Genomic DNA, 112,953 nt, shown 5'->3' on the forward strand with positions numbered 1-112,953 from the left:
AAAAACCGGCATGGAAGTCCATGCAATCGTAGACCAATCGTGCAGGTGCCACAAAACTGGCCAAACCAAACCAGTAGGGATGCTGAACCACATGGACAGCACGTCGAATGGCACATTGCTGCCAGAGGGCGCGCTGACCTTCGCGTAGACGCTGCAAAGTATCCGCATCGGGCGCTCCTGCATACACGCTGTGGGGGCCTGGCAGATTGAAAAACACCTGATAAAGCGGCAAATTGTCGTGCAACTGCTCGATCTGGAATCCGGCCTCTTGTGAGTCAATGAAATTGACACTCACATAGAAAACTCGGTGCCCCTCCTGGGCAATGGATTGAGCCAACTGTTGCGGCCGCTGATGACGGAAATGCCAATCGATGACCCCAAAAAAAACGTAGTCCCGCTTACCAGCACTGGCAGGCTGGTGCCAACGTTCAGCATGCACCGTCAAGGTGTCAAGACTGGATTCTTGGGTGCTCGAGACCTGCGGAATTGACAGAACATCGAGTCCCCTGCCCGCTCCCGGTCCTTTGAGAAGTCGCAACACCTGTTTTTTATGCTGCCCCAGGCGATAGCGCATTCCCGGCGACAAAGGCAACCAATAGTAAATACGCTTGATCAAAGAGTGCAGCATGAAATGACGCGCTTGGGGATTGGCCTGGCCACCCAATTATTTGTGCGTTGAAATTTGAACAATTAGCCTTGAATTGTAATGGGAGACCCGGAGCGAGGAATCTCAATATGAATACAAAAACACTCCATCAATAAGCCCCTTGGCGAACCAGTACGACACGACAGGTTTTAGCCAAAATGACGAGGTCATACCAAATCGACCAGTTTTTCACGTACCACGTATCAAGGTACACGCGCTTGTCGTAGTCGATATCGCTGCGGCCACTGACCTGCCACAAGCCCGTCATTCCAGGTCGGACCATGAGGTAGTACCCCGCGTCATGACCGTAACGCTTGAGCTCGGTTCGAACAATGGGGCGCGGCCCCACCAGACTCATTTCTCCTCGGATCACATTGATCAGTTGAGGCAATTCATCAAGACTGCTGCGCCGCAAAAAATGGCCAATCGCACTGACGCGAGGGTCATTTTTGAGTTTGCGCTCACTTTTCCATTGGGCACTGAGTTCGGGATGCGCCTGCAGCAGCCGTTCTAGTTGTTGCTCAGCATCCACCACCATGGATCGGAACTTGTAGCAATTGAAGATGCGCCCATTTTTACCAACACGCGGATGTGCAAAAAGTGCTGCGCCACCATCCTTGCGGATCAGGAAAGCAACGGCAAGCATGATGGGGCTCAACAAAACGAGCAACGCAATGGCGGCCAACGTATCAAAAATGCGTTTGGTCAAACGCGCAGGCCAGCGCCGCAGGTTGTTGCGCATGCGCAGCAAAGCCACTTCGTGCGAAAAAAAGTGCGACATGTCGGTTCCATGCAAAGGCACACCACGCATGGCTGGAATGACACTGATGTCTGTAGCACCCCATTGCGCCAGAGAACGCAACCAGTACTCTCGCAAATCGGATTGCGCGTGCTCCAACGCAATCACCCATTGAATACCGGGCTGGGCCGCCACTTGCTCCATCTGAATGCGTGGGTACCGCGGGACGGTGTCAATGGCGGGCTCGGTTTCACAACCTCCGGCATCAACAAAACCGAACACTTTCAAACCCAGCTCAGGCTGGCTGTGCAATGCCAATGCCGCATCGGAGGCATTAGTGCCAACGCCAACGATGATGGTGGGACGCACCCACAGACCAAGCTGCTTGAGAACCATGCGGGTGACACCGCGCATCAGTACGATCATGACCAGAGCGACCGACCATGAAATGACCCACCATAAACGGGAGGCTTCCCAGCGCGTCATCGCGATCAATGACAAGTCAATCAAGGCCAGACTGCCCATCAGTTTGAGAAAGTCGCCCAATTCATCCCAAAACGGCCGCCGGTCACTGTAATGCTGGTAGCTCATGAGAAGGAGCATCAAACCCAACAGGGCGATGCCCCCCCAAGCCGCAAAACGTTCGCTGTTTTGCCCCTGAAGCCAGCTTTGCAAAACTGCCCCATGGACGAGCAAGGTGAGCCAGGTCGCCAGTGCAAACGCCAATGCAAACGCCAACGCGTCTCCCAGCAGCAGCGCCAGCTTGGACAGGCGCACCTGTGTCAAGGTCAAAGGCGAGACCTGAAGGGGCTGCAGGCACTCAAGGAGGCGCTCGGGTGCGTTCAAGCCCAGTACCCCTTGTGCATGGACAGCCCGCTGCACAGGCGCTGCGGCAGAGACGCGTGACGCCGCCCCAGGCGGTAGCCCAGCGCCTTGAGCAAGGTGCGGCACGCAGCCTCAGGCAACCGCCAGGGTGCATGCCTCAAGAGATAAGCCATTTCTGAGCGCAAGAATCGGAGTCCTTCGCGGCCCGCGCCGCCAAAGTCCTGCGTGAGCCAGTGGTGCTGCGCATGAAAAACGCCCGTGTCGAAGTAGCGCCTGAATTCAGCCAGCAGTGAGTAGTTATGGGAATGATAAACCGTGGCCTTTGCCTGGTAAGCAATGGCGTGCCCCGCCTTGAGCAAGCGGGCGGCCAGGTGCATGTCTTCACCCAGGATCACATGGGTCGGGAACCCGCCCACTTCACGCAAAGCGCTGACCCGGTAGGCGGCAAACGAGTTGGACAAAAAGCAGGTTTTGATGCCAAAGGCAGGCACATCGTCCCAACAGCGGGTATGGCTGACAGCGGGGTAATTGAAGCGCCGGGCATGCACGGCCACGGGTGTGGCGTTGATGTGCGGCAGTTGGCGGCCGTAGGCGGCGGCCACCGCAGGATCGTCCAGCGCCGCCACCAGTCGCTGCAGGGCCGACGAATCAGCCAGCACCGCGTCTTGGGTGAGGAAGACCACCACGTCGGCGTCGGCCGCGAATTGCCCAATGGCCCGCTGGCGGGTGGTGCCGTGGTTGAAGTCGGCGCGCGCAATGCGGTGCACGGTGAGGCCCGCCGCTTCGGCGGCCTCGGCGGTGCCATCGGTGGAGGCGGAGTCGATCACCACACAGCGCATTGGCCACAGCGTTTGCGTCTGCAGAGCTTGCAAGAAGGTGGCAAAGCCAGGGCCTGCATTGCAAGTGGGCACCAACACCACCACCTGCCCCGCGGATGCCGAGGGCCATGGGGTCGCTGTGGTGGTGAACTGGTTCTGCAATCGGGGCCCCGCTTAGGAAGGATGGGTGGTATTTTGCCTGCAGAGGCTGCCCAATGGCTGTAAATCAGCGTTTTTTGAGGATATATAACGATTGCAGTCGAATCCGGGCTGGCGCGTGCAAGGGGCTGTTTATGATCGGACGATCTTCACTTTGACACGCGGGAACGCCCTATGACCACCAAGACCCCGCTGAATTGGGAAGAACACGGCAAACAACGCACTGCCGTTTGGCGCGCCGAGGGCACGCCCCCCCGCCGTGTGGTGCTGGCCGATGACACGTTGGCGGCCGATGCGGCCTACCGGCTGGCCTGCGAAGGCACCGCCCTTCTGTGGCGCGGTGACTTCCAGAATGCACGGCAACTGCTGCAGGCCCTGATGCGGCGCCTGGACAAGCCGGCCAAGCGCAAGACCCGCGGCAAAAACCAACCCGCGCCCGAAGTCGCGCCCGCCACCGCGTTCCATGCCCACCGCCAAGCGCAGGCACAACGCGCCCGGGTACTGAACATGCTGCTGATCGAGATGCAGGACGACTACAGCATCGGCCTGCGCCGTGCGCCCGATGTGAAGCAGGCCTGCAACGAGGCCTGGGGCAAGAGCGATGGCCGAGCGGGCGTGGTGCCTCTGCGCAGCCTGCAAGGCCTGATTGGTGCCCACGAGTGGCGCAAGAACGGCGTGGAAGTGGCCGCACTGGGCACGGAACACAACCGCATCCACCCGCATTACGGGGTGTTTTCTCCGGTGCGGGGCGAGTATGTAGACCTGGTGGCGCAAACGCCGCTGCCGCAGGCCTTGCAGACCACGCCGCTGGCCTTTGACATCGGCGTGGGCACAGGCGTGCTGTCGGCCGTGCTGGCGCGGCGCGGCGTGGTGCAAGTGGTGGCCACCGATGTGTCGGACCGCGCCCTGTCGTGTGCCAAAGACAACCTCCAACGGCTGGCGCTGACCAGTCAGGTCGAACTGCTCAAGACCGAGGCGTTTCCGCCCGGGCAAGCGGCCCTGGTGGTGTGCAACCCGCCTTGGCTGCCCGCGCGCCCCACCTCGGTGCTGGAGCAGGCGGTCTATGACGAAGGCAGTCAGATGCTCAAGGGCTTTCTGGCGGGCCTGGCCAGCCACCTCTGCCCCGGTGGCGAGGGTTGGCTGATCCTGTCAGACCTGGCCGAACACCTGGGCCTGCGCACACGGGACGAACTGCTGGGCTGGATCGAGGCCGCTGGACTGAAGGTGCTGGGGCGCGTGGACACCCTGCCCCGCCACGCCAAGGCCCATGACGCCAGCGACACATTGCACGCAGCGCGGTCAGCCGAAGTCACATCGCTCTGGCGACTGAGCATCAACGCATAAATCGCCGCCACCACGGCTTGGCACGCGCAACGATGAAACGGAAATCACTGCTCAAAAGCCCCTGAGCCATGAGGTTGCGCTCCTTGGCGACGGCTCGCTCCAGCACATCGTTGTGAACAGGATCCATCGCGTCAAAGCGATTGACGCGATGCCCGTATAGCAACAGGTTGAGCAATGCCCCCCCCAGCGCACGATCTTCAAGGACATCAAAATACTTGTAGATCATGGCTTGAAGTTCGTTAGAACGCGCAGCTTCCGAGGGATCCATCAACACCATATCCTCGACTCGAGGACGCGTGATCAGCGGTGTCAATGTCCCGTCGGCCTCCCGTTGCAAAGCAGGTGGCACATGCTCACGCCAAAATTCGTTGCAAGCCTGCAATTGAAGATCGGTCCACTGAAAACGGGAAGGCCCAAAAAAGTCAATCGTCACCAAGAGCCCACCAGGCTTCAGGGATCGAACCATGCCGTCAAACGCACCCTCCAAGTTCTGAATATGGTGAAGTGCGGCCTTGGCGAAAATCACATCAAACAAACATTTACCAAACTCGCCCTGGTTGACGTCTTTTTCCAGAAAATCAAGCCTCATCGCGTTTTGCGCGCTCATCCTTGCTCGACCTTGGGCGATACGTTCGGGAGACAACTCGAGACCCGTGATTTGAAAGAAAACGCCCCGCTCAAGCAATTGCTGCTCAAAAGCACCATCGCCACAACAAAGACTCAATGCATGGCCTGTTGCACATGACGGGTAGTTTTTTTGCAGAAAGGTAAAAAAATTCTCAGACTCTCCACCCAGCGCATGACGCATAACCGCTCGAAAAACGGTTGGATGATCCCCCCAGTCGGTGTAGACATTCTGGTTCGCTGGTTGACTGCGCTGCCAATCATCCCAATGGATGCGAGCTCTTTCCAGCGCATCACTGTCATGGCCAGGTTGCTTCATTACTCCCCCCTCAAACCCGCGCCAATACAGGCGCCAAGGCCACGCCGGTGTGGGTGCCCAAGCGCACCACATCTTCGGGGGCAGCGGCGGCCACGATGCGGCCACCGGCGTTGCCGCCATCCGGCCCCAGGTCGATGATCCAGTCGGCTTCGGCGATCACATCGAGGTCGTGTTCAATGACCACCACGCTGTGCCCGGCACCCACCAGGCGGTGCAGCACGCGGATCAGTTTGTCCACATCGGCCATGTGCAGGCCCACCGTGGGTTCGTCGAGCACGTACAGGGTGTGTGGCGCTTTCTGACCACGGCGGCCCACTTCGTCGCGCACTTTGGTCAGTTCGGTCACGAGCTTGATGCGCTGGGCCTCACCACCGCTGAGCGTGGGTGAAGGTTGGCCCAGCGTGAGGTAGCCCAGGCCCACGTCCTTGAGCAGCTGCAGCGGGTGTGCGATGCTGGGCATGCTGGCGAAAAATTCCACCGCCTCGTCCACCTCCATCTGCAGCACGTCGCCAATGCTCTTACCGCGCCAGCTCACGGCCAGCGTTTCAGGGTTGAAGCGGGCACCGTGGCAGGTTTCGCAAGGGACTTTCACATCAGGCAAAAAACTCATCTCGATGGTGCGCATACCCTGGCCTTCGCAGCTGGGGCAGCGGCCTTCACCGGTGTTGAAGCTGAAGCGCCCTGCGGCGTAGCCACGCGCTTTGGCTTCCAGGGTTTCTGCAAACAGTTTGCGAATGGTGTCCCAAAAACCGATGTAGGTGGCTGGACACGAACGTGGGGTTTTGCCGATGGGGGTCTGATCGACTTCAAGCACGCGGTCGATGGTTTCAAAGCCTTGCACGTCGGCGCAGCCCGTCAAAGGCACACGCTGGCCTTTGTCCTGCGCGGTGCGCCCGGCCAGCGTGCTGCGCTGCTGCACCAGCGCCTGCACATTGGTCAGCAGCACATCGCGGGCCAGTGTGGACTTGCCCGAACCGCTGACGCCGGTGATGGCGACCAGGCGTTTGAGGGGCACTTGCACACTGACGTTCTGCAGGTTGTGCAAGCGGGCACCGCTGAGGGTGAGCCACTGCATGGGGGCGTCGGCGGCATCAGGGCCAGACGAACAATTGGGATCTGACCCCAATTGTTCGAGCACGTTTCGACGGGCTTGCAGCGGGTGTTTCATCGCGTGCAGGAGGTAGCGTCCTGTTTGTGAGTCTTCGGCTTTTGAAATGTCTGCGGCGGTGCCTTCGGCCACCAGACGGCCTCCGCGTTTACCGGCGCTGGGACCGATGTCGATGATGTGGTCGGCGCGGCGGATGGTGTCTTCGTCGTGCTCCACCACCACCAGGGTGTTGCCCTTGTCGCCCAGCTTGTGCAAGGCGTTGAGCAGGATCTGGTTGTCGCGCGCGTGCAAGCCGATGGTAGGCTCATCGAGCACGTAGCACACGCCCTGCAGATTGCTGCCCAGCTGCGCGGCCAGGCGGATGCGCTGCGCCTCGCCGCCCGAGAGCGTGGGCGCACCCCGGTCGAGCGTGAGGTAGCCCAGGCCCACTTCTTCGAGGAACTCCAGACGGCTTTTGATCTCGGGGATCAGATCACGCGCAATGTCGGCTTCGCGGCCTTGCAGTTGCAGGGTTTCAACCCAACGGCGCACGTCACTGACCGAAAGGCTGGCGATGTCGGTGATGCGCCAGGCCTGACCGCACGCGCCATGCAGCTGCACGGCGCGTGCGGTGGCGTTCAGGCGCGTGCCTTCGCAGGTCGGGCAGACGGCATCCACCAGGTCTTCGATTTCTGGCTCGGCAAAGGTCTGCTCTCGGCCTTTGTCCTTGTCGTCCCGCACCGAGTCGTCAAAGACTTTACGCTGCTCCTTGCTCAACTTGGTGCCGGTGCCCACACAGTCGGGGCACCAGCCATGCTTGCTGTTGTACGAGAACAAGCGCGGGTCCAGCTCGGCATACGAGGTGGCGCAGGCCGGGCAGGCGCGCAACGTAGAGAACACGCGGTGCTGACCGATGCGGGCGGTGGACTCGCCAGCGGCCATGGCCTCTTTCAGGCCATCGAGGTCGCTGAGCACATGCATCACGCCTTTGCCGTGTTCGAGGGCGGTGCTCAGCGCTTTGCGCAGCGCGGTCTCTTGCGAGGGCCGCACATCGAGGCTGGCCACGGGCAACTCGATGTTGTGTTCCTTGAAGCGGTCGATGCGCGGAAAGCCTGTGGTGGGCAAGAATTCACCATCGACGCGCAGGTGGGTGTAGCCGCGTGGGCGCGCCCAGTCGGCCAGCTCGGTGTAAACGCCCTTGCGGTTGACCACCAGCGGCGCCAGCAGGCCGATGTGCTGACCCTTGAACTGGGTCATGAGTTGTGCGGCGATGCTGTCGGGCGTTTGCGGTTGCACGGGCGTGTTGTCGTGCACGCAGTGCTGGATGCCGAGCTTGACGTACAAGAGGCGCAGGAAGTGCCAGACCTCGGTGGTGGTGCCGACGGTGGACTTGCGGCCACCGCGCGACAAGCGCTGCTCGATCGCCACGGTGGGCGGGATGCCATACACCGCATCGACCTCGGGGCGGCCTGCGGGCTGCACGATGGAGCGGGCGTAGGCGTTGAGGCTTTCGAGGTAGCGGCGCTGGCCTTCGTTGAAGAGGATGTCAAACGCGAGTGTGGACTTGCCCGAGCCGCTGACGCCGGTGATGACGTTGAACTTACCGCGTGGAATGTCCACGCTCAGGTTCTTGAGATTGTGCTCTTTGGCGTTGACGATTTGAATGCTGTTCGAGCTCCGCGATTCCGGGGTCGCACCGGGCTGATCAGAAGTCGCTGCGCGCCACACATCGTCGCCCGATGCGCCCCCGGACTCGCTCGTGAGGTAGCTCACACTTTTCTCAGCAACGGCCACCACACCGTCCATCGCCTCGGCGTAGTCACGCAGCGCCGCACCCGTGTGCGATGTGGGATGCAGACGCACGTCTTCGGGTGTGCCTTCGGCCACCACCAGGCCACCGCCCTCCCCACCTTCGGGGCCGAGGTCGATCAACCAGTCGCTAGCGCGGATGACGTCGAGGTTGTGTTCGATGACGATGAGCGAATGCCCCGCTTCGAGCAGCTTGCGCAGGGCGCGCATGAGTTTGGCGATGTCGTCAAAGTGCAAGCCGGTGGTCGGCTCGTCAAACAGGAACAGCGTGCCTTTGCGCGCCAGGGCCTGGCGGCTCTTGGCTGCGCTCTTGGCGGCTTCGGCCAGGAAGCCCGCGAGCTTGAGGCGCTGCGCTTCACCGCCCGAGAGCGTGGGCACGGGCTGACCCAGGCGCACGTATTCGAGGCCCACATCGACGATGGGCTGCAGGGCACGGATGACTTCGCGGTCTTGTGCGAACAGTGCCGCCGCTTCGCTGACGGTGAGGTCCAGGATGTCGGCCACATTCAACAAGCGCGGTTCACCGCCGATGGCCTGGCGCTCGATTTGGATGTCGAGGATTTCAGGGCGGTAGCGCTTGCCATCGCAATCGGGGCAGCGCAGGTACACATCACTCAGAAACTGCATCTCGACGTGCTCGAAGCCCGAGCCGCCGCAGGTGGGGCAGCGGCCGTCGCCACTGTTGAAGCTGAACTTGCTGGCGGTGTAGCCGCGCTGGCGCGACTCGGGTGCGGTGGCAAAGATCTCGCGGATCGCGTCCCACGCACCGACATAACTGACGGGGTTGGAGCGAGCCGTCTTGCCGATGGGCGACTGGTCCACAAACACCACATCGCTCAGGTGGTCGGCACCCAGCAGGCGGTCGTGTGCGCCTGGGGTTTCGGTGGCTTTGCCAAAGTGGCGCATCAGCGCCGGGGCCAGCACGTCCTGGATCAAACTCGACTTGCCCGATCCGCTGACACCGGTCACGGTGACGAGGCGCTGCAGTGGGAAGTCGACCGAAACGTTTTGCAGGTTGTGCTCGCGAGCGCCTTCGAGGATCAAACGCGGCGTGCTGTCGGTGACCATGCGCTTGAAGCCCAGGCCCACTTGTTTGCGACTGCCCAGGTACGCACCGGTCAAGGTATCGGCGCGGCGCAGTTCTTCGGTCGTGCCGTCAAAGACGATCTGCCCACCGCGTTCGCCCGGGCCAGGGCCCATGTCGATCATGCGGTCGGCCGCAAACATCACGGCCGGGTCGTGCTCGACCACGACCAGCGTGTTGCCCGCATCGCGCAGGCGGTGCATGGCCTGGGTGATGCGGTTCATGTCGCGCGGGTGCAGACCAATGCTGGGCTCGTCCAGCACAAACAGGGTGTTGACCAGGCTCGTGCCCAGCGCGGTGGTGAGGTTGATACGCTGGACTTCACCGCCGCTCAGGGTGCGGCTTTGGCGGTCAAGGGTGAGGTAGCCTATGCCGACATCGCACAGGTATTTGAGGCGGGTGGTGATTTCTTCGAGCAGCAGCTTGAGGGCCTGGGCTTCGGCGTCCTGCGAGGCATCGACCACCGCACTGGCGGTCATGCGGTCAAAAAAGCGGCGCAGCCGCTCGATCGACATGATCATCATGTCGTGCAGGCTCAGGCCCGGCAGGGCTTCGAGCTGGGCGCGGGTCCATTGGACCCCCGCAGGCAAAAAGCGCTTGTCGCTGGGCAGCACGGCATCGGCATCGTCTTTGGAGCCAATGCGCCAGAGCAGGCTTTCGGTCTTCAGGCGTGCGCCGCTGCAGGTCGGGCATTCGGTGTAGCTGCGGTACTTGGACAAAAGCACACGGATGTGCATCTTGTAGGCCTTGCTCTCGAGGTACTCAAAGAAGCGCTTGATGCCGTACCACTGCTGGTTCCATTTGCCCTTCCACTCGGGCGAGCCGTTGATGACCCAATCCTTTTGGCCCTGGGTGAGTTTGTCCCAGGGCGTGTCGCGCGGGATGCCTGCGGTCTCGGCATGGCGCATCAGGTCGTCCTGGCACTCTTTCCAGGCAGGGGTCTGGATGGTCTTGATGGCCCCAGCACGCAAGGTGAGTTTCTCGTTGGGGATCACCAGACCGTAGTCCACCCCGATGACACGACCAAAGCCACGGCAAGCCTCGCAGGCCCCCACGGCCGAGTTGAACGAGAACATCGACGGGATCGGGTCGGTGTAGCGCAGATCGCTGTCAGGGCAGTGCAGTCCGGTCGAGAAGCGCCAGAGGTCAGCGCCTGCATCGCCCTCCACATACACGTTCAGCCGCCCGCTGCCGCGCTTGAGCGCCACCTCGATGGCTTCGACCACGCGGGCCTTTTCGGCATTGGACAGGCGAAAGCGGTCGGCCACCACATCCAGAACCTTGCGCGGGCCGGTGGGCGTGGCCACTTCGCGCTCGGCCTGCACCTTGGTAAAGCCGCTGGCCGAGAGCCATTGCTCGACCTGCTCGGCGCTGGTGTTGGCAGGCAATTCAACAGGGAAGGTGAGGTACAGGCGCGGGTCTTGTGCTTGCGCGGCCCGTACGGCCAACTCGGCGTAAATCGTCTCGGGCGTGTCGTGGCGCACGGGCTGCGCTGTGTTTTTGTCGAACAGTTGGCCCAGGCGGGCAAAGAGGAGCTTCAGGTGGTCGTTCAGCTCGGTCATGGTGCCCACGGTGGAGCGCGAGCTGCGCACCGGGTTGGTCTGGTCAATCGCAATGGCCGGGGGCACGCCTTCGACCTTGTCCACGGCCGGTTTGTCCATGCGGTCCAGGAACTGGCGGGCGTAGGCGCTGAAGGTCTCCACATAGCGGCGCTGGCCTTCGGCGTACAGGGTATCGAACACCAAGCTTGATTTGCCCGAGCCGCTCGGGCCCGTCACCACCGTCAACTCGCCCGTGCGGATGTCGAGGTCGATGTTCTTGAGGTTGTGCTGGCGGGCGCCACGGATGCGGATGAGACCTTGGGACATGGTTGGCTTTTTCAGGTGAAGGCCAAACATTCTAGGGCGGTCGGAAAACCCTTGTTCCCACCAGTGAGGTACTCAGCGCTTTGTAGGAGCCGCGCCCTCGCGGCGAATGTTCAGGGTCAGCGGATGCCTGATCGCGGCGAGGGCGCCGCTCCCACACAAAAAGAGCATCCCCACAAAGAAAAAAGCCACGCAATTGCGTGGCTTGGGCCAGTCAGCGACAGGGCTTACTTGGCAGCGCTGGCGTCTGATGCGGCAGGTGCAGCCGCAGAGGCGTCGGCCTTGGCGGGCTCGGAATGCACGGCATCGGCGCCATGCTTTTCGCCGGTCATGTCGAGGCTGTCACCGCCCTTGTTGATCACATACAAAGCCAGGGCAGCAAAAATCACAAAGCCAACGGCAATCTTCCACATGTCGGTATCTCCTGAGAAATGAAAAAGGCCCTCCACAGAGGGAAGGCCTTGAATTTAGCACCCGAGTCACCCCGGGTTGCTTACAACACTCAGTCGTCGGCGTAGATGTCGACGTCTTTGGTTTCCTTGATGAACAGGCCACCGATCACGACGGTTGCACCGGCGATGATGATCGGGTACCACAGGCCGTTGTACATGTCACCGGTCTGGGCCACGATGGCGAAGGCGGTGGTGGGCAGCAGGCCGCCGAACCAGCCGTTACCGATGTGGTAAGGCAAGGACATGGAGGTGTAACGGATGCGTGTGGGGAACATTTCCACCAGCATGGCCGCGATAGGACCGTACACCATGGTCACCAGGATCACCAGGTAGGTGAGGATGATGATGACGGTGACTTTGTCGAACTTGGCCATGTCGGCCTTGGCGGGGTAGCCCGCAGCCTTGAGGGCAGCGCCCAGGTTGGCACCCAACAGGGTAGCGCCAGCGGTCTTCTCGTTGCCCAGGTCCTTGACGGACTTGGTGGCAGCTTCGATGGCCTTGGCATCCTTGGGTTCAGCCGCGTTCAGGGCTGCCAGTTTTTCCTCGGCCTTGGCCTTGGCTGCAGCGATGTCTTCAGCAGAGTACTTGACGTTCACCACGGTGTCGCCCACCTTGATGATGGCAGGCGTGCCAGCGGCGGCCACTTCGTTGGTGTAGCTCACCGAAGCGCCAGCCAGGCGTTGCTTGGCGATGTCGCAAGACGATGTGAACTTCTTGGTGCCTGTGGGGTTGAACTGGAACGAGCACTCGGCAGGATCGGCCACCACCACCACTTTGGATGCCGCTTGCGCAGCAGCCAGGTCAGGGTTGGCGGCTTTGGTCAGTGCCTTGAACACGGGGAAGTAGGTCACCACAGCCAACAAGCAGCCTGCCAGGATGATCGGCTTGCGGCCAATCTTGTCAGACAGCGAGCCGAACAGGATGAAGAACGGTGTGCCGATGATCAGGGAGATGGCCACCATGATGTTGGCGGTTGCACCGTCCACCTTCAGGGCTTGCGTCAGGAAGAACAGGGCGTAGAACTGACCCGAGTACCAGACCACGGCTTGACCGGCAGTCAGACCGATCAGGGCCAGGATCACGATCTTCAGGTTTTTCCACTGGCCGAAAGCTTCGGTCAGCGGGGCCTTGGAGGTCTTGCCTTCGGCTTTCATTTTCACGAAAGCAGGCGACTCATTCATGCTCAAACGGATGTAGACGGACACGCCCAACAGCAGAATGGACACGATGAATGGCACGCGCCAGCCCCAGTCGGCAAAGGCATCTTCGCCGATGGCCACACGGGTGCCCAGAATCACCATCAGCGACAGGAACAGGCCCAGCGTGGCGGTGGTCTGGATCCAGGCGGTGTAGGCGCCGCGCTTGCCTTGAGGGGCGTGCTCGGCAACGTAAGTGGCCGCGCCACCGTACTCACCACCCAGCGCCAAGCCTTGCAGCAAGCGCAAACCGATCAGGATGACCGGGGCGGCCACGCCGATGCTGGCGTAGTTGGGCAAGATGCCCACGATGAAGGTCGACAGACCCATGATCAGAATGGTCACCAAGAAGGTGTACTTGCGACCGATCATGTCGCCCAGACGGCCGAACACCAACGCGCCGAATGGACGCACGATGAAACCGGCAGCGAAAGCCAGCAGCGCGAAGATGAAGGCCGAGCCTTCGTCCAGGCCGCTGAAGAATTGTTTGGCGATGATCGCGGCAAGCGATCCGTACAGGTAGAAGTCGTACCACTCAAAAACGGTGCCCAGAGAAGAGGCGAAAATCACCTTCTTCTCTTCCGCCGACATCGGGCGGGGTGCGGTTGTAGCCATGTGCTGTCTCCAAAAAAGAGTCTCCGACAGGGAAACTTGCCGCGATTCTTGAGGCGGCCTCTGACCTTCTTCTGACAGGCAACCAACAATGCCTTACAAAACAAGTACTAACCCTTTGTTTTCATATCGCATCATGAGAATGAAGCCGATTTCGCGGGTAATCCCTAGGCATTCATCTGTCCCGTTCGTCCTGCAGTGCGGCGCTATCCTCTGCACATGAAGCACAGCGTTCTCTCCCGCACACAGTTCGACCGCAAAGTGCGCCAACTCACTTGGGGCTGCATGACCATCTGGGCGGCGGTGACACTGGTGCCCATCTATGGCGCACGGCGCCTGAACTTGGAGATCTGGGGCTGGCCCTTCAACTTCTGGATGGCAGCCCAAGGCTGTGTGCTGGTTTATCTGGCACTGGTGGTGTTTTTTGCGTGGCAAGTCAACCGCTGGGAAGCGGCACTGGCCGACGAAGACAGCCCAACCGCCGGCTGAGCACTCAGGTGTTGCGGCGCACGCCCACTGTGGTGTGGTTCACCGCATCCCAGTCGGGGCCGTCGAACCAGGGATCGCCCAGCAGGTAAGCCCGCAGCATGGGCAAGGCGTCCTGACCCCAGAAGACCTTGTCGTCCACCACGAAGCTGGGCACGCCAAACAAGCCCAGTGCAATGGCCTGCTCGGTATTGGCCTGCAGGGCCTGCTTCACTTCGGGGCTGGCCATGTCGCGTGTGGGCTGCAGCTCGGCAGTCAAGACGGCCAGGCGTTCAGTGTCGGCCGCGTCCTGCCCGGAGCACCAGACATGGCGAAACACCTGCTCGCACACATAGCGGTTGGGCGTGCCTTGCGCGTCGCACGCCACCGCCAGGCGCAAGAGGCCCAAGGGATTGAATGGGTGGGCGGCAGGCAACTTCAGTTCTAGACCTTGCTGGTGCGCCAGCCACAGCACCTGGCGGTAGGTCCAGTCACGCTTGCTGGCGATCTCGGCCGGGCCGAGCTGGCCGTGGTGCTTGAGCATGGCGCCGAACAGCACCGGGCGGTGCTCCACCCGGTGGCTGATGCCTTGCAGCGCCTGCGGCAAGGCGTTGAAGGCCAGCCAGGCGTAGGGCGAGATGAAGTCGAGGTAGAAGGTGATGGTTTTCATGGGGCGTCCTCCAGCGCAATGCGTTGCGCCAGCCGCTCGGGCAATTGCGCCCAAACCGCGAGTTTGCCGGGCTTGTCCATGCGGCTCCAGTCGGCGATTTCAGCGAGGGTGCGCAGGCAGCCTTCGCACCAGCCGGTGGTGGGGTGCATGATGCACACCGACTGGCAAGGCGAGGGCAGATGCGGGCCGGGCTCGGCAGGCACTTGCTGCGCCAACTCGGCCACACGGCGCCAGCGCCGGTTCTGGATGGTTTGCGGATCGAGCCTCATGGTGTCTGCGCCACATCGGCCACGGGCGCGCCGGTCAAACGTTTCAGATCATCGGGCTGCAAGCGGAACACACCGTGCGGGTGCCCGGCAGCGGCCCAGATCTCGGCGAAACGCCACAGATCCTGATCGAGCAGGGTCACGGGCGCGTTCAAGTGCGCCACGGGCGAGACGCCTCCGATGGTGAAGCCGGTCTGGGCTTTGACGAAGTCGGCATCGGCGCGGCCGATCTTGCCGACCAGGGCCGAGACTTTCTTCTCGTCCACGCGGCGGTCGCCCGAGGCCACCACCAGCACAGCCACACCGTCTTCCTTGCGTTTGAAGATCACGCTCTTGGCGATCTGGCCCAGCTGCACACCCAGGCCATCGGCGGCCTCCTGCGCGGTGCGGGCCGCGCCATCGAGCATGACCGGGGCGTGGGGATGTGCTGCGTCCTGCAGGGCACGTGCCACACGCTGGACGCCCTCGGGCAGGGCATGGAGTTCAGATCCGCACATGGTTCAGCCCGCCCGCTTGTTGAGGATGGCCTTGGCCACATTGGAGTTGGGCTTGCGACCCAGGAAGTCGCTGATGAACGCACCCGCATCGACCAGTTTGTCCAGGTCGATGCCGGTGGCGATGCCCATGCCGTGCAGCATGTAGACCACGTCTTCGGTGGACACATTGCCGGTGGCGCCTTTGGCGTAAGGGCAACCGCCCAGGCCCGCCACGGAAGACTGGAAGTTCCGCACCCCCATCTGCAACGCGGCCAGCGTGTTGGAGAGGGCCTGACCGTAGGTGTCGTGGAAGTGACCACAGACATGGTCCACGTCGAAATGCTGCAGCGTGGCCTCGATGGCCTTTTGCACCCTGAGCGGCGTGCCCACACCGATGGTGTCGGCCACATCCACGCGCTGCACGCCGATCTGCTTCATCAAGCCGGCCAGATAGGCCACGCGTTCGGGGGCGACGTCGCCCTCGTAAGGGCAGCCCACGGTGCAGCTCATCGCGCCGCGCACCGCGATGCCTGCGGCCAGCGCGGCCTGCACCACGGGGGCAAAGCGCTCGATGCTCTCGGCGATCGAGCAGTTGATGTTTTTGTGGCTGAAGGCTTCGCTGGCCGCACCAAACACCACGATCTCGTCAGGACGGGTTTTCAGGGCCGCTTCAAAGCCCTGCAGGTTGGGCGTGAGCACCGAGTAGCGCACACCAGCTTGACGTTGAATGCCGCCCATGACTTCGGCGTTGTCGGCCATTTGCGGCACCCACTTGGGGCTGACGAAGCTGGTGACCTCAATCTCAGTCAGGCCTGCGGCCTGCAGGCGGTGCACCAGCTCGATCTTGACGGCGGCGGGCACGGGCTGTTTTTCGTTTTGCAGACCGTCGCGGGGACCGACGTCGATGAGCTGAACACGGGAAGGCAGTGACATGGAAGAACTTTCAATAACCGCGCTGGGGATCGACCACACCGTTGATCGCCTCTCCGCGCTGCAAGGCTTGGATTTTGCCCACGATCTGCGCAATGCTTTCTTCGCGCAGGGTGCGGGCCGAGGTGTGTGGCGTGACCGTGATCTTCGGGTGTTTCCAGAACACATGGTCCGCAGGCAGGGGTTCAGTGCGAAACACATCCAACGTGGCCCCGGCCATGTGACCGTTGTCGACCAGGGCGATCAGGTCTTCTTCGACCAGATGCTTGCCGCGTGCCACATTGATGAGGTAGCCGCCTGGCTGCAGCTGCGAGAGCGTATCTTTGTTCAGGATGTTCTCGGTCTCGGGCGTGAGCGGCATCAGGTTGACCAGCACACGGGTGGCCGCCAAAAATTCGGGCAGGCCTTGCGCCCCGCTGAAGCAGCGGATGCCTGGCAGATCTTTGGCGCTGCGGCTGTAACCGTTCACGGGAAACTCGAACACCTGCAGCGCTTTGGCCACGCGCTCGCCCAACACGCCCAAGCCCATGACGCCCACCGCAAAGTCGGCACGGCTGCGCGGCTTGCGGTAAGACCATTTGCCCGCGCCGGTGTCAGCGTCGTAGCCATCGAACTCGCGAAAGTGTCGGATCACCGCGTGGCACACGTATTCGGCCATCTGCACCGACATGCCCGCATCGTCCAGACGCACCACCTTCAGTGAGGGCGGCAACTGGAGCTGGAGCAAGGCATCCACGCCCGCGCCGATGTTGAACAGGGTTTGCAGGGCAGACTGCTCGTCGATGAACTGCTGGGGCGGCGCCCAGACGATGGCGTGGTCGGCGGGCGGCGCGCCAGGTGTCCAAGCGAACACGGAAGCCTCAGGGAAGGCTTGTTGCAGGCCCTGCACCCAGGGCGCTGGGTCGAGCCTTTCAAAACAGATGGTGATGTTCATGGGCAGATTTTGTCAGCAAGGGGGAGGCCCTTCTGTCGCCTGGGTTAGAACGCTTTGCACGAGCCATGAGGACCCTCTGTGGGAGCCCCGCGCTCGGGGCGAAGGGTTGTGGTCTGGCGCCCCATCGCGGCGGGGGCGCCGCTCCCACAGGGGACAGCACCCACAAATCAAACCGCCAGCTTGAGCAGCTCCGCCCCCTCGGTCACCTGATCGCCAGGTGCGTACAGCAACTCGGCCACAGTGCCATCTTGGGGTGCGCTGATGGTGTGCTCCATCTTCATGGCCTCCATCACCGCCAGGGCTTGCCCGGCTTTGACCTTGTCGCCCGCCTTGACGGCGAACGACACCACCTTGCCCGGCATGGGGGCCGTCAGGCGGCCACCTTCTTGCGCGGCTTCGCCAGCATGGGCCAGCGGGTCGAGCAGACTGATGCGGGTGGCCCCTTGGGGCGTGAACACATGGCGCAGCTCACCCTGCACATGCACTGTGCTGTGGATGCGCTGGCCTTCGAACTGCACCCAGAGGCCATCGCCTTGCGCCGTGAACTGCAGCGCCGATTCAGTGCCCTCACCCACCTGCAAGCGCAGTGGCGAACCGTACGTCAGCACCGCACGCACAGGCTGACCGTCGTACTCCAGCTCAAAGCGACGGCGCGTGGTGCCGTGCGACTGCCAGCCATCGCGGCGGCTGAACGGGTCAGTGCCTTGGGCTGCGGCTTCGGCCTGCAAGGCATCGGCGATCACCGCCGCCGCGGCGGCCTGCGGACCCACCGGGTCCTGCTTGAACAGCACCGCGCTTTCGCGTTGGATGAGTGCCGTATCGAGTTGGGCAGTGGCGAACGCCTGGCTGCGCACCACATGGCGCAAAAACTGCACATTGGTGTTCAAGCCCACGATCTGGGTCTGCGCCAATGCGGTGTCCAGCCGGGCCAGCGCCTGCTCACGCGTGTCGCCATGCACAATGAGCTTGGCCACCATCGAGTCGTAAAACGGGCTGATGGTGTCGCCTTCGCGCACACCGTCGTCCACACGCACCGTGCTGCGTTCAAAGCTGCTGGCTTGCGGCTTGCGATACACCTGCAGCGTGCCGGTGGCGGGCAAAAAGTTGTTGTCGGGGTTCTCGGCGCAGATGCGTGCCTCGATGGCATGACCCGTCATGCGGATCTCGTTTTGTTGCAGGGGCAGCGGCTCGCCACTGGCCACGCGCAGTTGCCACTCGACCAGATCAAGGCCGGTGATGGCTTCGGTCACCGGGTGCTCCACCTGCAGGCGGGTGTTCATCTCCATGAAATAGAACTTCATCGACTCGGGCTGGTCGTACGCGGTTTGCTCCACGATGAATTCCACCGTGCCCGCGCCCACGTAGTTCACCGCCTTGGCGGCGGCCACAGCGGCTGCGCCCATTTGCGCGCGCAGGGTTTCGGTCATGCCGGGGGCCGGGGCTTCTTCGAGCACCTTCTGGTGGCGGCGCTGCACAGAGCAATCGCGCTCGAACAGGTACACACAGTTACCCTGCGTGTCGCCAAACACCTGGATCTCGATGTGGCGTGGCCGCTGCACGTATTTTTCGATCAGCACCGCATCGCTGCCAAAGCTGTTGATGGCCTCGCGTTGGCAGCTCGCGAGCGCTGCCGCAAAGTCTTCGGACTTTTCGACCACACGCATGCCCTTGCCACCACCACCGGCGCTGGCCTTGATGAGGGCGGGGTAACCAATGCGGTCGGCCTCGCGCTGCAACAGCACCGGATCCTGGTCGGCCCCGTGGTAGCCAGGCACCAGCGGCACTCCGGCGGATTCCATCAATCGCTTGGACTCGGCCTTGAGGCCCATCGCCAATATGGCCGACGCAGGCGGGCCGATGAACACCAGACCCGCAGCAGCGCAGGCCTTGGCGAAGTCTTCGTTTTCGCTCAAGAAACCATACCCGGGGTGCACGGCCTCTGCGCCCGTGGCTTTGGCCGCTTCGAGGATGCGTTCCCAACGCAGGTAGCTGTCCTTGGGGGCGGAGCCGCCCACATGCACCGCTTCGTCACAGGCTTGCACATGCTTGGCACCGGCGTCGGCGTCTGAATAAACAGCCACGGTTTGGATGCCCATGCGGCGGGCGGTGGCTGCCACTCGGCAAGCGATTTCGCCACGGTTGGCGATCAAGATTTTTTTGAACATGTCAGGTCTCCTTCAGGCCATCCAGCCCGGCTGGCGTTTGTCGAGGAAGGCCGAGAGGCCGTCTTGCGCTTCGGGGGTGGCGCGCAGTTGCGCGATCCGCTGTGCGGTGTCTTCCACCACGGCGTCGTTGATCGGTTTGTTGTCCACTGCGCGGATCAGGTCCTTGGCCGCAGCTTGCGAGAGCGGCCCGCCCTGAACGAGCGCATCGACGATCTCCTGCACCTTGGTGTCCAGCTGCTCGGGGTCCACCGCTTCGTGCACCAGACCCAGCTCACGGGCACGCAACGCGTCAATGCGCTCGGCCGACTGGAAGTAACGGTAGCCCTGTCGCGCGCCGATGGCCCGCACCACATAGGGGCTGATGGCCGCCGGGATGATGCCGAACTTGACCTCGGAGGTGGCGAACACCGCCCTGGTGGACGCCACCGCGATGTCGCACGCGGCCGTGAGGCCCGTCCCGCCGCCCAGGGCGGCACCCTGCACGCGGGCAATGGTGGGTTTTTTCATCTCGGACAGCACACGCAGCATGCGTGCCAGAGCCCGCGCATCACGCAGGTTCTCTTCGATGCCGTTTTGTGCGGCGCGTTTCATCCAGTTGAGATCGGCCCCGGCCGAGAAACTTTTGCCGCGTCCGGCCAGTACGACCACACGCACACTGGCGTCCGCGTCGAGCGCTTCGCAGGCGGCGGTGAGTTCGGCGATCAGGGTTTCGTCAAAGGCGTTGTGCACATCCGGGCGGTTCATCCACACGGTGGCAACGCGCTTGTTTTTTTCGATTTCGAGGGTCTGGTACATCGCAACTCCTTACATGCGGAACAGGCCGAACTTGGTCTCGGGGATCGGGGCGTTGAGCGAAGCACTCAAACCCAGCGCCAGCACGCGGCGGGTGTCGGCGGGGTCAATCACGCCATCGTCCCAGAGGCGGGCCGTGGCGTAATACGGGTGGCCCTGCTCTTCATACTGCTGCTTGATCGGGGCTTTGAAGGCTTCTTCTTCCTCCAGGCTCCACTGGCCGCCCTTGGCCTCGATGCCGTCACGCTTGACGGTGGCCAGCACACTCGCCGCCTGCTCGCCACCCATGACGGAGATGCGGGCGTTGGGCCACATCCACAAGAAGCGCGGCGAGTAAGCGCGGCCACACATGCCGTAGTTGCCCGCACCAAAACTGCCGCCGATGATGATGGTGAATTTGGGCACGGCCGCAGTGGCCACAGCCGTGACCATCTTGGCGCCGTTGCGGGCGATGCCTTCGTTTTCGTACTTGCGGCCGACCATGAAGCCGGTGATGTTCTGCAGGAACACGAGCGGCGTCTTGCGTTGGCAGCACAGCTCGATGAAGTGCGCGCCCTTGAGGGCCGACTCGCTGAACAAAATGCCGTTGTTGGCGATGATGCCCACCGGCATGCCTTCGATGCGGGCAAAGCCGCAGACCAAGGTGGTGCCAAAACGCGATTTGAACTCGTCGAATTCGGAGCCGTCGACGATGCGGGCGATGATCTCGCGCACATCAAAAGGTTTGCGGGTGTCGGTCGGTATCACGCCGTACAGCTCTTTGGCCTCGTACTTGGGCGGCACGGGGGTGTGCGTGGCGATGTTGGGGGCCTTTTGGGCGTTGAGGTTTTTGACCGCCTGACGCGCCAAAGACAAGGCGTGCAGGTCGTTTTGCGCCAGGTGGTCGGCCACACCCGACAGGCGCGTGTGCACATCGCCACCGCCCAGGTCTTCGGCGCTCACCACCTCGCCGGTGGCGGCTTTCACCAAAGGCGGGCCGCCCAGAAAGATCGTGCCCTGGTTCTTGACGATGATGGTCTCGTCGCTCATGGCGGGCACATACGCGCCGCCCGCTGTGCACGAGCCCATGACCACGGCGATCTGCGCAATGCCCTGCGCGCTCATGTTGGCCTGGTTGAAGAAGATGCGGCCAAAGTGGTCGCGGTCAGGGAAGACCTCGTCCTGATTCGGCAGGTTGGCGCCGCCCGAATCCACCAGGTAGATGCAGGGCAGGCGGTTTTGCTGCGCGATCTCTTGTGCCCGCAGGTGCTTCTTGACGGTCATCGGGTAGTAGGTGCCGCCTTTTACCGTCGCGTCGTTGCAGACGATCATGCAGTCCACACCGTTCACACGGCCAATGCCGACGATCACGCCCGAGCTGGGCGCGTCGTTGTTGTACATGTTGAGCGCCGCCAGCGGCGCGACTTCGAGGAAAGGGGTGCCGGGGTCCAGCAGCATCTGCACGCGCTCACGCGGCAGCAATTTGCCACGCGCGGTGTGTTTGGCGCGGGCGACTTCGCCGCCGCCTTGGGCCACGCGCTCCAGGTGCGCGCGCAGGTCGTCGACCACGGCCTGCATGGCGGCGGCGTTGGCCACAAATTCGCCCGAGCGGGGGTTGAGTTGGGTTTGCAAAACAGTCATGGCATCTTCCTGGGCAATCGCTTGTAGCCGCCAGCATAAGGCGCAGCACCCCTGTGCAGCAAGCCACAGGGGTTGCAAATCCTGCCAAAATAAGACTTGATATGACAACAACGCCCGCAGCTTCTCGCGCCGAAACGCCCATCGCCTTCATTGCGGCAATGGTTCAAGCCTATGCGCAGCGCGGCATGGACCCGAAAGCGGCGCTTCAAAAGGCACAAATCGCGCCAAACTTACTGGACCAATCCGATGCCCGCGTGACGGCGCTGCAGATGGAGTGGATGAGTGAGGCCGCCATGCGTGAGCTGGACGACGAGGCGCTGGGCTGGTTTCGCCGCCGCCTGCCCTGGGGGAGCTACGGCATGCTGGTACGCGCATCGCTGACCGCCCCCACCCTGGGCGTGGCGCTGGCCCGCTGGTGTCGCCACCACAACCTGTTGACGGACGACATTCGGCTCCACTTGAGCACATCCGATGGCTTGGCCCACATCGAGCTGCACGAAGTGCACGACCTGAAAGGCCTGCGGGAGTTTTGCTCCGTCTCGGTGCTGCGCAACGCGCTGGGCGTGGCTTGCTGGCTGACGGATTCGCGCATCCCGCTGGCGGGCACCGACCTGCACTTTGCGCCGCCCCCACACGCCGACAGCTACCGCGTGCTGTTTGATGGCCCCTGCCAGTTCAACGCGCCGCACAGCCGCCTGGGCTTTGATGCGGGCTACCTGCAGCTGCCCCTGCGCCGCGACGAAGCCGCCCTGCAGCGCATGCTGCAACGCGCCCTGCTGCTGACGGTGCGCCCCTACCGGCGCGACCGCTTGCTGGTCGAAAAAGTGCGCCAAACCCTGGCCGAACACCCCGAGCACAGCCGCAATGCCGAGGATCTGGCCGCCTGGCTCAACCTGTCTACCCGCACACTGCACCGGCAACTCAAAGAAGAAGGCGCCAGCCTGCAACAGCTCAAGGACAGCGTGCGCCAGCAACGTGCTCGCGCCTTGCTCCTGCGCACCTCCAAACCCCTGAAACAGATCGCTGCAGAGGTGGGGTTCCACAACGAAAAGAGCTTCATCCGGGCATTCAAAGGGTGGACAGGGCAGGCACCGGAGGCGTTCCGTCAAAACGACTGACAGGAATCCAGAGCACAAGCCCTTGGAGTAAGCCTAAGGTCAGTCCTTTTTGAGACATTCGGTATCAGGCAGACAAACAACTCATTCAGATCAAAAGATCGGGTGAATTGGGGGTCTGCCTTTTTTGTTTTTCAAGCAGGACATGACAATGATTGACCCCGTGATCGCCAAGATCCAAAGTCACCCAAAGTACGCACAGCTGCGCAAGCAGCGCAATGCCTTTGGCTGGCTCCTGACCGTGTTGACCCTGGTCGTTTACTACGGCTTCATCGCACTGATCGCCTTCAACAAGCCTTTTCTCGCACAGCCCCTGGGCGCTGGCGTGACCACGGTGGGCATTCCGCTCGGCATGGGCGTGATTGTTTTCACCATCGTGATCACCGGCATCTATGTGCGCCGCGCCAACCAGCGCTACGACGCGCTGACACAAGACATCTTGAAGGACGCGACAAAATGAACAAGGCGATGCAACTCATCTGGGGCGCGTTGGCCCTGATCGCGGGCACCAGTGCCCTGGCTGCAGGCGCAGACATTGGCGATGCCGCCAAACAGTCCACCAACTGGACCGCCATTTTGATGTTCGGCACCTTCGTGGTCGGCACACTGTGGATCACCAAATGGGCCGCTGCCAAGACCAAATCGGCCGCTGACTTTTACACCGCCGGTGGTGGCATCACCGGTTTCCAAAACGGTCTGGCGATTGCGGGCGACTACATGTCGGCCGCATCCTTCCTGGGCATCTCGGCCGCAGTCATGGCTTCGGGCTATGACGGCCTGATCTACTCCATCGGCTTTTTGGTCGGCTGGCCCGTGATCACCTTCTTGCTGGCCGAGCGCCTGCGCAACCTGGGCAAATTCACCTTTGCCGACGTGGCCGGTTACCGCTTCAAGCAAGCGCCCATCCGTGCCTTTGCCGCTTCGGGCACGCTGGTGGTGGTGGCGTTCTACCTGATCGCCCAAATGGTGGGTGCAGGCCAACTCATCAAGCTGCTGTTTGGTCTGGAGTACTGGATGGCCGTGGTCATCGTGGGTGCGCTGATGATGGTGTACGTGTTGTTTGGTGGCATGACCGCCACCACCTGGGTGCAGATCATCAAGGCCTGTCTGCTGCTGTGCGGCGGCACCTTCATGGCCATCATGGTGTTGGCACAGTTCGGCTTCAGCCCTGAAGCGCTGTTTGCCAAAGGCGTGGCCGTCAAAACCGCCATCGCAGAAGCGGGTGGCAAAACGCCCGAAGAAGCGGCCAAAGCCGGTCTGTCCATCATGGGGCCAGGCGGCTTCATCAAGGACCCGATCTCGGCCATTTCTTTTGGCATGGCGCTGATGTTTGGCACCGCGGGGCTCCCCCATGTGTTGATGCGCTTTTTCACGGTGCCTGATGCCAAGGAAGCACGCAAATCGGTGTTCTGGGCGACCACCTGGGTGGGCTACTTCTTCATCCTGATCTTCATCATCGGCTTTGGCGCGATCACCCTGGTGCTCACAAACCCCGAGTTGGCCGACACGACCAAGGGCGTGATCAAAGGCGGCGCGGGCACGGCCAACATGGCGGCGGTGCTGGTGGCCAAAACCGTGGGTGGCGATGTGTTTTACGGCTTCATCTCGGCCGTGGCGTTTGCCACCATCTTGGCGGTGGTCGCGGGCCTGACCTTGTCGGGGGCCTCGGCCGTGTCACACGACCTGTACTCGACCGTGTTCAAAAAGGGCCAAGCCGACAGCGCCTCTGAGCTGCGTGTCTCGCGCATCACCACCCTGGCTTTGGGTGTGATTGCGGTGGGCCTGGGCATCGCGTTTGAAAAGCAGAACATCGCCTTCATGGTGTCACTGGCTTTTGCGATTGCGGCATCGGCCAACTTCCCGGTGTTGTTCCTGTCGGTGCTGTGGAAAGACTGCACCACACGCGGCGCGGTCATTGGTGGTTTTCTGGGTCTGATTTCTTCCGTGGCGCTCACCGTGGTGTCGCCTGCCGTGTGGGAAGTCACCTTGGGCAATCCCAAGGGCTCGGCCTGGTTCCAGTACAGCTCGCCGGCCTTGTTCTCAATGACCATCGGCTTTGTGGGCATCTGGCTGTTCTCGGTCCTCGACAAGAGCGAGCAAGCGAAAAAAGAGCGTGCGGCCTTCCCGGCCCAACAAGTGCGCTCCGAAACCGGCTACGGCGCTGCCGCAGCGTCGGACCACTGAGCTCCTGCCCCCTGGCAACAAGCCGGTCAGCTTTCGGGCTGATCGGCTTTTTTCATGGCACGGCATGATTCAAGCGCGTCGTCGCGCGACGCTCTTGCGGCTTTTCTCGAAAAAGTCCATCGGCTTGCGACGGACCCAAGCCACAAATTTCTGCATCTCAGGCTCCGCCAGCAGCGCCTCGGCCGTGTGCAGGCGGCGGGCCAACTCGGTCTCGCCATACAGGGCATGGATCTGGCGGTGGCAGATGCGGTGCAGCAGCCGGGTTTCGCGCCCGCCTTTGGATTTGGGGACGAAATGGTGTGCGTCCCGCTCAGACGGCGGGATCTCGCGCCCGCACACTGGGCACACCGGCAAAACCTCTGGCACGGGCACCTGGACACTGGCCAGTCTTTGTTGTCGCTTGATTCTGCCGACCATGGCTTGGATCAGGATGGCGCGCCCGGCCCACGGGATCTGCCATCGCGACAGGCCTGCGAGCAGTATTTGATGGTCTCCCAGTTCTTGGCCCAGGCCTTGCGCCAGGTCATGGGACGCTGGCACTGGACGCACAGCTTGCTGGGCAAGGCCGACTTGTTGCCTTTGAACGGTTTTTTCATCCCATCACCCCAGAACCCTGAACCTGCCATGCTTGGTTCGCAAACGGACGGTGTGCACGCAGGACAGGCAGCACCCTGGCCGCATCCGATGCCTGCTGCATGGCGTCTGAACGGACGACCAGGCCATAACCCACGCGTTTGACGCAATCCACGTGCAAGCCATGGGGCCCGATTTTGCGGTTGACGCGGTGCACATACAAATGCACAGCACCAGGCCGCAACGCAGCTGCGCCACCTTGAGCCATGTGCATCCGGATTTCCTGGTTGGTCACCCATTTGCCAACCCGTCTGATCAGCAAGGACATGAGCTCGGCCTCCCGTTGCGTCAACGCAATGCGCTGCTCGCCGTCATGCAAAGTCATGGCCTCGTGGTCAAAACGCAGCCCGGCAAAATGGCTGACGGGTTGCCCCCCTGGCAGGACGGACCTGTGCACAGCGCGGAGCATGGCTGCCAATACCTGTGGTGGACATGGTCGTGGCAAGCAACGGTCAGCGCCGGCATCCAGCCACGCGGCGATCTCTGGGTGACCCAAAGGGGCATGTGGCAAAGCCAGCACACGCAAATTCCGTTTCACCCCCGTCAGGGCTTGACGCAAATCATCCGGCCCGGGCCCGTGGGCATCAGACTGCAGCAGCCAGGTGGTGTCGGTTGCAGTCACCGGCACACGCAGACGCGCAAGGGCTTGCGACCAATCGACATGTTCCATCTGGTCAAAGCGAGGCCAGCCGTTTGCACCGAGCGGAATGGCATCGGTCAAAGATGCGGTCACCCACAAGGCTTGCATGTTCACCGCTTGCCCCCCGGGATAAAGCAGCACAAACCTTGCCTGCACCGACCGCCTGTCATGCCGTTGCCTGCGTGCCCATGAATTGAGACAGCTGGAAAACCGAGTTGGGTGCTTCAGGCATCCAGCGCGGCAGCAAAGGCTTGAAACCCCAGCCACCTTGGGCGGGCTCGCGGCGGGGCCGCAAGGCACGTGACTCATCCACATGGTCCGCAATGACCATCGAAGAAAGGACGTTTTGGAAATGCGCGTCAACGCGATTCAGCAGCAACGCATCCAGATCGATCTGCTCGGGCTTTGCTGCAGGACGCGGCGGCGCGGGCTGGTCAAAAGCCTGAACGACAGACCACAAGCTCAGCTGCGTCGCCTGAACGGCCAGTTTGTACCCTCCACCCGGGCCACGCACAGAGGACACCAGCGCATGCTCGCGCAGCACTTTCAACAAACTCTCCAGATAGGACACCGACAAGCGCATCTGGCCTGCCAGCTCTGCGGCCGTGGTGATGCCCCCCGGCGACAGGGTGGCCATGGTCACCAGGACATGGATGGCGTGAGAAGCTTTTTTTCCGAGCATGGGGTTCTTACCGTTGATGCATGGAAATCTACCATTCATTTCACATTAATCTACTCAAAATTCAATTTATTCCTATAATTCAATTCAATATCTACTCAAACAGTGCGAAATCCATGACTTCCAGCATCTCCAACCACCGCATCGGTGCGGTTTCGGCGCTCAGCGGGGTGCCCGTCTCCACCTTGCGGGTCTGGGAGACCCGACATGCGGCCTTTGCGCCAGCCAAATCCGAAGGCCGACACCGGCTGTATTCCGACGAAGACGTGCTGCGTGCCTCGCTCATCAAACAGCTGACCGAGGCCGGTCACAGCATCAGCACGGTGGCCGCGCTGCCCGCAGCGCAACTGAATGCCTTGCTGCAGCAACAAAGATCGGCCAACCGGCTGCACCGCCCTGCACCGACAAGCACCGCCCCTGTGACGCTGGCCGTGGTCGGCGTGGACATGGCCGCGCGCCTGGAATCGAGCCCACTGTCGAATGAATCGGGGGACAGGCCCATCCAAATCACCGAGATTCTTGAAGACCTGGCGACAGCACTCACGGCCAGCATGGCTTCACAGCCCCAAGCCTTGATGGTGCGGGTCAATTCGCTGAACGTGATCGTGGGCACCGACATCCAACGCCTGGTCCAAATGCATCGGTTTCAGCAAGTGATCGTGCTCTACAACTTTGGCCAGGAACCGGTGGTGGCCGCATTGAAGCTGTCAGGCATCAAGGTTCGCAGGGAACCCCTCTCAAACGCCGAACTGGGGGAGTTGATCAACTCGGTTTTGTGGATGGACCACACGCGGGAAGTGCACGACGTTCAGCGTACCGGCCTCGTGCCACCGCGCAAATACAGTGACGAAACCTTGCGCAGTGTGGCCAACACGCCCAGCCGGGTGCTGTGTGAATGTCCCAGACATGTGGCCGAGCTGATCACACAGTTGGCCAGCTTCGAGCAATACAGCCAGGATTGCCTCAATAAAAGCGCCGAAGACGCCCACCTGCACGCTTACCTCAGCTCGGTATCAGGGTCGGCACGCGCCCTGTTCGAAAAAGCCCTCGAAATGGTGGCCCAGCACGAGAACATTCCATTGCCCCTCACCGCGCCCATGTCTGGCACGCCTGCATGAAGCCCTCCGTTGCTCGCACTGCACTGGCTGCGACCCTGGTGGCTGTGGCACTCAGCCATGTGGAATGGTCAAGGGCCGACAACGGCCATTTGCTGCTTGTGGATGGTCGACCAGTGGATGTGCAAGGCTGGCTTGCCAATCAGCTCAACCGGGTTCGCAGGGACTGCAAGAGCGTGCAAGCCATGCGGGGCGAGGACGCCACATTGCAGGCGGCGCTGCAGACACTGAAAGCGTACAGCCCTCCGGCTTCGCATTCGGCCCGCGTGGCAGGGGCATTGACCAGCGAGGGCTGGATGCTGCTCGAAGTCGAATTTGACACACTGCTGCCTGCGGTGGTCCTCATGCAACAAACCGGCACGGAATGGGTGCTTGCACCCCGAGGGGTGTGGAGCGGTCAGACACACCCTTGGCTGGCAGCGCCGCTGATTCGCGCATACCTGTCAGGTCAGGTCGCAACCGCACCACCCCAGTTGCTCGCCTGCTTTGACCCGCAAAGCAGCGCCCTGAACCCACAGCAGGGTGGGGTTCACTGAGATGGGCACGCAACTGTTCTGGTTCAAACGCGATTTGCGGGTGCATGACAACGAGGCATTGAGCAGCGCTGCCGCCATGGGGGCCGTGCTGTGCGTGTACATCGTGGAGCCTTCCTACTGGCGCTGCGCCGACGCCTCTCAAAGGCAATTTGATTTTTTACGGGAGTGCCTGCGCGATCTTTATCGCCAGCTGCAGGCTCTGGGCGTGCGCTTGCATTTGCTCACCGGCGAAGTGCCCGAGGTGCTGGAGCGGCTGCACCAGCAGCTGGCCTTCAGCCACCTGCACTCACACCAGGAAACCGGCAACGGCATGACATACAAGCGCGACCAGGCGGTGGCGCGCTGGTGTGCAGCGCGAGGCGTACATTGGCAGGAGCATGTGCAAAACGGCGTGGTACGGCGCCTACCCAGCCGGGATCACTGGAGCGAACTCTGGTCGCAGCGCATGCAGGCTCCTCAGAAGCCCGTCCCCGCCATGACCACCGCACCCTGGCCCTGGGATGAAGAAGGCTGGCCCGACTGGCAAGCCTGGGGGCTGCCCGCCGACACAGCAGCGCAAAGACAGCGGGGTGGCAGGACAGAAGCTTGCCGGACTTTGCACAGTTTTCTGAACGAACGCAGCGCTCAGTACCGGGGGGGCATCTCATCGCCCTTGAGTGCCGCCAACGCCTGCTCACGGCTGTCGCCTTACTTGAGTTGGGGGTGCCTGAGCCTGCGCGAAGTGGTGCAGGCCACCGAACAAGCCCTGAGCGAGCCGCGACTGGACGCCTGGACACGCAAGGGCTTGAGCGCCTTCATCAGCCGCCTGCATTGGCACTGCCATTTCATGCAAAAACTCGAGAGCGAGCCGGCCATCGAAACACGGAACATGCATCGCGGCTACGACGGATTGCGCGAGGATGACTTCAATGCGCTGCACTTTGAACGCCTGTGTCTCGGACAGACTGGCTGGCCCTTGGTCGACGCCTGTGTGGCCATGCTGCAGCAAACCGGGTGGCTGAACTTCCGGATGCGGGCCATGCTGGTGTCGGTTGCGGCCTACCCACTGTGGCTGCACTGGCAACAGGTCGGCCATTGGCTGGCACGGCAGTTGATCGACTACGAACCCGGCATCCACTGGAGCCAGATGCAGATGCAATCAGGCACCACCGGCATCAATACCACGCGGGTGTACAACCCGATCAAACAGGCACAGGACCAGGATCCCAAGGGCATTTTTGTGCGGCGCTGGCTGCCGGTCTTGCGCCGGGTGCCAGACACCTGGCTTCTGGAGCCCTGGAAAATGCCCGCATCCGTGCAAGCGCAATGCGGTGTTCAGGTGGGACGTGATTGGCCTGTCCCCGTGGTGGATTTGCAGGAAGCCACACGCGCAGCCAAGGCACGCCTGCATGCGCGGCGCAACACGCACGAAGTCAGGCAAGCGAAGCAGCCCATCATTGACAAACACGCCTCACGTCTGCGCCGCGACCGGACCGGTCAAGCCAGCGCCCCTGCAGCACAAGCGCAACTGGACCTATGACATGACCAACACCCATCGCGCCCTCCGTCATCTGGTCATTGTGCTGGGCGATCAACTCGATCTGACGGCGAGCGCTCTGACCGATTTTGATCCTGCCCAGGACGCCGTCTGGATGGCAGAGGTGATGCAGGAGGCCACCCATGTGCCGTCTTCCAAACAGCGCATCGCCTTGTTTTTGAGTGCCATGCGTCACTTCGCACAGACCTTGCTTGAAAAGGACTGGCCACTGCATTACAGCCATTTGGAGGATGGGCAGAACTCGGGCACCCTGCAAGGTGAGCTCAAGCGTGCCATCGAGCGTCTGCGCCCACAGGCCCTGGTGATGACCGCTCCGGGCGATTGGCGCGTGTTGCAAGACATCCAAAGCGTTGCACAAACGCAGCAGTTGCCTCTGGTGCTGCGCGATGACACCCACTTTTTCACCACGGTGCGGGATTTCGCCGCACACGCCAAGGGACGCAAGCAGTTGCGCATGGAGTATTGGTACCGGGCGCTGCGCCAGCGCTTTGGTGTTTTGATGGACGGCGACCAACCCTCAGGTGGTCAGTGGAATTTCGATGCCGACAACCGGGCATCGTTTGGCGTGAAAGGCCCGCAAAACCTGCCCAATCCATCACACTTTGCGCCCGACAAGACCACGCAGTCGGTGCTCGATTTGGTTCAGCGGGTGTTTGCCCAGCACCCCGGATCGCTGGACGACTTCGCCTGGCCTGTCACGCGGGCGCAAGCGTTGCAGGCGCTGGACGACTTCATCACACACCGCTTGCCGCTCTTTGGTCGGTACGAAGATGCCATGTGGGCAGGCCAGCCCTGGCTTTACCACTCGCAGCTGTCGGCATGTCTGAACCTCAAGCTGCTGAGCGCGCAGGAAGTGGTGCAGGCCGCTCAAAGCGCTTGGCAGCAAGGCCGCGCCCCATTGCCTGCGGTGGAAGGGTTTGTGAGGCAAATTCTGGGCTGGCGCGAATACGTGCGTGGCATGTACTGGACGCAGATGCCCCGCTACATCGAGCGCAATGCGCTGAACGCGCAGGAAGACTTGCCTGGCTTTTTCTGGACAGGCGACACCGACATGGCGTGCCTGCGCGACGCCCTGAAGCAAACATTGCGCTACGGCTATGCCCACCACATCCAGCGGCTGATGGTGCTGGGCCTGTATGGCTTGCTGCGCGGGGTGCATCCACGTCAAATGCACGAGTGGTTTTTGAGTGTGTACGTGGATGCAGTCGAGTGGGTGGAGCTGCCCAACACACTGGGCATGTCGCAGTTTGGCGATGGCGGCCTGATGGCCAGCAAGCCTTACGTGGCCAGTGGCAAATACATCCAGCGCATGAGCAACCACTGCCAGGGCTGCCGCTTCGATCCGGCGCAGTCGGTGGGGCCGCAGGCCTGCCCCTACACCACGATGTACTGGGACTTCCTGCACCGTCACCAGGAGAGCTTGTCCAGCAACCCGCGCATGGCCATGCAGCTCAAGAACCTGAGCCGCATGTCTTCCGAGACGATCGGACAGATTCAGCAGCAGGCGCGCGCGCACCGCTCGAGCGAATGATGACGTAGCTCAGGCCCACACACGTGATGCCACGTGGGCATAGAGCGGAATGCCCAGCAGGATGTTGAACGGGAACGTGAGCCCCAGGGACAAGCCCACATACAAGGAGGGGTTGGCCTCGGGCAAGGCATAGCGCAAGACCGCAGGCACGGCGATGTAGGACGCGCTGGCGGCGAGCACCATCAGCAAGACCGCATCGGCCTGGGGCACGGCCAGCAACCAGCACAAACCCAGCGCGATGCCGGCATGCGCCAGTGGGGACAGCAGACCATAGGCCAGCAACCAGGCCGACTGGCCGCGCAAGCCCGGCAGGTTGCGTGCGGCCATGAGCCCCATGTCCAACAGGAAGAAAGCCAGCATGCCCTTGAACAAATCGCCGGAGAAGGGTTGCATGGCCTGGCGACCCTGCTCACCACTGAGCATGCCGATCAGCATCGCCCCCAGCAAGAGCAGCTGCGCCCCGTCGGTGAAGGACTCGTGCAAGACCTTGCCCATCGAGAGACGCTGTTCCGTGGGGGCCTGTGGTGAGCCGCTGAGGCCACGCAACCGATTGGCCATCAACACAGCAAAGATGATGGCTGGCGACTCCATCAGGGCCATGGCTGCCGCCATGTGGCCACCGTAGGCCAGCCCGTGGGTCTCCAGGTGGTTCATGGCGGTGATGAAGGTGACGGCGCTGACCGAACCATAGGTGGCCGCCAGCGCTGCGGCATCAAAGCCTCCCAGAACATGGCGCAGACACTGGTAACTCAACCACGGCACGAACAGGGCCAAGAACACGGCCAGTGACAAACTCACCGCCACTTGCGGCGTCAGCCCGGATTGCGCCAAAGCAAAGCCGCCTTTGAGGCCCAAGGCCATCAGCAGGTACAGCGAGAGAAAGCGTGAAATCGCGGGAGGGATCTCCAGGTTCGACTTCACCAGTCCGGCAAAGACGCCGAACACAAAAAACAAAATGGCGGGGTCCACCAAGGCATGCATCTGCAACTCCAGTTCATTCACTGGGCGCGATTGTGACGACGAATACACATCAAGTAAAATCGATTTTTAAATACATTGACATCGAATTAAATCTATGAATATCACCTTTCGCCAGCTTCGCCTGTTTCTGGCCACGGCGGAAACGGGCAGCGTGAGCGCCGCTGCACGGGCCATGCATGTGACGCAGCCCACCGCGTCGATGCAGCTGCGGGAGATCACGGAATCGGTGGGCATGCCGCTGTACGACATCATTGGCCGCCAGCTGCACCTGAGCGATGCCGGTCAGCGGCTGGCCCAGACCGCGCGCAGCATCGTGGGGGAATGGGAGGCTTTCGAGCAATCCATCCACGCCATGCACGGTCTGACCCAGGGCAAGCTTCGGGTGGCAGTGGTGAGCACGGCCAAATACTTTGTGCCCCGCCTTCTGGGCAGTTTCTGCGAGCAACACCCGAACATTGACATCTCGCTGGAAGTGCTCAACCGCGATGGCGTGATACAGCGCTTGCGCGACAACCGTGACGACCTGTATGTGATGACCACACCGCCTGCTGACATGGTGCTCGAAGACCAGGTGTTCCTGAGCAACCCCTTGGTGCTCATTGCCCCGCGCAACTACGCCCTGTCCACACGCAAGCGCCTGTCACTGGACGCGCTGAAAAACGAACGGTTTCTCTTGCGCGAAAAAGGTTCGGGCACACGGCTGGCGACCGATCGGTTTTTTGAAGCACAAAACTTTGAACTGTCCTCTCGTCTGGAACTGGGCAGCAACGAAGCCATCAAGGAAGCCGTGGCTGGACACCTGGGCGTAGCGGTCATCTCAAGGCACGCGCTCAAGGACAGCGAGCTGGATCACGAGCTGTGCATCTTGCCCGTGAATGGCACGCCGATCCCGTCCCAATGGCATCTGGTCTACCCCAAGGCGAAACAGATTTCCCCCATCGCCGCCGTGTTCCAGGCCCATCTGGTGCAGCAAGCCAGGCTGTGGGTCAAGGACTGAAGGCCCACCCCACCTCCAGCCATCAGCCCAGCCGCAAGGCCTGCATGTCGGTGAACACCCGTGCAGCCCCGGCCTGCAGCAGCGGCGCGTGCGCTGCAGGTGGTGCGGCATAGGCCCACACCGTAGCACCTGCGGCCACACCCGCCGTGATGCCCACCGTGGTGTCTTCGACCACCAGGCAACGCGCGGGGTCCACCTGTAAGTGTGCGGCCGCAGCCAGGTACACATCGGGGTGCGGCTTGCTGCGCGGCATCTCGTGGCCGCTGAAAATGCGGCCTTCAAAAAAGCGGTGCAGCCCCACCTGTTTGAGCATCATCTCGACCTTGAAGCGGTCCGCCCCCGATGCCACCGCGATGCGCCCTAGGCAGTGGTCATGCAGGTGCGCCACGGCCTCGTGCACGCCTTCAATGGCCGTGATGCTTTCTTGCAGGCGCACATTGCGGCGCTCGAAAAACTGCGCCAGCCATTCATCGGTCAGCGGCTGTCCGGTGTGGGCCTCGATGGTGTCGCGTTGGCTTTTGACCGTGTGGCCCACAAAACGCTGCATGCACTCGGCCAGCGTCATGCGCCAGCCCTGCTCCTCAAACATGTCGCGCAGGACGCCGCAGGTGATGGCTTCGCTGTCGACGAGCACGCCGTCGCAGTCGAACAAGATGGCTTCAAATGTCATGCCGCGATGATACGGGGCGCAGCGCTGCAGGCTCAGAGCACGTCGCCGTCCACATAAAACCAGCGGCCGCCTTCACGCACAAAGCGGCTGCGTTCGTGCTGACGCACCGCCTTGCCGTCTACCCGAAAGCGGGCCACAAACTCGACTTCGGCTGTGTCCTCACCCGTGGTGCGGTGCTGCTTGATCTCCAGCCCCAGCCACTTGGCCCCCGCTTCCAGCGTCAACTCGGCGGGCCGTTGGCTGCTGTGCCAGGTGGTCAGCAAATACGGCACATCGCCCAGCACAAAGGCGCTGTAGCGCGAGCGCATCAGGCTTTGGGCATCGGGCGCGGCTTGGCCTGCGTGGTAAGGGCCGCAGCACGTGTCCAGCGTCAGAGGCTGACCTTTGGCCTGGGTGCGGCCGCAAGGGCAAAGCACAGGCATCAGTGGCTTTTGCGCGAAGCGCTTTCGGCCTTGTGCTGCTCCAGCGTGACCATGGGCGCATGGGCCTTCTTCCAGGCGGCATAGCCACCGTCGATGTGCGCGACATTGGTCATGCCCATGTCCTGCAGGGTTTTGGTGGCCAGTGCACTGCGCCAGCCCGCCCCACAAAACAAGATGAACTCCTTGCTTTCGTCGGCGAACACGGGTTTGAAATAAGGCGAGGCGGGATCCACCCAAAATTCGAGCATGCCACGCGGCGCGAGCAAGGCACCGGGCACCGTGCCTTCGCGCTCCAATTCGCGCACATCACGGATGTCCACGATCTGCACATTCGGCTCGGCCAAGCGGGCACGGACCTGGTCCACGCTGTAGGTGGTGACCTGGGCCATGGCCTCGTTCACAAGCGCCTGAAAACCTTTGGTGATGGGCATGCTGGGCTCCTCTTACAGCGCACGCTGGATGATGATTTTTTGCACATCGCTCGTGCCTTCGTAGATCTGGCACACACGCACATCGCGGTAAATGCGCTCGACCGGGAAGTCGCTCACATAGCCATAGCCGCCCAGCGTCTGGATGGCGGCGGAGCACACCTTTTCGGCCATTTCGCTGGCAAACAACTTGGCCATGGCGGCTTCTTTCAGGCAAGGGCGACCGGCATCGCGCAGGCTGGCCGCGTGCCAGGTGAGCTGGCGTGCCGCTTCGAGTTGGGTGGCACATTCGGCCATACGGAAACCCACGGCCTGGTGGTTGAAGATGGGCGTGCCAAAGCTCTCGCGCTGCTTGGCGTAGTCGATGGCCACATCGAGCGCACTGCGGGCCATGCCCAGGCTTTGCGCCGCGATACCGATGCGTCCACCCTCCAGACCGCCCAGCGCGATGCCATAGCCCTCGCCTTCTTTGCCAATCAGGTTCTCGGCCGGGATGCGGCAGTTGTCAAAGTTGATCTGTGCGGTGTCGCTGGAATGCTGGCCGAGCTTGTCTTCCAGACGCGCCACCACGTAGCCCGGGGCGTTGGTCGGCACGAGGAAGGCGCTCATGCCTTTTTTGCCTGCGCCCTTGTCGGTGACGGCGATGACGATGGCCACGTCACCGTTCTTGCCACTGGTGATGAACTGTTTGACGCCGTTGATGACGTAGCTGTCGCCGTCTTTCACGGCCGTCGTGCGCAGCGACGAGGCATCGCTGCCCACATGCGGCTCGGTCAGGCAAAACGCGCCGAGCATCTCGCCGCGTGCCAGCGGTTCGAGCCACTGCTTCTTTTGCTGCACGTTGCCAAACTTCATCAAGATGGCGTTCACCGGGCAGTTGGTCACGCTGATGACGGTGCTGGTGCCGCCGTCACCGGCCGCGATCTCTTCGAGCACCAGCGCCAGCGTCACATAGTCCAGACCCGCGCCGCCCAGCTCTTCGGGCACGCAGATGCCGTAAGCGCCCAGTTCGGCCAGGCCCTTGTGCACGTCTTTGGGGAAGTGGTGTTTTTTGTCCCACTCGGCGGCATGCGGCCACAGCTCGCGCTGGGCAAAGTCGCGCACGGCGTCACGGATCATTTCCTGGTCGGGGGTCAACAGCATAGGTCTCTCTCTTTATGGGGTCACCAGGGCAATGTGCTGCCGTCGTGGTTCAAAAATGCGCCCCGGTGTTTCGGGTCGCGTTGTTCAAGCACTTGGCTCAGGGTTTGGCGCAGGCTGCCCGCGCTTTGTTCCGGCGTGAGCGGGGCTTGCGCGCCGCCCATATCGGTCTGCACCCAGCCCGGATGGATGGCCAGCACAGTGATGTCCGGCTGTTCGGCCTGGGTGCAACGCACCACCATGTTGAGTGCGGCCTTGCTCACGCGGTAGAGCGCGGCATTGCCACTGGTGGTGTCTTGCAGGCTGCCCATGACCGAACTGATGCAGGCGATCACGCCTTGCGCTTCCTGCACCATGGGCACGATCTGGGGGATGACCTGCATGGCCCCCATCACATTGGTGTGCATCACGGCATCAAAACTGTCACGGGTCGGGGGCGTGCTGGCACTGGCGCGGTCCATGGCACCGGCCACGTAAATGGCGAGATCAATCTTCTCGCCGTCGAGCTGCCAGGCCAGGCCCGAGTTGCTGGCCGGATTGGCCACATCCAGGCGCAAGGTTTGCGCGCCCAAGGCCTTCAGGTTTGCAATGCTTTCGTCAGAACGGGCGGTGGCGATCACACGCCAGCCATCTGAGATGTATTGACGGGCCAATTCGTGGCCGATGCCACGGGATGCGCCAATGAGAAGAACGGTGGACATGTTGTCTTGCTTTTGTAGGAGTCGCGCCCTCACGGCGATATTTGTGCTGGGCTGACGCCCATCGCGACGAGGGCGTCGCTCCTACAAGAAAACCATCACACCAATTCCAGCGCCACCGCCGTGCCTTCGCCGCCGCCGATGCACAGCGTGGCCAGACCTTTTTTCAGGCCCCGTGCTTTGAGTGCGTGGATCAGGGTGACCATGATGCGGGCACCGGACGCGCCAATGGGGTGACCCAATGCGCAGGCGCCACCGTTCACATTGACCTTGTCGTGCGGCACGTTCAGCTCTTTCATGAGCGCCATGGGCACGACGGCAAAGGCTTCGTTGATTTCCCACAGATCGACGTCTTCGACCTTCCAGCCCGCCTTGGCCAGGGCTTTCTGGCTGGCCCCCACGGGCGCGGTCGAGAACCATTCGGGTTCCTGCGCGTGGGTGGCGTGGCTGACGATGCGGGCCAGGGGTTTGCAACCGAGTTTCTGGGCAGTGCTCTCGCGCATCAGCACCATGGCAGCAGCGCCGTCGTTGATGGAGGAGCTGGCCGCAGCGGTGATGGTGCCGCCGTCTTTCTTGAACGCAGGCTTGAGGGTGGGGATCTTGTCGATCTTGATCTTGCCAGGGCCTTCGTCGATGGACACCACGACTTCACCGGCCCGGGTCTTGACGGTCACCGGGGCGATTTCGGTGGCAAAGCCGCCGTTCTTGATCGCGTCCTGTGCGCGCTGCACGCTGGCCATGGCAAACGCGTCCTGTTGCTCTCGGGTGAAGTTGTATTTGGCCGCGCAGTCTTCGCCAAAGGTGCCCATGCTGCGGCCGGCTTCGTAGGCGTCTTCCAGGCCGTCGAGCATCATGTGGTCGAAGATGCGGTCGTGGCCCATGCGGTAACCGCCACGGCCCTTGAGCATGAGGTAAGGCGCGTTGGTCATGCTTTCCATGCCACCGGCCACCAGCACATCGTGCGTGCCTGCGGCCAGCATGTCGTGCGCAAACATGGCCGCGCGCATGCCCGAGCCGCACATTTTGGACAGGGTCACGGCACCCGCGCTCTTGGGCAGGCCGCCCTTGAAGCCCGCCTGGCGCGCCGGGGCCTGGCCCTGGCCCGCCATCAGGCAGTTGCCAAACAGCACTTCGGTGACGAGTTCAGGACTGATGCCCGCGCGCTCGACAGCGGCCTTGATGGCGACGCCGCCCAGGTCGTGGGCAGCCAGTGAGGAAAAGTCGCCCTGGAAGCTGCCCATGGGGGTGCGGGCAGCGCTGACGATGACGATGGGGTCGGACATGAGAATTCTCCAATCAAAAAACAATCACCACGCCAACCCAAAGGGTCACGCGGCTGGAAGTGCGCCACCCCGGGGGTAGCGCTTGAAAGCGTTGCGGAACACGTCGACCACTTCGCCTGCGTGGCTCATGGTGACACCGAGGTCCTTGACCAGTCCGTTATCCAGACCATAAATCCAACCGTGGACAGTGACTTTCTGGCCACGGCTCCAGGCGTCCTGCATGACGTTGGACAGCGCGACGTTGCCGACCTGCTCGATCACGTTCATCTCGCACATGACCGATTCCAGCTCTTCTTGAGGCAAATGGTTCAGGCGTTGGCGGTGGCGCAGGCGCACGTCCTGCACATGGCGCAGCCAGTTGTCGGCCAGGCCCACGCGCAGGCCACGTGTGGCGGCCAGCACACCGCCGCAGCCGTAGTGGCCCACGACCATGATGTGCTCGACCTTGAGGGCATCGACCGCGTACTGGATGACCGACAGGGCGTTCAGGTCGGAGTGCACCACCACGTTGGCCACGTTGCGGTGCACAAACACCTCGCCCGGATCCAGACCGGTGATCTGGTTGGCGGGCACACGGCTGTCGGAGCAGCCGATCCAGAGGTACTTGGGGTTTTGCTGGTTGGCCAGGCGCGAGAAGTAAGCAGGGTCCTGGCGGACCATGCTCTGCGCCCAGGCGCGGTTGTTGTCAAAAAGGTGCTGTAGTGATTCGCTCATGCGTCGATTGTCGCAGCGCAGCAAAACCTTCAGGCGGTTTCCGAGAACAATTCGCGACCGATCAGCATGCGGCGAATCTCTGACGTGCCCGCGCCGATCTCGTACAGCTTGGCGTCACGCCACAGGCGGCCCAGCGGGTATTCGTTGATGTAGCCGTTGCCGCCGAAGATCTGCACGCCCTCGCCCGCCATCCAGGTGGCTTTTTCTGCGGTCCACAAAATGACGCTGGCGCAGTCCTTGCGCACTTGGCGCACGTGCTCGGCGCCCAGCAGGTCCAGGTTCTTGGCCACGGTGTAGGCAAAGCTGCGGCCCGCTTGCAGCACGGTGTACATGTCGGCCACCTTGCCCTGGATCAGCTGGAACTCGCCAATGCTCTGGCCGAACTGCTTGCGGTCGTGGATGTAGGGGATCACGTTGTCCATGACGGCCTGCATGATGCCCAAGGGGCCGCCGGTCAGCACGGCGCGTTCGTAATCCAGGCCGCTCATCAGCACCTTGGCGCCGTTGTTGAGGCCACCCAAGATGTTCTCGGCAGGCACTTCCACGTTGTTGAACACCAGCTCGCCCGTGTGGCTGCCGCGCATGCCCAGCTTGTCGAGCTTTTGCGCAATGCTGAAACCCTTCATGCCCTTCTCAATCAAAAAGGCCGTCACGCCGCGTGCGCCGAGTTCTGGCTCGCTCTTGGCGTAAACCACCAGGGTGTCAGCGTCGGGCCCGTTGGTGATCCACATCTTGGAGCCGTTGAGCAGGTAATAACCGCCCTTGTCTTCGGCTTTGAGCTTCATGCTCAGGACATCGGAGCCCGCACCGGGTTCGCTCATGGCCAAGGCACCCACGTGCTCGCCACTGATGAGCTTGGGCAGGTACTTGGCGCGCTGGGCTTCGTTGCCATTGCGCTTGATCTGGTTCACACACAAGTTGGAGTGCGCGCCATAGCTCAGGCCCACGCTGGCCGAGGCGCGGGAGATCTCTTCCATGGCCACCATGTGGGCCAGGTAGCCCATATTGGCACCACCGTATTCCTCACCCACGGTGATGCCCAGCACGCCCAGGTCGCCCATCTTGCGCCACAGGTCCATGGGGAACTGGTCGTTGTGGTCGATCTCTGCTGCGCGGGGGGCGATTTCGGTTTGCGCAAAGTCGTACACCGCTTCGCGCAATGCGTCGATGTCTTCACCGAGCTGGAAGTTCAGGCCTGGCATGTTCATGGGGTTCTCCTCTTTCATCGGTTGGGGGCAGCGCTCAAGATCTGTCCCGCAAGGTTATTCAATAAGTTTTATTGACCGGTACCAGGGTCTGCTGCATGACCGCGCAGTCAGAGCGTTTGCCGCTGTCGTCGATGTGGGTGACTTCGGCCGTGGTCACAACGATGCGCTTGCCCGCTTTGGTGACGCGGCCTGTGGCGCGAAGCTCTCCGCCCTGGAAGCTGGAGAGGAAGTTGATCTTGTATTCCACCGTGGTGACTTCCATGCCCTCGGGCAGCACGGTCAGCGCGGCATAACCGCCCGCGATGTCGGCCAGCGCCCCCATGGCGCCACCATGAAAACCGCCTTGCTGCTGGGTCACTTTGTCGCTGTAGGCCAGTGCCAGCTCGACTTCACCGACTGAAGCGCGCAACAGGCGCACACCCAGGTGCTGCATCATGCCCTGGCGCGCCAGGCTGTCTGCGACGCGCTGGTACTCGGGGGTGGAAGTGCTCATGAAGGGACCCGGGGTGGTAAACGATGCCACAACTTTAATTGACGTTTACGTAAACGTCAATCAGGAACTGCTCGCCTTGGTCGCCTTGGCCAGCAAAGAACGGGTTTCTTTTTCGTGGGTCTTGACCTCGTCCATCGTGGCCTGCAGGTCGGCCAGCTGGGATTCGAGCTGCTGCCGGTGCTCGGCCAGCACCACCAGGAACTTCTTGAGCTGGGGCACCGTGTCGCGCGGGCTGTCGTACATGTCGATCAGGTCTTTGGCCTCAGTCAGGGACAAACCCAGGCGCTTGGCGCGCAGCGTGAGCTTGAGCCGGGTGCGGTCGCGCGCCGAATACACGCGGTTGCGACCGCCAGGGCCGGAACGCTCGGGCTCCAGCAAGCCCATGTCTTCGTAAAAACGGATGGCGCGGGTCGTCAGGTCGAATTCCTGCGCCAGATCGCTGATGGTGTAAATGTTGGCCATAAGGGTCCTCACCGGTCTGCACACCGGCGACAGGCCCGGGCCCGGGCGCCGCCTAGAATGCCTCCAGCATTTGACGTTAACGTCAACGTCAATTGAGCGAATGCTAACCGAAACCCATGAACGCCACTTCCACCCCCTCTGCCCTGGACTACCCCTGGGGCACCGAGCTGCCCGCACCGGGCCGCGCGACGCAAGTGGCCGAAGGCGTGTACTGGCTGCGCATGGCGCTGCCCTTTGCGCTGGACCACATCAACCTCTGGCTGTTGCGCGACCAGATGCCGGACCCGCGTGAGCCCTCGCAGATGCGCGAAGGCTGGACGGTGGTGGACTGCGGCATCGACAACGTGGCCACCCGCGAAGCCTGGAGCCAGGTTTTTGAACAAGTACTGCAGGACCTGCCGATTTTGCGGGTGCTGGTGACGCACATGCACCCGGACCACATGGGCCTGGCGCACTGGCTGTGCGAGCACTGGCAAGCGCAGCTGTGGATGAACACCACCGAATACCAGTCGGCCTTGCTGGCGTGCAGCGGTGCGTCCAACTTTGGCGGCGACAAGACGCAGGCGTTTTTTGCTGCGCACGGCTGGACCAGCCCGGAGGACATGGCCCAGGTGCGCGAGCGGGTCGGCTATTACAGCGGCATGGTGCCGCGCGTGCCTGACGCCTACCACCGCCTGATGGACGGTCAGACCGTGCGCATCGGTCAGCGCCAATGGCGCTGCATCAGTGGCCACGGCCACTCCCCCGAGCACATCGCGCTGTACGCCCAAGAGGAAGACCTGCTGATCAGCGGTGACATGCTGCTGCCCTCGATCTCGACGAATGTGAGCGTGTACTCGCAAGAGCCCGACAGCAATGCCCTGCAATGGTTTCTGGACTCGCTGGCCCGCATGCAGAGCATCCCGGACAGTTGCCTGGTGCTGCCCTCGCACGGCCGACCCTTCAAGGGCGCACAACTGCGCATCGCCCAGTACCAGGACCACCACGCCGAACGCCTGGACGACCTGCTGCAGGCCTGCACAGGCACCCCGCGCTGCGCGCACGAGCTGCTGCCCGTGCTGTTCAAACGTGCACTGAACCTGCACCAGACCACCTTCGCCATGGGCGAAGCCATTGCCCACCTCAATGCGCTGTGGCATGCGGGCCAGGTGCGCCGCCAGCTGGACGCCGACGGCATTTACCGTTTTCAGTCTTCGGGCACGCCCAGGGCCGACTGACGCAGTTGCTGGCGACGCTCGCGGTAGTCGGGCATGACGCCGCCCACCGTGTCCCAGAACTTGGGGCCGTGGTTCATTTCGCGCAGATGCGCGAGCTCGTGCACCACCACGTAGTCGATCTGTGCCAGCGGCAGATGGATGAGCCGCCAGTTGAGCCGGATGTGCCCGTCGCTGCGCGCACTGCCCCAGCGCGTGCGGGCGCTCGACAAGGACAGTTTTTTCCACTGCACGCCCAGCTGAGGGGCGAAATGCGCCAAGCGTTCTTCAAACAGGGGGCGGGCTTTTTTCTTGAACCAGACTTCGGCAGCCTCGCGCACCTGCTGGGCACTGGCCGCAGGCGGCAAACTCAGGCGCAACGCCTGCGTCATGTCACCGCTCGGCGGCAAGGCGCCCCGCTCAAGCACGCACAAGCGCACTGTGCCGCCCAGGTAGGGAATGTCTGCACCATGGGTCCAGTCGATGGCCTGCTGCAGGTGCTCAGACTGGCGCTGGCGGAACTGCTGCAGCTTGGCCACGATCCAGGCGGCTTTTTCCTGCACGGCAGCGTCGACCTCGCGCAAGGTCACCCAGGACGGCGCACGCACCACCAGACCCTCGGCACCGATCACAAAACCGATGCTGCGCCTGCGTGAGCGCTCAAAGCGGTAAGACACGGCAAAGCCCTGCAACTGGGCATGGCGGTTCGCCGCAGGATGGGTGTAACCCGCCAGGGGGGCGGCGGTGGGCGCAGCGGAGGGCCAGGGGACGGGCGTAGCCGCTGGCGTGACCCCGGGGGGCGTCACAGCCCCGGGAGGCTCCGCCGAACCGCTGTGCAGCTGCACCTGCGGGGTCTCGGGATCGCCCCAGGTGAAGAAATCCAGCACGAATTGCAAAGGGGTTCGCATGTGCCCGCCGTGGCGTTGCCGTGGGACTCAGTGCAGGGCAGCGGCCGGGTAGGCCTCGGGGTCGAGGCGCTGCATTTCGGCCTCGATCCAGGCTTCGACTTCGGCCATCAGTTCATCGGCCATGCGCCCTTCGCTGGGAATGGGTTGGCCGATCGAAATGTCCACAATGCCCGGGCGTTTGATGAAGGCCTTGCGCGGCCAGCAGCGGCCAGAGGTCACCGCGATCGGGATCACAGGCACCCCTGCGGCCACGGCCAGGCGCGTGCCACCGGTTTTGTAGTCGCCCTTCTGACCGCGCTCAGTACGGGTGCCCTCAGGGAACATGATGACCCAGACGCCCTCTTGCATGAGGCGTCGGCCTTGTTGCACCACCTTGGCAAAGGCGCGTGATTTCTGGCTGCGGTCAATGTGGATCATGTCCATGCGGGCCATGGCCCAGCCGAAAAACGGCACGTAGAGCAGCTCTTTCTTGAACACGTAGGCCAGGGGGTGCGGCATGATGGTGGGCATCACAAACGTCTCCCAGACCGACTGGTGCTTGACCAGCAAGACCGCCGGATCCTTGCTGCCCTGGGGGAGGTTTTCCAGGCCCTGAATGCGGTTGCGGATGCCCAGAATGGCCGTACCGCTGCTGACGGCCAGACGCAACCAGGCAGCACAAATCCAGTAGAGGCGCGTGCTGCTGATGAAGTAGGACACCACGACCACGAACAAGGCCCAAGGCACCACGGTGATGGCCATCCACAACAGGTGCAGCAAAGAGCGAATGAAGTTCATGGGATTCAGGCAGCCAATGCCGGGTTGGAGGTTTCAAGGCCCAGCAACTGGTCCACGCAAGCCGCCAGATCGGCATGGATGCGGGTGTTCACCGGAAAGCCCGGCGGCACAGCTTGGCCCAACAGGTCGGCGTGGCGCCCGGTGCACACCAGGTGGGGCGCGCAGCCTGCAGCTTCGGCCGCCTGCATGTCACGCAGGCTGTCGCCAATGCACGGCACGCCTTGCAAACTCACACCATAACGCTCTGCGATCTGGGCAAACAGGCCTGGCCAGGGCTTGCGGCAACCACAGCCTTCATCGGGTGCGTGGGGGCAATAGAAAATCGCATCAATGCGGCCACCGGCCGCGGCCAGCGTCTTGATCATGTGGCTGTGCACCGCATTGAGCGCCGCCACATCGAAGAGCCCCCGGCCCAGACCCGACTGGTTGGTCGCCAGCACCACGTGGTAGCCCGCGTGGTTGAGGCGACTGATGGCTTCCATCGCGCCCGGCAAGGGGTGCCACTCCTCGGGTGACTTGATGAACTCGTCGCTGGCGCGGTTGATCGTGCCGTCGCGGTCCAGGATGACGAGTTTCAGGTTCGCATTCATGCGTGATCAGGCCGCCAAACGCGACAGATCGGCCACGCGGTTCATGGCCCCATGCAAGCTCTTGAGCAAGCCCTGGCGGTTCAGGCGCAGGTCCATCTCTTCGGCATTGACCATCACATCGTCGAAGAACGCATCCACCGGGCCGTGCAGCGCCGCCAGCGTCTGCAGGCTGGCGGTGTAGTCGCCCGCTTCGAACTGCGCGGTGGACTCGGGCACCAGCTTGGCCATCGCGGCGTGCAAGGCTTGCTCGGCGTCTTCCTTGAGCAGGGCGGCGTTCACATGGGCGTCCACCTCACCGGCTTTTTTCAGGATGTTGCCGATGCGCTTGTTGGCAGCCGCCAAGGCGGGGCTTTCGGGCAGCGCGGCGAAAGCACGCACGGCGGCGAGGCGCTTGGCCACATCCGACAGGCGCTGCGGCTGCAGGGCCAGCACGGCGTCCACTTCCTGGGCCGAGAAGCCCTGCTCACGCAGGCCACCGGCCAGGCGGTCGTAGATGAAGGCAGCGAGCGGTTCGCTGGCGTCGGTGATCTTGTCGCCAAACACCGGTGCCGACAGCGCCAGCAGGGCCGACAGGTCGATGGCCAGGTCTTTTTCGATCAGCATGCGGATCACGCCCAGCGCATGGCGGCGCAGCGCGAACGGGTCCTTGTCGCCGCTGGGCAGGTTGCCGATGCCGAACATGCCCACCAGGGTTTCAAGCTTGTCGGCCAGCGCGACCACCACGCCCACGGGGTTGCGCGGCAGTTCGTCGCCGGCAAAGCGCGGCTTGTAGTGGTCTTCAATGGCTTCGGCAATCTCGACGGGCAGGCCATCGTGGCGGGCGTAGTAGCCGCCCATGATGCCCTGCAGCTCGGGGAACTCGCCCACCATGTCGGTCAACAGGTCGGTCTTGGCCAGGCGTGCAGCCTGCTCGGCCTGTTTGGCCAGCAGGTCACCGCCCAGTTGCTGGCCAATGGCCTTGGCGATGGCGCAGACGCGGGCCATGCGCTCGCCTTGCGTGCCCAGCTTGTTGTGGTACACGACCTTGGACAGGCCTTCGACGCGCGATTCGAGCGTCTTCTTGCGGTCCTGGTCAAAGAAGAATTTGGCATCGGCCAGGCGCGGGCGCACCACGCGCTCGTTGCCGCCGATCACGGCGCTGGCGTCAGATGGGCTGATGTTGCTCACCACCAGGAACTGGTGGGTCAGCTTGCCCGCAGCGTCCAGCAGCGGAAAGTACTTCTGGTTGGCCTTCATCGTGAGGATCAGGCATTCCTGCGGCACATCGAGGAACTGCTTTTCAAACGCGCAGACCAGCACATTGGGGCGCTCGACCAGGGCGGTCACTTCGTCGAGCAGGGCCTCGTCTTCAATCGGTTTGACGCCCCCACCCACCTTGGCCGCAGCGGCCTGCAGCTGGCGCACGATCTCGGCGCGGCGCTCGGCAAAGCTGGCGATCACGGCACCGTCGCTCTTCAGCACCTCGGCGTACTGGTCGGCATGCGGCACCACCACGGTGGGCACCTTGGCCTCAAAGCGGTGGCCTTGCGTGCTGTTTCCCGCTGTCAGGCCCAGCGCCTTGATGGGCACCACGGCGCTGCCGTGCAGGGCGATCAGGCTGTGTGCGGGGCGCACAAAGTTCACACTGCTCCAGCCCGGCAGTTCGCAGTCGGTCTCCAGCTGGTACTGCATGACCTTGGGGATCGGCAGCTTGGCCAATGCTTCATCCAATGCCTTTTGCAGACCGGCGGCCAGGGTCGCGCCCTTGACCACGCTGTCGTAGAACAGGGCTTCGGCCTTGCCGTCCGGCTGACGCTTGAGCGCAGCCACGGCCGCAGCCGGGTCGCTCACATCGGCGCCCAGGGCCTGCAGCTTCTTGAGCAGGGCGGGGGTGGCGTTGCCGTTGGCGTCCAGACCCACGGTCACAGGCATCAGCTTTTGCTGCACCGCCTTGTCGGCGGCCTGCGCCAGCACGCCCGTCACATGGGCGGCCAGGCGGCGGGGCGAGGCGTAGGCGGTCACCGTTGCATTGGCAGCGGCCAGGCCCTGTGCCTTGAGTTGTTCGGCCAGCACACCCGAAAAAGCCGCGCCGAGTTTGTTCAGGGCCTTGGGAGGCAACTCTTCAACAAAGAGTTCGACGAGAAGGTTTTGCGTTGTCATTGTTCTTGTTCCTCTCAAGCGGCCTTCTTAGGCATCTGCGCGACCCACTCGCGCGGGGCCATCGGGAAGTCCAGGCGCTCGCGGCTTTCGTAATAACTCTGGGCCACGCTGCGCGCCAGGTTGCGGATGCGTCCGATGTAGGCTGCACGCTCAGTCACGGAAATCGCGCCCCGCGCGTCCAGCAGGTTGAAGGTGTGCGCGGCCTTGAGCACTTGCTCGTACGCAGGCAGCGCCAGCTGCTGCACCATCAGGTTTTGCGCCTGCTTTTCGTGGGCGCCGAAGGCGGTGAACAGGAAGTCCACGTCCGAATGCTCGAAGTTGTAGGTGGACTGCTCGACCTCGTTTTGGTGGTACACATCGCCATAGCTGAGTGTGTCGGTCCACTTCAGGTTGTAGACGTTGTCCACGCCCTGCAGGTACATGGCCAGACGCTCCAGGCCGTAGGTGATCTCGCCGGTGATGGGCTTGCAGTCGATGCCGCCCACTTGCTGGAAGTAGGTGAACTGCGTGACTTCCATGCCGTTGAGCCAGACTTCCCAGCCCAGGCCCCAGGCACCCAGCGTGGGGTTTTCCCAATCGTCTTCGACGAAGCGGATGTCGTTTTTCTTCAGGTCAAAGCCCAGCGCTTCGAGCGAGCCCAGGTACAACTCCAGGATGTTGCTGGGCGCGGGCTTCAAGACCACCTGGTACTGGTAGTAGTGCTGCAGGCGGTTGGGGTTCTCGCCATAGCGGCCATCCTTGGGGCGGCGGCTGGGCTGCACATAAGCGGCCTTCCAGGGCTCAGGGCCGATGGCGCGCAAAAAGGTGGCGGTGTGGCTGGTGCCGGCGCCCACTTCCATGTCGTAGGGCTGGAGCAAGGCGCAACCCTGAGCGTCCCAGTACTGCTGTAATTTGAGGATGATTTGCTGAAAGGTCAACATGGACTCAAGAAGCCAGCCGCGAGCTGGCCTGTGGGTGAAGTGGGCACGCGGCAAACAAGCTGCGCGTGCAAACCCTTGATTTTACTGCCCACAGGGCCACCCAGCGCCCTGCTTCAGGGGTTTTCAGTTCACCTTGCGGCGCCCGGACAGCCAGGCCCAGCCCACCATCGCCAGCCCCAGACACCACAAGGGCCAAACACCCCAGGCTGCAGCCCAGCGGACAAAGGGCGTCAAACCCATACGCCCTTCGTAGCTACCCACCAGACTGCCCCGGGTGAAGCGCTCAAGCATGCCAAGGACCTGCCCCTGGTGATCGATGATGGCCGTGGCCCCGGTGTTGGTGGCCCGCAGCATGGGGCGCTGAAGCTCCAGCGCACGCATGCGCGAGATGTTCAGGTGCTGGTCCACCGCCACGGTGTTGCCAAACCAGCCGATGTTGCTGACGTTGACCAAGGCCGTAGGGGCCTGCTCGGCCACACGGAAACGTGCCGCCAGCTCTTCGCCAAACAGGTCTTCGTAGCAGATGTTGAGCGCCAGGCGCTGGCCTTGCCAGGCGATGGATGGCTGGTTCAGCGGCCCTGGAGTGAAGTCGCTCAGCGGGATCTGCATCTGTTGAACAAACCAGCGAAACCCTGTCGGCACGAATTCGCCAAAAGGCACCAGATGGAATTTGTCATAGCGGTATTCGGCCGTACCTGCTGGCCCCATGGCCACCACCGCATTGGTGTAACCCTGTCCCGCATCGCCCCAAGGCACGCCCACCAGCGCGAGCCGATCCTGACGAGCAGCAAACTCGGCCTGCAGATCACGCCAATACCCCTCGGGCAGGTGGCGTTGCAGCAGCGGGATGGCGGTTTCAGGGGCCACCACCAGGGGCTGCGCGCTTTGGCGCAGGCGCTGGTCGTACCAGACCAGGGCGTCGCGCACGCCGCTGGCCACATCAAATTTGGCGGTCTGGGCAATGCTGGCCTGCAGCAACTCCACCTGGCCCACGCCCGCAGATGCCGTGAATGCCGGACTCCAGGCTTTGAGCGCCGCGCACACGACCAGCACCAGCGCTGCATCTCGCCAAGGCCTCCAACGGCAGCCGCCCATGGCCAGGCGCATCGCCAGACCTGCGGCCACCGCCCCCACGCCGTAAACCCCGAGCCAAGGGGCCAACACCGCCAGATGGCTGTCCACATGGGCGTAGCCACCCGCGCCCCAGGGGAAACCGGTGAACCAGCGCCCGCGCATCAGCTCGGCCAAGGTCCACAGCGCGGCAAACAGCGCGCTGGCACGGACGGGCTTGGCCAGCCAACCGCTGTGGCGAACCAGCGCCACCCATGCAGCGGCTGTGCCCACGTAATACAACGCCAATGCAGCGGCCAGCGCCAGCACCGCCAGGACAGCCAGTGGCGCAGGCAAACCGCCCACCTCGTGCATCGAGACATAGAGCCACCAGAAACTGCCCGCCAGCCAGGCGGTGGCAAACCAGCCGGTCTGCGAGGCGGCAGCCTTCGCAGCGCCTCGCACAGACCCGGGTGAGCGCGCGCAACGCACCAGGCCCAGGCCCAGAATCAAGAGGCTGAAAATTTGAAGACTGCCCCAGGCTTGCCCTGTGCCGGGCCAGGCCATGGCGGCCGCCTGCAACAAGCCCGCCAGCGAGGCCGTGAACCGACCCAGTCCCAGCTGGTCACGAAAGAAAGCCCTCATGCCTTGGCCGCAGCGTCGGCAGCAGCCACCTTGAACCAGCGCACCGCGCCACCACGGGTGTGCAGCACCACAAACAGCAAGCCGGCAAAAACGAACTTCTCGCCCCGCTTGGGCACATGTCCCATTTCGTGGGCGATCAGACCGCCAATGGTGTCAAAGTTGGGGCCCTCGTCGTCGCCTCGGGCCGCTTGCAGGTCCACGCCAAACGCCTCGCTCACGCGCTCCAGCGAGGTGTCGCCGCTGACGCGGAAGGTGCGGTCGGGCAGACCAAAGATGTCGCCCTCGTCGTCGGCGATGTCGAATTCGTCTTCGATCTCGCCCACGATCTGTTCAAGCACATCCTCGATGGTGATGAGGCCCGCCGTGCGGCCGAACTCGTCGATCACGATGGCCAGGTGGTTGCGGTTATCACGGAACTGGCGCAGCAGGTCGTTCAAGCCCTTGCTCTCAGGCACAAACACCGCCGGGCGCAACAAGGCACGGATGTTGAGCTCGGGCGCACGTTGCAGCTTGAGCAGGTCTTTGGCCAGCAGGATCCCGATGATGTTTTCCCGCTCACCCTCGTACACCGGAAACCGCGAGTGGGCCGTCTCGATGACCTGGTGCAGCAGCACATCGAACGGCGCATCGATGTCCAGCAAGTCCATGCGGGGCGCCGCCACCATCACGTCGCCAGCGGTCATGTCCGCCATGCGGATCACACCTTCGAGCATCAAACGGCTCTCGTTGTTGATGATGTGGTTGTCCTCGGCCTCGGCCAAGGTCTCGATCAACTCGTCGGTGGAGTCCGGGCCGGGATGGATGAACTCGGCCAGTTTTTGAAGGAAACCGCGTTTGTCTTCGCGCTCGAGGGAACGCGCAGGGTGAGGGTCTGACACAGTGCGTGAAGCAGGACGTGCTGTTGTGGATGAGGCTCTAGGATAGCGGATTCATGTGACGGCAGGCTGGCCCAGCCCATGCCGCACGATCAAGGGGGGTCGTTGTGTTCGTTGTGGTGGCGCGCTTCACGCACCCCTTCGCGCACTTCCTGCATGAAACCGAGCCATTCGCGGAACTGCCGTGCCTGCAGTTTCACCTGGTAGTCGATCTGCGCCATCTGGTCCGACACGACCCCGCTGAGCTGGGAGTCGAGCGTGGCTTGCGGCAGGCTCAGGTAAGCCTCGCTCTCGCTGCCATCGCGCTCCACCCGGGCCCCGGCGTGGCGGGCGATCTTGAGCATGGCCACGTTCTCGCTCAGGGCGTGGATGAACAACATGCTCACGCCCTGGTTGCGCGCGTGCATGACCGCTCGGTCAAACAGCTTGGCACCCAGCCCACGGCCACGCTGGTTGGCCGCGACCGACACCCCGAACTCCGCAAAGGTGGACCATTGGGGGTCGACCGAAAAGGCCAAATGCGCCATCGCCACCAGTTGCAAACGGCGGTTGAACACACCAAAGATCTCGTCGCGCTCGAAATTCAGACCTTCCACATAGCGCTGGATGTGCTCGTCTGTGGCCGGGTAGCCAAAGCGCAGGTAGCGGTCGCTGTCGGACAAGGAGACCAGATGGGCCTGGATGCGGGGCTTGTGACGCGGCGACAAGGGCCGAATGGGCACCCAGCGCAAGGCCCGGGCGCGCGCCGAAGTGGCGCCCGTGTCGGCGACCGAGAACAGGCGGCGCCAAAGGCGTGACAACAATCCGGCAGCGGGGGGGTGTTCTTCTGAAGTCATTTGAATCGAGGGTTTTCCCTTATTTTGCCGCCAATTCAGCAAGACCGCCATGCGTGGAAAAATTTGTCGCCTGGGGGACGGCCTTGCGCTTGCCATAAGGGTGAGCCCTCTGCCCGCAGCGTCCAAGGGTGGCCACAATCGCTGAATCACGGAGTGAAGTACATGGAAAAAATCTGGCTCAAAAATTACCCCTCTGGCGTGCCCCACGAAATCCACCCCGAGCAGTACAGCTCGCTGACCGATTTGCTGGAGAAAGCCTTCCGCGAGCATGGCGACAACCCCTATTCGGTGTGCATGAACCGCTGGATGAGCTACCGCGAGCTGGACCAGCTCTCGACCGCCCTGGGCGCTTGGCTGCAAAGCCAGGGCTTGCCTGCGGGCAGCCGCGTGGCCATCATGCTGCCCAACCTGCCGCAATTTTCGGTGACGATGGCGGGCATCCTGCGCGCGGGCTACACCTGTGTGAACGTCAACCCGCTCTACACCGCGCGGGAACTGGAGCACCAACTGCGCGATTCGGGGGCCACGGCCATCGTGATCCTCGAAAACTTTGCCGCCACTTTGCAGGAGGTGGTCGAAAAAACCCAGATCCAGCACATGGTGGTGGCCTCGATTGGCGATCTCCTGGGCCCCTGGTATGGCCGCTGGATGACGTTCGCGGTCCGCCACCTGGCCAAGATGGTGCCCGAGTTCGAGTTGCCCCTGGACAAGGGCCGCACGGTGACGCCCTTCAAGAAAGCCATTGCCCAAGGCCGCCAACTGAGCCTCAAGCCCAGCCCGCAAAACCTCGACAGCATCGCCTTCCTGCAGTACACGGGCGGCACCACCGGCCTGTCCAAGGGGGCCGTGCTCACTCACCGCAACATCGTGGCCGCCATCTTGCAGGCCGAGGCCTGGTTCAACCCGGCACTGGCCAAGATTGGCGACCTGCGCAAGGTCAACTCGATTGCCGCGCTGCCGCTGTACCACATCTTTGCGCTCACGCTGGCGTTACTGGCCATCCGCCAGGGTTCGCACCTGACGCTGATCCCCAATCCACGCGACTTTGGCAAGTTCATTGAAGTACTCAAGCAGCGCCCCTTCCACATCTTCGCGGGGGTGAACACGCTGTTCAACGCCCTGATGCAACACCCCATGTTCAAGACGCTGGACTTTTCCTCGCTGTGCCTGACGCAGGCTGGCGGCATGGCCGCGTCCGAAGGCACCGCCCGCAGCTGGCAAGCGGCCACAGGCAGCGCCATGATCGAAGGCTGGGGCATGAGCGAGACCTGCGCCATCGGCACCAACAACCCGGTCACACAAACGCACTTCAGCGGCACCATCGGTCTGCCACTGCCCAGCATCGACATCGCCATCAAGGACGATGAAGGCAACAGCCTGCCCCAAGGAGCGTCTGGCGAAATCTGCATCAAGGGCCCCAACATCATGCCGGGCTACTACAACCAGCCCGAAGAGAACGCCAAGACCTTCACGGCCGACGGCTTCATGCGCACGGGCGACATCGGCATCATGGACGAGCAGGGCTTCACCCGCATCGTGGATCGCAAGAAGGACATGATCATCGTCAGCGGCTTCAACGTCTTCCCGAACGAGCTGGAGAATGTGATTTCGACCTGCCCGGGCGTGGTGGAGTGTGCCGCCGTGGGCGTGACCGACAGCATGCAAGGCGAAGCCATCAAGGTGTTCGTGGTGCGCAATGACCCGCTCTTGACCGAAGAAGCGGTAGCCCGGTTCTGCCACGACAACCTCACCGGTTACAAGCGCCCCAAATACATCGAGTTCCGCGACGAATTGCCCAAGACCAACGTGGGCAAGATCCTGCGCCGCGAACTGCGCAGCGGCAAGTAAGCCGCATGCCAGGCGTGCCTTTGCTGCCACCGGGTGTTCAGGTTTTTGAGCGCGGGTGGCTGTCGTCCAACAACATCCTGCTGACCGACGCCGACAGTGCCACGCTGGTCGACAGCGGTTACGTGACGCACAGCGCACAGACGCTGGCCCTGCTGTCGCAGGCGCTGGGCGCGCGAGCGCTCGACAGGCTGGTCAACACCCATCTGCACAGTGACCACTGCGGCGGCAATGCCGCCTTGCAGCGGCATTACCCAGCCTTGGAAACGCTGATCCCACCTGGCATGGCCGAGGATGTGAAGGCCTGGCGCGGTGCGGCGCTCAGCTACGAGCCGACGGGGCAGAACTGCCCGCCTTTTCAGTTCACCGGTCTGCTGCAACCGGGTTCGGTGCATCGGTGGGCCAACACCGAGTGGCAGGTCCATGCCGCGCCCGGTCACGACCCGCATTCGGTGATCCTGTTCGAGCCCGAGCACCGCCTGCTGATTTCCGCCGACGCCTTGTGGCAAAACGGTTTTGGCGTGGTGTTCCCCGAATTGGAGGGCATTGCCGCTTTTGACGAGGTGGCCGACAGCCTGGACCTGATCGAAGCACTGGATCCGGCGCTGGTCATTCCGGGGCATGGCGCGCCGTTCACGGGCGTGACCGAGGCCCTGGCGTTTGCCAGGCAAAAACTCGAGGCCTTCGCCCAAACCCCTGAAAAACATGGCCGCTACGGCGCCAAAGTGCTGCTGAAATTCAAACTGCTGGAATACGGCAGCGTGGCCAAACCCGACTTCAAAACCTGGGCACTCGCGGTGCCCTACATGCAAGCGCTGCACGAACGCTACGGCCAAGGTGTGGACCGGGCCACCTGGCTGGACATGATGCTGGCCGAGCTGCAGCGCAGCGGCGCATTGCACGACGACGGCGCGGTGTTGCACGACGTCTCGAACTGATTCATCACCCAAGGAGATGGCTTTGACTTTGCCTGCCGCCCCCCTGCTCACACGGCCTCGTCTGCGTCTGGCTGCGTTGTCTCTGCTCATGGCGGTATCTGCGCCTTGGGCGGTGGCGCAAACACCCGCCACCACGGCCCCATCCACCGCTCAAGTGCACGAGATGGCCAAGGCCCAGACACAGCCCCTGCTGGGCACGCTCAAGGACCTGGTCTCCATCGAATCGGGCAGCCGCGACCTCGAAGGACTGGAAAAAATCGCCACCTTGATTGCATCGCGCCTGCAACACATGGGCATGGCGGTCCAGACCATCCCGACCCAAGCGCCAGCCTCACACCCGCAGCTCAAAGGGGCCAAGTTGGGCTCGGTGGTCTACGCCACCCAAAAGGGCAAAGGACAGAAAAAGGTCCTGCTGATCGCCCACATGGACACCGTGTACCTCAAGGGCATGGCAGCCAAGCAACCCTTTCGCATCGATGGCAACAAGGCCTACGGCCTGGCCATTTCGGACGACAAGGCGGGCGTGGCCCTGATCTTGCACACCGTCCAAATGCTGAAAGACATGGGCTATGAAGACTACGCAGAACTCGCCGTCGCCATCAACGGTGATGAAGAGGTGGGTTCTGCGGGCTCCAGCGACTTGCTGGTCAAGCTCGGCGGGGAATACGACGCGGTGATGTCCTTCGAGGGCGGCGGCTTTGACAAAGACATGGTGCGCCTGGCCACCAGCAGCATCGCGATCGTGGAGATGAAGGTGACCGGCAAAGCCTCGCACGCAGGCGCCAACCCCGATGCAGGACGCAACGCCATTTATGAAATGTCGCACCAGATGCTCAAGTCGCGCCAGTTCGGTGACAAGTCCAAGGGCCTGCACATCAACTGGACTGTGGCCCGTGGCGGCGATGTGCGCAACGTGATCCCGGCTTCAGCCCAAGCGATAGCGGATGTGCGTTCACTGACCAACAAGGACCTGGACATCATCGAAGCCGCGCTGCAGGAGTCCATCAAGGAAAAATTGATCCCCGACACCCAGGTCGAGATTGATTTTTACCGCAGCCGCCCTGCCTTCGTCGCCAACGACGCTTCACGCGTGATGGCGCAGCATGCCAAGACGGTGTATCAGGAGATCGGCCAGACGATCCAGATTGCCGAGCGCGCCACGGGCGGTGGCACTGATGCGGCCTTCGCAGGCCTCAAACCCAAAGGCGGTGTGCTCGAGAGTTTTGGCCTGCGCGGCTATGGCGCCCACGCCAACACCGAGGAATACATCTTCATCGACTCGATCGCGCCGCGGCTGTACCTGTCCACCCGCATGGTGATGGACATCGGCAGCGGCAAAGTGCGCTGGTGAGCGCCGCCATCATTTGCCGCGCTTGCGCAGCAAACCGTAAGGGCAATGCCCGGGCCGCGGCCCCACCTGCGGGTGCAAACGGCAAGTGTTGGGACGCAGTTCGTACACCGTGCAGCGCCGAGTAACGGCATCGAGGAACTGGCAGTCGCCACTGGCGCGGCGCGCCAACGAGAAAATGCTGTTCTTGAAATTGAAGTGCTCGATCAGCCCGGCCTTGGTCAGGCGCTTGGCGATCTGCTTGGGCGCTTCGTGCTCCGCCTCGAACGGGTCGACCAGCTGCAAGCGCACCAGATCCGGCAGCTTGACCTCCACAGGCATGGTGCAGCAGTTGGCCGCACATGTGTCGCACAGCCCGGCCTTGTAACGGTTCCAGGTCTCTGGGCGATCGACATCGACAATAGCGATGGGGGACTTCATGACCAGCGCAGCATCCGTCGCGTCAATCAGTGGGGACGATTGGCATCGAATGGCAACTTGATGCTGAAGCGGGTGCCCACACCCACTTCAGACTGGCAATCGATGGTGCCATTCATTTTGGTGATGATGCTGTGCACCATGGCCAGACCCAGACCGGTGCCTTTGCCCACCACCTTGGTGGTGAAGAAGGGCTCGAAAATTCTGGACAGGATATCGGCAGGAATGCCACTGCCGTTATCGACAACATCCACAAGCACAAAGCCGTCTTTGGCCAGCCGCGTCTCGATGGTGATGCGGCCTTGACGCTGCTCGCCAATGGCGTGGCTGGCATTGACACAGAGGTTGACCAGCACCTGTTGCAGCTTGCCGCTTTCGCCTCTGAGCAACAGGGTCTCTGGCACGTTGTCCACGTTTTCAAAGGAGATGGCGATTCCCTTCATGCTGGCCTGCAGCAAGGATTGGGTTTCGTGCAGCAAGGGGAACAGTTCGAACAAGGCGTTATTGGGATCGGTCGCTTCGCTGTCGTTCTTGGCATCGCGCCCCAGGCTGTTGAGCGTGAGCACAATGTTGTGTGCCCGGGTGATGGCTTGCGAAATGGCGTGCAGGTTCTTCTGGGCCGGGGAGTCCGTTCCAATCTTCATCTCCACCAACTCAGCGTGGCTCTGGATCATGCCCAGCAAGTTGTTGAAGTCATGCGCCACACCCGCAGCCAGCTGCCCCAATGCATCGAGCTTTTGCGATTGCTCCATTTTCTTGACCATGCGCAGGTTTTCAGCCTCCTGTGCCTTGACATCGCGCACGTCCTTCATGGTCAGGACAGCCCCAGTCAGGCGACTGTAGGGATCCAGCAAAGGTGAAGCCGTCAGCAGCACGGGAATGATGGCCTCGTCTTCAGGGCGCAAAATCAGCCACTCAAGGTTGTGCAATGTGCGGATCGCATAAGCAGACAATGCATCGAAATCAGGGATGATCCAGAACACGGCCGAGCCGTCTTCTGTCTGCTCGGGCAAAAGCAAAGTGGGAAGCCTGAGCGTATGCAGATCCCCAGAACGCCAATCGACCTCGACGGACTGCGTGCCCCGGGACACCTGTCCAGGAGCTGCACCTTGTTCCGCTTGCACTTGCAAAAGCTGCGTCACGGTCTCTCGCGCCAAGGCGTCTGGCTGCGGGGATTCGGGGTCAAGCCCCAACAGCTCGCATGCCGTCAACGTTGCCCACTGCACGTGACCGTCTGCCCCCACTTTCAGCAACGGCACTGGAATCGCAGGTGCCGCGCCAGACGCTTGGTGGATTTTGAGGGACAGATAGCGCATCAACTCTTGGTAGCCAAACGCGAACCAGTCATCCATGCGGTGCTGATGCTGCTCACCAGGAAACAAGGCCTCGATGCGCTCGCCCAGCACTGCATCCTGCCGTTTGCCGAGCAACTCCAGCGCCATGGGATTGGCCTTGACCAGCAAGCCCCGACTGTCGAAAAGCAAGACACCATCCTGCATGGCATCCATGGTCATTTCCTGCAGTTGATGCTGGGCACGGATTTCCTCGCTTTGGGCTTCCTTTTGACGCAACACTTTCAGAAAAAACACACTGGCCGCGACCGCGCCCAAACTCAGCAAGACCATCAACACCAAAGTGATGTTTCGAGTTTCGTACCAGTTCGCCAGCGCCCAATCGGCCGTGGTGGAGATCATCAATCGCAGCGGATATCCGGGAATGCGCTGCGACACCACCACATGCCGGGTCCCCGCTGCATCGGTGCGAATGAAATGGGTTTGATCGGCCGTGGCAACGTCATCGGGATCGGGTTGCGCCAGCACCAGACTCTCACCCATGCCATGGCTTTGCCCACCAACCACTTCGGCGCGCACGATGTCGTCATCACCCACCAGCGCGATGTTGCCCGTGGGTCCCAGACGGACATCCTTGTAGACCTGCTCGAAATAAACCGGATTCACGGAAGCGACCACAACGCCGATGAGTTGCCCGGAAGCGTCCGTCAATTTGCGTGACACCTGAATGGTCCAAAGTTTGGAGACTTTGCCCAACACCGGCTTGCCAATGAACAAACCGTTGGCATTGACTCTCTTGGCTGTAGCAGATGCCAAGTCCGATCTCAGGTGCACCTTGATGTGTTCACGCTCCGACAAATCGACGCCACCCGACTTCTCGCCTTTGGGGTCGAGGTTGCTGAAGAGGAAGCGGCCTTGCGCATCAACAACGCTCAGCTGCGAGAGGATGTCCGGGAAAAATCCGGACTCGTTGGCCAAGCGAACCACATCCACCTGCTTGAGGGCATCTCCCGCTGCTCGTGCAGCGGTCGTGGTGTCGTTGGCACGCAAGGTGACCTTGTCAACAATGGCCAGCACACGCGTGGTCTGCTCTTGCAACACACGCGAGATGTTGCTGCTTTCCTGGATCTGGTTGCGTACTGCTTCTTGGTGCAGCGTTTGCAATCCCCAGACCACACCGCCCCACAACACGATGAGGACCGTGGCCAATCCGGCAAGGATGATGGCGCTCAGACGCGGCAGATTCTGCGGCAGTTTGTGGTTTGTCATGGGCATGAATGGGTCGATGATCGAGGCGCGATTGAAGCCATACAGACTGAAACATTCGCGTCTTTGTCCCCAATGGCGGCCACAGGGTATCCAAATGATTCTAGCCAGAATGCACACCACCACAACGCAGATATTGCCTCTCAAATAGAACACAAAAGTAATTAAAAACATCGGCTGCGTCTTGAAACTTTCGACTTGACCACACGGCGCTGCGCAAGAAGTCCGGACATTCACCCCCTAAAATTACTTGGGTATGAATCCGCAGCGATTCCCTCTTCTTCCATCTCTATTTCATCAGCCCCCCAGATGTTCAAGCAAATGCGCTACAGAGCCATGGCGACCATCGTGTTCATTGGTTTTCCATGGGTCTTCCTGGGTGTACTGTCCAGGCTCCCTTCAAATTACGTCGACCACGCGGGCTCTGACGCGCTGTTGCTCATGGCCGCCTGCGGGCTGCTGATCATGCTGGTCGGCATGGCATGGCTGCTGCGCCCTTGGATGCGTGGGCTGGATTCAACCCGGGAGGCGCTCATGAAAGGGCTGTCCGACCAGGCCATGTGGTCGCCCAAGCACCACGGCTTGCCCTGGGACATCGAGCGCGCACTGACGCCATTGCAGGATTGGCACCGTGCTCACCAGACGCTGCGAGACCGTTGCAGCGTGCTTGAAGGCGATCTGCAACACCACCAGGACAGGTTGGCGGCCCTGAAACAAATCCTGCACAGGATGCATGTGGACGGACTCACACACGAACAAGCTGTTGAACAACTCAGTGCCTCATGGCGTGAGGACCAGGATTTGCAAGAGTTGCTCCAACCCCTTCTGGCAGGTCATGCCCGGCTGGTCAAGTCTGTGCAATCCATGACCGAAGTGGTTGAGCGCAACTCCACCACACTGGCAGACCTCTCCTGGCAAGCCAAGAGTGTGAGCCAGGCCATGAACATGCTGGCCACCAGCGGAGCGGAGGCGGCCAACGGCTCACAGACACTGTCGGAAAACTCCCTGCGTGTCAGTCAGCAAGCCACCCAGGTGGGGGCATTGGCCAGGCAAGCTGAGGAAAACTCTCGCCAAGGGCAGCAGGAACTGCAGGCCACCGTGGCCTCCATGCGCACCATGGGCACGCACACGCAAGAGGTCAACACCTCGATCATTCGCTTGCAGGACAGCTCGCGCAAGATTGAAAACATTGCGCAGCTGATCCGCGAAATCGCCGACAAGATCAACCTGCTCTCACTCAACGCAGCCATCGAGGCCGCACGGGCTGGCGAGCATGGGCGCGGTTTTGCGGTGGTGGCACAGGAAGTGAACAAGCTGGCTGAAAACACCTTCAATGCCACGCAGGAGATCGACGCCAGCATCGGTGGCATCCTGAGCGAAACCGACCATGCGGTACACAGCATCAATGTGCTGCTGTCGGATGTCCAGGACAACGTCAACCACATCGATCAGGTCGGGCAACGCCTCAACGGCATTCTGGACTTCTCCAGTGTGCTGACGCAACACATGGACGGCATCGTCCACGCTTCCGAACAATCGGCCCGTGAAGTGCAGGGCATTTCAGGTTACCTTGGCGACATACGCAATGAATTGCAGAGTTTCGGTCAACGCATTCAAAGCCAGGAGAGCCAGATCGTTGGGTTGACCGAACTGGGTGAAGGCTTCTTCGACAGCCTGATCGAGTTGCGCTTTGAGACCGTTCATCACCGGATGTACCAGGTGGCCCGCACCGCGGCTGATCGCATCCAGCACTTGCTCCAGACGGCCATGGCACAAGGCCAGATCCGGCTCGATGATCTGATCAGCGATGACTACCGGCCGATCCCCGACACGAACCCGCCCAAATTCAGCTCGCGTTTTGACGGGTTCTGTGACCGGGTTCTGCCCCCGGTACAAGAACAGGTACTTCAGGACAACCCCAACCTGATTTTTGCCATCTGCACCGATACGCGTGGCTATGTGCCCACCCACAACGACAAGTTCGCCAAGGCCCCGAGCGGTGACTACGCCACCGACCTGGTCAACAGCCGCAGCAAGCGCATTTTCAACGACCGCACAGGCAGCCGTTGCGGGGCCCACACCAAGAAGATGCTGCTTCAAACATACAAACGCGACACGGGCGAAATCATGCACGACCTTTCCGTGCCCATTTACCTGGGAGGCATCCACTGGGGTGGTTTCCGCATGGGTTATCAAGCGCACCAAGGCACCACAAGCTGACCTGGGCACTCGAAAACATCAACCCCAAAGGCTCGAAGGTGTCTACAGGGTCCGGGTGGATTCACTGCGCCTGTACAGAATCACTTCACCGTCTCGCAAATAGACGGTGTCTGGCTGAAGACGGGAGAGTTCTGCGACTGAGCCCATCACTCGACGGGCACTCAATGCAGGCAAGCTGGACTCTGTCATTTGGCAAAGTTCCCCAGCGTTTGTGCAAGTGGCTTGCAGTGACTGCACAGCAGTGAAAAACAATCCGCACAAAGAAAAAACCGTTGCCCCTTTCGGAGACAACGGTTTTTGTTTGGTGGCCTGGGACGGAATCGAACCATCGACACGCGGATTTTCAATCCGCTGCTCTACCAACTGAGCTACCGGGCCGGTCAGGTTGAATTATAGCAGCGTTTAAGGCTGTTTTTTGACGCTCAGCCGACACGTTTGCTGCGGGACAAGTCGACACCCAATTGCTTGAGCTTGCGGTAAAGGTGGGTTCGCTCCAAACCGGTTTTTTCAGCCACGCGGGTCATGGAACCGCCTTCTTTCACCAAATGGAACTCAAAGTAGGCTTTTTCAAAGGCATCGCGCGCCTCACGCAAGGGCCGATCCAGATCGAAAGTTTGTTCAACCATCGGGGCTGGAGTCACGGATTCGTTGACCGGGGCCAGGGGGGCCAAGGCATGCTGGCTGAGGGGGACCGCAACGGGAGAGGCCTTGAGCGGCTCACGGGCCAGCCCCTGCTCCACCGCTTTGAGCAATTTTTGCAGGGTGATGGGTTTTTCAAGAAACGCTTGTGCGCCGATGCGCACCGCCTCGACGGCGGTGTCAATGGTGGCATGTCCGCTCATCATGATCACGGGCATATTGAGCAAGCCGGTCGCGGCCCATTCCTTGAGCAGACTGACGCCGTCGGTATCAGGCATCCAGATGTCCAGCAAGACAAGGTCGGGACGCATGCGTTGCCGGGCATCACGAGCTTGCGCCGCATTCTCGGCAAGCTCAACCTGGTGCCCTTCATCGAAAAGGATTTCGGAGAGCAGGTCCCGGATGCCCAACTCATCATCGACCACCAAAATATTCGCCATATTGCCTGTCTTGTTGGATGTCTCGTCACGGTGCCCTATCGCGCACCTGTTGTTCTATACCGTGAATGATAGCGACACTTGAGCGCCTGTGATTTCGCCTTCTTGCTGAACATTGGACAAATCCACCCGGGCGCCATGCTCGTCAGCGATTTTCTTGACCACTGCCAGCCCCAGGCCCGTGCCTTTGCTCTTGGTCGTGACATAAGGCTCGAAGGCCCGTTGCAATATGTGGTTCTCGAAACCGGGGCCAGTATCACTCACGCTCAGCCGCACACGCTTGCGCACCTCACTCCAATCGGTGCGTATCGTCACCGCCGAAGGCCTGTCTGTGGACTGATGCGATTCACAGGCGTCTTGCGCGTTCTGCAACAGATTGTGCACGACCTGACGCAACTGCTGTGCATCACCCAAAATGGCAGGGCAGGCCGGGTCCAGCTGCTTGTGGATCGGTACGCGAGCCGAGTGCTCACCGGGATCGGTGGCATACAGCGAGAGCACATCTTGCACCAAGGCATTGAGGTCCAATGGACGAAGCTCTGCAGTGGGCAAGCGTGCGTAATCGCGAAACTCATTGACCAGGCGCTTCATGGCATCGACCTGGTCCACGATGGTCTTGACCGACTTGCCCAGTACCGCCTCGTCCGGGGCATCGAGTTTGCCCGTGAGCTTGCGCTCCAGACGCTCCGCAGACAACTGGATTGGTGTCAAGGGATTCTTGATTTCATGGGCCAGACGCCTGGCCACTTCGCCCCAGGCCTGAGAGCGCTCAGCCGATACAATTTCAGAAATGTCGTCGAACACCAGCAGGCGCATGCCGTCGGGCAAGGTAGCCCCACGCGCCAGCAGTGTGACGCCCGATTGGGTGAGCCCCTGGCCCGTGGCATGGATTTCAAACGACTTTTGCCAGTGGTCCAGTTCGTGGGCATCGGGATCAGCCCCCAGATGCTGGAATTGCTCCTGCACCCCAGCCGCAAAGTCATGCAGCCCCGGCAATTTGAGCAGCGGCTGCTTCTCAAATGCTGCAACCGGCACACGCAGGATGCGGGTGGCTCCTGGATTGGCCGACTCGATGATGCCCTGTGCATCCAGCACCATCACCCCCGCAGTCAGGTTATCCAGAATCGTCTGCAGGTTGCCACGGGCGGCGTCGAGTTGTTGGAGGCTTCGCTCGACCGCTGAGCGGGCGTCAGAAAGCTGCTGTGTCATGTCGGCAAACGAACGCGTGAGCCCACCCAGCTCGTCTTTGCCCTGCAGGGCCAGCTTGGGGCTCAAGTCCCCTGCTGCCACCTGGCGCATCCCGTGCGCCAACAGCAGCAAGGGGCGCGCCAACTGGTTGCCCAGCAAGACCGCCAGCAAAATGGCGGCCAACACCGCCATGAACAAGCTCAGCGTCAGCGTGCCAATGTACATGCGACGCAAGCCTTCACGGGCCAGCGCACGCTCCTGGTACTCCTGGTTGGCAGTCTGCACTTCCAGTGCATTGGTCACCAGCGTGGGTGAGAGAACTTGCGTGACCTGCAGCAGCCGGGGCTCATCGCCCAGCGCCAGGCTCATCTGCGGCACGCTGGCCAACACCTTGATGCGGGCCTTATCGCCACCGGCATTGCTTTCATCGAGGCCTTCGATCCAATCGACACTGCCCTTGAGGCGGGCTTCGCGCAACTGCGCCGGGGCGGGCCGATCCGGTCGCAGCTGAAAACGCGATGAGCCGGCGCTGGCCACCATGCGGCCATTGCCTGTCCAGAGCACCACATCGGTGGCCCCCAGTTGCTCACGCAAGCGCTCAAGCATGATGCCAGCCCCCGCATCGGAAACATCGGTCAGGGTGGCACTGGCCACGCGGGTTTTTTGATGGAGGTCGTGGCTCATGGTGTCGAGCGTGGCGCGGCCCAGACTCAGGCCAGCGGCCAATGCGCCTTCCACCTTGACGTCAAACCAGCTCTCGATCGAACGCGACACGAACTGGTAGGACACCACATAAATGAGCACACCGGGCACGACCCCCACGAGCGCAAAAATAGCCGCCAGTTTGACCAGCAGGCGCGAGCCGAACTGCCCTTTGCGCAACCTGCGCAGCAGACGCACCATGCCCCAAAGGATGGTGAGCAACAGGCCTGCAGCCACCACGGCATTGACGATCAACAGCCATTCGTAATTCTGGTTGTAGCGCTCGCGGTTGGTCGTTGCTTGGGTGAGCAGGATCAGCAGCCCCAAACCAATGACCAGCAAAAATCCGATCCCCCAGCCCACCAGCCAGCGGCTGGCTTTGGAGATCAGCGGCGGCAATTGCCGACTGCGCTCTGGCGGCAAACTGGCCATGTCAGCGCACCGGGTCCGGGTTGATGCGCAGGTTGCGGCTCAGACTCAGGCTCCAGTCGGCCTGGCTGCCAGCAGCGATCTGGAACGGCCTGGGCAGTTGCGCCACATCGAGCCGGAAGCGGTACGTCAGGTTGTGGCGCGCGTCAGGGTCCAGCTCGGACAACTCCGTCAGTCGCCAGCCCGATTGGCGACGGATCATGCTGAGCGCGTAGGACAAATTGTCAAAGCTCTGGGCAATGCTGCCTCCCAGTCCAGCCGATGACAACGGCTCGCCCGATACGTTCAGGCGCCATTGGCGGGTCAATGGCTGGTAAACCAGCCGGTAATAGCGGGTGACACTGGCGACCTTGCGGTCATACCAATACCAGCGGTCACGCAGGACCTCGGCCTCGGCGACAAAGTAAACCGGAACCCCCTTGACGAGGGCCTCCTCCACCGCCGGACCCAATTCAAGCCGAAGGGTGGTGTGCAGCACCAGGGCACCGTCTGTGCGCTCAGTGCGCATTTCAGTCAGATCGACGGTCGAGGCCAGCACGGCGGACGCCAGACACACGAGCAGCGCGGCGCACAGTCTCGCGCTGCGTTCAAGCCGCCGTCGGACGTTTTTCCAGCAGTGCGTAATAAAAACCATCGTGCTCACCCAACGCATTGTCTCCGAGAGGCACGCCAACAGGCACGACACCGGGGATCAAATGCCTCGGAGAGGGGCAGAATCGGGCATCGGTGTTGCGCTGAAGAAACGAATCGACGACCGCATCGCCTTCGGCCTTGAACACCGAGCAGGTGCAATACAGCAGCCGCCCTCCTGGCTTGAGCAAAGGCCACAGCACGTTGAGCAACTGCGCCTGGGTACGGGCCAGCTGGGCGCTGTCGCCTGGGCGCCGCAACCAACGGACATCGGGATGCCGCCTGACGATGCCGGAGGCTGTGCACGGGGCATCGAGCAAAACAGCATCGAACTGTTGACCGTCCCACCACTGCGCGGGTTGCGCGGCATCGGCGGCGCGCACCTCGGCGTGCACCTGCAGCCGCTCCAGATTCTGGTGGATGCGCTGGCAGCGCTGCGCATCCACATCGAGCGCCAGCACCTGGGCGCGGGGACACAGTTCAAGCAAGTGCCCGGTCTTGCCCCCGGGGGCCGCGCAGGCATCGAGCACGCGCCAAGGTTGCGCCAGGTCCAGGCCCTGCATCAGCAAGGGGGCAGCCAGCTGCGCAGCCGCGTCCTGCACTGACACCTGGCCTTGCAGGAAACCTGGCAACTGCTGCACCGGCAAGGCCTTGTGCAATTGCAGGCCACTGCCCCCCACCGGGGTGGAAGTGACGCCCAGCGCTTCCAGGGCCGCCTGCACCTGACTCACCTTGGTGGTCCGCTCATTCACGCGCAGCGTCATGGGTGCAGGCGTTTGCGCCTGATCGAGCAAGCGGGTCCAGTGTTCAGGATGATCGGCTTGCAGGCGCTGCACCCACCAGTCGGGGTGGTTCCAGCGAGCCGCCACATCGCCCTGCACTGCTGCGACCAACGCGTCACGCTCGCGCAAAAAGCGCCGCAGGCAAGCATTGATGAAAGACGCTTGGCCCTGTGTTTGGCGGTGCTTGCGTGCGGCTTCCACCGCCTGGTTCACCAGCGTGTGGACCGGGTAAGGGGCCTGTGCCTCATTCCAGGCCAAAGCCAAGGCGGTGCACAGCAGAGCATCCGCGGCGGCCGGTGGTGGTTTTTTGGCCAGTTGCGCGCGCAAGGCCGTGGCACAGCCCAGCTGGCGCAAAGCCTGGAAACTCAAAGCCTGGGTTCCGGGACGCAAATCGGCCGGCAGCGCTTCGAGCTGGGCAGTCAGCGAGCGCCCGGCGCGCACAGCCTGCACCGCCTGGGCGCTGGCCTGCAGCAGCCGCCACAGCGGGGGCGCATGGTGAACAGCGGTGTTCATACCAGCTCCGACACGGACCGGTCGGCAAAATTCAGTGTCACGGCGGGGCGCAGGTTCAACCGGCGCGCCAGCCAACTGGCCGGGCTCTGCCCAATGGCCTCGTTGTAGGCATCGCAAGCGAGTCGGTAAGGTGCAAGCGTCATCGGCAAGCTTTGCAAGATCTTGTTTTGCGCCGACAGCAAGTGGGGCTTGACCGTGTCAGGAGCCGTGAGCATGACGCGGTCGATGCAGACCATCAGCGCCTCGTGTTGCTGCACGACCTTTTGCAGGACTTGCCCGTCCAGAGGCTGTGCGCGGGCGTCAGACAGGGCTTCAACCAAGGCATCGCTCGCGTCCTGCAGCAACTGCAGGTCCTCGGCCTCCGAGGCCCAGGCCAGAATCTGCCTGGCCGAAATGGCGCCTTGAAAACGCATCAGCCACTTGAGCCACAGAACGTCAACCACACCCCATTGGCGTGCCACATCACCGCGCAAACGCACCATGCGGTTGTGGGCGCCCACCACCCAGAACAGGCACAACGCCAACAACAGACTGACGATCAACCAGGCCATGCAAGATCCTTTGACTGCGCTTTTCAAGCCTTGACAACAAAACAGCCCCTGAACCGCTCGCGGCGCAGGGGCTGATCGGGGATCACCGATGAAACGGCGACCCTTTCACTCAGGCAGCTTCGCCAGCGTCGGTGACGGCGTCAGCAGCAGGCTCGCCTGCCAGCTCTGCAGCTTCGGCATCGGCGATGGCGCGGCGCTCGGCGTCGTCCATCTCGTCCTTGGCTTTGCGCGCCTGGTGGTAAGCCAGACCGGAACCCGCCGGGATCAAACGACCCACAATGACGTTTTCCTTCAGACCGCGCAGATCGTCGCGCTTGCCCATGATGGCCGCTTCGGTCAGCACGCGGGTGGTTTCCTGGAAGGAAGCCGCAGAGATGAACGAGTCGGTCGACAAGGACGCCTTGGTGATGCCCAGCAGCAAGTTGCTGTAGGTCGCAGGAATCTTGCCATCTTTTTGCAGGGCGTCGTTGGTGTTGAGCATTTCGGAACGCTCAACCTGCTCACCGGCAATGTAAGTGGAGTCACCGGCGTTTTCAACGACCACACGGCGCAGCATCTGACGAACAATCACTTCGATGTGCTTGTCGTTGATCTTCACGCCTTGCAAACGGTAAACGTCCTGCACCTCGTCAACGATGTAGCGGGCCAGCTCTTCGATGCCCAGCAAACGCAGGATGTCTTGTGGGTCGGCAGGGCCGTCCACAATGCTCTCGCCTTTGTTGACCACCTGGCCTTCGTGCACCAGGATGTTCTTCTCTTTGGGGATCAGCTCATCCCAGACCTTGCCTTCAGGGTCAGTGATCTGCAAGCGGACCTTGCCTTTGGTCTCTTTACCAAACGACACGGTACCGGTGATCTCGGCCAGCATGCCTTTGTCTTTGGGCGAGCGGGCTTCGAACAGTTCAGCCACACGGGGCAAACCGCCGGTGATGTCTCGGGTCTTCTGACCTTCAACAGGGATACGGGCCAGCACTTCGCCAGGGCCCACATCCATGCCGTCACGCACCTGAATCAGCGCGCCGATCTGGAAGCCAATCGTCACCGAGTGGTCGGTACCAGGGATCTTGACTTCCTTGCCAGCGGCGTCGATCAGTTTGACCTGAGGACGGACGACTTTGGCTGCACCGCGACGCTTGGGATCGATCACCACCAGGGTGGACAGCCCGGTCACTTCGTCGACCTGTTTGGCCACCGTCAGGCCTTCTTCGACGTTCTCGAATTTCACCTGACCGGCGAATTCGGTGATGATCGGGCGGGTCAATGGATCCCAGTTGGCCAAGACGGTGCCAGCCTTGATGGTCTGGTCCGCCTTGATCGACAGAATCGCGCCATAAGGCACTTTGTGACGCTCACGCTCACGGCCGTGTTCGTCGTGGATGATGATTTCGCCGGAACGGGCAATCACCACCAACTCGCCTTTGCTGTTGGTCACGTAACGCATCGTGGCATTGAAGCCGATGATGCCGTTGGACTTGGCTTCCACGCTGGAGGCCACAGCCGCACGCGAAGCCGCACCACCGATGTGGAAAGTGCGCATGGTCAGCTGAGTACCTGGCTCACCGATGGACTGGGCAGCGATCACACCAACGGCTTCGCCGTTGTTGACCAGGCCGCCACGGCCCAAATCGCGGCCATAGCACTTGGCGCACAGACCGAAACGGGTTTCGCAGGTCAGAGCAGTGCGGACCTTGACTTCGTCAACGCCAGCGGCTTCGAGTTCGTCGATCAGGTCTTCGTCCAGCATCACGCCAGCAGCCGCCAGCACAGCGCGGTTTTCGGGATGCAGCACATCTTCGGCCACGGTGCGACCGAGAATACGGTCACGCAGCGACTCGATCACCTCACCGCCTTCAACGATGGCGCGCATCAGCGAACCGTTGGAGGTACCGCAGTCGAGCTCGGTCACCACCAGGTCTTGCGTCACGTCCACCAGACGGCGGGTCAGGTAACCGGAGTTGGCAGTCTTCAACGCCGTGTCGGCCAGACCCTTACGGGCACCGTGCGTCGAGATGAAGTACTGCAACACGTTCAGACCTTCACGGAAGTTCGCCGTGATGGGTGTCTCGATGATGGAGCCGTCAGGCTTGGCCATCAGGCCACGCATACCGGCCAGCTGGCGGATCTGGGCGGCAGAGCCACGGGCGCCGGAGTCGGCCATCATGTAGATGGAGTTGAAAGACTCCTGCTCCACTTCCTTGCCATGGCGGTCGATGGTCTTCTCTTTGCGCAGTTGGTCCATCATCACCTTGGAGACGGCATCCCCGGCCTTACCCCAGATGTCCACGACCTTGTTGTAGCGCTCGCCAGAGGTCACGAGACCGGAGACGTATTGCTGCTCGATGTCTTTGACTTCTTTCTCGGCCGCTTCAATGATGGCGGGCTTCTCGGGCGGCACCAGCATGTCGTCGATGCCGATCGAGATACCGGCGCGTGTGGCCAGACGGAAACCGTTTTGCAACAGCTTGTCGGCGAACACCACGGTCTCTTTCAGACCGCACTTGCGGAAAGACGTGTTGATCAGCTTGGAGATTTCCTTCTTCTTCAGCGCCTTGTTCAGGTTGCTGAAGGGCAGGCCCTTGGGCAGGATCTCGGACAGCAGGGCACGGCCCACGGTCGTGTCGACCAGCGAGGTCGAGGGCACGAATTCACCCGTTTCCTTGTTCTTGGTCCACTCGGTCAGGCGCACGCTGATCTTGGCGGTCAGCTCGACCACACCGGCGTCCAGGGCACGCTGCACTTCACCGATGTTGGCGAAGATCAAGCCCTCGCCCTTGGCGTTGATGCGGTCTCGGGTCGTGTAGTACAGACCCAGCACCACGTCCTGCGACGGCACGATGGACGGTTCGCCCGAAGCGGGGAACAGGATGTTGTTGGAGGCCAGCATCAGGGTGCGGGCTTCCATCTGGGCTTCCACCGACAGGGGCACGTGAACGGCCATCTGGTCACCGTCAAAGTCGGCGTTGAAGGCCGCGCAAACGAGGGGGTGCAGCTGGATGGCCTTGCCTTCGATCAGCAGGGGCTCGAACGCCTGGATGCCCAAGCGGTGCAGCGTCGGCGCACGGTTGAGCATCACGGGGTGCTCTTTGATGACCTCTTCCAGGATGTCCCACACCACGGGTGTGCCGGCTTCGACTTCCTTCTTGGCAGCCTTGATGGTGGTCGCGATGCCCATGGCTTCAAGGCGGGCAAAGATGAAAGGCTTGAACAGCTCAATGGCCATCAGCTTGGGCAGACCGCACTGGTGCAGCTTGAGGGTTGGGCCCACGGTGATGACGGAACGACCGGAGTAGTCCACGCGCTTGCCCAGCAAGTTCTGACGGAAACGACCGCTCTTGCCTTTGATCATGTCGGCCAAAGACTTCAGGGCGCGCTTGTTGGCACCGGTCATGGCCTTGCCGCGGCGGCCGTTGTCCAGCAAGCTGTCCACGGCTTCTTGCAGCATCCGCTTTTCGTTGCGGGCAATGATCTCGGGGGCCTTCAACTCCAGCAGTCGACGCAAACGGCTGTTGCGGTTGATGACGCGGCGGTACAGATCGTTCAGGTCGGAGGTCGCAAAGCGGCCGCCATCCAGCGGCACCAGCGGACGCAGGTCTGGTGGCAGAACGGGCAGCACTTCGAGCACCATCCACTCGGGCTTGATGCCCGACTTCTTGAAGGCTTCGAGCACTTTGAGGCGCTTGGCGTTTTTCTTGACCTTGACTTCGGAGCCAGTCAGATCGCCACGCAGGCGCTCGATTTCGCTTTCGATGTCGATGCCTTGCAGCAATTCCTTGATGCCTTCGGCGCCCATCTTGGCCTGGAATTCGTCACCGTACTCCTTGACCTTGGCGTCGTAGTCGTCTTCGGACATGATGCTGAACTTCTTGAGCGGGGTCATGCCGGGATCGGTCACGACATAGGCTTCAAAGTACAGGACGCGTTCGATGTCGCGCAGCGTCATGTCGAGCACAAGGCCCAAACGCGATGGCAGCGATTTGAGGAACCAGATGTGGGCGCAAGGCGCGGCCAGGTCAATGTGCCCCATGCGCTCGCGACGCACTTTGGTCTGAGTGACTTCAACGCCGCACTTCTCGCAGATGACACCGCGGTGCTTGAGGCGCTTGTACTTGCCGCACAGGCATTCGTAGTCCTTGATCGGGCCAAAGATCTTGGCGCAGAACAGACCATCGCGCTCGGGCTTGAAGGTGCGGTAATTGATGGTTTCAGGCTTTTTCACTTCGCCGAAAGACCAGGAACGGATCTTTTCAGGCGATGCCAGACCGATGCGGATGGCATCGAAATGCTCATCGGGCGTGAACTGCTTGAACAGGTCGAGTAGTGATTTCATGGTTTGAATCCTTTGCCTGTGAATTAAGAACGCTCGAGCTCGATGTCAAGGCCCAGCGAACGGATTTCCTTGACCAGCACGTTGAACGATTCGGGCATGCCCGCCTCGATGGAGTGTTCGCCCTTGACGATGTTTTCGTAGACCTTGGTACGGCCTTGCACGTCGTCGGACTTGACGGTGAGCATTTCCTGCAGGGTGTAGGAGGCGCCGTACGCTTCCAGTGCCCACACTTCCATCTCACCGAAACGCTGACCACCGAACTGCGCCTTACCACCCAGCGGCTGCTGCGTGACCAGGGAGTAAGGACCGGTCGAGCGGGCGTGCATCTTGTCGTCAACCAGGTGGTGCAACTTCAGGTAATGCATGTAGCCGATCGTCGTGGGACGGTCAAAGGCGTCGCCCGTGCGGCCGTCAAACAGGTTGGCTTGTGTGCGTGTCGCGGTCAGGCCCTTGGCCTTGGCCAGGTCATCCGGATACGCCAGGTGCAGCATGGCGCGGATTTCTTCTTCGGCCGCACCGTCGAACACGGGTGAAGCGAAGGGGAAACCGTCCTTGAGGTTGTCGGCCATGGCCAACACTTCGTCGTCGGTCAGCTGCGACAGGTCTTCCTTGCGGCCCAGGCTGTTGTACAGCTGCTCAAACAGTTTGCGCAGTTGTGCAATCTTTTCGATGCGCTGAGTTTCAGCCTGCAGCATGTTGCCGATGCGCTGGCCGATGCCCTTGCCGGCCCAGCCCAAGTGGACTTCCAGCACCTGACCCACGTTCATGCGCGATGGCACGCCCAGCGGGTTCAGCACGATGTCGGCAGGGGTGCCATCGGCCATGTAAGGCATGTCTTCGACGGGCACGATCTTGGAGACCACGCCCTTGTTGCCGTGACGGCCGGCCATCTTGTCACCAGGCTGCAAGCGGCGCTTGACGGCCAGGTAGACCTTGACCATTTTCAGCACGCCTGCGGGCAGCTCGTCGCCTTGCGTCAATTTCTTGCGCTTTTCTTCGAACGACAGGTCGAAGCTGTGACGGGTTTGCTCCAACGAGTTCTTGATGGACTCGAGCTGGCTGGCCACGTCGTCTTCCGCAGGACGGATGTCGAACCAGTGGAACTTCTCGACAGAGTCGAGGTAGGTCTTGTCGAGCTTGGTGCCTTTGGCCAGCTTTTGAGGGCCGCCATTGGCCACACGGCCGATCAGCAGTTTTTCGATGCGGTCAAAAGCATCGGCTTCGACGATGCGCAGCTGGTCGTTCAGGTCCAGGCGGAAGCGCTTGAGTTCGTCGTCGATGATCTGCTGGGCACGCTTGTCGCGCACGATGCCTTCACGGGTGAACACTTGCACGTCGATCACGGTGCCTTGCGAGCCCTGGTCCACGCGCAGCGAGGTGTCCTTCACGTCGGAAGCCTTCTCGCCGAAGATGGCGCGCAGCAGCTTCTCTTCAGGCGTGAGGGTGGTCTCGCCCTTGGGTGTGACCTTGCCGACCAGCACATCGCCGGGCTGCACTTCGGCACCCACGTAGATGATGCCGGACTCGTCCAGGCGGCCCAGTTGCTGCTCGGACAGGTTCGGGATGTCGCGGGTGATTTCTTCCGCGCCCAGCTTGGTATCACGGGCCATCACCACGAGTTCTTCGATGTGGATCGAGGTGTAGCGGTCTTCCGCCACCACACGCTCAGAAATCAGGATCGAGTCTTCGAAGTTGTAGCCGTTCCAGGGCATGAAGGCGATCAGCATGTTCTGACCGATGGCGATTTCTCCCAGGTCGGTCGAAGCGCCGTCGGCGATCACGTCCCCCTTGGCCAGCTTGTCACCGCGCTTGACGATAGGACGCTGGTGGATGTTGGTGTTCTGGTTGGAACGCTGGTACTTGATCAGGTTGTAGATGTCCACACCGACTTCACCGGCCACGGCTTCTGCGTCGTTCACGCGGATCACGATGCGGGTCGCGTCGACATAGTCCACCACACCACCGCGGGTGGCTGTGACCACGGTGCCGGAGTCGATCGCGGCAACGCGTTCGATGCCGGTGCCGACCATGGGCTTCTCAGGACGCAGCACAGGCACGGCCTGACGCGACATGTTGGCGCCCATCAAGGCGCGGTTCGCATCGTCGTGCTCCAGGAAAGGCACCAGCGAAGCTGCCACAGACACGATCTGGGCGGGCGACACGTCCATGTACTGGATGCGCTCTGCACCGCACAGGATGGATTCGCCTTTTTCACGGGCAGAGACCAGGTCACCGGTCAGGCGACCGTCCTTGTCCAGGGTGGCGTTGGCCTGGGCAATGACGTACTTGCCTTCTTCGATGGCCGACAGGTAATCGATGTCCATCGTCACCTTGCCGTCCACCACGCGGCGGTACGGGGTCTCGATGAAACCGTACTCGTTCAGGCGGGCATACAGGGCCAGCGAGTTGATCAGACCGATGTTCGGGCCTTCTGGGGTTTCGATAGGGCAGACACGACCGTAGTGGGTCACGTGCACGTCACGCACTTCAAAGCCCGCACGCTCGCGGGTCAAACCGCCTGGGCCCAGGGCCGACACGCGGCGCTTGTGGGTGATCTCGGCCAGCGGGTTGGTCTGGTCCATGAACTGCGACAGCTGCGATGCACCGAAGAACTCTTTGAGCGCCGCAGAAATCGGCTTGGAGTTGATCAGGTCATGCGGCATCAGCGGCTCTTGCTCGGCCTGACCCAGACGCTCTTTCACGGCCTTTTCGATACGGGCCAAACCGGTGCGGTACTGGTTCTCGGCCAGCTCACCCACGCAACGCACGCGGCGGTTGCCCAGGTGGTCGATGTCATCGACTTCGCCACGACCATTGCGCAGGTCCACCAGGATCTTGACCACGGCCAAGATGTCTTCGTTGGTCAGCACCATGGGGCCGGTGGGCTCGTCGCGGCCCACGCGGGCGTTGAACTTCATGCGGCCCACGCGCGACAGATCGTAGGTGTCGGGGTTGTAGAACAAGCGCTGGAACAGGGCTTGCACAGCGTCTTCGGTGGGCGGCTCGCCAGGACGCATCATGCGGTAGATGGCCACGCGCGCGGCAAATTCATCCACGGTTTCGTCGATGCGCAGGGTTTGCGAGATGTAGGCGCCCTGGTCAAGTTCGTTCGTGTAGATGCATTGCAACTCTTGAACGCCAGCCGAGCGCAGTTTCTTGAGCAACACCTCGGTCAACTCTTCGTTGGCCTTGGCGATGATCTCGCCGGTATCGCCATCGACGATGTTCTTGGCGACCACGCGGCCGATCAGGAAATCTTCGGGCACGCTGATGTGCGTGGTGCCAGACTGCTCGAGTTCACGGGTGTGGCGCGCGGTGATGCGCTTGTCCTTGGCGACCACCACCTTGCCGGATTTGTCGGTGATGTCGAAACGGGCCACTTCACCACGCAGACGCTCGGACACAAACTCCATTTGTGCGCCGCTGTCCATCAGACGGAAATTGTCGTTGACGAAGAAGTTCGCCAGGATCGATTCGGGGTTCAGGCCGATGGCCTTGAGCAGGATGGAGACCGGCATCTTGCGACGGCGGTCGACGCGGAAGTACAGGATGTCCTTCGGATCGAATTCGAAGTCCAGCCAGGAACCGCGGTAAGGGATGATGCGGGCGGAGAACAGCAGTTTGCCCGAGCTGTGGGTTTTGCCCTTGTCGTGTTCGAAGAACACGCCAGGCGAGCGGTGCAACTGAGACACGATCACGCGCTCGGTGCCGTTGATGATGAAGGAGCCCTTGTCGGTCATCAGGGGCACTTCGCCCATGTAGACCTCTTGCTCTTTGACTTCTTTGACCACTTTGGACTGCGATGTCGATGACTCGCGGTCGTAAATGATGAGCTGCACGCGGGCGCGCACGGCCGAAGCAAAAGTCAGACCACGGGTCTGGCACTCGCGCACATCAAATGCAGGCTTGGCCAGGTTGTATTCGACGAATTTCATCTCGACAAAACCGTTGTGCGAGACGATGGGGAAAGCCGACTCGAAGGCGGCTTGCAGGCCTTCGTGCGAGCGTTTGGAGGGGATCATCCCTGCCTGCAAGAACGACGTGTAAGCGTCTTTTTGCATTTGCAGCAGGTAGGGAACTTCGAGCACGCTTTCGCGGCTGCCGAAACTTTTGCGGATTCGCTTGCGTTCGGTGTATGTATAGGCCATGAGATCTCCGGGCTTGATCTTTCAGGACTGTGTGTTGCTCGCGCATTTCAGCGCAGGCAACGGGCTTGGCGGCTGGCCTCTACCAGCGTTGGCGGACGGTTGCGCATTGCACGCAACCCGAACCAAGGGTCTTCTGCAGTCGGGTCAGAAGACACTGAAAAAAAGCATTTGCAAAGCTGCTTTTCAGTGCGCTCTTCAAGCACCAAAGGCTGGAGGCCCTTGCGGACACTCCAGCCTTGGAACGAGACCGAATTACTTGAGTTCGGCCTTGGCGCCAGCTTCTTCCAGCTTCTTCTTGGCGGCTTCGGCGTCTGCCTTGGGCAGAGCTTCCTTGACAACCTTCGGAGCGCCGTCGACCAGGTCTTTGGCTTCTTTCAGGCCCAGGCCGGTGATTTCGCGAACAGCTTTAATCACGGACACTTTGTTGGCGCCAGCGTCAGTCAGAACGACGTTGAAGTCGGTCTTCTCTTCAGCAGCAGCACCACCAGCAGCAGCGCCGCCAGCAGCAGGAGCGGCCATGGCGGCAGCGCTCACACCAAATTTCTCTTCGATGGCTTTCACCAGGTCGTTGAGTTCCAGGACCGTCATGCTGTCGAGCGCGGTCAAAAATGCGTCTTTATCGAATGCCATTTTTTGTTTCCTAACAATTGGTTAAAACACGAATGCTGGCCTTAAGCGGCAACAGCTTCGCCTTCGCCTTTTTTGGCCGCCAGAGCGCCCAGCACCACGGCGGTACGGGACATTGGCGACATCAGCAAGCCACACAACTGGGCCAACAGCACTTCCTTGGAAGGGATGCTTGCGAGTTGTTTGACGCCGTTGACGTCCAGGGCCTTGCCTGCAAATGCACCAGCGCGAATCACCAGCTTGTCGTTGGTTTTTGCGAATTCGGCCACCACTTTCGCGGCAGCCACTGCATCTTCAGAGAAGCCATAGATCAGCGGACCGGTCATCTGGTCAGCGACAACTTCAAACTGGCTACCAGCCACAGCACGGCGGGCCAAGGTGTTTTTCAACACGCTCAGCGAAACGCCCTGGCTGCGTGCTTTGACGCGCAGGTTTGTCATGTCAGCGACCGTGATACCGCGGTATTCCGCAATCACCAGCGTTTGAGCTTTAGCTGCGAGGCCGGTCACTTCGGAAATGACCGCTTCTTTCTCACTGCGATTCAGACTCAAGGTCTACTCCTTAAAATGTGCTTTCGGGACAACCCTAGAGCACGCCTATTTGCAGCGACCAACTGTTTTTGGAAATTCATCCATCTGCAGCGGGATCGCCATCTGCGTTGGCGGGGGTTTTGCAACCCACCGATTAAGTGCCCTGAGACACACCAACGGTCTTGGATGGCCTGCAGTCTTTTTTTCAAAAGATTGCAGCCCACCACATTGAGCCGACCCGAAGGTCTGCTCAAATCTTTACCGCAATCAAGCTGCGATGGTTTGTGTGTCGACGCGAACGCCCACACCCATGGTCGAAGACACCGCCACTTTGCGCAGGTAAACACCCTTGCTGGAAGCGGGCTTGGCTTTGTTCAGCGCGTCGATCAGCGCGGCCAGGTTGCCCTGCAGCTTGTCGGCGTCGAACGAGCGACGGCCGATCGTGCCGTGCACGATACCGGCTTTGTCCACGCGGAACTGCACTTGACCAGCTTTGGCGTTTTTCACGGCAGTGGCCACGTCAGGTGTCACGGTACCGACTTTGGGGTTAGGCATCAGACCACGTGGGCCCAGGATTTGACCCAAAGTACCCACAACGCGCATCGCGTCAGGAGCAGCGATCACCACGTCGAAAGGCATGTCACCGGCCTTGACTTGTGCAGCCAGGTCGTCCATGCCAACCACGTCAGCACCAGCGGCGCGGGCTTCGTCCGCCTTGGCACCTTGGGCGAACACAGCCACGCGGGCGGTCTTGCCAGTGCCGTTGGGCAGCACAACGGCGCCACGGACCACTTGGTCAGATTTCTTGGCATCGATGCCGAGCTGCACGGCCACGTCGATGGACTCATCGAACTTGGCGGTTGCCGCTTCTTTGACGATGACCAGAGCGTCAGCCAGTGCGTACAGCTTGTTGCTGTCCACTTTGCCAGCCAAGGCTTTTTGCTTTTTGGTGAGCTTGGACATTTACACGCCCTCCACATTCACGCCCATGGAACGGGCAGTACCAGCGATGGTGCGAACGGCAGCGTCCAGATCGGCAGCTGTCAGATCTTTCATCTTGGTTTTGGCGATTTCTTCCAGCTGAGCGCGGGTGATCTTGCCAACCTTTTCCAGACCTGGCTTGGTCGAAGCCTTGTCGATCTTGATGGACTTCTTGATCAAGGTCGCTGCGGGCGGGGTCTTGATGATGAAGGTGAAGGATTTGTCTGCAAACGCAGTGATGACCACTGGCAATGGCAGGCCCGGCTCGACGCCTTGGGTCTGGGCGTTGAACGCCTTGCAGAATTCCATGATGTTCAGACCACGTTGACCCAATGCTGGGCCAATGGGTGGCGATGGATTGGCTTTACCAGCTGGCACTTGCAGCTTGATGAAGCCGACGATTTTTTTCGCCATGCTTTTCTCCTTGCGGGTGATAACGCTCTGTCGAGCTCCCCGGGGTTAACGACTCTTTTTCAAAGCAAGCCACCGAGTCGGGTAGCGGCCTGCCGATTCGCTGGGTGGTCCGTGAACCACCCAGAACATCAGGTCTTCTCGACTTGACTGAATTCCAGCTCAACCGGCGTGGCACGACCAAAGATCGTGACCGACACGCGCATCTTGTTGCGCTCGTAGTTGACTTCTTCGACGGTGCCATTGAAATCGGTGAACGGGCCTTCTTTGACGCGCACATATTCACCCACTTCAAACTCCACCTTGTGGCGAGGTTTGTCGGTGCCTTCCTGCATCTGGTTCACGATCTTCAGGACATCGTCCTCAGAGATCGGCGCCGGACGGTTCTTGGCACCCCCCACAAAACCCGTCACCTTGTTGGTGTGCTTCACCAGGTGCCAGGTTTCGTCATTCATCACCATTTCCACCAACACATAGCCGGGGAAAAACTTGCGCTCGGTGGTGCGCTTTTGGCCATTCTTGACCTCAACCACTTCTTCGGTCGGCACCAAAATGCGACCGAACTTGTCTTGCATGCCGGTGCGGTTGATGCGCTCGATGATGTTGCGCTCAACGGCTTTTTCCATGCCCGAATAGGCATGGACCACGTACCACTTCAGATCAGGATTCGTGGAATCGCCAGCCTGGGGAGCATTGACCAGTGCATCACTCATTATTTTTTCCACCCCAGAATCAAGTCGTAAAACACCCACTCAAGGGTCTTGTCGGTCAGCCACAAAAACACAGCCATGACCAACACAAAGACAAACACGTAAGCCGTGATCTGCATGGCCTCTTTGCGCTCGGGCCACACCACTTTTTTGACTTCGCGAACCGCGTCGCGGCCAAAGGCCACCAGCTGACGACCGGACTCGGAAGTCAGGAACACCACCACAGCGACAGCCGCAGCCGCCAACAAGCCAGCCCACTGGGCCAGCGGGCCTTGCTTGGCCAGCAGGTAGTAGGCCACCAGACCGGCAATCAGCACGGCCACAGCGGCTGCGACCCGGGCTTTGTCAGCGGTCGAGTTGACGGTTTGTACTTCAGACGTTGCCATATTGGCTTCGAGACCTTTGTGAGTCCTGCAAAAACAGGCACTTATCAGACACGGAAGCCCGCCAGGTTCTGGCGGGCTTGAAATCCACCTTTTCAGGTGGCAGGGGCAGTAGGAATCGAACCTACAACCTTCGGTTTTGGAGACCGACGCTCTGCCAATTGAGCTATACCCCTACTTGAACCTCTTTAGGCGATGATCTTGGCAACGACGCCAGCGCCAACGGTACGGCCACCTTCGCGGATCGCGAAACGCAGACCTTCTTCCATGGCGATGGGGTTGATCAGCTTCACAGTGATCGACACGTTGTCGCCTGGCATCACCATCTCTTTGCCTTCTGGCAATTCGATCGCGCCTGTCACGTCAGTCGTACGGAAGTAGAACTGAGGACGGTAGTTGTTGAAGAAAGGCGTGTGACGGCCACCTTCGTCTTTGGACAAGACATAGATCTCGCCCGTGAAGTGGGTGTGCGGCTTGATCGAGCCGGGCTTGCACAGCACTTGGCCGCGCTCGACGTCTTCGCGCTTGGTGCCGCGCAGCAAGATACCCACGTTGTCGCCCGCTTGACCTTGGTCCAGCAGCTTGCGGAACATCTCAACGCCCGTGCAGGTGGTCTTGACCGTGTCTTTGATGCCCACGATTTCGATTTCTTCGCCGACCTTGATGATGCCGCGCTCGATACGGCCAGTCACCACAGTGCCGCGGCCAGAGATGGAGAACACGTCTTCCACCGGCATCAGGAACGAGCCGTCCACTGCGCGGTCAGGCGTAGGGATGTAGGTGTCCAGCGCTTCGGCCAGCTTGAAGATGGCTTGCTCGCCCAGAGGGCCTTTGTCGCCTTCCAGCGCCAGCTTGGCAGAACCTTGCACGATCGGTGTGTCGTCGCCTGGGAAGTCGTACTTGGACAGGAGTTCGCGAACTTCCATCTCGACCAGTTCCAGCAGTTCAGCGTCGTCCACCATGTCGCACTTGTTCAGGAACACGATGATGTAAGGCACGCCCACTTGGCGAGCCAACAGGATGTGCTCGCGGGTCTGAGGCATGGGACCGTCAGCAGCAGAGCAAACCAAAATGGCGCCGTCCATCTGGGCAGCACCCGTGATCATGTTCTTCACATAGTCAGCGTGACCGGGGCAGTCCACGTGAGCGTAGTGACGGTTTTCTGTTTCGTACTCGACGTGCGCGGTGTTGATCGTGATACCACGGGCCTTCTCTTCGGGAGCCGCGTCGATCTGGTCGTACGCCTTGGCAGCACCGCCGAACTTGGCAGCCAGCACGGTGGTGATGGCCGCTGTCAGTGTGGTTTTACCGTGGTCAACGTGACCAATGGTGCCCACGTTCACGTGCGGTTTCGTCCGTTCGAATTTCTCTTTTGCCATTTTTCGACTCCGAAAAAAATTGTGGTCAAACTCAAGACAGAGGGCGCGCAGCCTGAAGCTGCGCGCCCGGAACTGGTGCCCTTGGCGGGAATCGGACCCGCGACCTCTCCCTTACCAAGGGAGTGCTCTACCACTGAGCCACAAGGGCAAAAATCTTCAACAACCCAAACCGGATGACTGGAGCGGGAAACGGGAATCGAACCCGTGTCATTAGCTTGGAAGGCTAAGGTTCTACCATTGAACTACTCCCGCATTGATTGCGCCACACGAGTGGTTGCGACGCCAATGCTTGGAAACCTTTTCCAAATGCTCAAAATCACCTGACTCAAGTCAGTTCGCTGGTGGAGGAGACTGGATTCGAACCAGTGTAGGCGTAAGCCAACAGATTTACAGTCTGCCCCCTTTAGCCACTCGGGCACCCCTCCGGAGCGAGCCTCAGATTATGCCACCTTTTTGGGTTCCGGCGCAATCTGCGTTGAACTTTTTCACCAAACGATGGTTTTTTGACCGTTTTCAGCCAGGAAGGCATTGGCCTGACGAAAATGGTCGCAACCCAGGAAAGGGGTGGGCGGTCGCAAAGCAGACAAGGGCGAAGGGTGGTTGGCTTCCAGGATCAGGTGCCGGCCCTGTGCAGCCACTGACTGGATCAGGCCTTTTTTGGCCTGGGCGTGACCACCCCAGAGCATGAACACCACAGGCCGAGGCCGAGCCGCAACCATCTCAACGAGCCGATCGGTGAGCGCCTCCCAGCCCCAGCGGGCATGGCTGGCCGGCTGGCCATCCTGAACGGTGAGGCAGGTGTTGAGCAGCAGCACACCCTGCCGCGCCCAACGGCTCAACGAACCATCTGCCGGCATGGGCACGCCCAGGCTGCGCTGCAGCTCCTTGAAGATGTTGCGCAAGCTGGGCGGCACTTTGACGCCCGGCGCCACGGAAAACGCCAGACCCTCGGCTTGGCCGGGGCCATGGTACGGGTCCTGCCCCAGGATGACCACACGCACATCTTCCAATGCGGTCAGGGTCAGCGCCCGCAAAGGCTCAGGGGGGTAAATGCGCTGGCCTTCGGCCAGGGCTTGCGACAAACGTGCCGACAGCTGCTGCCCGACCGGTGAAGCCCAAAACACCTCAACTGCGGGGCGCCAGGAAGGCGCCAAATTGAAGGTCGACGCTGGCCAGGCCTTCAAGCTCGGCACCTGCGGCGCTGCCCAGTCAAAGCCCTGCTGCATTCAGCGCCTCAGTCGAACAAGGCCGCCAAGGCCTCGCCTGGCTCGGCAGCGCGCATGAACGCCTCGCCCACCAGGAAGGCATTCACCTGGGCTTCGCGCATGCGTTGCACATCGACCTTGGACAGGATGCCGCTCTCGGTGACCAGCAGGCGGTCGGCAGGCACATCGGGCAGCATGTCGAGCGTGGTTTGCAGTGACACCTCGAACGTGCGCAGGTTGCGGTTGTTGATGCCCACCAGACGCGTCTTGAGTTTGAGCGCGCGCTCGAGTTCGGCGCGATCGTGCACCTCCACCAACACAGCCATGTCCAGGCTGCGGGCCACGGCTTCGAGCTCGGCCATCTTGGCATCGTCCAGGCAAGCGGCGATCAGCAAGATGCAGTCCGCGCCCATCGCGCGCGCTTCATAGACTTGGTAAGCATCGACCATGAAATCTTTGCGCAGCACGGGCAGGTCGCAACTGGCACGGGCCTGCTTGAGGTAATCGTTGCTGCCCTGAAAAAACTGTTTGTCGGTCAGCACCGACAGGCACGCCGCACCATGTGCTGCGTAGCTTTGGGCAATATCTGCCGGAATAAATTCCTCCCGCAGAACGCCTTTGGACGGGCTGGCTTTCTTGACTTCGGCAATGACCGCCGCCTGCCCAGCTTGGATCTTGGCACGCATCGCGCCTTCAAAATCACGGGTGAGCACGCGGCTCTCGGCATCTGCGCGCATGGCGGCCAATGATTTCTTTTTGAGGCCTTCGGCGATTTCTTCTCGCTTGACGGCCACTATTTTGTTGAGGATGTCGCTCATGGGGTGTCCTGTCAAAATTTAGGCGGGCGTGGCCTGGGTGAACGCCACGAACTGCGAGAGCTTGGCCTTGGCTGCGCCCGACTCGATGGCGGCACGGGCGCGTGCGATGCCGTCCTGGATGCTGGCCGTCACGTTGGCCGCATACAGCGCGGCACCCGCATTGAGGATCACGATGTCACGGGCCGCACCAGGCTCGTTGTCCAGCACGCCACGCAGCATGGCCATGGACTCTTCCGGCGTGTCCACCTTCAAGGCGCGGTTGCTCGCCATGGTCATGCCAAAGTCCTCGGGATGGATTTCATACTCGGTGATCTGGCCGTTCTTGAGTTCGCCCACCAAAGTGGCCGCACCCAGGCTGACCTCGTCCATGCCGTCTCGTCCATAGACCACCAACGCATGCTCGGCGCCCAGCCGCTGCAGGGCACGCACCTGGATGCCCACCAGATCAGGGTGGAACACCCCCATCAGGATGTTGGGTGCGCCTGCGGGGTTGGTCAGCGGCCCCAGGATGTTGAAAATGGTGCGCACGCCCAGCTCCTTGCGGACAGGCGCCACGTTCTTCATGGCCGGGTGGTGGTTGGGCGCGAACATGAAACCAATGCCCACCTCCTGGATGCACTGGGCGATGCGCTCCGGCGACAAACCGAGGCTGCCGCCCAGCGCCTCGATCACATCGGCACTGCCCGATTTGCTGCTGACACTGCGGCCACCGTGCTTGGCCGTCTTGGCGCCTGCGGCAGCGGCCACAAACATGGCGCAAGTCGAAATGTTGAAGGTGTGCGAGCCGTCACCGCCGGTGCCGACGATGTCCACCAGATGCGTCGGGTCAGGCACGTGCACCTTGGTGGAAAACTCGCGCATGACCTGCGCGGCTGCCGTGATCTCGCCAATGGTCTCCTTCTTCACGCGCAAGCCGGTGATCAGGGCCGCCGTCATGACGGGCGACAACTCGCCTTGCATGATCATGCGCATGATCTTGAGCATCTCGTCGTGGAAGATCTCGCGGTGCTCAATGGTGCGCTGCAGGGCTTCTTGAGGGGTGATGGGCATGGGGCTCTCCAATGCGGCCGGACTCAAGGTCGGACCAGGAAGTTCTTGAGCATGGCATGGCCGTGCTCGGTGAGGATGGACTCGGGGTGAAACTGCACCCCCTCGATGTCGAGTTCGGTGTGGCGCACCCCCATGATCTCGCCATCATCGGTCCAGGCCGTGACTTTGAGGCACGCCGGGCAGCTCGCACGCTCAATGGCCAGCGAGTGGTAGCGGTTGACCGTGAACTGTTTGGGCAAACCGGCGAATACGCCTTCTTGCGTGGTGGTGATGACACTGGTCTTGCCATGCATTTGCTCCTGGGCGCGCACAATCTTGCCCCCAAACGCCGCGCCAATGCCCTGGTGTCCCAAACACACACCCAGAATGGGCAGTTGACCGGCAAAGTGCTGGATGGCCGCCACCGAAATACCCGCCTCGGCAGGTGAGCAGGGACCGGGCGAAATCACCAGACGGTCGGGCTTGCGGGCCGCGATGCCTTCGAGGGTGATTTCGTCGTTGCGAAACACTTCGACGTCAGCACCGAGCTCACCGAAATATTGAACGATGTTGAAGGTGAACGAATCGTAGTTGTCCACCATGAGGAGTTTGATTTTCTGCGTCATGGTGTTCACTCCAGGCCTTCTTCGACCAGTTCGCTGGCGCGCAGCAAGGCACGCGCCTTGTGCTCGGTTTCGCGCCACTCCATCTCGGGCACCGAGTCAGCCACAACGCCTGCAGCCGCCTGAACATACAGCGTCTGGTCCTTGATGACAGCAGTGCGGATGGCAATGGCCACATCCATGTCGCCGGCATAGCTGAGGTAACCACACGCGCCACCATAAATGCCCCGCTTGACGGGCTCAAACTTGTCGATCAGCTCCATGGCGTGGACCTTGGGCGCGCCCGTCAGCGTGCCGGCCGGGAAGGTGGCTTTGAGCACATCCATGTTGGTCATGCCTTCGTGCAGGATGCCTTCAACGTTGCTCACGATGTGCATCACGTGGCTGTAGCGCTCCACCACAAAGGCCTCGGTCACCTTGACCGAACCGATCTTGGCAATGCGGCCAATGTCGTTGCGGGCCAGGTCGATCAGCATCACATGCTCTGCGCGTTCCTTGGGGTCGTCCAGCAGCTCCTGTTCGGTGGCTTTGTCTTTTTCGGGCGTGGCGCCGCGTGGGCGCGTGCCTGCGAGCGGGCGGATGGTGACCTTGGTGCCCTCTTCCGTCTTTTCCTGGCGCACCAGGATTTCCGGGCTCGCGCCAACCACATGGAAGTCGCCAAAGTTGTAGAAGTACATGTACGGGCTCGGGTTGAGCGAGCGCAAAGCGCGGTAGAGCGACAGCGGGCTCTCGGTGTAACGCTTCTTGATGCGCTGGCCCACCTGCACCTGCATGAAGTCACCGGCCGCAATCAGCTCCTTGGCTTCTTCAACCGCACGCAGGTAATCGGCTTTGGCAAAGTCCCGCTCGGCCGGGTAAGTCTGCGTGGCCTTGACCACTGGCGCACTGACCGAGTACTTGAGTTGCTCCTTGAGGTCGCGCAAACGCTTTTTGGCATTGGCATAGGCCTCTGGCTGCGCCGGGTCGGCATACACGATCAGGTACAGCTTGCCCGAGAGGTTGTCGATGACCGCCAACTCCTCGCACTGCAGCAGCAGGATGTCGGGCGTGCCCAGGGTGTCGGGCGGGCAACTGTGTTCGAGTTTTTTCTCGATGTAGCGCACCGCGTCGTAGCCAAAGTAGCCCGCCAAACCACCGCAAAAACGCGGCAAGCCCGGGCGCAGTGCCACTTTAAAACGCTTTTGGTAGGCGTCGATGAAGTCGAGCGGATTGCCCGCAGCGGTTTCCACCACCACGCCGTCGCGCACGACTTCGGATTTGGCCTCGTCACCAAAGCCGCTGGCACGCACCAGGGTGCGCGCGGGCAGGCCGATGAAGCTGTAGCGCCCGAAGCGCTCACCGCCCACCACGGACTCGAGCAGGAAGCTGTATTTGCCGCCATCCTTGCTGTGCGCCAGCTTCAGATAGAGCGAAAGCGGGGTTTCGAGGTCCGCAAACGCCTCCAGCATGAGGGGGATGCGGTTGTAGCCTTGGCTGGCCAGGCTTTTGAATTCGAGTTCGGTGATCACGGCAAAGAGCCTCCAAGTGAGCTCTGCAACCTCGCGGGAGGTGCGTTCAATTCATCCAGGTGCCCGGCAAAGTGCGGGGCGCGGGTGGCGGCACACAGGCCGCACGGTCGGTGAAAGTCAGACTGGCTGACGCCAGGGCCAGGCTCCCCGGCCTTCCGATGGGGAAAGGCCCGGCAGAACGTCTGCGTGGGAGCGACTTGGGATGTTGAACATGAGGCCTCAAGTGTAGCAAAGCCCCGAGAGCGTTCTGGCGTGCATCCGTCAAAGCGCTTTAGGGGCCCAGACAGCCGGCAATTGCGCCAGGGAATCGAGCCAGGCCAGAGCAGGCGTTTGCTGGATCGGCTCGCCATGGTTGTAGCCATAAGTCACCAGCACCACCTCGCAGCCCGCCGCACGGGCCGCCTGGGCGTCGTTGCAGGAGTCGCCAACCATCAAGGTGTGTGCGGGCAGCGTGCCTAAGGCTTCACAGGTCTTGAGTAAGGGCAACGGGTCAGGCTTTTTGCGCTCAAAGCTGTCACCGCCAAAAACCAGCGGAAAAAAACCGGCCAGGCCCTTGGCTTCGAGCAGTGGCCGGGCAAAGGCGATGGGCTTGTTGGTCAGGCACGCCAGTTGTAAACCCGCCTCCTGCAAAAGCGCCAACCCCTCCACCACGCCCTCATAGACCGCAGCAAACTCGCCATTGATGCCCAGGTAATGGTGCTGGTAACGCTGCCAGGCGGGCTCATACAGCGCCTGGACATCGCGCCCTGCGCATGCGCCCACCTCGGGCAAGGCCAGCTGGTGGGCGAGCACCGAGCGGATCAGGTGCTCCGAGCCCTTACCCACCGTCCGCTCGACCAGGGCGCGCGTCACCGGCGGCAAATCGAGATCGGCGAGTGTGCGGTTGAGGGCGACCTCGAAGTCACCCAGGGTGTCGACCAGGGTGCCATCGAGGTCAACAATGGCCGCTTTCCAGCGCACGGCCATGTCAGGCGAGCGCTGCGCGCATCTGGTCGATCACGGCCTTGTAGTCGGGCTTGCCAAAGATCGCGCTGCCCGCCACAAAGGTGTCCGCCCCGGCATCGGCCACACGGCGGATGTTGTCGGCCTTGATGCCACCATCCACTTCCAGGCGGATGTCACGGCCACTGCGCTCGATCCACTGACGTGCCAACTCGACCTTGCGCAGGGCAGAGTCGATAAAGCTCTGACCACCGAAGCCGGGGTTGACGCTCATGATCAGGATCAGGTCGATCTCGTCGATCGTCCACTCCAGCACATCGAGCGGCTCGGCCGGGTTGAACACCAGACCGGCTTTCACGCCTTTGCTCTTGATGGCCTGGATGCTGCGGTGCACATGGGCACTGGCATCGGGGTGGAAGCTGATCAAATCGGCGCCGGCTTCGGCAAACGATGCCGCCAAAGCGTCCACAGGAGAGATCATCAGATGCACATCGATCGGCACCGCCACGCCTGCGGGCGTTTTGGCGTGCGGCTTCAGCGCCTGGCAAATCATGGGGCCGAACGTGAGGTTGGGCACATAGTGGTTGTCCATCACGTCAAAGTGAATCCAGTCAGCGCCGCTGGCGATGACGTTCTTCACTTCATCGCCCAAGCGGGCGAAATCAGCCGACAGGATGGAAGGGGCAATTCGGTAAGTGGTGCTCATGCCTCTATTGTCGCAGTTACCATGGCGCATGGCCGACTACCAATTCCACATCCAGACCGAGCCGCGTTACGTGCCCGAGCAGAGCAACCCCGAGCAACATGTCTTTGGCTTCGCCTACACGATCACCCTCACCAACACGGGGGCTGTGGCTGCCCAATTGATCTCCCGCCATTGGGTCATCCAGAACGGCCGGGGAGAAGCAGAAGAAGTCAGTGGCCTGGGCGTGGTGGGCCATCAGCCCTTGTTACAACCGGGTGAATCCTTTCAGTACACCAGCGGCTGCCGTCTGGCGACCGCCACAGGCAGCATGCACGGCGAGTTTTTCTTTGTGGCGGTGGATGGGCACCGTTTTGAATGCCCGGTCCCGCCATTCATGCTGGACGCCTCGGCCATTCCTGGCGCACCCGGTAGGCACCTGCTGCACTGAACCACGCCTTCATGAGCGGTTAAGCTTGCGCCATGGGTGAATTTGATCTGATCGACCGCTATTTCAAAAAGCCTGTTCGCCGCGCCGATGTGGGCATTGGCGACGACTGCGCTCTGCTGAGCGCTGCGCCCGGGCACCAGCTGGCCATTTCCACCGACATGCTGGTCGAAGGGCGCCACTTCCTTTCTACAGTCAATCCGCAGCATCTCGGCCACAAAGCGCTGGCTGTGAATCTGAGCGATCTGGCCGCGTGCGGCGCACGGCCCAAAGCGTTCTTGCTGTCACTGGCCCTGCCCCGTGTGGACCCTGCATGGCTGCAGAGCTTTTCCGAGGGCCTGTTTCAGCTGGCTGATTTGCATGCTTGTGAGCTGGTCGGTGGCGACACCACGCAAGGGCCGCTGAACATCTGCATCACCGTGCTGGGCGACGTACCACACGGTCAGGCTTTGTTGCGCAGTGGCGCCCGCGCAGGCGACGACCTGTACGTCAGCGGCACGCTGGGCGATGCGCGGCTGGCGCTGGAAGCGTTTCGTGGCCACATCAGCCTGCCCGAGTCGGTGTTTGCCGATACCCGCGCCCGCATGGAGACCCCGACGCCCCGTGTGCAGCTGGGCATGGCACTGAGGGGCATCGCCAGCGCAGCCGCAGACATCAGCGATGGCCTGCTGGGTGACCTCGGGCACATCCTGAAAGCCAGCGGCGTTGGCGCCGCCATTGATCTGCCTACGGCCGAGACCTTGCTGGCCTGCCGCGCCACATGGCACTGTCCGAGCGAGCTGGCCCACACCTGCATCCTGTCTGGCGGCGACGATTACGAATTGGTATTCACAGCCCCCACACACGCACGCGAGCAGGTGCTGGCGGCATCGGTGCAATCGCAGACCCCCGTGACCCGCATTGGCACCATCCGCGCGGCCCCAGGCATCGACGTGCTCGACGAGCAAGGCCAGGCGCTCAGGCGCCGCTTCACTTCGTTTGACCACTTTGCCGCCCCATGACCGACAAGGCTTCACCAGCTCCCCGACGCCCCAGCGCGGCGTTCATGCTCGCGCACCCGGCCCACTGCCTGGCTTTGGGCTTTGGCGCAGGCCTGGCGCCCAAAGCGCCGGGCACCTCTGGCACCTTGTGGGCCTGGTTGGCCTGGCTGGTGCTGCAAAACCAGCTCTCGGTCACGGCCCAAGGCGTTCTGATTGCGGCCAGCGTGCTGCTGGGCTGGTGGGCCTGCACCGTCACCGCCAAAAACCTGGGCGTCAGCGACCCGGGCTGCATCGTCTGGGATGAAGTGGTCGCGATGTGGCTGATTTTGTGGCTGGTTTTGCCTGCTGGTTTTTGGGCGCAACTGGCGGCGTTTGCCTTGTTTCGCTTTTTCGACGCGGTCAAGCCGGGCCCTGTGGCCTGGGCCGACCAACAGTTCAAGGGCTTTGGCTGGCGCGGCGGCTTGGGCATCCTGTGGGACGATCTGGTGGCCGCTTTTTGCACCTTGTTGGTGATCGCCCTGTGGCGCTGGATCTGATGGACATTCACCCCCTTTGCCAGGCCCTGGCCTCGTGCCTCATCGAGCGCAAATGGTTCATCGCCACGGCCGAAAGCTGCACAGGCGGCATGATTGCAGCGCGTTGCACCGATCTTGCGGGCTCCAGTGCCTGGTTCGAGCGCGGGTTTGTGACATATTCCAACGCCGCCAAACAGGAATTGCTGGGTGTAGACCCTGCGCTCATCCAGGCGCATGGCGCCGTGAGCGAAGCAGTGGCCAAAGCCATGGTGCTGGGGGCTTTCAACCACGCCAAAGTGCAAGCATCCGTTGCAGTCACCGGGGTGGCGGGGCCAAGTGGCGGGAGCGCAGACAAACCCGTGGGCACGGTCTGGTTGGCCTGGTGCATCAACGGTGCCGTGGATGCGCAAAAAATGGTTTTTGCCGGCGACCGGGCGGCTGTGCGTGAGGCCACCACAGCCCACGCACTGCAAGGCCTTTTGACACGGATTGCATGAACAAAAAAAGACCCGCATCAGCGGGTCTTTTTCAATGTCAGTCGAGACTGAATTTGGTTGCGGGGGCCGGATTTGAACCAACGACCTTTGGGTTATGAGCCCAACGAGCTACCAGACTGCTCCACCCCGCGGTAAGAGATGAATTATACCTTATTCTGCGGCCTGTTCGGGAGAAGAATCAGCGCGATCGACCAATTCGACCAAAGCCATCGGTGCGTTGTCGCCCACACGGAAACCCATTTTCAGGATACGTGTGTAGCCACCAGGACGCTTGGCAAAGCGGGGGCCCAGGTCGGCGAACAATTTGACGACGCTGTCGCGGTCGCGCAAGCGGTTGAATGCCAGACGCTTGTTGGCCAGCGAGTCTTCTTTGGCCAAGGTGATCATGGGTTCGATCACACGGCGCAGCTCTTTGGCTTTGGGCAATGTGGTCTTGATGACTTCGTGCTCGATGAGCGAGTTCATCATGTTGCGGAGCATCGCGAGGCGGTGCTCGCTGGTGCGGTTGAGTTTGCGGAGGCCGTGACCGTGACGCATGGTGCTTTCCTTTCTTTATTAAACAGGCAGCCGTATCAGGTACTGCCCGTGCACACCCCGGATTTTTTCCGGGAACTTGAAATTATCGCTTTTCCAGACCTGCAGGTGGCCAGGCTTCGAGCTTCATACCCAAAGTCAGACCGCGAGAGGCCAGAACTTCCTTGATTTCGTTGAGTGACTTGCGACCCAGGTTAGGGGTCTTGAGCAACTCGTTCTCGGTGCGCTGGATGAGGTCACCGATGTAGTAGATGTTTTCTGCTTTGAGGCAGTTGGCCGAACGAACCGTGAGTTCGAGCTCGTCCACAGGGCGCAACAGGATCGGATCGAAGTTGCCTGCACCACCGCGTTGAGCGGGTGCATCGAAAGCCGACAATTCGCCGCCTTCGAGCTGTGCGAACACAGCCAGCTGTTCGACCAGAATCTTGGCCGAAGCACGCACAGCGTCTTCAGCGGTGATGGCACCGTTGGTCTCGATTTCGAGAACCAGTTTGTCCAGATCGGTACGCTGTTCAACACGAGCGCTCTCGACGGTGTAGCTCACGCGCTGAACCGGGGAGAACGATGCATCCAGAACGATGCGACCCAACGCCTTGGTAGGCTCATCGGCGAAGCGACGCATGTTGCCGGGCACATAACCACGGCCTTTTTCAACCTTGATTTGCATGTCCAGCTTACCGCCTTGCGACAAGTTGGCAATCACGTGCTCGGGGTTGATGATTTCAACGTCGTGCGGTGTCTGGATGTCGGCAGCAGTGACGGCGCCTTCACCGTCCTTGCGCAGGCTCAGCGTGACTTCATCGCGGTTGTGGAGCTTGAACACCACGCCCTTGAGGTTCAACAAGATGTTGACCACGTCTTCCTGGACGCCATCGATGGACGAGTACTCATGCACCACGCCAGCAATGGTCACTTCGGTTGCTGAATAGCCGACCATGGAGGACAGCAGCACGCGACGCAGGGCATTGCCCAGCGTGTGGCCGTAGCCACGCTCGAAAGGCTCGAGTGTGACCTTGGCGCGGTTGGCCGCCAGTTGTTCGACCTGGATGGCTTTGGGTTTCAGCAGATTGGTTTGCATTCAGACTTCCTGTCAATACCCCCGGCTCGTTACACCGGTAAGGCTGATGAAGCACCCGGAGCCACCTTGCGCGGCGACCCGGGAACGATTGAAACGACTCAGAATTAACGCGAGTACAGTTCGACGATCAACGATTCGTTGATGTCGGCGCCGAATTCGTCACGATCAGGAACCTTCTTGAAGGTGCCTTCGGCTTTGTCGGCATTGACTTCGATCCAAGCGGGGATGCCCACTTGAGCCGCCAGTTGCAGAGCTTCAACCACGCGGTTTTGCTTCTTGGATTTTTCACGGACAGCGATCACGTCACCGGCCTTGACCAGGTAAGACGGGATGTTCACGGATTGACCGTTCACGGTGATCGCCTTGTGCGACACCAGCTGACGCGCTTCGGCACGTGTGGAGCCAAAGCCCATGCGGTACACCACATTGTCCAGGCGGCACTCGAGCAATGCGAGCAAGTTGGAGCCGGTGTTGCCTTTGCGGCGATCGGCTTCAGCGAAGTAGCGACGGAATTGCTTTTCCAGCACGCCGTACATGCGCTTGACTTTTTGCTTTTCGCGCAACTGCAGACCGTAGTCAGAGGTGCGCTGACCAGAAGTGCGGCCGTGCTGGCCTGGCTTGGTGTCGAATTTGGACTTGTCCGCGATCGAGCGACGTGCGCTCTTGAGGAACAGGTCGGTGCCTTCACGGCGGGAGAGTTTGGCCTTGGGGCCGAGGTAGCGTGCCACTTGGATTTCCTTTGATGTACAACTACCGCATTCTGAAAATGCGGGAGCCAGGCGATGCAAGCATGGCCTGGCGGTGGGCTTGGTGAAAAATTAGATGCGGCGGCGCTTTTGAGGGCGGCAGCCGTTGTGCGGCACAGGCGTCACGTCCGAGATGGAAGTGATGCGGATGCCCAGGGCGCCCAGGGCGCGCACAGAAGATTCACGGCCAGGACCTGGGCCCTTGATCTCGACGTCGAGATTCTTGATGCCTTGGTCTTGAGCAGCGCGACCAGCGACTTCAGAAGCAACCTGAGCTGCGAAAGGTGTCGATTTGCGCGAACCCTTGAAGCCCTGGCCACCGGAAGAAGCCCACGACAGAGCGTTGCCCTGACGGTCGGTGATCGTGATGATGGTGTTGTTGAACGAAGCGTGAACGTGTGCGATGCCGTCAGCAATGTTCTTGCGGACTTTTTTGCGGACACGCTGAGCTGCGCTGTTCGATGGTGATTTAGCCATAATGGTCTCTCAATCCTGATTATTTCTTCAGTGCTGCAGCGCCTTTGCGCGGACCCTTACGGGTACGGGCATTGGTACGTGTACGCTGACCACGCATTGGCAGACCGCGACGATGACGGAAACCGCGGTAGCAACCGATGTCCATCAAACGCTTGATGTTCATGGTGGTTTCACGACGCAGGTCACCTTCAATGGTGAATTCAGCGATGTGATCGCGAATTTTTTCCAGGTCACCGTCAGTCAGATCTTTGATCTTCTTGGAATACGCAATGTCGCAAGCTTCGCAGATTTTGCGAGCGCGGGTGCGACCAATACCGAAGATGGCGGTCAGGCCAATTTCAGTGTGTTTGTGCGGCGGAATGTTGATGCCAGCGATACGTGCCATTTTCGTCCTCTAAAACTAGTGCAATCAGCCTTGACGCTGTTTGTGACGTGGATCTGTGCAGATCACGCGAACAACGCCTTTGCGGCGAATGATCTTGCAGTTGCGGCAAATTTTCTTGACCGAAGCCGAAACTCTCATGGTTTTCTCCTAAAACTCTTCGTTTAACCCGACCCACAAGCCTGGTTGGAATGGTTGCCCCGCGTGCGGCGCAGAAATTCAAATTTTCAAACCCATCAGGACTTGAAGCTCGCTTTCTTCAAAAGCGAATCGTACTGTTGAGACATCAGGTAGTTTTGAACCTGCGCCATGAAATCCATGGTGACGACCACAATGATCATCAGCGAAGTTCCGCCAAAATAAAACGGAACATTGTATTTCAAGATCAGGAACTCGGGCAACAAACACACAAAAGTGATGTAAGCAGCGCCGACCAATGTCAATCTCAGCAAAATCTTGTCGATATAACGGGCAGTTTGATCACCAGGACGGATGCCGGGGATGAATGCACCGCTTTTCTTCAAGTTGTCCGCTGTTTCCCGGCTGTTGAACACCAACGCCGTGTAGAAGAAGCAGAAGAATATGATGGCTGCCGCATAGAACATGACATAGATCGGCTGACCTGGAGTCAATGCAGAGGCCACATCTTTGAAAAATGCGACGACAGGGTTGGTGGTTTCACCAGAGCTGAACCAGTTGATCACCGTTGCGGGCAGCAAAATGATCGACGAAGCAAAGATCGGAGGAATCACACCCGCCATGTTCAGCTTGAGCGGCAGGTGCGACGACTGACCGCCATACACCTTGTTGCCCACCTGACGGCGCGCATAGTTCACGAGAATCTTGCGCTGGCCTCGCTCGACAAACACCACAAAGTAAGTCACCAGGACCACCAGTGCGAGAATGAAGATCGAAACCAGAGGTCCCATCGCACCCGTGCGAACCAGCTCAAACAAGCCGCCCATGGCGTTCGGGAGACCGGCCGCGATACCTGCAAAAATCAGGATCGAAATGCCATTGCCCAGACCACGCTCGGTGATTTGTTCACCCAGCCACATCAGGAACATCGTGCCAGCGGTCAGGCTGATCACGGCAGTCATGCGGAAACCAAAACCAGGCTGAATCACCAGGCCCGCAGAAGCTTCCAACGCCATGGCGATACCCAGCGACTGGAACACTGCCAGCGCCAGAGCACCGAAACGCGTGTACTGCGTGATCTTGCGACGGCCCGCTTCGCCTTCTTTCTTGAGTTGCTCGAAAGCGGGCAACACGTAAGTCAGCAACTGCATCACGATGGACGCAGAGATGTAAGGCATGATGCCCAACGCGAACACAGTGAAGCGCGACAAGGCCCCACCCGAGAACATGTTGAACAGGCTCAAAATGCCGCCTTGCTGGCCATTGAACAACTGCTTGAGCTGATCAGGATCGATGCCCGGCACAGGGATATGCGCCCCGATGCGGTAGACCACCAGCGCGAGCAGCAAGAAGACCAGCCGACGACTGAGGTCACCGTACTTGCCTGACTTGGCTGTTGTATTAGCGCTGGTTGCCACGGACTTGCTCTTTCACCGACATTCAGGCCACGGAGCCACCAGCTGCCTCGATGGCAGCCTTGGCACCAGCGGTAGCACCAATGCCTGTCAGCTTGACGGCTTTGGTGAGTTCACCGGACTTGATGACTTTGACCACTTTGGCCAGCTGGGAAACGAGACCCGCTTGCTTGAGTGCCAACAGATCCACTTCGGCCAGACCCAGATCGCTCAGGGTGGACAAAGTGATTTCTGCATTGAACTTCAGCAGATGAGACTTGAAGCCACGCTTGGGCAGGCGACGCTGCAAAGGCATTTGACCGCCTTCGAAGCCCACTTTGTGGTAGCCACCCGAACGGGATTTTTGACCTTTGTGGCCACGGCCGGCGGTTTTACCCAGACCCGAACCGATACCACGGCCAACACGGCGTGCAGCGTGCTTGGCACCGGCTGCAGGTTTGATGCTATTGAGTTCCATCATCGGTCTCTCAGAGAACTTTGACCAGGTAGGCGATCTTGTTGATCATGCCGCGCACTGCAGGGGTGTCCTGCAATTCGCTGACGCTGTTGAGCTTGCGCAGACCCAGACCACGCACGGTGTCGCGGTGAGATTGCTTGCAACCGATGGGGCTGCGAACCAGCTGGATTTTCACGGTAGTTTGTGTAGACATGTTCCGTCTCCAGTTCAGGCGAAGATTTCTTCGACCGACTTGCCACGCTTGGCTGCCACTTCCGAGGCAGTTGTGCAGTTGGCCAGTGCGTCCAAAGTGGCGCGAACCATGTTGTAGGGGTTGGACGAACCGTGGCTCTTGGCCACGATGTCGGTGATGCCCACCACTTCAAAAACAGCGCGCATCGGGCCGCCAGCGATGATGCCGGTACCTTTGGGAGCCGGAGCCATCATCACACGGGCTGCGCCGTGGTGACCCATCACGGTGTGATGGATCGTGCCGTTCTTGAGCGCCACCTTTTTCAGGTTGCGACGGGCTTCTTCCATGGCCTTTTGCACGGCTGCAGGCACTTCTTTCGATTTGCCTTTGCCCATGCCGATGCGACCATCGCCATCACCCACCACGGTCAGTGCTGCGAAACCCAGGATACGGCCACCCTTGACCACCTTGGTGACGCGGTTGACCGCGATCATTTTTTCCCGCAGACCGTCCTCTGGACCATCGTTTTGGGGTTTTGCTTGAAATTTAGCCATTTGAAATTCCGATCCGATTAGAACTGCAGGCCAGCTTCACGGGCTGCGTCGGCCAGGGCCTTGACGCGGCCGTGGTAAGCGAAACCAGCACGGTCAAATGCGACTTTCTCAACACCAGCGGCTTTGGCTTTCTCGGCAATGCGCTTGCCGATCAGCTGAGCGGCAGCGGCGTTGCCGCCCTTGCCAGAAGCGCCCAGTTCTTTGCGCACATCGGCTTCTGCAGTGGAGGCGCTGGCCAACACTTTGGTACCGCAGCCAGAAATGACGCTGGCATAAATGTGCAAGTTGGTGCGGTTCACGCTCAAACGTGCCACGCCTTGCTGTGCAATGCGAATGCGGGTTTGACGTGCACGACGCAGACGCTGCTCTTTCTTGGTCAACATGATGCAGCTCCTTATTTCTTCTTGGTCTCTTTGATCGTGATCTTCTCATCCGCATAACGGATGCCCTTGCCCTTGTAAGGCTCGGGAGGACGAACAGCACGGATCTCAGCAGCAATTTGGCCAACACGTTGACGGTCAGCACCCTTGATCACGATTTCAGTCGGACCAGGCGTGGCCACCGTGATGCCAGCAGGCATGTCGATGTTGACAGGATGCGAATAACCAACAGCCAGGTTCAGCTTGGCGCCTGTGGCTTGGGCTTTGTAACCCACACCGATCAGGTTCAGCTTCTTCTCGAAACCCTTGGTCACACCAGTCACCATGTTGTTCACCAGCTGACGCAAGGTACCGCTCATGGCATTGGCTTCACGCGAATCGTTGGCAGGCACAAAGCTCAGCTTGCCGCCTTCGTTGTTGACCTTCACCAGTGCGTTGGCTGCGATGGCCAATTGGCCACCTGTGCCTTTGACACTGATTTGATCGTCTTTGATGGACACATCCACGCCAGCGGGGATGGTCACAGGCATTTTTCCTACTCGGGACATTTCGTCTCTCCTGCCATTAAGCGACGTAGCACAGCACTTCGCCGCCGACACCGGCTGCACGCGCTTTGCGGTCGGTCATCACGCCCTTGGGTGTGGTGACGATAGCGACGCCCAGGCCATTCTGAACCTGAGGAATGGCATCGCGGCCTTTGTACACGCGCAGGCCAGGACGGCTCACGCGCTCGATACGCTCGATGACCGGACGGCCAGCGTAGTACTTCAGGGCGATTTCCAGCTCGGACTTGCCGTCGTTGGATTTGATTTGGAAGCCATCAATGTAGCCTTCATCCTTCAGCACTTGGGCGATGGCCACCTTCACTTTGGAAGAGGGCACCGACACGCTGGCCTTGGCGACCATCTGTGCGTTGCGGATGCGGGTCAACAGATCGGCAATGGGATCACTCATGCTCATGTTGTATCTCTCCTGCCGATTACCAGCTGGCCTTGGTCACGCCCGGAATGTTGCCTTGGAAGGCAAGTTCACGGATCTTGGCGCGGCCCAGACCAAATTGACGGAATGTGCCACGTGGACGACCGGTGATTTCACAACGGTTGCGCTGGCGGGTGGGGTTGGCGTTGCGCGGGAGCTTTTGCAGACCCAGACGGGCTGCAGCACGCTCTTCGTCGCTGCGCTTAGCATCATTGGCAATGGCTTTCAGTTCCGCGTATTTTTTCGCGTACTTGGCTGCCAGTTTTTCACGCTTGAGCTCGCGCTCGATCAAAGCTACTTTAGCCACGTGACACCTCAGTTCTTGAAGGGGAAACGGAAAGCGGCGAGCAGTGCCTTGCACTCGTCGTCGGTCTTGGCCGTTGTGGTGATGCTGATGTTGAGACCACGCAAAGCGTCAACCTTGTCGTACTCAATCTCAGGGAAGATGATCTGCTCTTTGACGCCGATGTTGTAGTTACCACGGCCATCGAAAGCGCGACCAGAAATACCACGGAAGTCACGCACGCGAGGCAGAGCCACGGTCACGAAACGGTCCAGGAATTCGTACATTTGCACGCCACGCAGGGTCACCATGCAACCGATGGGCTGCTGCTCACGGATCTTGAAACCCGCGATGGCCTTCTTGGCCTTGGTCACCACAGGCTTTTGGCCCGCAATCTTGGTCAGGTCGCTCACAGCGTTGTCCATGACCTTCTTGTCAGCCACAGCTTCGCTCACACCCATGTTCAGGGTGATCTTGGTGATGCGCGGCACTTGCATGGGCGACTTGTAGCCAAACTTGGCCGTCAGCTCAGCTGCGATCTTGTCGCGATAGAGTTCTTGAAAACGTGCCATGTTTATGCCACCTTGATTTCTTCGCCGCTGGACTTGTACACGCGCACGCGCTTGCCGTCAGCCAGTTGCTTGATGCCCACGCGATCAGCCTTGCCTGTTGCAGCGTTGAAAATCGCCACATTGGATTGGTGAATCGGCATGGCCTTTTCGATGATGCCGCCGTTGGTGCCCTTCATAGGGTTTGGCTTGGCATGCTTTTTGACGATGTTGATACCGTCAACCACCACGTGCGAATCATCGGCACGCAACGACACTTTGCCGCGCTTGCCTTTGTCACGACCGGTGATCACGATGACTTCGTCGCCTTTTACGATCTTGTTCATGGCGCGTCCTCTTAGAGCACTTCAGGAGCCAAAGACACGATCTTCATGAACTTCTCGGTACGCAGTTCACGCGTGACCGGGCCGAAGATGCGGGTGCCGATAGGCTCCAACTTGGCATTCAGCAACACTGCTGCATTGCCATCGAATTTGATGAGGGAGCCATCGCCACGGCGGATGCCTTTGGCAGTGCGAACCACCACAGCACTGTAAACCTCGCCTTTTTTGACGCGGCCACGTGGAGCGGCTTCTTTGATGCTCACCTTGATGATGTCGCCGACACTGGCGTAGCGACGCTTGGACCCGCCGAGCACCTTAATGCACAGCACGGACTTGGCGCCGGTGTTGTCAGCAACATCCAACCGAGATTCTGTCTGGATCATTTCAATATTCCCAACTTGTATTCCCCAAGCAGCCAGAGGCAACCGAAGGAATCAGTCTTGGACCCGTCATTCACACCGCAAACCACTTGCAGCGCTTCAGATTGGGCAGATAACCACGCTTTTTGCAAAGCGAAGCCCTCTATTCTGGCAGAAAAAAAGGGGGAGAGCAATACCCTTGCAAGTTTTTTTGCCCAATTCAGGCAAAAAGTTCACGGGCAATGGGCGTATTGCCGGGCCAAAGCCTCGAAATCGGGCAAATGCGGGTCCATCCCCGTCTCTTGCAGCAGCACCTCAGCCACCCGGGGCGCCCACTGGCTGGCCAGACGAGCGTCCAGCATGAGGAGACGCGACCTCCGGGCCAAAACGTCTTCCACCGTTCTCGCGTATTCATGCCTTGCAGCAAAACGGACCATGGCCTCGCTCAGGCCGGGCAACCACTCTGCAGCTCTGCCGGACATGGCTTGAATATAAGCAGCATCCACGCCATAGCTGTGCCAGCCCGGGGGCGCAGCCATGCCCGGGTGCCGCTCTGACTGCGGCGACGCGCCCACCAGCGGCGACCACGGCGCGGGCTGCGCAGCCGCGGCCGGCAATAAGCCCGCAGCAGCGCCTGTCTTGAGCACATCAATGCCCATGGCCCGGAAAGTGGTCCACTTGCCGCCCGTCACTGTCAGCAAGCCCGACTCGGAAATGTCGATGCGGTGCTCCCGACTGACGCGGCTGGTGCCGCCGCCCTGTTGGGCGTTGTTCACCAATGGACGCAGCCCCGCCCAGACACTGCGCACATCGGCCCGCGTGGGCTGACGCACCAAGTAATGACCTGCCTCCTGGAGGATCAGGTCCACCTCTTCTTTCAGGGGCACCGGCTCCAGCAAGGCGTCGGCTCTTGGGGTGTCCGTCGTGCCCAGCAAGACCTTGCCCAGCCACGGCACAGCAAAAAGCACCCGGCCATCGCGGGTGGAGGGCACCAGCAGGGCCTGCTCGCCAGGCCAAAAGGAACGGTCCACCACCAGGTGGATGCCCTGACTGGCCTGCACCAGCGATGCCACACTTTGCCCACGGGTCTCGGCATCCATGCCACGCAAGCCGTCGACCCAGACGCCAGCGGCATTGACCACGCAACGGGCCTGCACCTCGAACGCGCACCCCGTTTCGGCGTCGCGGGCATGCAACCCCGCCACACGGCCACCCGCCTCGATCAGACCCGTCACTGGCATGTGGTTGATGGCCAGCGCCCCATGCAAAGCAGCCGTACGGGCCAGCGCCAGCGCCAGCCGGGCATCGTCAAACTGGCCATCCCAGTACTGCACACCACCGCGCAAACCTTCGGCCTTAACACCAGGCACCGCTTGCAAAGTGGCTTCGCGACTGAGAAACCGGGTTGGCCCCAGACTGGCACGTCCGGCCAACACATCGTAGAGCTTGAGGCCTGCGCCATAAAACGCCTGCTCCCCCCATCGGTAAGCGGGCATCACAAAAGACAAAGGGCGCGCGATGTGCGGCGCGGCATCGAGCACGGCACGGCGCTCGTGCAGCGCCTCGTACACCAGCGACAAATGCCCCTGGGCCAAATACCTCACACCCCCATGCAGCAATTTGGTCGAGCGCGACGAGGTGCCCTGCGCAAAGTCATGCGCCTCCAGCAGCAGCACGCTCAGGCCCAAGTTGGCCGCCTGCAAGGCCACACCCAGCCCCGAAGCCCCACCCCCCACCACGGCCAGGTCCCACACGCGAGGCTCGGCCAGGCGTGCCAGCAAATCCGCCCGCAGCGTGGGCAAGGGGTGCGTGCTCACGCCTGGGCCCATTGGCGGGAACGGTCCACCGCCTCGCGCCAGCGGGCCATGCCTGCCTCGCGTTGCACCCCGGACCATTGCGGCTCGAAGCGCCGGTCCTCGGCCCATTGCGCGGCAATTTCATCGGCACCGGACCAGAAGCCCGTGGCCAGCCCGGCCAAATAGGCCGCGCCCAGCGCCGTGGTCTCGGTCACGCGGCTGCGCACCACGGGCACGCCCAGCACATTGGCCTGGATCTGCATCAGCAGGTTGTTGCGGCTCGCACCGCCATCCACCCGCAACTCGGTGAGCGCCAGGCCACTGTCACGCGCCATGGCACCAAACACATCGGCCGACTGCCAGGCGATCGCTTCGAGTGCCGCTCGGGCCAGGTGTGCGCGGGTGGTGCCCCGCGTCATGCCGACCAGGGTGCCACGCGCTTGGCCGTCCCAGTCCGGCGTACCCAGACCCGCAAAGGCTGGCACCAGGTACACATCGCCCGTGTCCGGCACGCTGGCGGCCAGCACCTCTACTTCGTCGGCCGATTGGATGATCTGCAAGCCGTCGCGCAGCCACTGCACGGTGGCACCCGCCATGAACACCGAGCCTTCCAGCGCATAAGCCGTGCGCGGCTCAGGCGCACCGACAGGCCCTTGCCAGGCGACCGTGGTCAGCAGCTGGTTGCGGCTCGCCACCGGGGCGCTGCCCGTGTTCATCAGCATGAAGCAGCCCGTGCCATAGGTGTTCTTGGCCATGCCAGGGGTGAAGCAAGCCTGCCCAAACAAGGCCGCCTGCTGGTCACCCGCGCAACCGGCCACCGGGATGGACAGGCCCAAGATGTCGGCGTCGGTTTCACCCATCACGCCGCACGACGGCAGCACCTGCGGCAACACGCTGCGCGGGATGCGCAGCAGCGCCAGCAGGCTGTCGTCCCAGTCCTGGGTGTGCACATTGAACAGCAAGGTGCGCGACGCGTTGCTCGGGTCGGTTGCGTGCATGCGTCCGCCGGTCAGCTTCCAGAGGAGCCAGCTGTCGATGGTGCCAAAAGCCAGTTCACCGCGTTCGGCACGCGCGCGGACACCGGGCACGTGGTCCAGCAACCATTCGAGCTTGGTGCCTGAAAAATACGCGTCCAGCACCAGTCCGGTTTTTCGGGCCAGGGTGCGGTGCGCACCCTGGGCGCGCAAGGCATCGCAGCGGGCCGCCGTTCGCCGGTCCTGCCAGACGATGGCGGGCGCGACGGGTTCGCCCGTGCGGCGATCCCACAGCACCGTGGTCTCTCGCTGGTTGGTCAGCCCAATCGATCGCACCTGCCGAGCCGAAATGCCTGCACACTGCAACACCTCGCGCAAGACCGCCAGCTGCGTGCGCCAGATCTCGGTGGCATCGTGCTCCACCCACCCGGGCTGTGGAAAATGCTGTTGGAACTCACGCTGGGCAATGGCCACGGGCTGGCCTGCGCGGTCAAACACCACCGCCCGCGAACTGGTGGTGCCCTGGTCAATGGCAAGGATGTAGTCCATGCGAGCAAGACTACCTGAAAGTCATGACCACAAACAGCGACAATTCCCGGATTGACCTCCGTGTACGACACCCCAGGGACACCTTCATGAGCCACAACCCAACCCACATCGCATTCATCGGCGGCGGCAACATGGCCAGCGCCATCATCGGCGGCCTGATCCGCCAGGGCATGACAACCGCGCAAATCACCGTGGTCGAGCCCTTTGCCGAGACCGCCGCCAAGCTGCACAAAGACTTTGGCATTACCGCCCTGCCCGCCGCTGGCCCGGCCTTGGCGCAGGCCAGCCTGGTGGTGTGGGCCGTCAAGCCGCAGGTGTTCAGCGAGGCCGCCACCCCGGTCAAGGCCCACACGCTGCAGGCGCTGCACCTGTCGGTGGCCGCAGGCATCCGCACCGACAGCATCGGCAGCTGGCTGGGCACCGAGCGCGTGGTGCGCTCCATGCCCAACACCCCGGCGCTGGTGGGCCAGGGCATGACCGCGCTCTACCCCTGCCCGGCCGTCACGGCCGACGACAAGGCCCTGGTCGAAAAAGTCATTGGCACCACAGGCCAGTTCCTGTGGGTGAACCAGGAGTCGCATCTGGACGCCGTCACCGCCTTGTCGGGCTCTGGCCCCGCTTATGTGTTTTTCTTCCTCGAAGCCATGACCGAAGCAGGCGTGGGCATGGGCCTGACTGCCGAGCAGGCTTACCAGCTGGCCGTGGCCACCTTTGCTGGCGCTTCGTCGCTGGCGGCGGCATCGAGCGAGTCGGCCGAAGTCCTGCGCCAGCGCGTCACCTCCAAAGGTGGCACCACCTATGCGGCCATCACCGCCATGGAGGCCGCAGGCGTCAAGCCCGCTTTTGTGAAAGCCATGCAGGCGGCCGAACAACGCGCCCGCGAGCTGGGCGACGAGTTCGGCAAGGCCTGATCAGAAGCCGTAACCCAGCACCACGCCCGCGAACACGCTGAACCCCAGCCAGTGGTTCAGACGGAAGGCTTTGAAGCAGCCTTCGCGCGTGCGCCGGCGGATCAGGCCGAAGTGCCAGACTACCTGGGCAATCGCCACCGCCCAGCCCAAGGCAAACAGCGGGCTCTGGCGCGGCACGGGCAAAAGGGCGGCCCAGATCGCCAGGTACGCTCCATAAAACCCCATGATGGCGGGCACATCCTTGTCGCCCAAAGTGATGGCCGAGGTCTTCATGCCGATCTTCAGGTCATCGTCGCGGTCCACCATGGCGTATTCGGTGTCGTAGGCCAGCACCCAAAACAGGTTACCCAGCAGCAAGCCCCAGGCCAGCAGCGGCACATCGCCCTGCACTGCCGCAAAAGCCATCGGAATGCCGAAGCTGAAAGCCACACCCAGCACCGCCTGCGGCATGGACACGTGGCGCTTGGCATAGGGGTACAGCAGCGTCACTGCCAGCGCCGCGAACGACCACGCGATGGTGGCGGCGTTGGTGGTCAGCACCAACCCAAAAGCGCACAGGGCCAGCACCGCGCCCACCAGCAAAGCCTCGCGGGTGCCGATACGCCCGCTCGTGACCGGGCGATTGGCCGTGCGCTTGACGTGTTTGTCAAAGTCGCGGTCGGCCACATCATTGATGCAGCAACCTGCGCTGCGCATGAGGATGGTGCCCAGCGTGAACACCACCATCAGGTGCCATCCCGGAAAGCCCCCGGCCGCCACCCACAAAGCGGCCAGCGAGGGCCACAGCAGCAGCAGCCAGCCCGCCGGGCGGTTCCAGCGGATCAGGTCGAGGTACAGCTTGAGTTTGCCCAACATCGGTCAACCGTTCAGGAAAGTCGTGTCACACCTGGCAGAGGGCAGGCGTAGATGGCGTTGCGCATGGCCGCGATGGCTTCGTAGCGGGTGAAGCTGCGCCGCCATGCCAGCACCACGCGGCGCGTGGGGGGCGGACCGCCTTGCGGGTCCACCACGGGCAGGTAGCGCACAGGCGCGTCTTGCCAGCCGGACTTGTCAGACGGCTCGGGCACCGACAGGCGGGGCACCAGCGTCACCCCCATGCCTGCGGCCACCATGTGCTTGATGGTTTCAAGCGACGAGCCCTCAAAAGTCTTGCGGATGCCCTCGGTCTGGCTCGCGTAGCGGGCGAACTCGGGGCACACCTCCAGCACATGGTCCCGAAAGCAATGCCCATTGCCCAGCAAGAGCATGGTCTCGTTCTTGAGCTGGTCGGTGGTGATGGACGCCTGGGACGCCAGCGCATGCTGCGCAGGCAGGGCCGCCATGAACGGCTCGTCGTACAGCGGTGCGATCGCCAAACCCGACTCAGGGAACGGCTCGGCCAGAATGGCGCAGTCGATCTCGCCCGTGCGCAGCATCTCCAGCAGGCGCACGGTGAAATTCTCTTGCAGCATCAGCGGCATTTGCGGGATGTCCGAGATGATCTGGCGCACCAGGTCCGGCAGCAGGTAGGGTCCGATGGTGTAGATCACGCCCAGCCGCATCATGCCTGCCAACGGGTCCTTGCCGCGCTTGGCGATCTCCCGGATCTCGGCCGCCTGCTCCAGCACGCTTTGCGCCTGCCGAACGATCTCTTGCCCGAGCGGCGTCACGGTCACCTCGCCCGCCGTGCGCTCGAACAACTTGACCTCCAGCTCCTCTTCGAGCTTCTTGATCGCCAGCGACAGCGTGGGCTGCGACACATGGCAAGCATCGGCGGCTTTGCCAAAGTGCTTTTCGCGGGCAACGGCCACGATGTATTTCAACTCGGTCAGGGTCATTCGCTCACGCTTTCAGATATTCCGATTTTCCACCCAACCAGCGGCTGACGTGGCGCTCGGCCAGTGGCGGGTAGCGGTCCAGCATGACCGGGGCCAACTCGCGGGCCCAATCCAACAAGGGCGTGTCGGTGGCCAGATCGGCAAAACGCAGCAAAGGTGCGCCCGACTGGCGGGCGCCGAGGAACTCGCCCGGGCCACGGATTTCGAGGTCGCGCCGGGCGATCTCGAAGCCGTCGGTGGTCTCCACCATGGCGCGCAGGCGCTCACGCGCCGTCTCGCCCAGGCGACCGCTGTCGCCCGTGCCGTACAGCAGCACACAGGCCGACGCGGCCGCGCCCCGCCCCACCCGACCACGCAACTGGTGCAACTGGCTCAGGCCAAAGCGCTCGGCGTGCTCGATCACCATCAGCGAGGCATTGGGCACATCCACACCCACCTCGATCACGGTGGTGCTGACCAGCACGCCCATTTGCCCACTGGTAAACAAATCCATCACCGCCTTCTTTTCGGCCACGGGCATGCGCGAATGCAGCAGGCCCACCATCACGCCCGGCAAGGCCTCGCTCAGGTCGGCATGGGTTTGCGTGGCGTTGGTCAAGTCCAGCGCTTCGCTTTCTTCAATCAGCGGACACACCCAGTACACCTGCCGCCCCTGGGCCAGTTGCGCACCAATGCGCTGCACCACCTCGTCGCGGCGACTGTCTGAAATCACCCGCGTCACGATGGGTGTGCGCCCGGGCGGCAACTCGTCAATCACCGACACATCCAAGTCGGCGTAGTAGCTCATGGCCAGTGTGCGCGGGATGGGCGTCGCGCTCATCATCAGCATGTGCGGCTCCATACCGCCTTCTTGCATCTTGCCGCGCAAAGCCAGGCGCTGGGCCACGCCAAAGCGGTGCTGCTCGTCGATCACGGCCAACGCCAGGTTCTTGAACTTCACATGCTCCTGAATGACCGCGTGCGTGCCCACCACCAGCGCGGCTTCGCCCGACGCGACCATCCCCAGCATGGCCGTGCGCTCTTTCTTTTTCTGGCTGCCAATCAACCAAGCCACCTTGACGCCCAAAGGCTCCAGCCAGCCCACCAGCTTGGCAAAGTGCTGAGTAGCCAAAATCTCGGTCGGCGCCATCAGGGCGCACTGCCAGCCCGCGTCGATGGCCACCATGGCGGCCAGCGCCGCCACCACCGTCTTGCCTGCGCCCACATCGCCTTGCAGCAAGCGGTGCATGGGCACGGCACGCGCCAAGTCAGCTGCAATCTCTTGTCCCACGCGCTGCTGGGCCCCTGTGAGGCCAAAGGGCAGCGCCGCCAGCAGACTGGCGTGCAAACCGCCCGGCTTTTGGCGCAACTGTGGCGCGCGCAAACGGTCGCGCTCGCGCTTGGCCGTCAGCTGCGACAGCTGCTGCGCCAGCAACTCCTCGCACTTCAGGCGAATCCAGGCCGGGTGGCTGCGGTCTTCGAGCGCGGCCATCGACACATCGGGCGTGGGGTGGTGCAAAAACTGCAGCGCATCGCGCAGCGACCAGGGCCCGCGACGGTCTGGCCAAGGCGCTTGCGGTGGCAAGGTCTCGCTCAGGTCCGCATGGTTCAGCCCGGTGATGACAGCACGGCGCAAATACGGCTGCGGCAAACCCGCCACCGTGGGGTACACAGGTGTCAGCGCCGTGGACAAGGCACCGCCCGCCGCCTTGAAATGCGGGTGCATCATGGTCAGACCCATGAAGCCGCCACGCACCTCGCCCCGTGCGCGAATGCGGTTGCCCACCGCCAGCGCCTTCTGGTGCGAGGGGTAAAAACTGAAAAACCGCATCACGCAGGTGTCTGAACCGTCGTCCACCGTCACCAGCAACTGGCGACGCGGGCGCATCGTGATCTCGCAAGCGGTGACCGTGGCCTCGATCTGTACCGTGTCGCCCTCGCGGGCATCGGCCAGTTTCACGATCCAGGTCTCGTCTTCATAGCGCAGCGGCAAATGCAGCGCCAGATCGATGTCGCGCACCAACCCCAGCTTGCGCAGCGCTTTTTGCGGGGCGGTCAGGGTTTTGGCGGGGGACGAGGGACTCTCGGACATGCCTCACATTGTGCCGTGGCTTTGCGGACGCTTGAGGCACAATGCGCACCTTGTTCATTCGCACGGGCCTGTCCAGCCCTGAACCATGTCTGCATCTGCCTCCCGCTCTTTCACGCTCAGCGATTTCGACTTTGAGCTGCCCCCCGAACTGATTGCCCAGCACCCGGCTGCCGAACGCAGCGGCTCGCGTTTGCTGGATGGGTCTTCGCCTGCGGTGGTCGACCGCATCTTCCGCGAACTGCCCAATTTGCTCAACCCTGGCGACCTGCTGGTCTTCAACGACACCAAGGTGATCAAGGCACGCATCTTTGGCGAGAAGGCCACGGGCGGAAAACTGGAGTTGCTGATCGAGCGCGTGCTGCCCGGCCACCAGGTGGTCGCGCACATGAAGGTCAGCAAGAAGCCCCTGGTGGGCGGGAAGATGTTCATGATGGGCGGCGCGCAGAACGGGGGGTTTGATGCCACCCTGCTGGGCCGCTGGCCCGATGAAAACGGCCAGCTGTTTCACCTGCAGCTGAGCGACGAGCCGCATGCGCTGATGGAAAAGCACGGCCATGTGCCTTTGCCGCCATACATTGAGCACACCGACACCGCAGAAGACGCCCAGCGCTACCAGACCGTGTTTGCGCGTGCGCCCGGTGCGGTGGCTGCGCCCACAGCCGCGCTCCATTTTGATGAAGCCCTGCTGGCCGCGCTGGATACCCGGGGCGTGCAGCGCGCCAGCGTGACACTGCATGTGGGTGCGGGCACGTTCCAGCCCGTCAAAACCGAAAACATTGCCGAGCACACCATGCACAGCGAGTGGTACGAGGTGCCCCAAGCCACACAGCAGGCCATTGCCGCGTGCAAGGCCCGTGGCGGCCAAGTGGTGGCGGTGGGTACGACCACGGTGCGCACATTGGAGTCGTGGGCCCAATTCAATCAGGCCAGCGGCGACACGCAGATTTTCATCACGCCGGGGTTTGCGTTCAAAGTGGTGGACCGCCTGATCACCAACTTCCATCTGCCCAAGAGCACGCTGATGATGCTGGTCAGCGCCTTTGCGGGCTACGATCACATCATGGGGCTGTACCGCCATGCGATCGCGCAGAAGTACCGCTTCTTCAGCTATGGCGATGCGATGCTGCTGACGCGCACCGCACCTGCAGCTCAGTCCAACTGAAGCAACACCCGCCCGCCTTCGATCTTGACCGGCCAGGTCTTGGCAGGCTCCGTGGCCGGGCCGCAGGCCACTGAACCGTCGCGCAAGCTGAACTGCGCTTGGTGAAAAGGACACTCCACATGGTGGCCTTCGACAAAGCCGTCGCACAGCTTGGCGTTACCGTGGCTGCACAGGTTGTTGATGGCGAAGACTTCGCCTTCCACGCTGAAGAGGGCAATGTCTTGGCCCTCGGGGGCGACGGCAATGCCTGCGCCTTCAAACAAATCGGCCTCGGCGGCCACATCAATCCAGTTGCTCATAGGGGGCTCTTGATCAGATCGGGTAGATGATGGAGTTGGGGATCATTTCGCTGTCGTACACGCACAGGCGCTCGGCGAATTTGAAGCCCTCGGGCGTTTGCACAATGGTGTCGATGTAGCGGCCCACATTGAATACCGTGCTTTCTTTGTCGTATTTGGTACGGAAAACGGCGTAGTTGGCTTCTGCGTGGATGCGGCCGTCTTGAACGCGTCGCACGATGGGCGCACCCACCACATGCCGCTGGTAATACGGGTCGTGGTACAGCGTCTCCTGGATGCCGTACACGCGGTCTTTGAGCATGCCTTTGCTGGTGAACGACAAGGTACACAGCGGGAAGCCGCGCTCAAAGTTTTCACGCGGCTGCAGTTTGTACACGCACTGCTCGGTGAAGAACTCGGGCCACAGGTCCCACTGACCGCTGTCCACAGCACTGGCGTAATCGGCATAGAGCTGCTGGATGCCGAACCAGGTTTGCATATCGACCATCATCAAGCCTCCATCACTTTGCGCCAGTATTCGTACATGCCCCGGATGAGCGTTTCGGTCACCATGTGGTCGGTCTCGCCCACATCGCGCCCGCCCAACTCCACCAGCATGCGGTGCTCGGGCTTGGTCTCAAAGGCCTGTTGCGAGAACTCGATCACCTCGCCATCGTCCGCGCTCACAAAACCAGCCGGGCCAAACAGGTTGGCCTGCCGCAGGCGGCGCTCGTGCATCTCATGCGTGTCGTCTTCAAAGCCGAAGTGCGTCCAGACAAAGTCAAACGCGCCATGCCCATCGGGCTGGATGTGCCGCGTGGACACGCTGTTGACCTGCTGCTGAAAAATCACGCTCGGGAACAGCGTCATCATCACTGCCGTGGGCATCTTGTCGTCCATCTGCCACCACGCCTCGGGCACGATGTCCAGAAAGCTCGGGTCGTTGAGCTGCATGCTCTCTTTGAAACTGCTCACCTGCGTGACCTGCGACGCCTGCCCCGTGGCCTGGCCCGCGCTGCCGCGTGTCGAGATCATGGCCGCGTGGCGGTGGTGCGCATCCATGCGCAGCTCGCTCTTGTTGTCGGCACGCCAAAGGCCAAAGGTCACAAACCACGTGTGCAGCAAGCCGGGGTGGTAGGGGTCTTTGATGTTCTCTTGCATCAGCTTCCAGTTGCCCGGAATGCACTGGCGGTTGTAGCCCAGCACCACCAGCTTGCGGCCGTTGAAAAGGCGGTCAAAGTAACGCAAGATGGTCGGGCCCATGAAGTCTTCGAGCGATTCGACGCTGTGGTCGAACGACGCGAACACCACCCCGCCTCGGGTGGCCACCTTCAGGGCTGTGAGGCCGTGGTCCTTGGGGTCAAAGTCGGCGGGCATGCCGCCGTTGACCTTACCGTCTTGGCGCACGCCGCGCCGAAACGGCACGCCCTGCAAGTCGCCCTTGAGCGTGTAGCTCCACTGGTGGTAAGGGCAGACAAACTCTTTTTTGTTGCCGTGGCGCTCGCGGCAAAACTGCATGCCCCGGTGGGCGCAGACGTTCTCGACCACATGGATCTGCCCGTCGGTGGCACGCGTCATGATGACCGAGCGCTCGCCCACCACCGTGCGCTTGAAGTCGCCCGGGTTCGGGATCTCGGCCTCCAGGCCCACATAACTCCAATGGCTTTTGTAAAAGAAGCGCTCCAGCTCCTTTTTGTGCCGGTCTTCATCGGTGTAGACAGCAAACGGGACACGGCTGGTGCCTTCGGTTTCCCAGTGGATGGGTTGTTCGCGCATGGCGTCTCCTCAAATTTCTTGATAAGCATCATGCGCAAAGCAATGAATTCCGTAAATCGAAATTCAAAGATAATCATTATCCAATTTTCGAATATCACTACAGCATGGAACTCGCCCGCCTCGACCTGAACCTGCTGCTGGTGTTTCACCATCTGCTGCGCGAAAAGCGCGTGTCGGCGGTGGCCACCGTGCTGGGCATGAGCCAGCCCGCCGTCAGCAGCGCACTGGGCCGCCTGCGCAGCAGCCTGGGCGACGAATTGTTTTTGCGCACCCAGCGCGGCATGGCGCCCACACCCTACGCCCTGCAACTGGCCGAGCCCGTGGCCGCCGCGCTCGACGGCCTGCAGCAAGCACTCAATGTGCGCGCCTCGTTTGCCCCCACCACCAGCGAGCGGCGCTTTACCCTGGCCATGACCGATGTGGGCGAGATGTATTTTTTGCCCGTGCTCATGGGCGCGCTGGCCCAATCTGCTCCAGGCGTCACGCTCAATGTTGTGGCCGTGACCAGCGTCAGCCTCAAAGACGACATGGCCTCTGGCCGCACCGACTTGGCACTGGGCCTGCTGCCGCAACTGCAGGCGGGCTTTTTTCAGCAAGCGCTGTTTCGCCAGCCTTATGTCTGTCTGATGCGCGAAGGCCACCCGCTGGCAACAGCCGCCGCACTGTCACTCAACGACTTTGCCGCCGCCAGCCATGTGCGCGTCATAGCAGCAGGCACCGGGCACGGGCAAGTGGATGAAGCGCTGGAGCGCCAAGGCCTGCAGCGGCGCATCCGCCTCACGGTCCCGCACTACGTGGCTTTGGGCGATGTACTGGGCCACTCGGACCTGATCGCCACCGTGCCTGAGCGTTTCGCGCAGCGCGTGACAGCGCCCTTTGCCCTGACCACCCGACCACTGCCGCTGACCATGGACGGCAGCGCCATCCACCAGTTCTGGCACGCCCGGCTGCACAAAGACCCGGGGCACCAATGGCTGCGCGAGTTGGTCGCTCAATGCTTTGGGGACAGCACAGACTAGCCCTCCTACAATCCCTGCCATGCTCCAATTCGACCTGCTCAAAACCGACCCTTCCAGCCATGCCCGCCGCGGCACGCTGACCCTGAACCATGGCGTGGTGCAAACGCCCATCTTCATGCCGGTCGGCACGTATGGCACCGTCAAGGGCGTGATGCCGCGCAGCCTGCACGAGATGGGTGCGCAGATCATTTTGGGCAACACCTTCCACCTGTGGATGCGCCCGGGCCTGGACATCATGAAAGGCTTTGGCGGCCTGCATCAGTTTGAAAAATGGGACAAACCCATTCTGACCGACTCGGGCGGTTTCCAGGTCTGGTCGCTGGGCGAGATGCGCAAGATCACCGAAGAAGGTGTGACCTTTGCCAGCCCCGTGAACGGCGACAAGCTCTTCATGTCGCCCGAGGTGAGCATGCAAATCCAGACCATCCTGAACTCGGACATCGTGATGCAGCTCGACGAGTGCACGCCTTACGAGACCAAGGGCCACCTGACGACCGAAGCCGAGGCGCGCAAATCAATGGAGATGAGCCGCCGCTGGGCCGTGCGCAGCAAGGACGAATTTGCGCGCCTGGAAAACCCCAACGCCCTGTTTGGCATTGTGCAGGGCGGCATGTTCGAGAACCTGCGCCAGGAATCCCTCGAAGCGCTGGTGGAGATGGACTTCCCCGGCTACGCCATTGGTGGCGTGAGCGTGGGCGAACCCAAAGAGCAGATGCTGCAAATCATGGCGCACACGCCGCATCGCCTGCCCGCGCACAAGCCCCGCTACCTGATGGGCGTGGGCACGCCCGAAGACCTGGTGCAAGGCGTGGCCGATGGCGTGGACATGTTCGACTGCGTGATGCCCACCCGCAACGCCCGCAACGGCACCGTGTTCACCCGCTTTGGCGACCTGAAGCTGCGCAACGCCCGCCACAAAAACGACCCGCAACCGCTCGACACCAGTTGCACCTGCCATGCCTGCGCAGGCGCTTCAGGCGTGTCGTGGGACCAAGGCGGCCGAGACGGTTTCAGCCGCGCTTACATGCACCACCTGGACCGCTGCGGCGAAATGCTCGGCCCCATGCTCACCACCATCCACAACCTGCACTACTACCTGAACCTGATGCGCGAAGTGCGCGAGTCGCTCGACGCGGGCCAGTTCTCGCAGTTCCGGGCGCAGTTCAAGAGCGACCGCGCGCGGGGCGTGTGAACAGCGGGTGCAGACCCCTCAAATCTGCACCCGGGTGCCCAGCTCGACCACCGCGTTGTCGGGCAAGCGGAAGAACTCCACCACGCCGCTGGCATTGCGGTTCATGGCGGCAAACAGTTTTTCACGCCACTGCACCATACCCGTGCCGGGGGTAGACACCACGGTTTCGCGGCTGAGGAAATACGTGGTTTCAAACGCCGGAATGTTCAGACCATAAGCAGCACAGCCGCTCAGGGCCTGGGGCACATCGGGGTTGTTCATGAAGCCATAGCGCACCACCACGCGCCAGAAGTGCTGGCCCAGCGGCTGCACCTGCAAGCGGTCTTGCTCAGCCACCCATGGCACTTCGTCAAACTGCACGGTGAGGATCACGTTTTGCGCGTGCAAAACCTGGTTGTGCTTGATGTTGTGCAGCATGGCTTGCGGCACCGTCTCCGGATTGGCCACCGGATACACCGCTGTGCGCGGCACGCTGTGCGGTGGATGGGCTTCAAGCATCTCGATGAACGAGGCCAACTCCAGGCCGTCTTGCCGAATGGTCTCGACCAGCAACTCCCGACCGCGTGCCCAGGTGGTCATGATCAGGAACAACAGCAAGCCCATGGCCAGCGGGAACCAGCCGCCGTCCCACAGCTTGATGGCGCAACCGGCGAACAAAAACAAGTCCACCACCAGGAAAAAGCCTGTGGCCCCCAGCGCCAGCGCCAGCGGCAACTTCCAAGCTTTGTAGATGACAAAAAACGTCAACGCGGTGGTGATGGCCATGGTCAGCGTGACCGCAATGCCATAAGCCCCGGCCAGGGCCGACGAGCTTTTAAAGGCCAGCACCGCCAGCACCACGCCCACCAGCAAAGCGCGGTTGACCGCCGGAATGAAAATCTGGCCCGACTCTTTCTCTGAGGTGAAGTGGATGTCCATGCGCGGCAAAAAGCCCAGCAAGATGGCCTGCCGCGTCATGGAGTACGCGCCCGAAATCACTGCCTGCGAAGCGATGATGGCCGCCAGCGTGGACAGCACCACCGCGCCCACCATCCAGGACTCGGGGAACATCCGGTAAAACGGGTTCGCAAGGGCCGTGGGGTCTTGCATCAGCAAAGCACCCTGGCCCATGTAGTTGAGCGCCAGCCCTGGCAACACCAGCGTGCTCCAGGCCAGCTGGATGGGTTTGCGGCCAAAGTGGCCCATATCGGCATACAAGGCTTCCGCGCCGGTCAGCGCCAGGACAATGGCGCCCACAGCGGCCAGTACCATCGGGCCGCGATCCACCAAAAAGTGCCATGCGTGCACCGGATTGAGGGCTTGCAAGATGGCAGGTTCATGTGCGATG

At 61.6% G+C, this 112,953-nt stretch carries 110 protein-coding genes and 6 tRNA genes (2 of these 116 running past the window's edge); 23 read left to right on the forward strand and 93 right to left on the reverse strand.

The window, feature by feature from the left end; genetic code table 11:
* The 3 genes from IC609_RS04155 to IC609_RS04165 all read right to left on the reverse strand — a co-directional run.
* Positions 1-628: the beginning of a glycosyltransferase gene (locus IC609_RS04155; RefSeq protein WP_191818175.1), read on the reverse strand. It extends 1,481 nt beyond the left edge of the window; the window shows 628 of its 2,109 coding nt (coding positions 1-628); the start codon lies at positions 626-628; the stop codon falls past the left edge of the window.
* A 127-nt stretch (positions 629-755) separates the two neighbouring features.
* Complete coding sequence (wbaP, locus tag IC609_RS04160; protein ID WP_408610994.1) at positions 756-2,336, reverse strand: undecaprenyl-phosphate galactose phosphotransferase WbaP; 1,581 nt, start codon at positions 2,334-2,336, stop codon at positions 756-758.
* Positions 2,228-3,190, reverse strand: coding sequence for a glycosyltransferase family 2 protein (locus IC609_RS04165; protein WP_191818177.1), 963 nt, complete (start codon positions 3,188-3,190; stop codon positions 2,228-2,230). The genes wbaP and IC609_RS04165 overlap by 109 nt, the downstream gene beginning before the upstream one ends.
* A gap of 171 nt (positions 3,191-3,361) precedes the next feature.
* Here IC609_RS04165 and IC609_RS04170 point away from each other — a divergent pair, with 171 nt between their 5' ends.
* Entirely contained in the window at positions 3,362-4,531 is a 1,170-nt protein-coding gene (locus IC609_RS04170; protein ID WP_191818178.1) for a methyltransferase, read from the forward strand.
* Here the strand turns inward: IC609_RS04170 and IC609_RS04175 are convergent.
* The 4 genes from IC609_RS04175 to IC609_RS04190 all read right to left on the reverse strand — a co-directional run bounded on the left by IC609_RS04175 (position 4,521) and on the right by IC609_RS04190 (position 13,582).
* Positions 4,521-5,474, reverse strand: a complete 954-nt coding sequence (locus IC609_RS04175) for a class I SAM-dependent methyltransferase (protein WP_191818179.1) — start codon at positions 5,472-5,474, stop codon at positions 4,521-4,523. The genes IC609_RS04170 and IC609_RS04175 overlap by 11 nt on opposite strands.
* Before the next feature lie 10 nt (positions 5,475-5,484).
* Entirely contained in the window at positions 5,485-11,322 is a 5,838-nt protein-coding gene (uvrA, locus tag IC609_RS04180; protein ID WP_191818180.1) for an excinuclease ABC subunit UvrA, read from the reverse strand.
* A gap of 224 nt (positions 11,323-11,546) precedes the next feature.
* A complete protein-coding gene (locus IC609_RS04185; RefSeq protein ID WP_191818181.1) occupies positions 11,547-11,732 on the reverse strand; it encodes a hypothetical protein in 186 nt (61 codons plus the stop codon).
* Positions 11,733-11,821: 89 nt separating this feature from the next.
* On the reverse strand, positions 11,822-13,582 hold the full coding sequence (locus IC609_RS04190; protein ID WP_191818182.1) for an MFS transporter: 1,761 nt from the start codon (positions 13,580-13,582) through the stop codon (positions 11,822-11,824).
* A 216-nt stretch (positions 13,583-13,798) separates the two neighbouring features.
* Between IC609_RS04190 and IC609_RS04195 the strand changes: the two genes are divergently transcribed.
* Positions 13,799-14,068: a DUF4212 domain-containing protein gene (locus IC609_RS04195; RefSeq protein WP_191818183.1), complete on the forward strand. Its 270-nt coding sequence runs from the start codon at positions 13,799-13,801 to the stop codon at positions 14,066-14,068.
* A gap of 4 nt (positions 14,069-14,072) precedes the next feature.
* On the opposite strand, the gene IC609_RS04200 is transcribed toward IC609_RS04195, so the two are convergent.
* The 8 genes from IC609_RS04200 to IC609_RS04235 form a co-directional block, all read right to left on the reverse strand.
* The gene (locus IC609_RS04200; RefSeq protein WP_191818184.1) at positions 14,073-14,714 is read right to left on the reverse strand and encodes a 2-hydroxychromene-2-carboxylate isomerase; all 642 of its coding nucleotides are present in this window, start codon (positions 14,712-14,714) and stop codon (positions 14,073-14,075) included.
* On the reverse strand, positions 14,711-14,983 hold the full coding sequence (locus IC609_RS04205) for a DUF1289 domain-containing protein (protein WP_191818185.1): 273 nt from the start codon (positions 14,981-14,983) through the stop codon (positions 14,711-14,713). The genes IC609_RS04200 and IC609_RS04205 overlap by 4 nt, the downstream gene beginning before the upstream one ends.
* Positions 14,980-15,477: a YbaK/EbsC family protein gene (locus IC609_RS04210; RefSeq protein ID WP_191818186.1), complete on the reverse strand. Its 498-nt coding sequence runs from the start codon at positions 15,475-15,477 to the stop codon at positions 14,980-14,982. Before IC609_RS04210 ends, IC609_RS04205 begins: the two co-directional genes overlap by 4 nt.
* A 3-nt stretch (positions 15,478-15,480) precedes the next feature.
* Complete coding sequence (locus tag IC609_RS04215; RefSeq protein WP_191818187.1) at positions 15,481-16,389, reverse strand: hydroxymethylglutaryl-CoA lyase; 909 nt, start codon at positions 16,387-16,389, stop codon at positions 15,481-15,483.
* Positions 16,390-16,399: 10 nt separating this feature from the next.
* Positions 16,400-17,320 (reverse strand): 2-hydroxyacid dehydrogenase, encoded by a 921-nt coding sequence (locus IC609_RS04220; RefSeq protein ID WP_191818188.1) that lies wholly within the window; start codon positions 17,318-17,320, stop codon positions 16,400-16,402.
* Between the two features lie 167 nt (positions 17,321-17,487).
* Positions 17,488-19,485, reverse strand: a complete 1,998-nt coding sequence (locus IC609_RS04225) for an acetyl-CoA carboxylase biotin carboxylase subunit (protein ID WP_191818189.1) — start codon at positions 19,483-19,485, stop codon at positions 17,488-17,490.
* 12 nt (positions 19,486-19,497) lie between these two features.
* Complete coding sequence (locus IC609_RS04230) at positions 19,498-20,280, reverse strand: enoyl-CoA hydratase/isomerase family protein (protein ID WP_191818190.1); 783 nt, start codon at positions 20,278-20,280, stop codon at positions 19,498-19,500.
* Positions 20,281-20,289: 9 nt separating this feature from the next.
* Positions 20,290-21,897: a carboxyl transferase domain-containing protein gene (locus IC609_RS04235; RefSeq protein WP_191818191.1), complete on the reverse strand. Its 1,608-nt coding sequence runs from the start codon at positions 21,895-21,897 to the stop codon at positions 20,290-20,292.
* Between the two features lie 101 nt (positions 21,898-21,998).
* On the opposite strand from IC609_RS04235, the gene IC609_RS04240 reads away from it, so the two are divergent.
* The 3 genes from IC609_RS04240 (at position 21,999) to IC609_RS04250 (ending at position 25,196) form a co-directional block, all read left to right on the forward strand.
* Positions 21,999-23,015 carry an AraC family transcriptional regulator gene (locus IC609_RS04240; protein WP_191818192.1) on the forward strand — a complete coding sequence of 339 codons (1,017 nt, stop codon included), beginning with the start codon at positions 21,999-22,001 and terminating at the stop codon, positions 23,013-23,015.
* 148 nt (positions 23,016-23,163) lie between these two features.
* The gene (locus IC609_RS04245) at positions 23,164-23,472 is read left to right on the forward strand and encodes a DUF485 domain-containing protein (RefSeq protein ID WP_191818905.1); all 309 of its coding nucleotides are present in this window, start codon (positions 23,164-23,166) and stop codon (positions 23,470-23,472) included.
* Positions 23,469-25,196, forward strand: a complete 1,728-nt coding sequence (locus IC609_RS04250) for a cation acetate symporter (RefSeq protein ID WP_191818193.1) — start codon at positions 23,469-23,471, stop codon at positions 25,194-25,196. Before IC609_RS04245 ends, IC609_RS04250 begins: the two co-directional genes overlap by 4 nt.
* A 69-nt stretch (positions 25,197-25,265) precedes the next feature.
* On the opposite strand, the gene IC609_RS04255 is transcribed toward IC609_RS04250, so the two are convergent.
* From IC609_RS04255 to IC609_RS04270, 4 genes are read right to left on the reverse strand one after another with little or no spacing between them, the layout of a single operon-like run.
* Positions 25,266-25,613, reverse strand: a complete 348-nt coding sequence (locus IC609_RS04255; protein WP_191818194.1) for an HNH endonuclease signature motif containing protein — start codon at positions 25,611-25,613, stop codon at positions 25,266-25,268.
* 8 nt (positions 25,614-25,621) lie between these two features.
* Complete coding sequence (locus tag IC609_RS04260) at positions 25,622-25,792, reverse strand: DUF2256 domain-containing protein (protein WP_191818195.1); 171 nt, start codon at positions 25,790-25,792, stop codon at positions 25,622-25,624.
* Positions 25,789-26,577, reverse strand: a complete 789-nt coding sequence (locus tag IC609_RS04265) for a response regulator transcription factor (RefSeq protein ID WP_191818196.1) — start codon at positions 26,575-26,577, stop codon at positions 25,789-25,791. Before IC609_RS04265 ends, IC609_RS04260 begins: the two co-directional genes overlap by 4 nt.
* Positions 26,578-26,635: 58 nt before the next feature.
* Positions 26,636-27,151 (reverse strand): RrF2 family transcriptional regulator, encoded by a 516-nt coding sequence (locus tag IC609_RS04270; RefSeq protein WP_191818197.1) that lies wholly within the window; start codon positions 27,149-27,151, stop codon positions 26,636-26,638.
* Positions 27,152-27,264: 113 nt separating this feature from the next.
* Here IC609_RS04270 and IC609_RS04275 point away from each other — a divergent pair, with 113 nt between their 5' ends.
* From IC609_RS04275 to IC609_RS04290, 4 genes are read left to right on the forward strand one after another with little or no spacing between them, the layout of a single operon-like run.
* On the forward strand, positions 27,265-28,266 hold the full coding sequence (locus IC609_RS04275) for a MerR family transcriptional regulator (RefSeq protein ID WP_191818198.1): 1,002 nt from the start codon (positions 27,265-27,267) through the stop codon (positions 28,264-28,266).
* Complete coding sequence (locus tag IC609_RS04280; protein WP_191818199.1) at positions 28,263-28,799, forward strand: hypothetical protein; 537 nt, start codon at positions 28,263-28,265, stop codon at positions 28,797-28,799. Before IC609_RS04275 ends, IC609_RS04280 begins: the two co-directional genes overlap by 4 nt.
* Before the next feature lies 1 nt (position 28,800).
* Positions 28,801-30,318 (forward strand): FAD-binding domain-containing protein, encoded by a 1,518-nt coding sequence (locus IC609_RS04285; RefSeq protein ID WP_191818200.1) that lies wholly within the window; start codon positions 28,801-28,803, stop codon positions 30,316-30,318.
* Between the two features lies 1 nt (position 30,319).
* Positions 30,320-31,867 (forward strand): cryptochrome/photolyase family protein, encoded by a 1,548-nt coding sequence (locus tag IC609_RS04290; RefSeq protein ID WP_191818201.1) that lies wholly within the window; start codon positions 30,320-30,322, stop codon positions 31,865-31,867.
* A gap of 9 nt (positions 31,868-31,876) precedes the next feature.
* On the opposite strand, the gene IC609_RS04295 is transcribed toward IC609_RS04290, so the two are convergent.
* A complete protein-coding gene (locus IC609_RS04295) occupies positions 31,877-32,848 on the reverse strand; it encodes a sodium-dependent bicarbonate transport family permease (protein ID WP_191818906.1) in 972 nt (323 codons plus the stop codon).
* Positions 32,849-32,942: 94 nt separating this feature from the next.
* On the opposite strand from IC609_RS04295, the gene IC609_RS04300 reads away from it, so the two are divergent.
* The gene (locus tag IC609_RS04300) at positions 32,943-33,845 is read left to right on the forward strand and encodes a LysR family transcriptional regulator (RefSeq protein WP_191818202.1); all 903 of its coding nucleotides are present in this window, start codon (positions 32,943-32,945) and stop codon (positions 33,843-33,845) included.
* A 22-nt stretch (positions 33,846-33,867) separates the two neighbouring features.
* Here the strand turns inward: IC609_RS04300 and IC609_RS04305 are convergent, their stop codons facing one another.
* From IC609_RS04305 to IC609_RS04350, 10 genes are all read right to left on the reverse strand, one after another.
* On the reverse strand, positions 33,868-34,515 hold the full coding sequence (locus IC609_RS04305) for an HAD family hydrolase (protein ID WP_191818203.1): 648 nt from the start codon (positions 34,513-34,515) through the stop codon (positions 33,868-33,870).
* 32 nt (positions 34,516-34,547) lie between these two features.
* Positions 34,548-34,937 carry a YchJ family protein gene (locus IC609_RS04310; protein WP_191818204.1) on the reverse strand — a complete coding sequence of 130 codons (390 nt, stop codon included), beginning with the start codon at positions 34,935-34,937 and terminating at the stop codon, positions 34,548-34,550.
* Positions 34,937-35,368, reverse strand: coding sequence for a rhodanese-like domain-containing protein (locus tag IC609_RS04315; protein ID WP_191818205.1), 432 nt, complete (start codon positions 35,366-35,368; stop codon positions 34,937-34,939). The genes IC609_RS04310 and IC609_RS04315 overlap by 1 nt, the downstream gene beginning before the upstream one ends.
* Before the next feature lie 12 nt (positions 35,369-35,380).
* Positions 35,381-36,508 carry an acyl-CoA dehydrogenase family protein gene (locus tag IC609_RS04320; protein WP_191818206.1) on the reverse strand — a complete coding sequence of 376 codons (1,128 nt, stop codon included), beginning with the start codon at positions 36,506-36,508 and terminating at the stop codon, positions 35,381-35,383.
* A gap of 20 nt (positions 36,509-36,528) precedes the next feature.
* Positions 36,529-37,206, reverse strand: a complete 678-nt coding sequence (locus IC609_RS04325; protein ID WP_191818207.1) for an SDR family oxidoreductase — start codon at positions 37,204-37,206, stop codon at positions 36,529-36,531.
* A 95-nt stretch (positions 37,207-37,301) separates the two neighbouring features.
* Positions 37,302-38,486 (reverse strand): acetyl-CoA C-acyltransferase, encoded by a 1,185-nt coding sequence (locus IC609_RS04330; protein ID WP_191818208.1) that lies wholly within the window; start codon positions 38,484-38,486, stop codon positions 37,302-37,304.
* A 45-nt stretch (positions 38,487-38,531) separates the two neighbouring features.
* Positions 38,532-39,200, reverse strand: coding sequence for a carbonate dehydratase (gene can, locus IC609_RS04335; RefSeq protein WP_191818209.1), 669 nt, complete (start codon positions 39,198-39,200; stop codon positions 38,532-38,534).
* A gap of 29 nt (positions 39,201-39,229) precedes the next feature.
* Positions 39,230-40,408: an isovaleryl-CoA dehydrogenase gene (locus tag IC609_RS04340; RefSeq protein ID WP_191818210.1), complete on the reverse strand. Its 1,179-nt coding sequence runs from the start codon at positions 40,406-40,408 to the stop codon at positions 39,230-39,232.
* Positions 40,409-40,466: 58 nt separating this feature from the next.
* The gene (locus tag IC609_RS04345; protein ID WP_191818211.1) at positions 40,467-40,901 is read right to left on the reverse strand and encodes a PaaI family thioesterase; all 435 of its coding nucleotides are present in this window, start codon (positions 40,899-40,901) and stop codon (positions 40,467-40,469) included.
* Between the two features lie 60 nt (positions 40,902-40,961).
* A complete protein-coding gene (locus tag IC609_RS04350) occupies positions 40,962-41,363 on the reverse strand; it encodes a MerR family transcriptional regulator (RefSeq protein WP_191818212.1) in 402 nt (133 codons plus the stop codon).
* 116 nt (positions 41,364-41,479) lie between these two features.
* Between IC609_RS04350 and IC609_RS04355 the strand changes: the two genes are divergently transcribed.
* A complete protein-coding gene (locus tag IC609_RS04355) occupies positions 41,480-42,580 on the forward strand; it encodes an MBL fold metallo-hydrolase (RefSeq protein WP_191818213.1) in 1,101 nt (366 codons plus the stop codon).
* Here the strand turns inward: IC609_RS04355 and IC609_RS04360 are convergent.
* The 8 genes from IC609_RS04360 to IC609_RS04395 form a co-directional block, all read right to left on the reverse strand.
* Positions 42,550-43,464 carry a M48 family metallopeptidase gene (locus IC609_RS04360; RefSeq protein ID WP_191818214.1) on the reverse strand — a complete coding sequence of 305 codons (915 nt, stop codon included), beginning with the start codon at positions 43,462-43,464 and terminating at the stop codon, positions 42,550-42,552. The two genes, IC609_RS04355 and IC609_RS04360, sit on opposite strands and share 31 nt — an antisense overlap.
* A 27-nt stretch (positions 43,465-43,491) precedes the next feature.
* Positions 43,492-44,241, reverse strand: a complete 750-nt coding sequence (locus tag IC609_RS04365) for a lysophospholipid acyltransferase family protein (RefSeq protein WP_191818215.1) — start codon at positions 44,239-44,241, stop codon at positions 43,492-43,494.
* 5 nt (positions 44,242-44,246) lie between these two features.
* The gene (gene gmhB, locus IC609_RS04370; RefSeq protein WP_191818216.1) at positions 44,247-44,831 is read right to left on the reverse strand and encodes a D-glycero-beta-D-manno-heptose 1,7-bisphosphate 7-phosphatase; all 585 of its coding nucleotides are present in this window, start codon (positions 44,829-44,831) and stop codon (positions 44,247-44,249) included.
* A 6-nt stretch (positions 44,832-44,837) separates the two neighbouring features.
* Positions 44,838-46,970, reverse strand: coding sequence for a glycine--tRNA ligase subunit beta (gene glyS, locus IC609_RS04375; RefSeq protein ID WP_191818217.1), 2,133 nt, complete (start codon positions 46,968-46,970; stop codon positions 44,838-44,840).
* Between the two features lie 14 nt (positions 46,971-46,984).
* Entirely contained in the window at positions 46,985-47,890 is a 906-nt protein-coding gene (gene glyQ, locus IC609_RS04380; protein WP_191818218.1) for a glycine--tRNA ligase subunit alpha, read from the reverse strand.
* Positions 47,891-48,013: 123 nt separating this feature from the next.
* On the reverse strand, positions 48,014-49,585 hold the full coding sequence (gene lnt, locus IC609_RS04385) for an apolipoprotein N-acyltransferase (protein WP_191818219.1): 1,572 nt from the start codon (positions 49,583-49,585) through the stop codon (positions 48,014-48,016).
* A complete protein-coding gene (locus tag IC609_RS04390) occupies positions 49,582-50,463 on the reverse strand; it encodes an HlyC/CorC family transporter (RefSeq protein ID WP_191818220.1) in 882 nt (293 codons plus the stop codon). Before IC609_RS04390 ends, lnt begins: the two co-directional genes overlap by 4 nt.
* A gap of 89 nt (positions 50,464-50,552) precedes the next feature.
* Positions 50,553-51,296: a GNAT family N-acetyltransferase gene (locus tag IC609_RS04395; RefSeq protein WP_191818221.1), complete on the reverse strand. Its 744-nt coding sequence runs from the start codon at positions 51,294-51,296 to the stop codon at positions 50,553-50,555.
* Between the two features lie 162 nt (positions 51,297-51,458).
* On the opposite strand from IC609_RS04395, the gene IC609_RS04400 reads away from it, so the two are divergent.
* Genes IC609_RS04400 through IC609_RS04410 form a run of 3 tightly spaced genes read left to right on the forward strand, consistent with a single transcriptional unit; the run spans position 51,459 to position 55,430 of the window.
* A complete protein-coding gene (locus tag IC609_RS04400; RefSeq protein ID WP_191818222.1) occupies positions 51,459-53,144 on the forward strand; it encodes an AMP-binding protein in 1,686 nt (561 codons plus the stop codon).
* Positions 53,145-53,149: 5 nt separating this feature from the next.
* Positions 53,150-54,079: an MBL fold metallo-hydrolase gene (locus IC609_RS04405; protein ID WP_191818223.1), complete on the forward strand. Its 930-nt coding sequence runs from the start codon at positions 53,150-53,152 to the stop codon at positions 54,077-54,079.
* Positions 54,080-54,095: 16 nt separating this feature from the next.
* Positions 54,096-55,430, forward strand: a complete 1,335-nt coding sequence (locus IC609_RS04410; RefSeq protein WP_191818224.1) for a glutamate carboxypeptidase — start codon at positions 54,096-54,098, stop codon at positions 55,428-55,430.
* A gap of 9 nt (positions 55,431-55,439) precedes the next feature.
* Here the strand turns inward: IC609_RS04410 and IC609_RS04415 are convergent, their stop codons facing one another.
* Together IC609_RS04415 and IC609_RS04420 are read right to left on the reverse strand one after the other, a co-directional pair.
* Positions 55,440-55,847 (reverse strand): YkgJ family cysteine cluster protein, encoded by a 408-nt coding sequence (locus tag IC609_RS04415; RefSeq protein ID WP_191818225.1) that lies wholly within the window; start codon positions 55,845-55,847, stop codon positions 55,440-55,442.
* Positions 55,848-55,873: 26 nt separating this feature from the next.
* Positions 55,874-58,405 carry an ATP-binding protein gene (locus IC609_RS04420; RefSeq protein ID WP_191818226.1) on the reverse strand — a complete coding sequence of 844 codons (2,532 nt, stop codon included), beginning with the start codon at positions 58,403-58,405 and terminating at the stop codon, positions 55,874-55,876.
* Positions 58,406-58,711: 306 nt separating this feature from the next.
* Between IC609_RS04420 and IC609_RS04425 the strand changes: the two genes are divergently transcribed.
* Entirely contained in the window at positions 58,712-60,622 is a 1,911-nt protein-coding gene (locus IC609_RS04425) for a methyl-accepting chemotaxis protein (protein ID WP_191818227.1), read from the forward strand.
* A 302-nt stretch (positions 60,623-60,924) separates the two neighbouring features.
* Here the strand turns inward: IC609_RS04425 and IC609_RS04430 are convergent.
* The 26 genes from IC609_RS04430 to rpe form a co-directional block, all read right to left on the reverse strand.
* Positions 60,925-61,000, reverse strand: a tRNA-Phe gene (locus IC609_RS04430).
* A 44-nt stretch (positions 61,001-61,044) separates the two neighbouring features.
* Positions 61,045-61,701, reverse strand: coding sequence for a response regulator (locus IC609_RS04435; protein WP_191818228.1), 657 nt, complete (start codon positions 61,699-61,701; stop codon positions 61,045-61,047).
* A 54-nt stretch (positions 61,702-61,755) separates the two neighbouring features.
* A complete protein-coding gene (locus IC609_RS04440) occupies positions 61,756-64,020 on the reverse strand; it encodes a sensor histidine kinase (RefSeq protein WP_191818229.1) in 2,265 nt (754 codons plus the stop codon).
* Position 64,021: 1 nt separating this feature from the next.
* Positions 64,022-64,555, reverse strand: a complete 534-nt coding sequence (locus IC609_RS04445) for a DUF4390 domain-containing protein (protein ID WP_333473635.1) — start codon at positions 64,553-64,555, stop codon at positions 64,022-64,024.
* A gap of 49 nt (positions 64,556-64,604) precedes the next feature.
* Positions 64,605-65,942: a 16S rRNA (cytosine(967)-C(5))-methyltransferase RsmB gene (rsmB, locus tag IC609_RS04450; protein ID WP_191818231.1), complete on the reverse strand. Its 1,338-nt coding sequence runs from the start codon at positions 65,940-65,942 to the stop codon at positions 64,605-64,607.
* A complete protein-coding gene (locus tag IC609_RS04455) occupies positions 65,939-66,493 on the reverse strand; it encodes a hypothetical protein (protein ID WP_191818232.1) in 555 nt (184 codons plus the stop codon). Before IC609_RS04455 ends, rsmB begins: the two co-directional genes overlap by 4 nt.
* Positions 66,494-66,602: 109 nt before the next feature.
* On the reverse strand, positions 66,603-70,820 hold the full coding sequence (gene rpoC, locus IC609_RS04460; RefSeq protein ID WP_191818233.1) for a DNA-directed RNA polymerase subunit beta': 4,218 nt from the start codon (positions 70,818-70,820) through the stop codon (positions 66,603-66,605).
* A 23-nt stretch (positions 70,821-70,843) separates the two neighbouring features.
* The gene (gene rpoB / locus IC609_RS04465) at positions 70,844-74,968 is read right to left on the reverse strand and encodes a DNA-directed RNA polymerase subunit beta (protein WP_191818234.1); all 4,125 of its coding nucleotides are present in this window, start codon (positions 74,966-74,968) and stop codon (positions 70,844-70,846) included.
* 252 nt (positions 74,969-75,220) lie between these two features.
* On the reverse strand, positions 75,221-75,598 hold the full coding sequence (gene rplL / locus IC609_RS04470) for a 50S ribosomal protein L7/L12 (RefSeq protein WP_191818235.1): 378 nt from the start codon (positions 75,596-75,598) through the stop codon (positions 75,221-75,223).
* Positions 75,599-75,639: 41 nt separating this feature from the next.
* Entirely contained in the window at positions 75,640-76,146 is a 507-nt protein-coding gene (gene rplJ / locus IC609_RS04475; RefSeq protein WP_191818236.1) for a 50S ribosomal protein L10, read from the reverse strand.
* 246 nt (positions 76,147-76,392) lie between these two features.
* Positions 76,393-77,088: a 50S ribosomal protein L1 gene (gene rplA / locus IC609_RS04480; RefSeq protein ID WP_191818237.1), complete on the reverse strand. Its 696-nt coding sequence runs from the start codon at positions 77,086-77,088 to the stop codon at positions 76,393-76,395.
* Complete coding sequence (gene rplK / locus IC609_RS04485) at positions 77,089-77,520, reverse strand: 50S ribosomal protein L11 (RefSeq protein WP_062407242.1); 432 nt, start codon at positions 77,518-77,520, stop codon at positions 77,089-77,091.
* Between the two features lie 128 nt (positions 77,521-77,648).
* Positions 77,649-78,230 (reverse strand): transcription termination/antitermination protein NusG, encoded by a 582-nt coding sequence (gene nusG, locus IC609_RS04490; protein WP_191818238.1) that lies wholly within the window; start codon positions 78,228-78,230, stop codon positions 77,649-77,651.
* Positions 78,230-78,613 carry a preprotein translocase subunit SecE gene (gene secE, locus IC609_RS04495; protein WP_191818239.1) on the reverse strand — a complete coding sequence of 128 codons (384 nt, stop codon included), beginning with the start codon at positions 78,611-78,613 and terminating at the stop codon, positions 78,230-78,232. The genes nusG and secE overlap by 1 nt, the downstream gene beginning before the upstream one ends.
* Before the next feature lie 97 nt (positions 78,614-78,710).
* Positions 78,711-78,786, reverse strand: a tRNA-Trp gene (locus IC609_RS04500).
* Positions 78,787-78,798: 12 nt separating this feature from the next.
* Positions 78,799-79,989, reverse strand: coding sequence for an elongation factor Tu (gene tuf / locus IC609_RS04505; RefSeq protein WP_191818240.1), 1,191 nt, complete (start codon positions 79,987-79,989; stop codon positions 78,799-78,801).
* Between the two features lie 73 nt (positions 79,990-80,062).
* Positions 80,063-80,137 (reverse strand) — tRNA-Thr (locus tag IC609_RS04510).
* Between the two features lie 30 nt (positions 80,138-80,167).
* A tRNA-Gly gene (locus tag IC609_RS04515) sits at positions 80,168-80,241 on the reverse strand.
* Positions 80,242-80,328: 87 nt separating this feature from the next.
* Positions 80,329-80,414, reverse strand: a tRNA-Tyr gene (locus IC609_RS04520).
* A gap of 60 nt (positions 80,415-80,474) precedes the next feature.
* Complete coding sequence (locus tag IC609_RS04525; RefSeq protein ID WP_191818241.1) at positions 80,475-81,215, reverse strand: uracil-DNA glycosylase; 741 nt, start codon at positions 81,213-81,215, stop codon at positions 80,475-80,477.
* 8 nt (positions 81,216-81,223) lie between these two features.
* The gene (trpC, locus tag IC609_RS04530) at positions 81,224-82,012 is read right to left on the reverse strand and encodes an indole-3-glycerol phosphate synthase TrpC (RefSeq protein ID WP_191818242.1); all 789 of its coding nucleotides are present in this window, start codon (positions 82,010-82,012) and stop codon (positions 81,224-81,226) included.
* Positions 82,013-82,030: 18 nt separating this feature from the next.
* Positions 82,031-83,062, reverse strand: coding sequence for an anthranilate phosphoribosyltransferase (trpD, locus tag IC609_RS04535; protein WP_191818243.1), 1,032 nt, complete (start codon positions 83,060-83,062; stop codon positions 82,031-82,033).
* 23 nt (positions 83,063-83,085) lie between these two features.
* On the reverse strand, positions 83,086-83,667 hold the full coding sequence (locus tag IC609_RS04540; RefSeq protein WP_191818244.1) for an anthranilate synthase component II: 582 nt from the start codon (positions 83,665-83,667) through the stop codon (positions 83,086-83,088).
* Between the two features lie 5 nt (positions 83,668-83,672).
* The gene (gene trpE / locus IC609_RS04545) at positions 83,673-85,172 is read right to left on the reverse strand and encodes an anthranilate synthase component I (protein WP_191818245.1); all 1,500 of its coding nucleotides are present in this window, start codon (positions 85,170-85,172) and stop codon (positions 83,673-83,675) included.
* Between the two features lie 261 nt (positions 85,173-85,433).
* Positions 85,434-86,138, reverse strand: coding sequence for a phosphoglycolate phosphatase (gene gph, locus IC609_RS04550; RefSeq protein WP_191818246.1), 705 nt, complete (start codon positions 86,136-86,138; stop codon positions 85,434-85,436).
* A 1-nt stretch (position 86,139) separates the two neighbouring features.
* Entirely contained in the window at positions 86,140-86,820 is a 681-nt protein-coding gene (rpe, locus tag IC609_RS04555; protein WP_191818247.1) for a ribulose-phosphate 3-epimerase, read from the reverse strand.
* 28 nt (positions 86,821-86,848) lie between these two features.
* Between rpe and apaG the strand changes: the two genes are divergently transcribed.
* Genes apaG through IC609_RS04575 form a run of 4 tightly spaced genes read left to right on the forward strand, consistent with a single transcriptional unit; the run spans position 86,849 to position 89,236 of the window.
* Positions 86,849-87,247 (forward strand): Co2+/Mg2+ efflux protein ApaG, encoded by a 399-nt coding sequence (apaG, locus tag IC609_RS04560; RefSeq protein WP_191818248.1) that lies wholly within the window; start codon positions 86,849-86,851, stop codon positions 87,245-87,247.
* Between the two features lie 32 nt (positions 87,248-87,279).
* A complete protein-coding gene (gene thiL / locus IC609_RS04565) occupies positions 87,280-88,245 on the forward strand; it encodes a thiamine-phosphate kinase (protein WP_191818249.1) in 966 nt (321 codons plus the stop codon).
* Positions 88,242-88,760: a phosphatidylglycerophosphatase A family protein gene (locus tag IC609_RS04570; RefSeq protein ID WP_191818250.1), complete on the forward strand. Its 519-nt coding sequence runs from the start codon at positions 88,242-88,244 to the stop codon at positions 88,758-88,760. The genes thiL and IC609_RS04570 overlap by 4 nt, the downstream gene beginning before the upstream one ends.
* A complete protein-coding gene (locus IC609_RS04575) occupies positions 88,760-89,236 on the forward strand; it encodes a CinA family protein (protein ID WP_191818251.1) in 477 nt (158 codons plus the stop codon). Before IC609_RS04570 ends, IC609_RS04575 begins: the two co-directional genes overlap by 1 nt.
* A gap of 54 nt (positions 89,237-89,290) precedes the next feature.
* Here the strand turns inward: IC609_RS04575 and IC609_RS04580 are convergent.
* The 20 genes from IC609_RS04580 to glpK form a co-directional block, all read right to left on the reverse strand.
* A tRNA-Met gene (locus tag IC609_RS04580) sits at positions 89,291-89,367 on the reverse strand.
* Positions 89,368-89,386: 19 nt separating this feature from the next.
* On the reverse strand, positions 89,387-89,773 hold the full coding sequence (gene rplQ, locus IC609_RS04585) for a 50S ribosomal protein L17 (RefSeq protein ID WP_191818252.1): 387 nt from the start codon (positions 89,771-89,773) through the stop codon (positions 89,387-89,389).
* 82 nt (positions 89,774-89,855) lie between these two features.
* A complete protein-coding gene (locus IC609_RS04590; protein WP_191818253.1) occupies positions 89,856-90,848 on the reverse strand; it encodes a DNA-directed RNA polymerase subunit alpha in 993 nt (330 codons plus the stop codon).
* A gap of 104 nt (positions 90,849-90,952) precedes the next feature.
* Positions 90,953-91,576: a 30S ribosomal protein S4 gene (gene rpsD / locus IC609_RS04595; protein ID WP_191818254.1), complete on the reverse strand. Its 624-nt coding sequence runs from the start codon at positions 91,574-91,576 to the stop codon at positions 90,953-90,955.
* Positions 91,577-91,666: 90 nt separating this feature from the next.
* The gene (gene rpsK, locus IC609_RS04600) at positions 91,667-92,071 is read right to left on the reverse strand and encodes a 30S ribosomal protein S11 (protein ID WP_191818255.1); all 405 of its coding nucleotides are present in this window, start codon (positions 92,069-92,071) and stop codon (positions 91,667-91,669) included.
* Between the two features lie 19 nt (positions 92,072-92,090).
* Positions 92,091-92,456 carry a 30S ribosomal protein S13 gene (gene rpsM / locus IC609_RS04605; RefSeq protein ID WP_191818256.1) on the reverse strand — a complete coding sequence of 122 codons (366 nt, stop codon included), beginning with the start codon at positions 92,454-92,456 and terminating at the stop codon, positions 92,091-92,093.
* 24 nt (positions 92,457-92,480) lie between these two features.
* Positions 92,481-92,594 (reverse strand): 50S ribosomal protein L36, encoded by a 114-nt coding sequence (gene rpmJ, locus IC609_RS04610; RefSeq protein WP_011481465.1) that lies wholly within the window; start codon positions 92,592-92,594, stop codon positions 92,481-92,483.
* A gap of 95 nt (positions 92,595-92,689) precedes the next feature.
* Positions 92,690-94,009 carry a preprotein translocase subunit SecY gene (secY, locus tag IC609_RS04615; protein WP_191818257.1) on the reverse strand — a complete coding sequence of 440 codons (1,320 nt, stop codon included), beginning with the start codon at positions 94,007-94,009 and terminating at the stop codon, positions 92,690-92,692.
* A gap of 22 nt (positions 94,010-94,031) precedes the next feature.
* Complete coding sequence (rplO, locus tag IC609_RS04620) at positions 94,032-94,463, reverse strand: 50S ribosomal protein L15 (RefSeq protein WP_191818258.1); 432 nt, start codon at positions 94,461-94,463, stop codon at positions 94,032-94,034.
* Positions 94,464-94,473: 10 nt separating this feature from the next.
* On the reverse strand, positions 94,474-94,656 hold the full coding sequence (rpmD, locus tag IC609_RS04625; protein ID WP_191818259.1) for a 50S ribosomal protein L30: 183 nt from the start codon (positions 94,654-94,656) through the stop codon (positions 94,474-94,476).
* 14 nt (positions 94,657-94,670) lie between these two features.
* Positions 94,671-95,189, reverse strand: coding sequence for a 30S ribosomal protein S5 (gene rpsE / locus IC609_RS04630; RefSeq protein ID WP_191818260.1), 519 nt, complete (start codon positions 95,187-95,189; stop codon positions 94,671-94,673).
* Between the two features lie 17 nt (positions 95,190-95,206).
* On the reverse strand, positions 95,207-95,572 hold the full coding sequence (gene rplR / locus IC609_RS04635; RefSeq protein ID WP_191818261.1) for a 50S ribosomal protein L18: 366 nt from the start codon (positions 95,570-95,572) through the stop codon (positions 95,207-95,209).
* Between the two features lie 11 nt (positions 95,573-95,583).
* Complete coding sequence (gene rplF, locus IC609_RS04640; RefSeq protein WP_191818262.1) at positions 95,584-96,117, reverse strand: 50S ribosomal protein L6; 534 nt, start codon at positions 96,115-96,117, stop codon at positions 95,584-95,586.
* A gap of 16 nt (positions 96,118-96,133) precedes the next feature.
* Positions 96,134-96,529, reverse strand: coding sequence for a 30S ribosomal protein S8 (rpsH, locus tag IC609_RS04645; RefSeq protein WP_191818263.1), 396 nt, complete (start codon positions 96,527-96,529; stop codon positions 96,134-96,136).
* Between the two features lie 19 nt (positions 96,530-96,548).
* Positions 96,549-96,854 (reverse strand): 30S ribosomal protein S14, encoded by a 306-nt coding sequence (gene rpsN / locus IC609_RS04650; RefSeq protein ID WP_191818264.1) that lies wholly within the window; start codon positions 96,852-96,854, stop codon positions 96,549-96,551.
* 8 nt (positions 96,855-96,862) lie between these two features.
* On the reverse strand, positions 96,863-97,402 hold the full coding sequence (gene rplE, locus IC609_RS04655) for a 50S ribosomal protein L5 (protein ID WP_191818265.1): 540 nt from the start codon (positions 97,400-97,402) through the stop codon (positions 96,863-96,865).
* Positions 97,403-97,404: 2 nt separating this feature from the next.
* Positions 97,405-97,725 (reverse strand): 50S ribosomal protein L24, encoded by a 321-nt coding sequence (gene rplX, locus IC609_RS04660; RefSeq protein ID WP_191818266.1) that lies wholly within the window; start codon positions 97,723-97,725, stop codon positions 97,405-97,407.
* 11 nt (positions 97,726-97,736) lie between these two features.
* Positions 97,737-98,105 (reverse strand): 50S ribosomal protein L14, encoded by a 369-nt coding sequence (rplN, locus tag IC609_RS04665; protein WP_191818267.1) that lies wholly within the window; start codon positions 98,103-98,105, stop codon positions 97,737-97,739.
* A gap of 209 nt (positions 98,106-98,314) precedes the next feature.
* Entirely contained in the window at positions 98,315-99,910 is a 1,596-nt protein-coding gene (locus tag IC609_RS04670; protein WP_191818268.1) for a glycerol-3-phosphate dehydrogenase/oxidase, read from the reverse strand.
* Positions 99,895-101,400 carry a glycerol kinase GlpK gene (glpK, locus tag IC609_RS04675; protein WP_191818269.1) on the reverse strand — a complete coding sequence of 502 codons (1,506 nt, stop codon included), beginning with the start codon at positions 101,398-101,400 and terminating at the stop codon, positions 99,895-99,897. The genes IC609_RS04670 and glpK overlap by 16 nt, the downstream gene beginning before the upstream one ends.
* Positions 101,401-101,486: 86 nt before the next feature.
* On the opposite strand from glpK, the gene proC reads away from it, so the two are divergent.
* Positions 101,487-102,311, forward strand: coding sequence for a pyrroline-5-carboxylate reductase (gene proC, locus IC609_RS04680; protein ID WP_191818270.1), 825 nt, complete (start codon positions 101,487-101,489; stop codon positions 102,309-102,311).
* On the opposite strand, the gene ubiA is transcribed toward proC, so the two are convergent.
* From ubiA to recG, 3 genes are read right to left on the reverse strand one after another with little or no spacing between them, the layout of a single operon-like run.
* Entirely contained in the window at positions 102,312-103,166 is an 855-nt protein-coding gene (gene ubiA, locus IC609_RS04685) for a 4-hydroxybenzoate octaprenyltransferase (protein WP_191818271.1), read from the reverse strand. It abuts the gene before it with no gap.
* 11 nt (positions 103,167-103,177) lie between these two features.
* Positions 103,178-104,128 carry a LysR substrate-binding domain-containing protein gene (locus IC609_RS04690; protein ID WP_191818272.1) on the reverse strand — a complete coding sequence of 317 codons (951 nt, stop codon included), beginning with the start codon at positions 104,126-104,128 and terminating at the stop codon, positions 103,178-103,180.
* A gap of 4 nt (positions 104,129-104,132) precedes the next feature.
* Positions 104,133-106,199 carry an ATP-dependent DNA helicase RecG gene (gene recG / locus IC609_RS04695; protein WP_191818273.1) on the reverse strand — a complete coding sequence of 689 codons (2,067 nt, stop codon included), beginning with the start codon at positions 106,197-106,199 and terminating at the stop codon, positions 104,133-104,135.
* Positions 106,200-106,284: 85 nt separating this feature from the next.
* Between recG and queA the strand changes: the two genes are divergently transcribed.
* Entirely contained in the window at positions 106,285-107,361 is a 1,077-nt protein-coding gene (gene queA / locus IC609_RS04700) for a tRNA preQ1(34) S-adenosylmethionine ribosyltransferase-isomerase QueA (protein ID WP_191818274.1), read from the forward strand.
* Here the strand turns inward: queA and IC609_RS04705 are convergent.
* From IC609_RS04705 to IC609_RS04715, 3 genes are read right to left on the reverse strand one after another with little or no spacing between them, the layout of a single operon-like run.
* Positions 107,349-107,660 (reverse strand): non-heme iron oxygenase ferredoxin subunit, encoded by a 312-nt coding sequence (locus IC609_RS04705; RefSeq protein WP_191818275.1) that lies wholly within the window; start codon positions 107,658-107,660, stop codon positions 107,349-107,351. The genes queA and IC609_RS04705 overlap by 13 nt on opposite strands.
* A gap of 13 nt (positions 107,661-107,673) precedes the next feature.
* A complete protein-coding gene (locus IC609_RS04710; RefSeq protein ID WP_408610995.1) occupies positions 107,674-108,138 on the reverse strand; it encodes an aromatic-ring-hydroxylating dioxygenase subunit beta in 465 nt (154 codons plus the stop codon).
* Between the two features lie 11 nt (positions 108,139-108,149).
* Positions 108,150-109,415: an aromatic ring-hydroxylating dioxygenase subunit alpha gene (locus IC609_RS04715; RefSeq protein ID WP_191818277.1), complete on the reverse strand. Its 1,266-nt coding sequence runs from the start codon at positions 109,413-109,415 to the stop codon at positions 108,150-108,152.
* Positions 109,416-109,519: 104 nt separating this feature from the next.
* Between IC609_RS04715 and IC609_RS04720 the strand changes: the two genes are divergently transcribed.
* Complete coding sequence (locus tag IC609_RS04720; protein ID WP_191818278.1) at positions 109,520-110,434, forward strand: LysR family transcriptional regulator; 915 nt, start codon at positions 109,520-109,522, stop codon at positions 110,432-110,434.
* 19 nt (positions 110,435-110,453) lie between these two features.
* Entirely contained in the window at positions 110,454-111,626 is a 1,173-nt protein-coding gene (tgt, locus tag IC609_RS04725) for a tRNA guanosine(34) transglycosylase Tgt (RefSeq protein WP_191818279.1), read from the forward strand.
* Positions 111,627-111,644: 18 nt separating this feature from the next.
* On the opposite strand, the gene IC609_RS04730 is transcribed toward tgt, so the two are convergent.
* A protein-coding gene (locus IC609_RS04730; RefSeq protein WP_191818280.1) for a potassium transporter Kup crosses the window boundary here: on the reverse strand, positions 111,645-112,953 show its 3' portion. The gene runs 590 nt beyond the window's last position; the window shows 1,309 of its 1,899 coding nt (coding positions 591-1,899); its start codon lies off the right edge, out of view — the gene reads right to left on this strand; it ends in the stop codon at positions 111,645-111,647.

This window comes from Limnohabitans radicicola (genome assembly GCF_014837235.1).
GTDB lineage: Bacteria > Pseudomonadota > Gammaproteobacteria > Burkholderiales > Burkholderiaceae_C > Limnohabitans_A > Limnohabitans_A radicicola.

Bases quoted from the DNA above. Each gene is read 5' to 3' on its own strand.
- IC609_RS04170 (WP_191818178.1), top strand. From the start codon at position 3,362: ATGACCACCAAGACCCCGCTGAATTGGGAAGAACACGGCAAACAACGC.
- IC609_RS04175 (WP_191818179.1), bottom strand. From the start codon at position 5,474: ATGAAGCAACCTGGCCATGACAGTGATGCGCTGGAAAGAGCTCGCATC.
- uvrA (WP_191818180.1), bottom strand. From the start codon at position 11,322: ATGTCCCAAGGTCTCATCCGCATCCGTGGCGCCCGCCAGCACAACCTC.
- IC609_RS04185 (WP_191818181.1), bottom strand. From the start codon at position 11,732: ATGTGGAAGATTGCCGTTGGCTTTGTGATTTTTGCTGCCCTGGCTTTG.
- IC609_RS04190 (WP_191818182.1), bottom strand. From the start codon at position 13,582: ATGGCTACAACCGCACCCCGCCCGATGTCGGCGGAAGAGAAGAAGGTG.
- IC609_RS04195 (WP_191818183.1), top strand. From the start codon at position 13,799: ATGAAGCACAGCGTTCTCTCCCGCACACAGTTCGACCGCAAAGTGCGC.
- IC609_RS04200 (WP_191818184.1), bottom strand. From the start codon at position 14,714: ATGAAAACCATCACCTTCTACCTCGACTTCATCTCGCCCTACGCCTGG.
- IC609_RS04205 (WP_191818185.1), bottom strand. From the start codon at position 14,983: ATGAGGCTCGATCCGCAAACCATCCAGAACCGGCGCTGGCGCCGTGTG.
- IC609_RS04210 (WP_191818186.1), bottom strand. From the start codon at position 15,477: ATGTGCGGATCTGAACTCCATGCCCTGCCCGAGGGCGTCCAGCGTGTG.
- IC609_RS04215 (WP_191818187.1), bottom strand. From the start codon at position 16,389: ATGTCACTGCCTTCCCGTGTTCAGCTCATCGACGTCGGTCCCCGCGAC.
- IC609_RS04220 (WP_191818188.1), bottom strand. From the start codon at position 17,320: ATGAACATCACCATCTGTTTTGAAAGGCTCGACCCAGCGCCCTGGGTG.
- IC609_RS04225 (WP_191818189.1), bottom strand. From the start codon at position 19,485: ATGTTCAAAAAAATCTTGATCGCCAACCGTGGCGAAATCGCTTGCCGA.
- IC609_RS04230 (WP_191818190.1), bottom strand. From the start codon at position 20,280: ATGTACCAGACCCTCGAAATCGAAAAAAACAAGCGCGTTGCCACCGTG.
- IC609_RS04235 (WP_191818191.1), bottom strand. From the start codon at position 21,897: ATGACTGTTTTGCAAACCCAACTCAACCCCCGCTCGGGCGAATTTGTG.
- IC609_RS04240 (WP_191818192.1), top strand. From the start codon at position 21,999: ATGACAACAACGCCCGCAGCTTCTCGCGCCGAAACGCCCATCGCCTTC.
- IC609_RS04245 (WP_191818905.1), top strand. From the start codon at position 23,164: ATGATTGACCCCGTGATCGCCAAGATCCAAAGTCACCCAAAGTACGCA.
- IC609_RS04250 (WP_191818193.1), top strand. From the start codon at position 23,469: ATGAACAAGGCGATGCAACTCATCTGGGGCGCGTTGGCCCTGATCGCG.
- IC609_RS04255 (WP_191818194.1), bottom strand. From the start codon at position 25,613: ATGGTCGGCAGAATCAAGCGACAACAAAGACTGGCCAGTGTCCAGGTG.
- IC609_RS04260 (WP_191818195.1), bottom strand. From the start codon at position 25,792: ATGAAAAAACCGTTCAAAGGCAACAAGTCGGCCTTGCCCAGCAAGCTG.
- IC609_RS04265 (WP_191818196.1), bottom strand. From the start codon at position 26,577: ATGCAAGCCTTGTGGGTGACCGCATCTTTGACCGATGCCATTCCGCTC.
- IC609_RS04270 (WP_191818197.1), bottom strand. From the start codon at position 27,151: ATGCTCGGAAAAAAAGCTTCTCACGCCATCCATGTCCTGGTGACCATG.
- IC609_RS04275 (WP_191818198.1), top strand. From the start codon at position 27,265: ATGACTTCCAGCATCTCCAACCACCGCATCGGTGCGGTTTCGGCGCTC.
- IC609_RS04280 (WP_191818199.1), top strand. From the start codon at position 28,263: ATGAAGCCCTCCGTTGCTCGCACTGCACTGGCTGCGACCCTGGTGGCT.
- IC609_RS04285 (WP_191818200.1), top strand. From the start codon at position 28,801: ATGGGCACGCAACTGTTCTGGTTCAAACGCGATTTGCGGGTGCATGAC.
- IC609_RS04290 (WP_191818201.1), top strand. From the start codon at position 30,320: ATGACCAACACCCATCGCGCCCTCCGTCATCTGGTCATTGTGCTGGGC.
- IC609_RS04295 (WP_191818906.1), bottom strand. From the start codon at position 32,848: ATGCATGCCTTGGTGGACCCCGCCATTTTGTTTTTTGTGTTCGGCGTC.
- IC609_RS04300 (WP_191818202.1), top strand. From the start codon at position 32,943: ATGAATATCACCTTTCGCCAGCTTCGCCTGTTTCTGGCCACGGCGGAA.
- IC609_RS04305 (WP_191818203.1), bottom strand. From the start codon at position 34,515: ATGACATTTGAAGCCATCTTGTTCGACTGCGACGGCGTGCTCGTCGAC.
- IC609_RS04310 (WP_191818204.1), bottom strand. From the start codon at position 34,937: ATGCCTGTGCTTTGCCCTTGCGGCCGCACCCAGGCCAAAGGTCAGCCT.
- IC609_RS04315 (WP_191818205.1), bottom strand. From the start codon at position 35,368: ATGCCCATCACCAAAGGTTTTCAGGCGCTTGTGAACGAGGCCATGGCC.
- IC609_RS04320 (WP_191818206.1), bottom strand. From the start codon at position 36,508: ATGCTGTTGACCCCCGACCAGGAAATGATCCGTGACGCCGTGCGCGAC.
- IC609_RS04325 (WP_191818207.1), bottom strand. From the start codon at position 37,206: ATGTCCACCGTTCTTCTCATTGGCGCATCCCGTGGCATCGGCCACGAA.
- IC609_RS04330 (WP_191818208.1), bottom strand. From the start codon at position 38,486: ATGTCCGACCCCATCGTCATCGTCAGCGCTGCCCGCACCCCCATGGGC.
- can (WP_191818209.1), bottom strand. From the start codon at position 39,200: ATGAGCGAATCACTACAGCACCTTTTTGACAACAACCGCGCCTGGGCG.
- IC609_RS04340 (WP_191818210.1), bottom strand. From the start codon at position 40,408: ATGAACATGCCAGGCCTGAACTTCCAGCTCGGTGAAGACATCGACGCA.
- IC609_RS04345 (WP_191818211.1), bottom strand. From the start codon at position 40,901: ATGAGCACTTCCACCCCCGAGTACCAGCGCGTCGCAGACAGCCTGGCG.
- IC609_RS04350 (WP_191818212.1), bottom strand. From the start codon at position 41,363: ATGGCCAACATTTACACCATCAGCGATCTGGCGCAGGAATTCGACCTG.
- IC609_RS04355 (WP_191818213.1), top strand. From the start codon at position 41,480: ATGAACGCCACTTCCACCCCCTCTGCCCTGGACTACCCCTGGGGCACC.
- IC609_RS04360 (WP_191818214.1), bottom strand. From the start codon at position 43,464: ATGCGAACCCCTTTGCAATTCGTGCTGGATTTCTTCACCTGGGGCGAT.
- IC609_RS04365 (WP_191818215.1), bottom strand. From the start codon at position 44,241: ATGAACTTCATTCGCTCTTTGCTGCACCTGTTGTGGATGGCCATCACC.
- gmhB (WP_191818216.1), bottom strand. From the start codon at position 44,831: ATGAATGCGAACCTGAAACTCGTCATCCTGGACCGCGACGGCACGATC.
- glyS (WP_191818217.1), bottom strand. From the start codon at position 46,970: ATGACAACGCAAAACCTTCTCGTCGAACTCTTTGTTGAAGAGTTGCCT.
- glyQ (WP_191818218.1), bottom strand. From the start codon at position 47,890: ATGTTGACCTTTCAGCAAATCATCCTCAAATTACAGCAGTACTGGGAC.
- lnt (WP_191818219.1), bottom strand. From the start codon at position 49,585: ATGAGGGCTTTCTTTCGTGACCAGCTGGGACTGGGTCGGTTCACGGCC.
- IC609_RS04395 (WP_191818221.1), bottom strand. From the start codon at position 51,296: ATGACTTCAGAAGAACACCCCCCCGCTGCCGGATTGTTGTCACGCCTT.
- IC609_RS04400 (WP_191818222.1), top strand. From the start codon at position 51,459: ATGGAAAAAATCTGGCTCAAAAATTACCCCTCTGGCGTGCCCCACGAA.
- IC609_RS04405 (WP_191818223.1), top strand. From the start codon at position 53,150: ATGCCAGGCGTGCCTTTGCTGCCACCGGGTGTTCAGGTTTTTGAGCGC.
- IC609_RS04410 (WP_191818224.1), top strand. From the start codon at position 54,096: ATGGCTTTGACTTTGCCTGCCGCCCCCCTGCTCACACGGCCTCGTCTG.
- IC609_RS04415 (WP_191818225.1), bottom strand. From the start codon at position 55,847: ATGAAGTCCCCCATCGCTATTGTCGATGTCGATCGCCCAGAGACCTGG.
- IC609_RS04420 (WP_191818226.1), bottom strand. From the start codon at position 58,405: ATGACAAACCACAAACTGCCGCAGAATCTGCCGCGTCTGAGCGCCATC.
- IC609_RS04425 (WP_191818227.1), top strand. From the start codon at position 58,712: ATGTTCAAGCAAATGCGCTACAGAGCCATGGCGACCATCGTGTTCATT.
- IC609_RS04435 (WP_191818228.1), bottom strand. From the start codon at position 61,701: ATGGCGAATATTTTGGTGGTCGATGATGAGTTGGGCATCCGGGACCTG.
- IC609_RS04440 (WP_191818229.1), bottom strand. From the start codon at position 64,020: ATGGCCAGTTTGCCGCCAGAGCGCAGTCGGCAATTGCCGCCGCTGATC.
- rsmB (WP_191818231.1), bottom strand. From the start codon at position 65,942: ATGAACACCGCTGTTCACCATGCGCCCCCGCTGTGGCGGCTGCTGCAG.
- IC609_RS04455 (WP_191818232.1), bottom strand. From the start codon at position 66,493: ATGGCCTGGTTGATCGTCAGTCTGTTGTTGGCGTTGTGCCTGTTCTGG.
- rpoC (WP_191818233.1), bottom strand. From the start codon at position 70,820: ATGAAATCACTACTCGACCTGTTCAAGCAGTTCACGCCCGATGAGCAT.
- rpoB (WP_191818234.1), bottom strand. From the start codon at position 74,968: ATGGCCTATACATACACCGAACGCAAGCGAATCCGCAAAAGTTTCGGC.
- rplL (WP_191818235.1), bottom strand. From the start codon at position 75,598: ATGGCATTCGATAAAGACGCATTTTTGACCGCGCTCGACAGCATGACG.
- rplA (WP_191818237.1), bottom strand. From the start codon at position 77,088: ATGTCCAAGCTCACCAAAAAGCAAAAAGCCTTGGCTGGCAAAGTGGAC.
- rplK (WP_062407242.1), bottom strand. From the start codon at position 77,520: ATGGCGAAAAAAATCGTCGGCTTCATCAAGCTGCAAGTGCCAGCTGGT.
- nusG (WP_191818238.1), bottom strand. From the start codon at position 78,230: ATGAGTGATGCACTGGTCAATGCTCCCCAGGCTGGCGATTCCACGAAT.
- secE (WP_191818239.1), bottom strand. From the start codon at position 78,613: ATGGCAACGTCTGAAGTACAAACCGTCAACTCGACCGCTGACAAAGCC.
- tuf (WP_191818240.1), bottom strand. From the start codon at position 79,989: ATGGCAAAAGAGAAATTCGAACGGACGAAACCGCACGTGAACGTGGGC.
- IC609_RS04525 (WP_191818241.1), bottom strand. From the start codon at position 81,215: ATGCAGCAGGGCTTTGACTGGGCAGCGCCGCAGGTGCCGAGCTTGAAG.
- trpC (WP_191818242.1), bottom strand. From the start codon at position 82,012: ATGAGCGACATCCTCAACAAAATAGTGGCCGTCAAGCGAGAAGAAATC.
- trpD (WP_191818243.1), bottom strand. From the start codon at position 83,062: ATGCCCATCACCCCTCAAGAAGCCCTGCAGCGCACCATTGAGCACCGC.
- IC609_RS04540 (WP_191818244.1), bottom strand. From the start codon at position 83,667: ATGACGCAGAAAATCAAACTCCTCATGGTGGACAACTACGATTCGTTC.
- gph (WP_191818246.1), bottom strand. From the start codon at position 86,138: ATGGCCGTGCGCTGGAAAGCGGCCATTGTTGACCTCGATGGCACCCTG.
- rpe (WP_191818247.1), bottom strand. From the start codon at position 86,820: ATGAGCACCACTTACCGAATTGCCCCTTCCATCCTGTCGGCTGATTTC.
- apaG (WP_191818248.1), top strand. From the start codon at position 86,849: ATGGCCGACTACCAATTCCACATCCAGACCGAGCCGCGTTACGTGCCC.
- thiL (WP_191818249.1), top strand. From the start codon at position 87,280: ATGGGTGAATTTGATCTGATCGACCGCTATTTCAAAAAGCCTGTTCGC.
- IC609_RS04570 (WP_191818250.1), top strand. From the start codon at position 88,242: ATGACCGACAAGGCTTCACCAGCTCCCCGACGCCCCAGCGCGGCGTTC.
- IC609_RS04575 (WP_191818251.1), top strand. From the start codon at position 88,760: ATGGACATTCACCCCCTTTGCCAGGCCCTGGCCTCGTGCCTCATCGAG.
- rplQ (WP_191818252.1), bottom strand. From the start codon at position 89,773: ATGCGTCACGGTCACGGCCTCCGCAAACTCAACCGCACCAGCGAGCAC.
- IC609_RS04590 (WP_191818253.1), bottom strand. From the start codon at position 90,848: ATGCAAACCAATCTGCTGAAACCCAAAGCCATCCAGGTCGAACAACTG.
- rpsK (WP_191818255.1), bottom strand. From the start codon at position 92,071: ATGGCTAAATCACCATCGAACAGCGCAGCTCAGCGTGTCCGCAAAAAA.
- rpsM (WP_191818256.1), bottom strand. From the start codon at position 92,456: ATGGCACGTATCGCTGGCATCAACATTCCGCCGCACAAACACACTGAA.
- rpmJ (WP_011481465.1), bottom strand. From the start codon at position 92,594: ATGAGAGTTTCGGCTTCGGTCAAGAAAATTTGCCGCAACTGCAAGATC.
- rplO (WP_191818258.1), bottom strand. From the start codon at position 94,463: ATGGAACTCAATAGCATCAAACCTGCAGCCGGTGCCAAGCACGCTGCA.
- rpmD (WP_191818259.1), bottom strand. From the start codon at position 94,656: ATGTCTACACAAACTACCGTGAAAATCCAGCTGGTTCGCAGCCCCATC.
- rpsE (WP_191818260.1), bottom strand. From the start codon at position 95,189: ATGGCTAAATTTCAAGCAAAACCCCAAAACGATGGTCCAGAGGACGGT.
- rplR (WP_191818261.1), bottom strand. From the start codon at position 95,572: ATGTTGACCAAGAAAGAGCAGCGTCTGCGTCGTGCACGTCAAACCCGC.
- rplF (WP_191818262.1), bottom strand. From the start codon at position 96,117: ATGTCCCGAGTAGGAAAAATGCCTGTGACCATCCCCGCTGGCGTGGAT.
- rpsH (WP_191818263.1), bottom strand. From the start codon at position 96,529: ATGAGCATGAGTGATCCCATTGCCGATCTGTTGACCCGCATCCGCAAC.
- rplE (WP_191818265.1), bottom strand. From the start codon at position 97,402: ATGGCACGTTTTCAAGAACTCTATCGCGACAAGATCGCAGCTGAGCTG.
- rplX (WP_191818266.1), bottom strand. From the start codon at position 97,725: ATGAACAAGATCGTAAAAGGCGACGAAGTCATCGTGATCACCGGTCGT.
- rplN (WP_191818267.1), bottom strand. From the start codon at position 98,105: ATGATCCAGACAGAATCTCGGTTGGATGTTGCTGACAACACCGGCGCC.
- IC609_RS04670 (WP_191818268.1), bottom strand. From the start codon at position 99,910: ATGGGCCCAGGCGTGAGCACGCACCCCTTGCCCACGCTGCGGGCGGAT.
- glpK (WP_191818269.1), bottom strand. From the start codon at position 101,400: ATGGACTACATCCTTGCCATTGACCAGGGCACCACCAGTTCGCGGGCG.
- proC (WP_191818270.1), top strand. From the start codon at position 101,487: ATGAGCCACAACCCAACCCACATCGCATTCATCGGCGGCGGCAACATG.
- ubiA (WP_191818271.1), bottom strand. From the start codon at position 103,166: ATGTTGGGCAAACTCAAGCTGTACCTCGACCTGATCCGCTGGAACCGC.
- IC609_RS04690 (WP_191818272.1), bottom strand. From the start codon at position 104,128: ATGACCCTGACCGAGTTGAAATACATCGTGGCCGTTGCCCGCGAAAAG.
- recG (WP_191818273.1), bottom strand. From the start codon at position 106,199: ATGTCCGAGAGTCCCTCGTCCCCCGCCAAAACCCTGACCGCCCCGCAA.
- queA (WP_191818274.1), top strand. From the start codon at position 106,285: ATGTCTGCATCTGCCTCCCGCTCTTTCACGCTCAGCGATTTCGACTTT.
- IC609_RS04705 (WP_191818275.1), bottom strand. From the start codon at position 107,660: ATGAGCAACTGGATTGATGTGGCCGCCGAGGCCGATTTGTTTGAAGGC.
- IC609_RS04710 (WP_408610995.1), bottom strand. From the start codon at position 108,138: ATGCAAACCTGGTTCGGCATCCAGCAGCTCTATGCCGATTACGCCAGT.
- IC609_RS04715 (WP_191818277.1), bottom strand. From the start codon at position 109,415: ATGCGCGAACAACCCATCCACTGGGAAACCGAAGGCACCAGCCGTGTC.
- IC609_RS04720 (WP_191818278.1), top strand. From the start codon at position 109,520: ATGGAACTCGCCCGCCTCGACCTGAACCTGCTGCTGGTGTTTCACCAT.
- tgt (WP_191818279.1), top strand. From the start codon at position 110,454: ATGCTCCAATTCGACCTGCTCAAAACCGACCCTTCCAGCCATGCCCGC.